The 113,653-nt window shown below is 73.7% G+C and carries 98 protein-coding genes (2 of these 98 running past the window's edge); 37 read left to right on the plus strand and 61 right to left on the minus strand.

Annotation, left to right across the window (positions count from 1 at the left end):
• Window positions 1-1,017: the 3' portion of an anthranilate synthase family protein gene (locus tag GA0070614_RS06005; RefSeq protein ID WP_088975018.1), read on the plus strand. 903 nt of this gene lie to the left of the window's left edge; the window shows 1,017 of its 1,920 coding nt (coding positions 904-1,920); its start codon lies off the left edge, out of view; it ends in the stop codon at window positions 1,015-1,017.
• A gap of 68 nt (window positions 1,018-1,085) precedes the next feature.
• Here the strand turns inward: GA0070614_RS06005 and wrbA are convergent, their stop codons facing one another.
• On the minus strand, window positions 1,086-1,706 hold the full coding sequence (gene wrbA, locus GA0070614_RS06010; RefSeq protein WP_088975019.1) for an NAD(P)H:quinone oxidoreductase: 621 nt from the start codon (window positions 1,704-1,706) through the stop codon (window positions 1,086-1,088).
• A gap of 84 nt (window positions 1,707-1,790) precedes the next feature.
• Between wrbA and GA0070614_RS06015 the strand changes: the two genes are divergently transcribed.
• Window positions 1,791-2,279, plus strand: a complete 489-nt coding sequence (locus tag GA0070614_RS06015; protein WP_088975020.1) for a GNAT family N-acetyltransferase — start codon at window positions 1,791-1,793, stop codon at window positions 2,277-2,279.
• Between the two features lie 233 nt (window positions 2,280-2,512).
• Here GA0070614_RS06015 and GA0070614_RS06020 read toward each other — a convergent pair whose 3' ends face one another.
• Window positions 2,513-2,899, minus strand: a complete 387-nt coding sequence (locus tag GA0070614_RS06020; protein ID WP_088975021.1) for a DUF4190 domain-containing protein — start codon at window positions 2,897-2,899, stop codon at window positions 2,513-2,515.
• Between the two features lie 177 nt (window positions 2,900-3,076).
• Between GA0070614_RS06020 and GA0070614_RS06025 the strand changes: the two genes are divergently transcribed.
• Window positions 3,077-3,799, plus strand: a complete 723-nt coding sequence (locus GA0070614_RS06025; protein WP_088975022.1) for a PRC and DUF2382 domain-containing protein — start codon at window positions 3,077-3,079, stop codon at window positions 3,797-3,799.
• A 233-nt stretch (window positions 3,800-4,032) separates the two neighbouring features.
• Window positions 4,033-5,091, plus strand: a complete 1,059-nt coding sequence (locus GA0070614_RS06030) for a winged helix DNA-binding domain-containing protein (RefSeq protein WP_088979256.1) — start codon at window positions 4,033-4,035, stop codon at window positions 5,089-5,091.
• Window positions 5,092-5,228: 137 nt separating this feature from the next.
• Here GA0070614_RS06030 and GA0070614_RS06035 read toward each other — a convergent pair whose 3' ends face one another.
• From GA0070614_RS06035 to GA0070614_RS06050, 4 genes are read right to left on the minus strand one after another with little or no spacing between them, the layout of a single operon-like run.
• Window positions 5,229-6,434 carry an ABC transporter ATP-binding protein gene (locus tag GA0070614_RS06035; RefSeq protein ID WP_088975023.1) on the minus strand — a complete coding sequence of 402 codons (1,206 nt, stop codon included), beginning with the start codon at window positions 6,432-6,434 and terminating at the stop codon, window positions 5,229-5,231.
• Between the two features lie 9 nt (window positions 6,435-6,443).
• The gene (locus tag GA0070614_RS06040; RefSeq protein ID WP_088975024.1) at window positions 6,444-7,280 is read right to left on the minus strand and encodes a carbohydrate ABC transporter permease; all 837 of its coding nucleotides are present in this window, start codon (window positions 7,278-7,280) and stop codon (window positions 6,444-6,446) included.
• A gap of 1 nt (window position 7,281) precedes the next feature.
• The gene (locus tag GA0070614_RS06045; RefSeq protein ID WP_088975025.1) at window positions 7,282-8,277 is read right to left on the minus strand and encodes a carbohydrate ABC transporter permease; all 996 of its coding nucleotides are present in this window, start codon (window positions 8,275-8,277) and stop codon (window positions 7,282-7,284) included.
• 52 nt (window positions 8,278-8,329) lie between these two features.
• The gene (locus GA0070614_RS06050; protein WP_088975026.1) at window positions 8,330-9,619 is read right to left on the minus strand and encodes an ABC transporter substrate-binding protein; all 1,290 of its coding nucleotides are present in this window, start codon (window positions 9,617-9,619) and stop codon (window positions 8,330-8,332) included.
• A gap of 326 nt (window positions 9,620-9,945) precedes the next feature.
• Between GA0070614_RS06050 and GA0070614_RS06055 the strand changes: the two genes are divergently transcribed.
• The 3 genes from GA0070614_RS06055 (at window position 9,946) to GA0070614_RS06065 (ending at window position 11,615) form a co-directional block, all read left to right on the plus strand.
• Window positions 9,946-10,650 (plus strand): VOC family protein, encoded by a 705-nt coding sequence (locus GA0070614_RS06055; RefSeq protein WP_088975027.1) that lies wholly within the window; start codon window positions 9,946-9,948, stop codon window positions 10,648-10,650.
• Between the two features lie 210 nt (window positions 10,651-10,860).
• Window positions 10,861-11,292 (plus strand): RusA family crossover junction endodeoxyribonuclease, encoded by a 432-nt coding sequence (locus GA0070614_RS06060; RefSeq protein ID WP_088975028.1) that lies wholly within the window; start codon window positions 10,861-10,863, stop codon window positions 11,290-11,292.
• A 47-nt stretch (window positions 11,293-11,339) separates the two neighbouring features.
• Window positions 11,340-11,615 (plus strand): hypothetical protein, encoded by a 276-nt coding sequence (locus tag GA0070614_RS06065; RefSeq protein WP_088975029.1) that lies wholly within the window; start codon window positions 11,340-11,342, stop codon window positions 11,613-11,615.
• 502 nt (window positions 11,616-12,117) lie between these two features.
• On the opposite strand, the gene GA0070614_RS06070 is transcribed toward GA0070614_RS06065, so the two are convergent.
• The 4 genes from GA0070614_RS06070 to GA0070614_RS06085 form a co-directional block, all read right to left on the minus strand.
• Window positions 12,118-12,909 carry a DUF4184 family protein gene (locus GA0070614_RS06070; RefSeq protein ID WP_088975030.1) on the minus strand — a complete coding sequence of 264 codons (792 nt, stop codon included), beginning with the start codon at window positions 12,907-12,909 and terminating at the stop codon, window positions 12,118-12,120.
• A 28-nt stretch (window positions 12,910-12,937) separates the two neighbouring features.
• Window positions 12,938-13,636, minus strand: coding sequence for an HAD family hydrolase (locus GA0070614_RS06075; protein WP_088975031.1), 699 nt, complete (start codon window positions 13,634-13,636; stop codon window positions 12,938-12,940).
• A 54-nt stretch (window positions 13,637-13,690) separates the two neighbouring features.
• A complete protein-coding gene (locus tag GA0070614_RS06080) occupies window positions 13,691-14,284 on the minus strand; it encodes a TetR/AcrR family transcriptional regulator (RefSeq protein ID WP_088979257.1) in 594 nt (197 codons plus the stop codon).
• A 130-nt stretch (window positions 14,285-14,414) separates the two neighbouring features.
• Window positions 14,415-17,123, minus strand: a complete 2,709-nt coding sequence (locus GA0070614_RS06085; RefSeq protein ID WP_088975032.1) for an MGH1-like glycoside hydrolase domain-containing protein — start codon at window positions 17,121-17,123, stop codon at window positions 14,415-14,417.
• Window positions 17,124-17,168: 45 nt separating this feature from the next.
• On the opposite strand from GA0070614_RS06085, the gene GA0070614_RS06090 reads away from it, so the two are divergent.
• The 5 genes from GA0070614_RS06090 to GA0070614_RS06110 all read left to right on the plus strand — a co-directional run bounded on the left by GA0070614_RS06090 (window position 17,169) and on the right by GA0070614_RS06110 (window position 24,392).
• Entirely contained in the window at window positions 17,169-19,109 is a 1,941-nt protein-coding gene (locus GA0070614_RS06090) for an amylo-alpha-1,6-glucosidase (protein ID WP_088975033.1), read from the plus strand.
• A 140-nt stretch (window positions 19,110-19,249) separates the two neighbouring features.
• Window positions 19,250-20,581, plus strand: coding sequence for a glycosyltransferase family 4 protein (locus GA0070614_RS06095; protein ID WP_172892379.1), 1,332 nt, complete (start codon window positions 19,250-19,252; stop codon window positions 20,579-20,581).
• A gap of 73 nt (window positions 20,582-20,654) precedes the next feature.
• Window positions 20,655-22,493, plus strand: coding sequence for a serine/threonine-protein kinase (locus GA0070614_RS06100; RefSeq protein WP_231933555.1), 1,839 nt, complete (start codon window positions 20,655-20,657; stop codon window positions 22,491-22,493).
• A 175-nt stretch (window positions 22,494-22,668) separates the two neighbouring features.
• Window positions 22,669-23,478: a metal-dependent hydrolase gene (locus GA0070614_RS06105; RefSeq protein ID WP_088975035.1), complete on the plus strand. Its 810-nt coding sequence runs from the start codon at window positions 22,669-22,671 to the stop codon at window positions 23,476-23,478.
• Window positions 23,475-24,392: an amidohydrolase family protein gene (locus GA0070614_RS06110; protein ID WP_088975036.1), complete on the plus strand. Its 918-nt coding sequence runs from the start codon at window positions 23,475-23,477 to the stop codon at window positions 24,390-24,392. Before GA0070614_RS06105 ends, GA0070614_RS06110 begins: the two co-directional genes overlap by 4 nt.
• A 69-nt stretch (window positions 24,393-24,461) precedes the next feature.
• Here GA0070614_RS06110 and GA0070614_RS06115 read toward each other — a convergent pair whose 3' ends face one another.
• The 3 genes from GA0070614_RS06115 to GA0070614_RS06125 form a co-directional block, all read right to left on the minus strand.
• Complete coding sequence (locus tag GA0070614_RS06115) at window positions 24,462-24,965, minus strand: hypothetical protein (protein ID WP_088979259.1); 504 nt, start codon at window positions 24,963-24,965, stop codon at window positions 24,462-24,464.
• Window positions 24,966-25,051: 86 nt separating this feature from the next.
• The gene (locus GA0070614_RS06120; RefSeq protein ID WP_088979260.1) at window positions 25,052-25,645 is read right to left on the minus strand and encodes a nucleotidyltransferase family protein; all 594 of its coding nucleotides are present in this window, start codon (window positions 25,643-25,645) and stop codon (window positions 25,052-25,054) included.
• Window positions 25,646-25,825: 180 nt separating this feature from the next.
• Entirely contained in the window at window positions 25,826-27,493 is a 1,668-nt protein-coding gene (locus GA0070614_RS06125; protein ID WP_088979261.1) for a bifunctional 3'-5' exonuclease/DNA polymerase, read from the minus strand.
• 175 nt (window positions 27,494-27,668) lie between these two features.
• On the opposite strand from GA0070614_RS06125, the gene GA0070614_RS06130 reads away from it, so the two are divergent.
• Together GA0070614_RS06130 and GA0070614_RS06135 are read left to right on the plus strand one after the other, a co-directional pair.
• On the plus strand, window positions 27,669-29,417 hold the full coding sequence (locus GA0070614_RS06130; RefSeq protein ID WP_088975037.1) for an ABC transporter ATP-binding protein: 1,749 nt from the start codon (window positions 27,669-27,671) through the stop codon (window positions 29,415-29,417).
• Complete coding sequence (locus tag GA0070614_RS06135) at window positions 29,414-31,144, plus strand: ABC transporter ATP-binding protein (RefSeq protein WP_088975038.1); 1,731 nt, start codon at window positions 29,414-29,416, stop codon at window positions 31,142-31,144. The genes GA0070614_RS06130 and GA0070614_RS06135 overlap by 4 nt, the downstream gene beginning before the upstream one ends.
• A gap of 172 nt (window positions 31,145-31,316) precedes the next feature.
• Here GA0070614_RS06135 and GA0070614_RS06140 read toward each other — a convergent pair whose 3' ends face one another.
• From GA0070614_RS06140 to GA0070614_RS06160, 5 genes are read right to left on the minus strand one after another with little or no spacing between them, the layout of a single operon-like run.
• Window positions 31,317-32,234 carry a carbohydrate ABC transporter permease gene (locus GA0070614_RS06140; RefSeq protein ID WP_088975039.1) on the minus strand — a complete coding sequence of 306 codons (918 nt, stop codon included), beginning with the start codon at window positions 32,232-32,234 and terminating at the stop codon, window positions 31,317-31,319.
• Between the two features lies 1 nt (window position 32,235).
• A complete protein-coding gene (locus GA0070614_RS06145; RefSeq protein ID WP_088975040.1) occupies window positions 32,236-33,144 on the minus strand; it encodes a carbohydrate ABC transporter permease in 909 nt (302 codons plus the stop codon).
• Between the two features lie 19 nt (window positions 33,145-33,163).
• Window positions 33,164-34,600 (minus strand): N-acetylglucosamine/diacetylchitobiose ABC transporter substrate-binding protein, encoded by a 1,437-nt coding sequence (gene ngcE / locus GA0070614_RS06150; RefSeq protein ID WP_088975041.1) that lies wholly within the window; start codon window positions 34,598-34,600, stop codon window positions 33,164-33,166.
• Window positions 34,601-34,625: 25 nt separating this feature from the next.
• Window positions 34,626-35,375: a sugar isomerase domain-containing protein gene (locus GA0070614_RS06155; RefSeq protein WP_088975042.1), complete on the minus strand. Its 750-nt coding sequence runs from the start codon at window positions 35,373-35,375 to the stop codon at window positions 34,626-34,628.
• A complete protein-coding gene (locus tag GA0070614_RS06160) occupies window positions 35,372-36,316 on the minus strand; it encodes a MurR/RpiR family transcriptional regulator (RefSeq protein WP_088975043.1) in 945 nt (314 codons plus the stop codon). Before GA0070614_RS06160 ends, GA0070614_RS06155 begins: the two co-directional genes overlap by 4 nt.
• A 198-nt stretch (window positions 36,317-36,514) precedes the next feature.
• On the opposite strand from GA0070614_RS06160, the gene GA0070614_RS06165 reads away from it, so the two are divergent.
• Window positions 36,515-37,504, plus strand: coding sequence for an N-acetylglucosamine kinase (locus GA0070614_RS06165; RefSeq protein WP_088975044.1), 990 nt, complete (start codon window positions 36,515-36,517; stop codon window positions 37,502-37,504).
• A 103-nt stretch (window positions 37,505-37,607) separates the two neighbouring features.
• Here GA0070614_RS06165 and GA0070614_RS06170 read toward each other — a convergent pair whose 3' ends face one another.
• The 3 genes from GA0070614_RS06170 to ngcE (GA0070614_RS06180) form a co-directional block, all read right to left on the minus strand.
• Window positions 37,608-38,507, minus strand: coding sequence for a carbohydrate ABC transporter permease (locus GA0070614_RS06170; RefSeq protein WP_088975045.1), 900 nt, complete (start codon window positions 38,505-38,507; stop codon window positions 37,608-37,610).
• Window positions 38,504-39,412: a carbohydrate ABC transporter permease gene (locus GA0070614_RS06175; RefSeq protein ID WP_088975046.1), complete on the minus strand. Its 909-nt coding sequence runs from the start codon at window positions 39,410-39,412 to the stop codon at window positions 38,504-38,506. Before GA0070614_RS06175 ends, GA0070614_RS06170 begins: the two co-directional genes overlap by 4 nt.
• Window positions 39,413-39,474: 62 nt before the next feature.
• Window positions 39,475-40,890: an N-acetylglucosamine/diacetylchitobiose ABC transporter substrate-binding protein gene (gene ngcE / locus GA0070614_RS06180; protein WP_088975047.1), complete on the minus strand. Its 1,416-nt coding sequence runs from the start codon at window positions 40,888-40,890 to the stop codon at window positions 39,475-39,477.
• A gap of 190 nt (window positions 40,891-41,080) precedes the next feature.
• Here ngcE (GA0070614_RS06180) and GA0070614_RS31010 point away from each other — a divergent pair, with 190 nt between their 5' ends.
• Window positions 41,081-42,688 carry an acyltransferase family protein gene (locus GA0070614_RS31010; protein ID WP_231933556.1) on the plus strand — a complete coding sequence of 536 codons (1,608 nt, stop codon included), beginning with the start codon at window positions 41,081-41,083 and terminating at the stop codon, window positions 42,686-42,688.
• Here the strand turns inward: GA0070614_RS31010 and GA0070614_RS06190 are convergent.
• The 4 genes from GA0070614_RS06190 to GA0070614_RS06205 all read right to left on the minus strand — a co-directional run bounded on the left by GA0070614_RS06190 (window position 42,660) and on the right by GA0070614_RS06205 (window position 47,356).
• Entirely contained in the window at window positions 42,660-44,150 is a 1,491-nt protein-coding gene (locus GA0070614_RS06190; RefSeq protein WP_088975048.1) for a CoA-acylating methylmalonate-semialdehyde dehydrogenase, read from the minus strand. The genes GA0070614_RS31010 and GA0070614_RS06190 overlap by 29 nt on opposite strands.
• On the minus strand, window positions 44,147-45,454 hold the full coding sequence (locus tag GA0070614_RS06195) for an aspartate aminotransferase family protein (protein ID WP_088975049.1): 1,308 nt from the start codon (window positions 45,452-45,454) through the stop codon (window positions 44,147-44,149). The genes GA0070614_RS06190 and GA0070614_RS06195 overlap by 4 nt, the downstream gene beginning before the upstream one ends.
• 111 nt (window positions 45,455-45,565) lie before the next feature.
• A complete protein-coding gene (locus tag GA0070614_RS06200; protein ID WP_088975050.1) occupies window positions 45,566-46,441 on the minus strand; it encodes a hypothetical protein in 876 nt (291 codons plus the stop codon).
• A 36-nt stretch (window positions 46,442-46,477) separates the two neighbouring features.
• Window positions 46,478-47,356: a hypothetical protein gene (locus GA0070614_RS06205; protein ID WP_157744949.1), complete on the minus strand. Its 879-nt coding sequence runs from the start codon at window positions 47,354-47,356 to the stop codon at window positions 46,478-46,480.
• A 96-nt stretch (window positions 47,357-47,452) separates the two neighbouring features.
• Between GA0070614_RS06205 and GA0070614_RS06210 the strand changes: the two genes are divergently transcribed.
• A complete protein-coding gene (locus GA0070614_RS06210; RefSeq protein WP_231933557.1) occupies window positions 47,453-48,421 on the plus strand; it encodes a hypothetical protein in 969 nt (322 codons plus the stop codon).
• Between the two features lie 132 nt (window positions 48,422-48,553).
• Here the strand turns inward: GA0070614_RS06210 and murD are convergent, their stop codons facing one another.
• Window positions 48,554-49,903, minus strand: a complete 1,350-nt coding sequence (gene murD / locus GA0070614_RS06215) for a UDP-N-acetylmuramoyl-L-alanine--D-glutamate ligase (RefSeq protein WP_088975052.1) — start codon at window positions 49,901-49,903, stop codon at window positions 48,554-48,556.
• 90 nt (window positions 49,904-49,993) lie between these two features.
• On the opposite strand from murD, the gene GA0070614_RS06220 reads away from it, so the two are divergent.
• The gene (locus GA0070614_RS06220) at window positions 49,994-51,343 is read left to right on the plus strand and encodes a hypothetical protein (protein ID WP_088975053.1); all 1,350 of its coding nucleotides are present in this window, start codon (window positions 49,994-49,996) and stop codon (window positions 51,341-51,343) included.
• Between the two features lie 133 nt (window positions 51,344-51,476).
• On the opposite strand, the gene GA0070614_RS31630 is transcribed toward GA0070614_RS06220, so the two are convergent.
• From GA0070614_RS31630 to GA0070614_RS06240, 4 genes are all read right to left on the minus strand, one after another.
• Window positions 51,477-53,411, minus strand: a complete 1,935-nt coding sequence (locus tag GA0070614_RS31630; RefSeq protein ID WP_088979263.1) for a PucR family transcriptional regulator — start codon at window positions 53,409-53,411, stop codon at window positions 51,477-51,479.
• Window positions 53,412-53,678: 267 nt separating this feature from the next.
• On the minus strand, window positions 53,679-55,130 hold the full coding sequence (argG, locus tag GA0070614_RS06230) for an argininosuccinate synthase (RefSeq protein ID WP_088975054.1): 1,452 nt from the start codon (window positions 55,128-55,130) through the stop codon (window positions 53,679-53,681).
• A 60-nt stretch (window positions 55,131-55,190) separates the two neighbouring features.
• A complete protein-coding gene (locus tag GA0070614_RS06235) occupies window positions 55,191-56,039 on the minus strand; it encodes a TrmH family RNA methyltransferase (RefSeq protein ID WP_231933558.1) in 849 nt (282 codons plus the stop codon).
• Window positions 56,040-56,057: 18 nt separating this feature from the next.
• A complete protein-coding gene (locus tag GA0070614_RS06240) occupies window positions 56,058-56,621 on the minus strand; it encodes a dihydrofolate reductase family protein (protein ID WP_088975055.1) in 564 nt (187 codons plus the stop codon).
• Between the two features lie 197 nt (window positions 56,622-56,818).
• On the opposite strand from GA0070614_RS06240, the gene GA0070614_RS06245 reads away from it, so the two are divergent.
• A complete protein-coding gene (locus tag GA0070614_RS06245; protein WP_088975056.1) occupies window positions 56,819-57,430 on the plus strand; it encodes a dTMP kinase in 612 nt (203 codons plus the stop codon).
• Between the two features lie 80 nt (window positions 57,431-57,510).
• A complete protein-coding gene (locus GA0070614_RS06250; RefSeq protein WP_088975057.1) occupies window positions 57,511-57,927 on the plus strand; it encodes a GNAT family N-acetyltransferase in 417 nt (138 codons plus the stop codon).
• A 52-nt stretch (window positions 57,928-57,979) separates the two neighbouring features.
• Here the strand turns inward: GA0070614_RS06250 and GA0070614_RS06255 are convergent, their stop codons facing one another.
• The 4 genes from GA0070614_RS06255 to GA0070614_RS06270 form a co-directional block, all read right to left on the minus strand.
• Complete coding sequence (locus GA0070614_RS06255; protein WP_172892381.1) at window positions 57,980-60,214, minus strand: transglycosylase domain-containing protein; 2,235 nt, start codon at window positions 60,212-60,214, stop codon at window positions 57,980-57,982.
• 223 nt (window positions 60,215-60,437) lie between these two features.
• The gene (locus GA0070614_RS06260) at window positions 60,438-61,235 is read right to left on the minus strand and encodes a hypothetical protein (RefSeq protein WP_088975059.1); all 798 of its coding nucleotides are present in this window, start codon (window positions 61,233-61,235) and stop codon (window positions 60,438-60,440) included.
• Between the two features lie 155 nt (window positions 61,236-61,390).
• Complete coding sequence (locus GA0070614_RS06265; protein WP_088975060.1) at window positions 61,391-62,497, minus strand: SPFH domain-containing protein; 1,107 nt, start codon at window positions 62,495-62,497, stop codon at window positions 61,391-61,393.
• A gap of 5 nt (window positions 62,498-62,502) precedes the next feature.
• Complete coding sequence (locus tag GA0070614_RS06270; protein WP_088975061.1) at window positions 62,503-62,976, minus strand: NfeD family protein; 474 nt, start codon at window positions 62,974-62,976, stop codon at window positions 62,503-62,505.
• Window positions 62,977-63,064: 88 nt separating this feature from the next.
• Here GA0070614_RS06270 and GA0070614_RS06275 point away from each other — a divergent pair, with 88 nt between their 5' ends.
• Window positions 63,065-64,378 (plus strand): serine hydrolase domain-containing protein, encoded by a 1,314-nt coding sequence (locus GA0070614_RS06275; protein WP_088975062.1) that lies wholly within the window; start codon window positions 63,065-63,067, stop codon window positions 64,376-64,378.
• 105 nt (window positions 64,379-64,483) lie between these two features.
• Here the strand turns inward: GA0070614_RS06275 and GA0070614_RS06280 are convergent, their stop codons facing one another.
• Entirely contained in the window at window positions 64,484-65,296 is an 813-nt protein-coding gene (locus GA0070614_RS06280; RefSeq protein WP_088979265.1) for a DUF3097 domain-containing protein, read from the minus strand.
• A 204-nt stretch (window positions 65,297-65,500) separates the two neighbouring features.
• On the opposite strand from GA0070614_RS06280, the gene GA0070614_RS06285 reads away from it, so the two are divergent.
• Window positions 65,501-66,295: a hypothetical protein gene (locus tag GA0070614_RS06285; protein WP_088975063.1), complete on the plus strand. Its 795-nt coding sequence runs from the start codon at window positions 65,501-65,503 to the stop codon at window positions 66,293-66,295.
• 45 nt (window positions 66,296-66,340) lie between these two features.
• On the opposite strand, the gene GA0070614_RS06290 is transcribed toward GA0070614_RS06285, so the two are convergent.
• Window positions 66,341-66,946, minus strand: a complete 606-nt coding sequence (locus GA0070614_RS06290) for a TetR/AcrR family transcriptional regulator (protein WP_088975064.1) — start codon at window positions 66,944-66,946, stop codon at window positions 66,341-66,343.
• 28 nt (window positions 66,947-66,974) lie between these two features.
• Here GA0070614_RS06290 and GA0070614_RS06295 point away from each other — a divergent pair, with 28 nt between their 5' ends.
• Window positions 66,975-67,733, plus strand: a complete 759-nt coding sequence (locus GA0070614_RS06295; protein ID WP_088979266.1) for an alpha/beta hydrolase — start codon at window positions 66,975-66,977, stop codon at window positions 67,731-67,733.
• 93 nt (window positions 67,734-67,826) lie between these two features.
• Here the strand turns inward: GA0070614_RS06295 and GA0070614_RS06300 are convergent, their stop codons facing one another.
• The 7 genes from GA0070614_RS06300 to GA0070614_RS06330 all read right to left on the minus strand — a co-directional run bounded on the left by GA0070614_RS06300 (window position 67,827) and on the right by GA0070614_RS06330 (window position 74,982).
• Window positions 67,827-68,606, minus strand: a complete 780-nt coding sequence (locus tag GA0070614_RS06300; RefSeq protein WP_088975065.1) for an HAD-IIA family hydrolase — start codon at window positions 68,604-68,606, stop codon at window positions 67,827-67,829.
• A gap of 33 nt (window positions 68,607-68,639) precedes the next feature.
• A complete protein-coding gene (locus tag GA0070614_RS06305; protein WP_088975066.1) occupies window positions 68,640-69,671 on the minus strand; it encodes a ferrochelatase in 1,032 nt (343 codons plus the stop codon).
• A gap of 55 nt (window positions 69,672-69,726) precedes the next feature.
• Window positions 69,727-70,494 carry an enoyl-ACP reductase FabI gene (gene fabI / locus GA0070614_RS06310; RefSeq protein ID WP_088975067.1) on the minus strand — a complete coding sequence of 256 codons (768 nt, stop codon included), beginning with the start codon at window positions 70,492-70,494 and terminating at the stop codon, window positions 69,727-69,729.
• 70 nt (window positions 70,495-70,564) lie between these two features.
• Window positions 70,565-71,320, minus strand: a complete 756-nt coding sequence (gene fabG / locus GA0070614_RS06315; RefSeq protein ID WP_088975068.1) for a beta-ketoacyl-ACP reductase — start codon at window positions 71,318-71,320, stop codon at window positions 70,565-70,567.
• A gap of 622 nt (window positions 71,321-71,942) precedes the next feature.
• Window positions 71,943-72,893 carry a VWA domain-containing protein gene (locus tag GA0070614_RS06320; RefSeq protein ID WP_088975069.1) on the minus strand — a complete coding sequence of 317 codons (951 nt, stop codon included), beginning with the start codon at window positions 72,891-72,893 and terminating at the stop codon, window positions 71,943-71,945.
• Window positions 72,890-73,891: a DUF58 domain-containing protein gene (locus GA0070614_RS06325; protein ID WP_088979267.1), complete on the minus strand. Its 1,002-nt coding sequence runs from the start codon at window positions 73,889-73,891 to the stop codon at window positions 72,890-72,892. The genes GA0070614_RS06320 and GA0070614_RS06325 overlap by 4 nt, the downstream gene beginning before the upstream one ends.
• Window positions 73,870-74,982, minus strand: coding sequence for an AAA family ATPase (locus GA0070614_RS06330; protein WP_088975070.1), 1,113 nt, complete (start codon window positions 74,980-74,982; stop codon window positions 73,870-73,872). Before GA0070614_RS06330 ends, GA0070614_RS06325 begins: the two co-directional genes overlap by 22 nt.
• Window positions 74,983-75,220: 238 nt before the next feature.
• Between GA0070614_RS06330 and GA0070614_RS06335 the strand changes: the two genes are divergently transcribed.
• The 3 genes from GA0070614_RS06335 (at window position 75,221) to GA0070614_RS06345 (ending at window position 77,794) form a co-directional block, all read left to right on the plus strand.
• Window positions 75,221-75,451, plus strand: a complete 231-nt coding sequence (locus tag GA0070614_RS06335; RefSeq protein ID WP_088975071.1) for a hypothetical protein — start codon at window positions 75,221-75,223, stop codon at window positions 75,449-75,451.
• 22 nt (window positions 75,452-75,473) lie between these two features.
• Window positions 75,474-75,992 (plus strand): PH domain-containing protein, encoded by a 519-nt coding sequence (locus tag GA0070614_RS06340; RefSeq protein WP_088975072.1) that lies wholly within the window; start codon window positions 75,474-75,476, stop codon window positions 75,990-75,992.
• 530 nt (window positions 75,993-76,522) lie between these two features.
• Window positions 76,523-77,794, plus strand: a complete 1,272-nt coding sequence (locus tag GA0070614_RS06345) for a PH domain-containing protein (protein ID WP_408630736.1) — start codon at window positions 76,523-76,525, stop codon at window positions 77,792-77,794.
• 122 nt (window positions 77,795-77,916) lie between these two features.
• Here the strand turns inward: GA0070614_RS06345 and GA0070614_RS06350 are convergent, their stop codons facing one another.
• Both GA0070614_RS06350 and GA0070614_RS31015 read right to left on the minus strand, forming a co-directional pair.
• Entirely contained in the window at window positions 77,917-78,954 is a 1,038-nt protein-coding gene (locus GA0070614_RS06350; RefSeq protein ID WP_231933559.1) for a phosphatase PAP2 family protein, read from the minus strand.
• A 58-nt stretch (window positions 78,955-79,012) separates the two neighbouring features.
• Window positions 79,013-79,603 (minus strand): CGNR zinc finger domain-containing protein, encoded by a 591-nt coding sequence (locus GA0070614_RS31015; RefSeq protein WP_088975074.1) that lies wholly within the window; start codon window positions 79,601-79,603, stop codon window positions 79,013-79,015.
• 84 nt (window positions 79,604-79,687) lie between these two features.
• On the opposite strand from GA0070614_RS31015, the gene GA0070614_RS06360 reads away from it, so the two are divergent.
• From GA0070614_RS06360 to GA0070614_RS06370, 3 genes are all read left to right on the plus strand, one after another.
• A complete protein-coding gene (locus GA0070614_RS06360) occupies window positions 79,688-80,023 on the plus strand; it encodes a VOC family protein (protein ID WP_088975075.1) in 336 nt (111 codons plus the stop codon).
• 62 nt (window positions 80,024-80,085) lie between these two features.
• Window positions 80,086-80,490, plus strand: a complete 405-nt coding sequence (locus GA0070614_RS06365) for a thioesterase family protein (RefSeq protein WP_088975076.1) — start codon at window positions 80,086-80,088, stop codon at window positions 80,488-80,490.
• Entirely contained in the window at window positions 80,487-81,317 is an 831-nt protein-coding gene (locus tag GA0070614_RS06370) for an MBL fold metallo-hydrolase (RefSeq protein ID WP_088975077.1), read from the plus strand. Before GA0070614_RS06365 ends, GA0070614_RS06370 begins: the two co-directional genes overlap by 4 nt.
• Here the strand turns inward: GA0070614_RS06370 and GA0070614_RS06375 are convergent.
• Together GA0070614_RS06375 and GA0070614_RS06380 are read right to left on the minus strand one after the other, a co-directional pair.
• The gene (locus GA0070614_RS06375; protein WP_088975078.1) at window positions 81,290-81,508 is read right to left on the minus strand and encodes a hypothetical protein; all 219 of its coding nucleotides are present in this window, start codon (window positions 81,506-81,508) and stop codon (window positions 81,290-81,292) included. The two genes, GA0070614_RS06370 and GA0070614_RS06375, sit on opposite strands and share 28 nt — an antisense overlap.
• Window positions 81,509-81,516: 8 nt before the next feature.
• Window positions 81,517-82,452, minus strand: a complete 936-nt coding sequence (locus GA0070614_RS06380; RefSeq protein WP_088975079.1) for a carbohydrate kinase family protein — start codon at window positions 82,450-82,452, stop codon at window positions 81,517-81,519.
• 339 nt (window positions 82,453-82,791) lie between these two features.
• Between GA0070614_RS06380 and GA0070614_RS06385 the strand changes: the two genes are divergently transcribed.
• Window positions 82,792-83,889, plus strand: coding sequence for a lytic polysaccharide monooxygenase auxiliary activity family 9 protein (locus GA0070614_RS06385; RefSeq protein ID WP_088975080.1), 1,098 nt, complete (start codon window positions 82,792-82,794; stop codon window positions 83,887-83,889).
• Between the two features lie 135 nt (window positions 83,890-84,024).
• Here the strand turns inward: GA0070614_RS06385 and asnB are convergent, their stop codons facing one another.
• Complete coding sequence (gene asnB / locus GA0070614_RS06390; protein ID WP_088979269.1) at window positions 84,025-85,986, minus strand: asparagine synthase (glutamine-hydrolyzing); 1,962 nt, start codon at window positions 85,984-85,986, stop codon at window positions 84,025-84,027.
• 187 nt (window positions 85,987-86,173) lie between these two features.
• On the opposite strand from asnB, the gene GA0070614_RS06395 reads away from it, so the two are divergent.
• From GA0070614_RS06395 to GA0070614_RS06405, 3 genes are all read left to right on the plus strand, one after another.
• The gene (locus GA0070614_RS06395) at window positions 86,174-87,655 is read left to right on the plus strand and encodes an aminopeptidase P family protein (RefSeq protein WP_088975081.1); all 1,482 of its coding nucleotides are present in this window, start codon (window positions 86,174-86,176) and stop codon (window positions 87,653-87,655) included.
• 299 nt (window positions 87,656-87,954) lie between these two features.
• Window positions 87,955-89,529: a right-handed parallel beta-helix repeat-containing protein gene (locus GA0070614_RS06400; RefSeq protein ID WP_157744950.1), complete on the plus strand. Its 1,575-nt coding sequence runs from the start codon at window positions 87,955-87,957 to the stop codon at window positions 89,527-89,529.
• A gap of 358 nt (window positions 89,530-89,887) precedes the next feature.
• Window positions 89,888-91,453 carry a right-handed parallel beta-helix repeat-containing protein gene (locus tag GA0070614_RS06405; RefSeq protein WP_088975083.1) on the plus strand — a complete coding sequence of 522 codons (1,566 nt, stop codon included), beginning with the start codon at window positions 89,888-89,890 and terminating at the stop codon, window positions 91,451-91,453.
• Window positions 91,454-91,552: 99 nt separating this feature from the next.
• Here GA0070614_RS06405 and pulA read toward each other — a convergent pair whose 3' ends face one another.
• The 5 genes from pulA to GA0070614_RS06430 all read right to left on the minus strand — a co-directional run bounded on the left by pulA (window position 91,553) and on the right by GA0070614_RS06430 (window position 100,161).
• Entirely contained in the window at window positions 91,553-97,051 is a 5,499-nt protein-coding gene (pulA, locus tag GA0070614_RS06410; protein ID WP_088975084.1) for a pullulanase-type alpha-1,6-glucosidase, read from the minus strand.
• A gap of 206 nt (window positions 97,052-97,257) precedes the next feature.
• Window positions 97,258-97,971: a cellulose-binding protein gene (locus GA0070614_RS06415; protein ID WP_088975085.1), complete on the minus strand. Its 714-nt coding sequence runs from the start codon at window positions 97,969-97,971 to the stop codon at window positions 97,258-97,260.
• Between the two features lie 104 nt (window positions 97,972-98,075).
• The gene (locus GA0070614_RS06420; RefSeq protein WP_088975086.1) at window positions 98,076-98,747 is read right to left on the minus strand and encodes a cellulose binding domain-containing protein; all 672 of its coding nucleotides are present in this window, start codon (window positions 98,745-98,747) and stop codon (window positions 98,076-98,078) included.
• Between the two features lie 324 nt (window positions 98,748-99,071).
• A complete protein-coding gene (locus tag GA0070614_RS06425; protein ID WP_088975087.1) occupies window positions 99,072-99,461 on the minus strand; it encodes a hypothetical protein in 390 nt (129 codons plus the stop codon).
• Between the two features lie 37 nt (window positions 99,462-99,498).
• Window positions 99,499-100,161 (minus strand): hypothetical protein, encoded by a 663-nt coding sequence (locus GA0070614_RS06430; RefSeq protein WP_088975088.1) that lies wholly within the window; start codon window positions 100,159-100,161, stop codon window positions 99,499-99,501.
• A gap of 102 nt (window positions 100,162-100,263) precedes the next feature.
• Between GA0070614_RS06430 and GA0070614_RS06435 the strand changes: the two genes are divergently transcribed.
• The gene (locus tag GA0070614_RS06435) at window positions 100,264-100,443 is read left to right on the plus strand and encodes a hypothetical protein (RefSeq protein ID WP_172892565.1); all 180 of its coding nucleotides are present in this window, start codon (window positions 100,264-100,266) and stop codon (window positions 100,441-100,443) included.
• 71 nt (window positions 100,444-100,514) lie between these two features.
• Complete coding sequence (locus GA0070614_RS06440; protein ID WP_088975090.1) at window positions 100,515-102,170, plus strand: hypothetical protein; 1,656 nt, start codon at window positions 100,515-100,517, stop codon at window positions 102,168-102,170.
• Window positions 102,171-102,189: 19 nt separating this feature from the next.
• On the opposite strand, the gene GA0070614_RS06445 is transcribed toward GA0070614_RS06440, so the two are convergent.
• Complete coding sequence (locus GA0070614_RS06445; RefSeq protein WP_088975091.1) at window positions 102,190-102,558, minus strand: ArsC/Spx/MgsR family protein; 369 nt, start codon at window positions 102,556-102,558, stop codon at window positions 102,190-102,192.
• Window positions 102,559-103,483: 925 nt separating this feature from the next.
• Here GA0070614_RS06445 and GA0070614_RS06450 point away from each other — a divergent pair.
• Complete coding sequence (locus GA0070614_RS06450) at window positions 103,484-104,134, plus strand: C39 family peptidase (protein WP_088975092.1); 651 nt, start codon at window positions 103,484-103,486, stop codon at window positions 104,132-104,134.
• Window positions 104,135-104,440: 306 nt separating this feature from the next.
• On the opposite strand, the gene GA0070614_RS06455 is transcribed toward GA0070614_RS06450, so the two are convergent.
• Window positions 104,441-104,800: a VOC family protein gene (locus GA0070614_RS06455; protein WP_088975093.1), complete on the minus strand. Its 360-nt coding sequence runs from the start codon at window positions 104,798-104,800 to the stop codon at window positions 104,441-104,443.
• Between the two features lie 160 nt (window positions 104,801-104,960).
• On the opposite strand from GA0070614_RS06455, the gene GA0070614_RS06460 reads away from it, so the two are divergent.
• Window positions 104,961-107,816, plus strand: coding sequence for an aconitate hydratase (locus GA0070614_RS06460; protein ID WP_088975094.1), 2,856 nt, complete (start codon window positions 104,961-104,963; stop codon window positions 107,814-107,816).
• Window positions 107,817-107,933: 117 nt separating this feature from the next.
• Here the strand turns inward: GA0070614_RS06460 and GA0070614_RS06465 are convergent, their stop codons facing one another.
• The 6 genes from GA0070614_RS06465 to GA0070614_RS31020 form a co-directional block, all read right to left on the minus strand.
• Window positions 107,934-108,536: a GTP-binding protein gene (locus GA0070614_RS06465; protein WP_088975095.1), complete on the minus strand. Its 603-nt coding sequence runs from the start codon at window positions 108,534-108,536 to the stop codon at window positions 107,934-107,936.
• Window positions 108,517-108,903 (minus strand): DUF742 domain-containing protein, encoded by a 387-nt coding sequence (locus GA0070614_RS06470; protein WP_088975096.1) that lies wholly within the window; start codon window positions 108,901-108,903, stop codon window positions 108,517-108,519. Before GA0070614_RS06470 ends, GA0070614_RS06465 begins: the two co-directional genes overlap by 20 nt.
• Window positions 108,904-108,908: 5 nt before the next feature.
• The gene (locus GA0070614_RS06475; protein WP_088975097.1) at window positions 108,909-109,331 is read right to left on the minus strand and encodes a roadblock/LC7 domain-containing protein; all 423 of its coding nucleotides are present in this window, start codon (window positions 109,329-109,331) and stop codon (window positions 108,909-108,911) included.
• Window positions 109,332-109,415: 84 nt separating this feature from the next.
• The gene (locus GA0070614_RS06480) at window positions 109,416-111,950 is read right to left on the minus strand and encodes a nitrate- and nitrite sensing domain-containing protein (RefSeq protein WP_088975098.1); all 2,535 of its coding nucleotides are present in this window, start codon (window positions 111,948-111,950) and stop codon (window positions 109,416-109,418) included.
• Window positions 111,951-112,038: 88 nt separating this feature from the next.
• A complete protein-coding gene (locus tag GA0070614_RS06485; protein ID WP_231933560.1) occupies window positions 112,039-113,637 on the minus strand; it encodes a prenyltransferase/squalene oxidase repeat-containing protein in 1,599 nt (532 codons plus the stop codon).
• Window positions 113,634-113,653 carry the end of a terpene synthase family protein gene (locus tag GA0070614_RS31020; RefSeq protein ID WP_231933561.1) on the minus strand. It continues 880 nt past the right edge of the window, so only the last 20 of its 900 coding nucleotides appear in the window; the start codon falls outside the window, past its right edge; its stop codon occupies window positions 113,634-113,636. Before GA0070614_RS31020 ends, GA0070614_RS06485 begins: the two co-directional genes overlap by 4 nt.

Here is a 113,653-nt window from a genome sequence, read left to right on the forward strand (position 1 = left end):
AACGCCTGCCGGGTGATCGCCCGGCACGAGCGCACCGGCCGCCGCTACTACTCCGGGGTGCTGGCCCTGCTGGGCCGCGACGCCGAGGGCCGGCAGACGCTGGACGCGCCGATCCTCATCCGGACCGCGGAGATCTCCCCCAGCGGCGAGCTGCGGGTGCCGGTGGGCGCGACCCTGGTGCGGCACTCCACGACCGCCGGCGAGGTGGCCGAGACGCACGCGAAGGCCGCCGGGGTGCTGGCCGCGCTGGGACTGGCCCCGCAGGCGCCCGCGCCGGGCCCCGAGGAGGCGGTACGCCTCGCCGACGACCCCGAGGTCCGCGCGGTCCTCGCCGCGCGCAACGCGCCGCTGGCCCGGTTCTGGCTGGACCAGCGCGCCCCCGGAGCGACCGTCCTGCCCGGACTGGTCGGGCGGCGGGCGTTGATCGTGGACGGTGAGGACACCTTCACCGGGATGCTGGCGCACCAGCTCGGCGCGCTCGGCCTCGCCGTCGACGTCCGCCCGTGGCGGCGACCCGGCCCGCTGGACCGGTACGACCTGGTCGTCATCGGTCCCGGGCCGGGCGACCCCCGGGCGGTGACCGCGCCGAAGATGGCCGCGCTGCGCGCGCTGCTGGCCGAACGGCTGACCGCCGGCCTGCCGACGCTGGCGGTCTGCCTCGGCCACCAGATCCTCGCCGGCCTGCTGGGGCTGCCGTTGCACCGCCGCGAGGCGCCGTACCAGGGGCTGCAACGGGACGTGTCGGTCTTCGGCACGCCCCGGCGGGTGGGCTTCTACTCCACCTTCACCGCGCTGGCCGACGCCGACCGGGTCGCCACCGGGTACGGGCCGGTGGAGCTGTCGCGCGACGCGGCCGACGGGGCGGTGCACGCGCTGCGCGGCGCCGGCTTCGCCGGGGTGCAGTTCCACCCGGAGTCGGTGCTCAGCCGCGACGGGCTGGCCGTGCTGGCGGACCTGCTCGGGCACCTGCTGGCGCATCCGGCGCTGACCGCGCATGGTTCGCCGGATCGCGGGTAGGGGGTGCGACGACCGGTGGACCGGGCGGGTCGAGAGCCCTCGCCCGGTCCACCGGTCCCCGGTGGACGTCAGCCCGCGGCGAGTCCCCGCTTGAGGGCCGCGCCCATCTGCACCGCCCGCTTCGCGGTCAGCGCGGTCGCGCCCAACGCCTTCTGGTCCGGGGCGATCTCGCCGTTGTTGCTGGTGTGCGACGCGCCGTACGGGTTGCCGGCGACGAACTGGCTCGGGTCGGTGTAGCCGGGGGTGACCACCACGCCGCCCCAGTGGTAGAAGATCGTGAACAGCGACAACAGGGTGGACTCCTGCCCGCCGTGCTCGGTGGCGGTGGAGGTGAAGCCGCTGTAGACCTTGTTCGCCAGCGCGCCGTTGGCCCAGAGCGGGCCGGTGGTGTCGATGAACTGCTTGAGCTGGGCGGCGATCATGCCGTACCGGGTGGGTGAGCCGAGGATCACCACGTCGGCCCAGGCGAGGTCGTCGATCTCGGCCTCCATGACGTCCTGCGTCTCCAGGCGGTGCGCCTGCCAACCCGCGTTCGAGCGGATCGCCTCATCCGGTGCCAGCTCCCGCACCTTGCGCAGGCGCACCTCGCCGCCCGCCTCACCGGCGGCCTCGCACGCGGCCTGCGCCATCTGGTAGGTGATGCCGGTCGCGCTGTAGTAGATGACCGCGACCTTGACCTGGCCGTCCATCAGACGTTCCTCCTCGATTCGGGTCAGCTCCGGCGACTACCCGGTAGTTGCCACGTCAAACGTCGGCCGTGGCATGCTCGGGGTGTGCGGATCAGGGCGGCGACCGACGCGGACTGGGCGGGCGTCTGGCCGTTCCTGCGTGAGATCGTCGCGGCCGGCGACACGTACACCTGGCCACCCGACGTCTCCGAGGCCACGGCGCGCGAAATGTGGCTGGTCCGGCCGCCCGGCCGAACGGTGGTGGCCGTGGACGCGGACGGCACGGTGCTCGGCTCGGCGAAGCTGGTGCCGAACCAGGCCGGCCCGGGCGACCACGTCGCCAACGCCAGTTTCATGGTGGCCCCGGCGGCGGCCGGGCGCGGCGTGGGCCGGGCGCTCGGCGAGCACGTGCTGGACCTGGCGCGCGCCGACGGTTACCGGGCGATGCAGTTCAACGCGGTGGTGGCGACGAACACCCGGGCGGTGGCGCTGTGGCGCGCGCTCGGTTTCGCGGTGGTCGGCCGGATCCCGGAGGGTTTCCGGCACCCGTCCGAGGGCTACGTCGACCTGCTGGTGATGCACCGGCGGCTCTGAGCGCCGGGCGGCCCAGCTCAAGATTTCCGCAAGTTCCGTGCCACGGTGGTGCCACGGCCGCCGCCGGCCGGGATCCTGTTCGCACGGGTGTCGGCGGCGCGGGACCGCCGGCGACACTCCGACGAACCTGAACGGGGGATCGCGCTCCGCTCGCGAAGCGGCGGGCGTAGCGCGATCAGGGGGCCCGTTCTTCGGCTGGGGGGCTCCGCCAGCGGGTCGACGGCCCGTCCTGCTCACTCGTTGAGCTTGTCGCGCAGGTCGTCGACCCGCTGCTGGAGGCGGTCCACCGCACCCTCGTCGTTGACAAACGTGGTGATCCCGGCGGCCAGGGCCAGCCCGAGCAGCACTGCCAGCGCGCTGAGCACCAGCCCGCCGACGGCCACTCCCCGACCGGTCACCCCGGGGCGACGGCTCATCTTCAGCCCGACGATCCCCAGGATCACCCCGATGATCCCCAGCAGCAGGCCGATCCAGGCCAGGATCGCGGTCAGCACGCTGAACAGCGCGGCCACCCCGAACACCAGGGCGAACGCGGCGGCGGCGCTGGTCTTGGCCGGCGTGCCGGTGGGCGCCGGCCGCACCCGGCCGGCACCCCGGGCCGGCTCACTGGACGCGGTCATCTCGTACCTCGCATTCGTCGCGTCGGTCGCGCGCGGCGCATTCCCGCTGTGCCGGCACCCATGCGTGCGCGTCGGCACACCGGTCGACGCCGCTGCTGCCATCCGTACCGGCCCGGTCGAATGCTGCTCACCGTCGTCGGGTAGCCACGTCGTGACCCACGAGAGGAAGGACGAACCATGCGACTGACCGAGCAGCAGATCCGTTCGCTGTACGGGCAGGACGTCCAGGACCGCACGGGTGCGAAGATCGGAAGTGTGGGCCAGGTCTGGGCCGACGCCGCCGGCGAGCCGACCTGGGTGAGCGTCAAGACCGGGGTGATGGGCCACCACGAGTCCATGGCGCCGCTGGCCGGAGCCGGCATGGCCGAGGGCCGGCTGAAGGTGCCCTACGACAAGGCGACCGTGCGCAGCGCGCCGTCCGTCGAGTCGGGCACCGAGCAGCCGCTCGACAGCGACCAACTGGCCCAGCTCTACCGGCACTACCAGCTCCAGCAGCAGGAGCGTCCGCCGCAGCGGATGCCGGGCTCGCCGGAGCTGACCCGGTCGGAGGAGCGGCTGCGGGTCGGCACCGAGAGCGAGCCGGCGGGCACCGCCCGACTGCGCAAGCACGTGGTCACCGAGGACGTGCACACCACCGTGCCGGTCGAGCACGACGAGGTCAGCGTGGTGCGTGAGCCGATCACCGCGGCGAACCGGGGTGACGCCCGGGCGGAGATCGGCGACGAGCAGCGGGAGATGGAGCTGCGCGCCGAGCGTCCGGTGGTCGGCAAGGAGCAGGTCCCGGTCGAGCGGGTCCGGCTGACCAAGGACGAGGTGGTCGAGGAGCAGCCGATCGACGCCCAGGTGCGTCGGGAGCTGGTCGACGCCGACGTGCCCGAGCGGGCGCGGCGACGCGGCTGACCGGAGCGAGGACCCGGGCGGGTGGGCCGACAGGCCCGCCCGCCCGGCCGTGCGCCCGGGGCGACGCCCATCGGGTCGTCGGTCGCGATCGACGGGCGGTCAGCCGAAGGGCGGACGCCGCCCGGCCCGGTGTCCCGGCGATGTCGGTGCCGCCTCCTATGCTGGCCCTCCACCGAGGAGGGGGCGATGGCGTGGACGTGCGGTTGACCGACGCCGAGGCGCTGGCGTTGCGGATGACCAGCCTGCTGCTGCGCGAGCACCCACGCGGCCGGCCGGACACCGTGGCGGGCGTGGTGGAGTGGTTCGGGGCCATGCAGGCGCAGGACATGGCGAGCGGGCTGTGGTCGTTGGGCGTACGGCTGCCGGGGGCCACCGTCGCCGACGTGCAGGCGGCGCTGGAGCGGCGGGAGGCGCTGCGCACCTGGCCGATGCGGGGCACCGTGCACCTCGTACCTGCGCGGGACGCGCGGTGGATGCTGGCGGTGACCGGCGTGCGGGCGCTGGCCGGCGTGCAGTCCCGCCGGGCGGCGCTGGGCCTGACCGAGGCGGAGGCCGACCGGGCGGCGGACGTGCTCGGCGCGGCGCTGGCCGGCGGCGGGCGGCTGACCCGCGCCGGGTGCCTGACCACCCTCACCGCCGCCGGCATCGACACCACCGGCCAGCGCGGGTACCACCTGCTCTGGTACGCCAGCCAGCGCGGCGTCACCTGCATCGCCCCGCACGTCGGCACCGAGCAGACCTTCGCGCTGCTCGACGAGTGGGCCCCCGACCCGCACCGGCCCGACCGCGACGAGGCCCTGGGCATCCTCGCGCTGCGGTACTTCCGCAGCCACGGGCCGTGCACCCGGCAGGACTTCGCCGGCTGGACGGGGCTGACCGCGACCGACGCCAAGCGGGCCATCGCGGTGGCCGGCGACGACCTGGCCACGGTACGGGTGGGCGAGACGGAGGCGGTGCTGGACGCGGCCCTGCTCGACGCGCCCCGGCAACCGCTGGACGACGTGCTGGCGCTGCCCGGCTTCGACGAGTACCTGCTGGGCTACAAGGACCGCGCGTTGATGCTCGACCCGGCGCACAAGCAGGCGGTCGTCCCGGGCGGCAACGGCGTCTTCCAGTCCACCGTGGTGCGCGGCGGCCGGGTGGTCGGGACGTGGAAGCGGACCATGGGCAGGACCCGGGTCGGCGTGACGGTGCGCCCGTTGGTCGACGTCGACCGGGCGCCGGTCGAGGCGGCGCTGGGCGGGTACGCCCGTTTCGTCGGCCTGCCGCCGAAGCTGAGCTGGCCGGACTGAGCGCCCGTCCGCCGGCCCCGGCCGGCCGAGCGCCCGCCGCGTGGCCGGTCGTCGCCCTCCTCGACCGGGATGCCGGCAGGGCACGACGTACGGCGCGGGGACCGGCGGTGAGCCGGTCCCCGCGCCGTCGTGGTCGGTCAGTCGGCGAGCGCGCCCGCCGAGCGGCCCTCGTGCAGGGTCAGGTTGCGCCCGCTGGTCGGGTCGAACAGGTGGATCTTCTCCAGGTTGAACCAGACCCGGCGGTTCTGACCCTCGCGCACCGGTGACTCGGCCGACAGCCGGGTCACCAGGCTCGCTCCCCCGCCGGTGAAGTCGGCGCCGGCGTCGGCCGCCAGCTCCTCCAGCTCGGCGGCGCTGGCCCGCTCCCCCTCGACGCTGAAGTAGACGTACTTGTCCGAGCCCATCGACTCGACGATGTCCACCGGCGCCTCGAACTCCATGCCCCGGCGGCGGGTGTCGTCGTCGATCAGCTCGGCGTCCTCGAAGTGCTCGGGCCGGATGCCGAGGATCAGCTCGCGGGGCGCGTCGGCGGAGTCCAGCTCCCGGCGGATCCGCTCGCCGATCGGCACGTCACCCAGCGCCGTCCGCAGCGTGCCGTCCTCCACCGCGGCGTGCAGGAAGTTCATCGACGGGGAGCCGATGAAGCCGGCGACGAAGAGGTTGCGGGGGTGGTCGTACAGCTCCTGCGGCGGTCCGACCTGCTGCACCGCACCGCCGCGCATGATGACCACCCGGTCGCCGAGGGTCATCGCCTCGGTCTGGTCGTGGGTCACGTAGACGGTGGTGGTGCCGAGCTGTTTCTGCAGGCGGGACACCACCGTGCGCATCTGCACCCGCAGCTTGGCGTCCAGGTTGGACAGCGGCTCGTCCATCAGGAACGCCTTGGGCTGGCGGACGATCGCCCGCCCCATCGCCACCCGCTGCCGCTGGCCGCCGGAGAGGTTGGCCGGCTTGCGGTCCAGCAGCGGGGTCAGCTCCAGGACCTTCGCCGCCTCCTCGACCTTGGTGTCGATGGTCGCCTTGTCCATCTTCGCCAGGCGCAGCGGGAAGGCCATGTTCTCCCGCACCGTCATGTTCGGGTAGAGCGCGTACGACTGGAACACCATCGCGATGTCCCGGTCCCGGGGGGCCTTGTCGTTGACCCGCTGCCCGCCGATGCGCAGCTCACCGGAGCTGATGTCCTCCAGCCCGGCGATCATGTTGAGGGTGGTCGACTTGCCGCAGCCCGACGGGCCGACCAGGATGACGAACTCGCCGTCGGCGATCTCCAGGTCGACGTCCTGCACCGCGACGGTGCCGTCCGGGAACCGCTTGCTCACCTTGTCCAGCACGATGTCAGCCATTGTTGTCACCTATCCCTTGACGGCGCCGGAGGTCAGGCCGGAGACGATGCGGCGCTGGAAGAAGAGCACGAACAGGATGATCGGAATCGTGATCACCACGGCGGCGGCGCAGATCGCCCCGGTGGGGTCCTCGAACTGCGACTCGCCGGTGAAGAACGACAGCGCCACCGGCACCGTACGGGCCCGCTCGGTCGAGGTGAGCGTGATGGCGAACAGGAAGTCGTTCCAGCAGAAGATGAAGACCAGGATCGCCGTGGTGAACAGCCCCGGCGCGGCCAGCGGGGCGATGACCCGCCGGAACGCCTGGCCCTGGGTGGCGCCGTCCATCTTCGCCGCCTTCTCCAGGTCCCACGGGATCTGCTTGAAGAACGCCGACAGCGTGTAGATCGCCAGCGGCAGCGCGAAGGTGATGTACGGCAGGATCAGCCCCGGCCAGGTGTCGAAGATGCCGAGCTGCCGCTCGATCTCGAACAACGGCGACACCAGCGACACCTGCGGGAACATCGCGATCAGCAGGGAGACCCCGACCAGCAGCTTCTTGCCGGGGAAGTCCAGCCGGCTGATCGCGTACGCGGCCATCGCGCCGAGCACCACCGCGATCAGGGTGGCGATCAGGGCGATGCCGATCGAGTTGACCAGGGCCCGGACGAACTGGTCGGTGGAGAAGATCGACCGGTAGTTGTCCAGCGTCCACTCCCGGGGCCAGAACTTGCCGTCGGTGAGGGTGGCCGGGGTCTTGAACGACAGCGAGGCGATCCAGAGCACCGGGATCAGCGCGAAGACGACGACGATGACGTCCAGCAGACCCCAGCGCAGCTTCGCCCGCGTGGTGGTTTCGACTGACATGTCAGCGCCTCTCCCCGTCGTCGCTGCCGGGGGCAGCGGTGCCGAACAGCTTCACGAAGACGAAGGCGATGATCGCCACGGTGAGGAAGATCAACACCGACATCGTCGACCCGATGCCGAGGTTGAGACCCCGGATCAGGTTGTTGTAGGCGAGCATCGACACCGAGGAGGTCTCGTTGCCGCCGGCGGTGAGCACGAAGATGTTGTCGAAGACCCGGAACGCGTCCAGGGTGCGGAACAGCAGCGCGACCAGGATCGCCGGCTTCATCACCGGCAGCATCACCTTGGTGAACCGCTGCCAGGCGGTGGCGCCGTCGGTGGAGGCGGCCTTGAGCAGGTCCTCCGGCACCAGCGCCAGCCCGGCCATCAGCAGCAGCGCCATGAACGGGGTGGTCTTCCAGATCTCCGCCAGCATGATGATCGCCAGCGAGCTGGCCCGCTCGGTCAGCGGCGCCCCGTCGGAGAAGAGGTTGGCCAGGTAGCCGGTGCCGGGCGTCCAGGCGTACCGCCAGGAGAACGCGGCGACGACCGTGACGATGCCGTACGGGATCAGCGCCGCCGTGCGGACGATGCCCCGGCCGACCAGGGTCCGGTGCATGACCAGCGCCAGTCCCATGCCGAGCACCAGCTCGACCGCGACGGTGACCACCGTGATCAGCATGGTCACCCCGAACGCGGTCCACCAGAACTCGTTGGTGAGCACGGTGACGTAGTTCTCCAGCCCGATGAACTCGCGCTGGTCGGGGAAGCGCAGGTCGAACCGCTGCAACGACAGCCAGACCGAGTAGATGATCGGGTACGCGGTGACCAGCACCATCACCAGCGCGGCGGGGGCGCAGAGCAGCCAGCCCAGCCGCCGCTCGGCCTTCTTGTTCTCGCTCAGCGGGCCCTTGGCCCGGCGGGAGGCCCGCTGCGCCGGCACGGTGGCGTGCCGGCCGGTGGGGCGTTCGGCCTCGGCGCTCACCTCGGCGCCGGCCGGTGTGGCGTTGACGCTCATGCGGTCACCTCCGGGCGGTCGCCGGTGCGGGCCGGCACGGGGCGGTGGGCGGTCACGGCAGGACCCCCTTCGACTCCAGGGCGTCGGCGATGGCCTGACGCAGGTCGTCGGCGGTCCGCTCCGGCTCGATCGCCGAGGGCGGCGACAGGATCGCCGACATCACCGTGGAGATGCTCTGGTACGCCGGGGTCAGCGGTCGGACCGCCGGCTCCTTCAGCTCCTCCAGGATGGTCTCCTTCATCGGGTACGCCTCGGCCATCTCCGGGTCGTCGTAGACCTTCTCGATGGTCGGCGGCACGCCGTCGTTGATCGCGGAGAACTTCTGGTTCTTCTCGTTGCGGATGCACCGGGCCGCCTCGAAGGACTCCGTCGGGTACTTGGAGTACGCGCTGACGGCCATGTTCACCCCGCCGATGGTGACCTTGCTGGGGGTGTTCGCGTCGATGCCCGGCACCCGCGCCCACTTGACCTTCTTCGCCAGCTCCGGATCGGCCTCCTGCAACGCCGGGTAGACGAAGGGCCAGTTGACCTGGAACGCGCCGTCGCCGGACTGGAACTCCAGCCGGACCGGGTCCTCGGTGGCGTTGCTGAACGACGGCGACGTCACGCCCGACGTGGCGAACCGCTTGAGCTGGTCGAGCGCCTTGACGGTGCCCTCGTCCATCACGGCCTGCTTGCCGTCGTCGCTGAGGATCTTGCCGCCGGCGCTCTCGGCCAGGGTGTTGTAGAGGACGACCAGGCCCTCGTACTGGGCGCCCATGGTGAGCACCTGGTACGGCTTGCCCTGCCCCTTGAGGTCCTGGGCCACCTTGATCATGTCGTCCCAGGTCTTCGGCGCCTCGGGCACCAGGTCGGTGCGGTACCAGAGCAGCTGGACGTTGGTGTTCTTCGGCGCGCCGTAGAGCCGGCCCTCGTAGCGGGCGGTGTCCAGCGGGCCGCTGAGCGTCCCCTGCTCCACCTCGGCCTTGTCCTGGCCGGTCCACTCGCGGATCCAGTCCGCGCTGGCGAACTCCTGGGTCCAGGTGACGTCCAGGCCGAGCACGTCCATGCCGCTGTCCTCGGCGGCGAGCCGGCGGACCAGCTGCACCCGCTGGTCGTCGGCCTGCCGGGGCAGCACCCGGTACGCGATCCGGTAGCGGCCCTGCGCCTGCGCGTTGCAGTCGTCGACCACCTTCTGCAGGTTCTGCTCCGGCGGGTAGTACAGGTTGATGGTGGGCGTACCGCCCTCGTCACCGGAGCCGCACGCGGCCAGCGGCGCGAGCAGCGCCAGCGCGGCCGCGGCCGCGCCGACCCGCACACCCGGGCGGCGCCGATGTCGGGTCGCTTCGGGGTCCCTCGTCATCGCCCTCCCCCTCTTCTTCGGCGATAGACCGGGGAAGACACCCGTGCCCCGGCGCACGGCGGAACGTCTCCGGGGAGGATCAGGTTGCGGAGATCCCCTGCCCCGGACGTTTCGTGCGCCTACACTGCCCGACCTGCGAAGTCGCGAAACCTGGCCGACAGGAGACCGGACCGACAGCCCGCACTGTGGCCCGGATCACCGCCGGGCGACGGATCCGCGCCGGGCGACGGAGTCGAGTTCGGCGTCGGGGCAGGGGGTGGGTGCCGGATGGCGGGCCGGCTCGCGCGCGACGGCGCGACGGCGCACCCGCCCGGCATGATGAGGCGATGATCGCGCGCTTCAAGGACCTGTGCATGGACGCCGCCGACCCCCACGCGCTCGGCGGGTTCTGGGCCGACCTGCTCGACGGCGACCTCGTCGACACCGGCGACGGGGACGCCCGGATCGACCCGCGCGCCGCCGGCCCGTCCGCCGAGTCGATCTGGGTGAACCGGGTACCCGAGCCGCGCACCGGCAGGACCCGGGTGCACCTGGACCTCCGGTTGGCCGACACCGGTCCACAGGGGCTGTCGGCGGCCGGCGCGCGACTGGTCCGCGAGCCGGACACCGAGATCGACTGGTGGGTGCTGGCCGACCCGGAGGGCAACCAGTTCCGCGCCTTCGCCCGCCGCGGGGACGCCCGGCCCGGCGTCTTCCGGCTGGTGGTGGAGAGCGCCGACCCGGTCGCCCAGGCGAGCTGGTGGGCCGGCGTGACGGGCGGGACGGTGGAGACCTCCCCGGAGGGGCCCGCGTCGGTGACCGACGCCGCCGGTTTCCCCTGGGAGCGCTGGGTGTTCGACCCGGTGCCGGAGCGCAAGCGGGTGAAGAACCGGGTGCACTGGGACGTGGAACTGACCGGCCCGGACGCCACCGCGCTGATCTCGGCCGGCGCGACGCTGCTGCGCGAGCCGGACGAGCGGATCGGCTGGTGGGTGCTGGCCGACCCGGAGGGCAACGAGTTCTGCGCCTTCCGCCCACGCCCCACGACCTGACCGGCGTGTCCCACCAGGTGGGCGTGGTGGGGCTACCCTGCGCCCGCCCGGTGGACTAGCGTCAGGTCAGCTCCCCCGCCAGCGCGTCGCCGTCGAAGTCGATACGCCTCCGGCAGACCCCCAGCCCGCCCGATCGGTTGGTTCTCGCGCGAACTCCCCTCTGCCGTTCCACCGGTTGGGCAGGATCGTCACCAACGAGGAGGTGCCGTCGTGCAGGACACCCGCGCTCTCGCCCTGACGTTCGAGGTGAGCGGCCTGCCACCGGTCAAGACCGAGGCGCTGTCCATCTTCGCCGCCGGACACCGGCAGGCGACGAGGGTCCGCGCCCTGCTCCAGGCGGCCTGTGCCGCGGCCCAGCGCACCGGCTGGACGCCGCTGTCCGGGCCGGTCGAGGTCGACCTGATCCTGCGCTGCCCGCCCGGGCACCGCACCTCGGACGCCAGCACCCTGCTCGGCGGGGTGTGCGCGGTGCTCCAGGACAAGAAGCGGGTCGCCAACATCGGGCTGGCCCACCTCGGCGTCCTGGTCGACGTCGCGCTCTACGACGACGACCGGCAGATCCGGCGACTGTCGTACGTCGAGGAGCCCGCGGAGGACTTCTCGTACCAGGTGCGGGTGGCCGCCGTACCGGTCGTGGTTTGACCGTCGCCCGCGATGGGGTATCGCGGACGCCGACGAAGGGAGCGCCGATGTCGGAGCCACATGTCACGTTGGACCCGCGCGGGCTGGACCCGGTGCAGCAGAAGCTGCGCGGCCCGTTGGAGGACCAGCTGACCTCGGCTTTGCAGGCGGCCACGGACCGGGTCCGCGCCAGCTACGCCGGGGAGCCGGTCGAGCAGGTCTGCCAGCGGTTGCTCGACGAGACCCGCTCGGGCCTGCACCCCGACATCGCCGCCGGGTTCACCCCGGACATGGACGAGTTCTGCCGGGTGGCGGTGGCGATCGTGCGCGGCGAGCTCTCCTGACCCACGCGTGGACCGACCACGCCGGCCCGCTGCCGGCGTGGTCGGTGCCATTCCGAGGATGTGCGCGCCCGGGCGCTTTCCGGCGGCCGCGAAATGGCGATCCACAATTACGGCGGGCCGATGTAACGCGGGCGGGGCGGGCGACGCTTCTGTTTCCCGGGGATCGGACCGGCACCGGCGACAATTGTGCCGGCGGGTCAGGACCGGGTCCGCAACTCCCCGGTCCTGACCGCCAGCCGTCCGGCGTGGTAGCGGAATTCGCCGATGGGCGCGGCGGGCGTGGCACGCCGCTCACGCCGGGCCCATCTCGGCGAGCCGGCCCGCCTGCACTCAGCTCCACGGTGCCCAACTACCGGACTTCGGCGCGTTCGGCGACTCACCCCGAAGAGCCGCGAACGCGCGCCCAGGTTAGGCAGCCGAGGGCCGGCCGGACAAGCATTCCGGGGCCCTGGGGAATGTGATTGACACCAATTCTGAATTGCGGCATGTCCACGTAACGTCGTCAGCCGGCCTGACGCTGTTTCCCCTCGAAGTGATCCGTCTGCTCACCCGCCGGCGGGGCGGCGGAGAGCGCTCCCGCCCACCACGCCCCGACGATCGAGGCGAGCGCCACCAGGTGCAGCAGCCGTACCCCGGCGGGCCCGGGGACGGCGGCGGACGGCAGGCCGGGCAGCACCGCCGCCCCGACGCCGGTGACGACGAGCGCCGCGCCCCAGAAGGCGGCCGGCCGGGCCGGCGGCGCCGGTGGGCGGACCCCGTCGAAGATCTGCCCGCGGCGCGCCGCCCGCCACGCCAGCGCCAGCACGACGACGCCGCCGACGGCGCTGCCGACCAGGTCCGAGGCCGTCCACCAGTGCACACCGGTGGCCGCGTGGAAGTCCCGCACCCCGACCAGGCGCAGCCACCGTTCGGTGTGCATGACCCGGTCCCAGGCCACATGGCTGAACGCGCCGATCAGCACCGAGCATACGGTGACCTGCCAGGGATGGCGGACCGTGCCGAGCGCCGCGTAGTCGCACCAGGCGAAGACCCGCCGGGCCGGCAGGTGCACGGCGACACCGGCGACGACCCGACGGACGATCCAGGCGTACGCCAGCGCCACCGGCAGGCACCACCACAGCAACCCGCCCAGCGTGTGGGGCCGCATGCCCAGGTCGAGACGGGTGCCGCTGAACAGGTACGCCACGTCCGGCGCCACCGCGCCGGTGGCCAGCGCCACCCCGTCGAACCAGTGCGGTCGCCACAGTTTCAGCGGCAGCACCGGCGCCAGGTGCGACGGGAAGGTCAGGGGCACGAGCCGGACGTTACCCGGCGCGGGCCGCTCAGAAGTGCCGAAGCAGGTCGGTGAACTCCTTCAGCACCAACACCCCGGAGTCGTCCGGGTCGAGTTCGTCGTGTTCGAGCACCCAGGTGTTGTCGTTCGGGATGAGGACCGCGTTCATCCCGGCCGCCCGGGCCGGCAGGATGTCCGACCTCGGGGAGTTGCCGATCATCCAGGAGCGCCCCGGCTCGAAGGCGTGCTCGCCGATCAGCCACCGGTAGGTCGCCACGTCCTTCTCCGGCACGATGTGCGCGGCGTCGAAGTGGTGCAGCAGGCCGCACGCGTCGAGCTTGCGCTGCTGCTCCTCCCGCTCGCCCTTGGTCAGCAGCAGCAGCTCGTACCGGCCGGCGAGGGCGTCGAGGGTGTCCGCGACGCCGGGCATCAGCTCGACCTGGTGGGCGATCAGCGCGGCGGCCAGTTCGTCGATCTCCCGGCGCTCCCGCTCGGTGGCCGGGCGCTCCCGCAGCCGCTCCAGGCACTCGCCCAGGCTGCGCAGGAAGACCTTGCTGCCGTACCCGTGCACGACGGCGTTGGCCCGCTCGATGTCGTCCAGGACGGCGCGGATCTCGGCCCGGTCGAGCGTGGGATGGGCGAGCCAGTCCAGGAAGTCGTCGATCACCCGCTCGAACACGACGTTGTTCTCCCAGAGCGTGTCGTCGGCGTCGAAGACGAGCACCGCCGCGTCCCGGCGCTGTTCCATCGGTCCCTCCCGGTCAGGCGTTCGGCGCCACGCTACTGCGCGCCGTCGGCCCGGTCATCCGGGTTCCGTCGGACCCGCCCCCCGGGCGAGCAGCCCGACCGCGATCATCTGCTCGCGCTGTTCCTGCGTGTCCGGGCGCAGCCGGCCACCCCGGGTCAGCATGACCGTGCCGTGCAGCAGCGCCCAGCCCACCTCGGCGAGCGTGTCCGGGTCGCGTCCGGCGGCCATCGGCGCCAGGGCCGCGCGCAGCTCGGCGAAGACCGCCCGGGGCGCCCCCGGCGTCGGGTCGCGACCGAGGGTGAGGTCCGGGGTGTGCGCGAGCATCGCGTCGTACACCTCGGGGTTGGCGTAGGCGAAGTCCAGGTAGGCGGTCACCACGGCCGGCCAGCCACCGTCGTCGCCCGCGGCGGAGCGGGCGGCGGCCAGCGCGGCGGCGAGGTCGGTGAAGCCGCCCAGCGCGACGGTCTCCACCAGTTCGGCCGGGTCCGGGAACTGGCGGTACAGGGCCTCGATGTCGGTGCCGGTCCGCTCGGCCAACCGGCGACGGGTCACCGCCGCCCACCCCTCGGCCTCGGCCAACTGCCGGGCGACCGCGACGACGCGGTCCTGGTCGGCCGTCCCGGCGTCTGCTCCGTCTGTCGGCGACATCTCGTCGATGCTAGCGATCCGCACCCACGGCGACCGGCTCGCGACGGATTGTCGACTGTCGGTCGGGCCGTCACCCCGGCCGCGGTGGCGGCCCGACCGCCGGAGCGGGCGTCCCGGGCAGCCTCACCCGTCAGCGGCGGAGGGTGAGGATGAGGTCGACGACCAGGGCCGTCCAGCCGGTCTGGTGCCAGGCCCCCAGGCCGGCGCCGTTGTCGCCGTGGAAGTACTCCGGGAAGCAGATCAGGTCCCGCCAGTCCGGGTGGGTCTGGAAGAGCTGGGCGGCGCCGTAGATCGGCCGCCGGCCCCAGCCGTCCCGGGTGAACAGCGAGATCAGCCGGGCGGAGAGGTCGTCGGCGATCTGGTCGAGGGTGCACTTGCGCCCGGAGCGGGTCGGGTACTCGACCTGGAGGTCGTCGCCGAAGAACGCGGCGTAGTCGCGCAGCGCGCTGATCAGCAGGAAGTTCGTCGGCATCCAGATCGGTCCGCGCCAGTTGGAGTTGCCCCCGAACAGGCCGCTGGTGGACTCGGCCGGCTCGTAGCCGACGCTGAACTCGGCCCCGCCGAGGGTGACCGAGAACGGCTCCTCGAGGTGGGCCCGGCTCAGCGTGCGCAGGCCGTACTCGGAGAGGAACTCGTCGGTGTCGAGCATCCGGGCGAGCAGGCGGACCACCTGCTCCGGGCCGACCATGGACAGCAGCCGCTGCTGCCGCCCGTCCGGGCCGATCCGGCGGGCGCCGATCACGTCGGCGTACTCCGGCCGCTGGCTGAGGAACCAGCGCAGGCGGGCCCCCAGCTCGGGCAGCCGGTGCAGGGTACGCACGCTGAGCCGGGTGGTGGCGGCCAGCGGCAGCAGCCCGACCACCGAGCGGACCTTCAACGGCACCCGGCTGCCGTCGGCCAGCCGCAGCACGTCGTAGAAGAAGGCGTCCTCGTCGTCCCAGAGCCCCTGCTCGTACGCCGCCGCGGCGATGTACGCGAAGTGCTCGAAGAACTTGGTGGCGGTGTCGACGTACGCGTGGTCGTGCTCGGCCAGCACGATGGCCATGTCGAGCAGGTTGAGCGCGTACATGGCCATCCAGCCGGTGCCGTCGGACTGCTCCAGCACCCCGGCCACCGGCAGTGCGGCGGAGCGGTCGAACGGGCCGACGTTGTCCAGCCCGAGGAAGCCGCCCTCGAAGACGTTGTTGCCGCCGGTGTCCTTGCGGTTGACCCACCAGGTGAAGTTGAGCAGCAGCTTGTGCATCACCCGGGCGAGGAACTCGTGGTCCCGGCTGCCGTCGATCTCGAACACCTTCAGCGCCGCCCAGGCGTGCACCGGCGGGTTGACGTCGCCGAACGCCCACTCGTACGCCGGGATCTGCCCGTTGGGGTGCAGGTACCACTCGCGCAGCAGGAGCAGCAGCTGCGCCTTGGCGAAGCCCGGGTCGACCCGGGCGATGCTGACGCAGTGGAAGGCCAGGTCCCAGGCCGCGTACCAGGGGTACTCCCAGGGGTCGGGCATGGAGATCACGTCGAAGCTGGTCATGTGCCACCAGGCGCTGTTGCGCCCGTGCCGCCGCCCGGGCGGCGGCGGGGCGGAGCCCGGGTCGCCGTCGAGCCAGCGCTTGACGTCGAAGTGGTAGAACTGCTTGCCCCACATCAGCCCGGCGATGCCCTGCCGGGCCACCAGGGCCTCGTCGGCGCTGGCCCCGGTGGGGACGATGCCGGCGAAGAAGCGGTTCGCCTCGGCCCGGCGGGCCCAGAGGACCGCGTCGAAGCCGGCAGCCAGGTCGGCCCGGGGCGGCGGGGTGCTCCCGGGCGGCGGGGCGGTGCGGGTCAGCCGCAGCCGGATCTGCCGCTGCCCGCCGGCCGGCACGTCGAGGACGTAGTGCAGCGCGCCCTTGGTCCCCTCCCGGTCCGGGTTGACCGTGGCCGCGCCGGCGACCACGTGGTCGTTGATGCCGTCCTTCGGGTACGGCGACCGCCCGGGCAGGCCCCAGAGCCGCTCGGCGTTGGAGTCGTTGTCGCAGAGCAGCGGCGTGGGCGTGCCGTCGCCCTCCAGCACGATCTGCCCGAGCACCCAGTGCTCGCCGACCAGCCGGGAGCCCTCGCCGACCAGCTTCGGCACCCGGTCGGCGCCGGGCAGCCCCCAGGCCCAGGTGTTGCGGAACCACAGGTGCGGCAGCACGTGCAGGGTGGCCGCCTCGTCACCCCGGTTGGCGACGGTCACCACGATGCACATGTCGGTCGGGGACGCCTTGGCGTAGTCGACGGTCACCGCCCAGTACCGGTCGTCGTCGAAGATCCCCGTGTCGACCAGCTCGTACTCGGTCTCGTCCCGGCCACGCAGCGCGTTGACCGCGACCAGCTCGTCGTACGGGAAGGCGGCCTGCGGGTAGTGGTAGCGCCAGCGCATCCAGGAGTGGGTCGGCGTGGAGTCCTCGTACCACCAGTAGTCCTTGACGTCCTCGCCGTGGTTGCCGCCGTCGCCGCCGAGGCCGAACATCCGCTCCTTGAGGATCGGGTCCACGCCGTTCCAGAGGGCGAGGGCGAAGCAGAACGTCTGCCGGTCGTCGCAGACGCCCGCCATGCCGTCCTCGTTCCACCGGTAGGCTCGGGACCGCGCGTGGTCGTGGGGGAAGTAGTCCCACGCCGTACCGTGCTCGCTGTAGTCCTCCCGTACCGTCCCCCACGCCCGCTCGGACAGATAGGGACCCCATGCGCGCCAGTCCTGCTCGCCGGCATCGGCCTGGGCGAGCCGGAGCCGCTCGGCGTCGGGAGACGGTGCGTCGGAGGGCGAACTGTCGGTGAACACCTGCACATCTTCGACGCCGCCCGGGTACATCACCACAGCGGCCATTGTCGTCGTGGCGTGTTACACCTCGCCGCAGTGGGAGGAAACCACTTGATCGAGATTGCCTTCGGCCCTCAGGTCTGCGCCGATCCGGCCACCGGGACGACCCGGGAGTGGCTGGTCACCGACGGCCGGGGCGGGTACGCCATGGGCACGGTGAGCGGGCTGCGGACCCGGCGCTACCACGGGCTGCTGGTGACCGCCGGCGAGACCCCGGCGGCCCGCCGGGTGGGGCTGGTCAGCCTGGACCCGGCGGTCACCCTGCCGTCGGGCGCGCGGGTGCGCCTCGGCGCGCACGAGTGGTCCTCGGGGACGGTCGACCCGCGCGGCTTCGAGCTGCTGGAGCGCTTCGACCTGGTCGACGGGCTGCCCCGGTGGCGGTGGCGGATCGGTGACGTGGTGATCGAGCGGGAGCTGGCCATGACGCACGGCCGCTCCTGCGTGGCGGTGGTGCACCGGCTGCTCGCCGGGGGTCCGGTGCGGCTGGAGCTCTCGGCGGCCTGCACCTGGCGCGACGCGCACGGCGAGCGCCGTGCCGACGGCCCGGCGCCCCGGATGGAGCCGGTCGACGGCGGGGCGGTGATCGAGGGCTCGTACCGGCTGTCCGGGCCGGACTGGCGACCCGAGGGGCAGTGGTGGCTGGGGGTGCGCCACCGTGAGGAGGCCGCGCGGGGCCTGCACCCGGAGGAGGACCTCTGGTACGCCGGCCGGTTCGCCGGCGCGCTGGACCGCCCGGGCGACACCGTGTCGGTGCTGGCCTGGGCCGACGACCTGGCCGAGCAGCCGCCGCCGGCGACCGAGGTGGTGGCGGCGGCCCGGGCGCGGCACCGGGCGGTGGTGGCCGCCGCGAAGCCGGCCGATCCGGTCGGGGCGACGCTGGCCCTGGCGGCCGACGCGTTCGTGGTGCGCACCGGCGCCGGGCCGGACGTGGTGGCCGGCTACCCGTGGTTCGGCGCGTGGTCGCGGGACACCATGACCTCGTACGAGGGGTTGTTCCTCTGCACCGGCCGGGCCGAGGAGGGACGGGAACTGCTGCGGTCGTACGCGGCGACGCTGTCGGAGGGGATGCTGGCCAACACCGCCGACACCGGGCGGGTGGAGTACAACACGGTCGACGCGACGCTGTGGTTCCTGCACGCGGTGAGCCGGCACGTCACCGCCACCGGCGACACCGACCTGGGCGACGAGCTGCTGCCGGCGCTGCACGGGGTGGTCCGGGCGCACCTGGCCGGCACCCGGTACGGCATCGCGGTCGATCCGGCCGACGGGTTGATCACCCAGGGCGGCACCCCGGGCACCGCGCTGACCTGGATGGACGCCCGGGTGTACGGGGCGCCGGTGACCCCGCGCACCGGCAAGCCGGTGGAGGTCAACGCGCTCTGGATCAACGGGCTGGCCGGCCTGGCCGAGCTGACCGAGCTGGCCGGTCAGGACGCCGCCGAGCTGTGGCGGCTGCACGCCCGGGCCACCGAGTCGTTCCGGCGGCGGTTCCCGGCGCCGGCCGGCTGGCTGCACGACGTGGTGGACGCTCCCGCGCCGGCCTACCCGCTGGGTGGGGCGGCGCACCACGACGACGACCTGCTCCGCCCCAACCAGCTGCTGGCCTGGTCGTTGCCGTACGCCCCGCTGGAGCCGGACCCGGCGACGCTGCGGCGGGTGGCGGGTGGGCTGTCCACCCCGCTCGGGCCGCGCAGCCTCTCCCCCGACTCGCCGGACTTCGCACCCCGGCACCGGGGCGGGCCGGCGGAGCGGGACACCGCCTACCACCAGGGAACCGTGTGGCCGTGGCTGATCGGACCGTTCGTCGACGCGTACCGGCGGGCCGGACTGCCCACCGATGACCTTCTGGTGGGTCTTGTGGGACATTTGGGGGAATTCGGCCTAGGCTCGGTGAGCGAGACGGCCGACGGCACCGCGCCGCACGCCGCCACCGGCTGCCCGTTCCAGGCGTGGTCGGTGGCCGAACTGCTGCGCGTCCACAAGGCCGGCTAGGGGGCGTTACACACCGGCAATCACCGCGTCTCCGCTGGTTATCCAGCGCTCGGCAGGATGGGCCCCGACCCCGGGCACGGACGGCGCCTCCCTCGCCGGTGGCACCGCGCGCGCCCAGGACACAACTCAAAGGGGGCCGCATGTCACCTGACGCCGACGTGATCGACATCCACCCCGCCCGGCACCAGCGCGTGCTGATGCTGTCCTGGGAGTACCCGCCGGTGCTCGTCGGCGGCCTCGGCCGGCACGTGCACGCCCTGTCGGTGGCCCTGGCCGCCGCCGGGCACGAGGTCACCGTGGTCACCCGGCACGCCGAGGGCGCCCCGCTGGAGGAGTACGCCGACGGCGTGCGCATCCTGCGGGCCGCCGAGGACCCGGTCACCTTCCCGCTGGCCACCGGCTCCCTGCTGGCCTGGACGATGGCGTTCAACCACACCCTGACCCGGGCCGCGCTGCGCGCCGCCGAGTCCGGCGACTACGACGTGATCCACGCCCACGACTGGCTGGTCGCGCACACCGCGGTCACCCTCGCCGAGCACCTCGACCTGCCCCTGGTCACCACCATCCACGCCACCGAGGCCGGCCGGCACCAGGGCTGGCTGCCCGAGGAGATGAACCGCACCATCCACGGCGTCGAGCACTGGATCAGCAACGCCTCGGCCCGGGTCATCGCCTGCTCCGGGTACATGCGCGACCAGGTCACCCGGCTCTTCGACGTCCCGGCCGCCCGGGTCGACGTGGTGCCCAACGGCGTCGACGACCGGGCCTGGCACGCCCGCCCGCGCGCCGTCGCCTCCGCCCGCGCCCGGTTCGCCGGCGACGGCCCGCTGGTCGGGTACGCCGGCCGGCTGGTCTACGAGAAGGGCGTGCAGCACCTGGTGCACGCGGTGCCGTACCTGCGCGACCGGCACCCGGGCCTGCGGGTGGTGATCGCCGGCGACGGGCCGTACCGCGACGAACTGGTCGACCAGGCCCGGCGGCTGCGCCTCGACGACACCGTCCGGTTCGCCGGCTTCATGGACTCCACCCAGCTCCCGGCGGTGCTGGCCGCCACCGACGCGACCGTCGTGCCCAGCCTCTACGAGCCGTTCGGCATGATCGCGCTGGAGGCCGCCGCGGCCGGCGCGCCGCTCGCCGTGGCCGACACCGGCGGGCTGGCCGAGATCGTCGAGCCGGGCGTGACCGGGGTGACCTTCCCGCACAGCGACCCGGACGCCCTGGCCGGCGCGGTCGACCGGCTGCTCGGCGACGAGGTGTTCGCCCGGCGGGTGGCCCGCCGCGCGCGCACCATGGTCGGCGAGCGGTACGGCTGGGCCACCATCGCCGCCCGCACCGCGGGCAGCTACGCCGCCGCGGCCCGCGAGCACGGCGCGTTCCAGGCCCGCCGGGCCGCCACGCTGCTCGGCGGTGACCGGCCCCGGATCGCCATCCCGGAGGGCAACCTGCTGGCGATGGACAGCGCCGCGTGCTGACCGGTCCCGACAACCGATAGGTCCGCCCCGATCCATTGGCTACGGTGTACGTCGGCCGAGGGTGAGGAGAGCGGTGCAGCACGTGATGATCGCCGGTCGGTACCGTCTGGTCGAGCTGGTGGGTCGGGGCGGGATGGGTCGGGTCTGGCGGGCGCGGGACGAGGTGCTGCACCGCGAGGTGGCGGTCAAGGAGGTCCTGCCGCCGCACTGGCTGGCCGAGTCCGAACGCGACGAGCTGCGGCTGCGGACGCTGCGCGAGGCGCGCACCGCGGCCCGGCTCAGCCACCCCAACGTGGTCCGGCTGTACGACGTCGTCCGGGTCGACGAGCACCCGTGGATCGTGATGGAGTACGTCCCCTCCCGCACGTTGCAGGCCGTCCTGGACAGCACCGGTCCGGTCGACCCGGTCCGGGCCGCCGGCATCGGGCGGGCGCTGCTGGCCGCGCTGCGCGCCGCGCACGCCGCCGGGGTGCTGCACCGTGACGTCAAGCCGCAGAACGTGCTGATGGCGCACGACGGGCGGATCATGCTCACCGACTTCGGACTGGCCACCTTCGACGGCGGGGACGGTCTGACCACCCGGCCCGGTCTGGTGCTCGGCTCACCCCAGTTCGTCGCCCCGGAGCGCGCGGCCGAGGGGGTGTCCAGCGTGGAGGCGGACCTCTGGTCGCTGGGCGCCACCCTGCACGCCGCCGTGGAGGGCCGCTCGCCGTACGCCCGCAGCACCGCCATGGCCACCCTGGCGGCGCTGGCCACCGAGCCGCCGGACCCCGCACCGCACGCCGGTCCGCTGGCGCCGGTGCTGACCGGGCTGCTGTGCCGCGACCCCGGCCGGCGGATCGGGCACGACGAGGCCGAACGGCGGCTGCTGGCCGCCGAGCGCCCGGCGTCGCCGTCCGACACCGAACCTCCGACAGTGGTGCTGCCCGTCGCCCGCCCGGCGGCCGGGGCGACGCCCCCGCCGGCGTGGCCGGGCACGTCCGAGCGCGCCCCCGACGACGCGGACGCCCTCGCGCCGTCGGGCGTGTTGCGGGTCGGTGGCGGCCCGCCCGTCCCTGCGCCGGACGGCGGAACCACCGGGCACCGGCCGGCGGGCGCGGGACCGGACGGCCACGCCACCCCGGCCCGGGCCGCCGCCCCGATGCCGCCCCGGCGGCGCTGGGCGCTGGTGGGGATTGCGCTGGGGGTGGCGGCGGCGACCGGGGTCGGGACCGCGCTGGCCCTCGTGGACCACGACCACGGCGACACGCCCGTACGGACGCCCGCCAGCGTGTCGCTGCCCGAGGAGCAGCGGACACCATCCCGGGACGGCCGGCCCCTGCCACCTCCGGGCGCGGGGGGACGTCCGGTGGTCCCGCCGCCCTTCCCGTGCCTGCGGCCCTACGCGTTCGGCGACCCGGTCACCGCCGCGCCGGTCGGCGACCACGACGGCTACCGGCCACCGTCGGGCTGGACCTGGCAGACCGAGCAGGGCTGGCGCGTCGCCGTCCCGGTCGGCTGGCTGCGCTCCCAGGACCACGGCGCCACCTGCTTCCGCGACCCGGCCAGCCGCCGCACGCTGAGCATCACCCCGATGACGGCCGACCTCGTCGACCGGAAGGCGTTCCTGCGGGCCGAGCAGCGACGCCAGGTCGAGGCGGGCACCCTGCCCGGGTACGAAGAGCTGCGGCTCGGCGACGTCGGCGGCCGGGACGTCGGCTGGGAGTGCCGGTGGACGACCCCGTTCGGCGAACGTGAGCACGCGCTGCGGCTGCTCCCCGGCGATCAGGCCGGCGGCTGGATCCTGACCTGGAGCGCGGCGGACCGGGACTGGGACGCCTCCGTCGGGCAGCTGACCGTGGCGCGGCAGAGCTTCCACGACCGCTCCGCCGGAGGGTCCCGCCGACCTGACACGACTGCGTCCCAAGGTTGACACAGCGGCTCGGCGGGCCGGTCGACGCGACATACTTCCTGATGGTCCGGCAGGCGCCGGCCGCCCGCCGGACGCCACCCTCCCCTGTGGACCGTCCGGGTGATTGCCCCTCGGCGGCGGCTCTGACACAGTGGCGTAGTTTTGTCGATCAAGGGACTGGGGAGGGCGAGGCGACATGATGGGTCCGTCCCACGCGCTGTCCGGCGCGGCGGTGTGGTTGACCGGCTCGTGGGCACTGGACCACTTCGCCGACTACCACCAGTCCCCGCTGGCGCTGGCGGTCGGCACGGCGGTCTGCGCCGGTGGCGCCCTCTTCCCCGACCTCGACCTCTCCGGCAAGGTCACCCGCAACCAGGGTGGCGCGACGGTGGCCCGCACCTTCGGCGTCTTCTCGCTCTTCATCGCCGAGGTGATGGAGAAGATCTCGCTCGGCGTCTACTACGCCACGAAGCTCAGCCGGGACCCGCGCCGCAACAACGGCCACCGCACCCTGACCCACACCCTGCCGTTCACCGCGCTGGTCGGCTGGGGCACCACGGCGCTCTGCACGGCGTACGGCAAGTGGGCCGTGGTGGGCATCTTGTTCTTCATGATCGGGCTGGCCCTGCGCGGCCTGTTCGACAAGTGGGCGGAGCGGGCCGGCTGGGTGATCGTCACCCTCGCCTCGGCCGCCGCCGCCTGGTACACCTTCGCCAACCTGCCCGGCGACCGGGGCTACCCGATGATCGGGCTGGCCGTCGGGGTGGGCTGCTTTACGCACATCCTCGGCGACATGATCACCAAGGCCGGCGTGCCCATCCTCTGGCCCATCCCGATCAAGCGCCGGATGTGGCTGATGGTCGGCCTGCCGAACGGCATCGCGCTGCGCACCGGCAGCAAGGCGGAGGTGGTCGTGCTGCGCACCGCGCTGACCGTGCTCTCGGTGCTCGCCGCGGTGGGCCTGGTCGCGCCGTCGGTGCTGCAACGCTTCAACATCGAGGTGTGAGCCACCACCTCCCGGCCGACGACGAGGCCGTGCCCGCGTTCTGGCGCGGACTCGGGCTGCCCGGCCTCGCCGACGTGCACGTGCACTTCCTGCCGCCCCGGCTGCTGCGCCGGGTCTGGGCGTACTTCGACGCGGCCGGGCCACTGCTCGGCACCGAGTGGCCGATCCGGTACCGGTGGAGCGACGCCGAACGGGTCGCGCACCTGCACCGGATGGGCGTACGGGCGTTCGGCGCGCTGGCGTACCCGCACAAGCCGGGCATGGCGGCGGAGCTGAACCGCTGGACGCTGGACTTCGCCCGACGCACCCCCGGCTGCCTGCCCTCGGCGACGTTCTTCCCCGAGCCGGAGGCCCCCGGCTACGTCGCCGACGCGCTGGCGGCCGGCGCCCGGCTGTTCAAGGTGCACGTCCAGGTCGGCGGTTTCGCCCCGACCGACCCGGCGCTGGACCCGGTGTGGGGGCTGCTCGCCGAGGCCGGCACGCCGGTGGTCGTCCACGTCGGGCACGCGCCGGTGGGCACCGCGCACACCGGGCCGGACGGCTTCGCCGCGCTGATGGCCCGGCACCCCCGCCTCGCCGCGATCGTGGCGCACCTCGGCGCGCCCGACCACACCGCCTTCCTGGCCCTGGCCGAACGGCACGAGCGGGTCCGGCTGGACACCACGATGGCGTTCACCCCGTTCTTCGACCGGTTCGTGCCGTTCCCCGCCGCCGAACTGCCCCGGCTGCGCGAGCTGGGTCTGGCCGGCAAGGTGCTGCTGGGCAGCGACTTCCCGAACATCCCCTACCCGTACGCCGAGCAGTTGGCCGGGCTGGCCCGGCTCGACCTGGGCGACGACTGGCTGCGCGCGGTGTGCTGGGACAGCGCCGCCGCCCTGTTCGACCTGGACCAACCGGCAGGGCCGGCCTCCTGACCCGCGCCGCCGGGGTGGCGGCGACCGGCGGCCCGGACGGGATCCTCGGCGGGCCGGGACGCGGTGGCGTCAGCGCGTGCCGACCGCCGACGCGTCGGCGCCGGCCGCCTCGGTCCTCCGGCGGAACCGGGCCAGCAGTCGAGGCACCTCCCCGGCGCCCCGCACGATGCCCGCGTACGCGAGGGTCGGCGGCAGCACCAGCAGCACCCCCACGACGCAGGCCACCGCGACGCCGAACGGTGAGCCGCCGGCCACGAGTGCGACACCGACGACGGCGAGCAGGGTGAGTACGCCGGCCACACCGGCGCCGGCCAGCGTCCCGGCCACACCGCTGCGACGGCGCCCGGTCAGCTCGGCGACCACGCCGGCCGGGACGACGACCAGCGGCACCAGGACCAGGCCGGTCAGCGCGGCCGCCAGCACCATCACCGGCCCGGCCAGCGGACCACCGATGCCGCCGCCGGTCAGCAGGGCGTAGCCGAGCAGCAGGAGGTAGCCGACCAGACCCTCGACGGTGACCACGACCCAGGCGACCACCGCCCCGGCGAGATGCCGGCTCACCGCAGCGACCATCGACCGCACCTCCCCCGCGTCGCGCACCCCCCGAGGGTGTCGCGTCCGACGAACCGTAGCGCAGCGGGTGGCGGGCCCGGGAGGGCTCAGGCGCCGACGCGCTGCGGTGGGACGGTCAGCCCGTAGAGCGCCATCAGCTCCGGTGAGTCCACCCGGCTGCCGTCCGCGACGGAGTCGCAGGAGATGTCGACGATCTGGTTCTTGTGCGCCAGCAGGTACGGCCGGGCGCCGACGTCCGCGCTGGCCAGCGTGGCGATGCCGGACCAGTGCCGGCGGCCGAAGAGCATCGGGTACCCGCGCAGCCCGTCGTAGGTGGCGCAGACCAGCACGTCCGGGTACGGCAGCGCGGCGACCCGGCGTACCGCGGCGGGGGTGAGTCCGGGCATGTCGACCGGGACCACCACCACCGCCTCGATCCCCTCGTCGGTGAGCGCGGCCAGGCCGGCCCGGATCGAGGAGCCCACCCCGGTCCCCCACGCGCGGTTGACCACCACCGTGGCCCGGGACAGGTCGGCGGTCTCACGCACCTGGTCGGCGGCGGCGCCCAGCACGACCACGATCTGCTCACAGCCCGCCTCGGTCATCGTGTCGATCATCTGGTCCACCAGCGGCTTCTCCCCCTGGTGCAGGAGCGCCTCCGGGCCACCGATCCGGCGTCCCCCGCCCGCCGCGATGATCATCCCTGCGATCCGGTTCAGCTGCGCCACCTCCGTCGTGAAGACGGACCGAGCAGAGCCGCCCGGTCCGTTACGCACACCGGACCCAACGAGCGCCCGGGGCGGAGGGTGTCGGGGCAAAAGGGAAATTCGTCCGCTATGCCGCACCTGACGCCGTCCCGCACCGACGGCGTCGCGCGGCAGTCAGGTGGCGTCGGCGTAGCACTCCACGATGGACACGTCCAACGGGAAGCGGACCGGGGTGTCGCCGAAGAGCAGCGTCGAGGCCCGCGCACCGGACCGGGTGACCGCCTCGGCCACCGCGTCGGCCTGCTCGGCCGGGCAGTGCACCAGCACCTCGTCGTGCTGGAAGAAGACCAGCTCACCACCGGTGCCGGCCAGCTCGCCGCGCAGCGTCGCGAGCAGCGTGGAGGCCCACTCGGCGGCGGTGGCCTGGATGACGAAGTTGCGGGTGAACCGGCCCCGGGACCGGGCCGCCCGGGCGCGCGGGGACTGCGGGTCGGCCCCGGCGTCCGGATCGGCCCCGGCGTCGTCGCCGTCGGTGAACCCCGCCGTCCCCGGCGGACAGGTGCGCCCCAGCCAGGAGCGGACCAGCCCGCCCGCCTCACCGGTGCGCGCCGCCGCCTCGACGTAGGCGAACGCGGTCGGATAGTGCCGCTTGAGGGCCGCCAGCGCGGGCACGGCCGCCCCGCCGGTCTGCCCGTACATCGCGCCGAGCAGGGCCACCTTGGCCCGCGCCCGGTCACCGGCGAAGGCGTCCTGGGCGAGGGCGGCGTAGAGGTCACCGGCCGCGCCGGCGGTGGCGAGCCGGGCGTCGCCGGAGACCGCCGCCAGCACCCGCGGCTCCAACTGGCCGGCGTCGGCGACCACGAACCGCCAGCCCGGATCGGCCACCACCGCCCGCCGGATCACCTTCGGGATCTGCAGGGCGCCGCCGCCCCGGGTCGCCCAGCGCCCGGAGACCACCCCGCCGGGCACGTACTCCGGCTGGAAACGGCCGTCGCGGACCCAGGCGTCACGCCAGGCCCGGCCGTGCGCCGTCCAGATCCGGTAGAGCTCCTTGTACTGCAGGACCAGCGGCACCGCCGGGTGGTCGACCCCGCGCAGCACCCAGGCCCGGGTGTTGGGCAACTCCACCCCGGCCCGGGCGAAGGCCCGCAACAGCTCCGCCGGGGAGTCGGCGTGCACCTGGCGTACGCCGAACGCGTCGGCGATCCGCGCCGCCAGCTCGGCCAGCCGCCGGGGCGGCCCACCCACCGGGGACGCCTCGCCGAGCAGCTCGGCCAGGATCGCGTCGTGCACCTCGACCCTCCAGGGCAGGCCCGCCACGCCCATCTCCACCGCGATCAGCGCCCCCGCCGACTCGGCGGCCACCAGCAGCCGGAACCGGCCGGGGTGCGCGGTCGCCGCGATCCGGGCGAGCTGGTCGGCGTACACCTCGGACAACGCCGCGACGCCGGGACCCGCCGGCCCGGGGACGGCGTCGAAGAGCGCGGCCTGGCCGTGCCCGGGCGGCGCGGGCGGCCGGGGTGGCGGGTCGGGCGGGACGGCGGCCCCGGTGAGCCGGGCGTGCGCGGCGGCGAACGAACGGGGCTCGCCCCACCGGCCGGCGTGGCCGAGCAGCAGCGCCTCGGTCAGCTCGACGTCGTGGCAGCGCTCCAGCCGGACGCCGGCCCGCAGCAGCGCCGGGTAGACCGACGCGCCGGACGCCCACACCCAGCGCGGCCGGTCGGCGGCCTCCCGGGCGGCGACGGCCGCGGCGAGGTCGGCGACCCGCTCGACCGGCCCCACCGGCCGCCCGTCGGCTGCCAGCGGCTGGAGCTCTCCCCCACCCCGCTCGTCCGCCACCATCGCCACCAGCACGGATGCGATTCTGCCTCGCCCCTGTGACACCCGACCGGCAGGCCGGCGCCGTCCGGCACCGCGCGGTAACGGGGCGGTGCGGCGGCGGCCGGATCGGTAGCGTGGGCGGGTGCCACCACAGATCCCCCATCCCGACCCCGGCACACCCGACACCAGGGGCCCGATGTGGTACCTGTGGTGGCTGACCCGCTGCCAGCCGGGGCGGGTGCTGCGCGGCAGCCTGCTCGGCACCGCCTGGATGGTCGGGCTGTCGGCCCGGCCGTACCTGATCTCCCGCGCCGTCGACGACGGGCTGCGCGCCGGTGACACCCGCGCCCTGACCCTGTGGGTGGCGGCGATCGTCGCGGCCGGCGTGGGGCTGGCGTACCTGGGGACGATGCGGCACCGGACGATGACCTTCATCCGCGAGGACGCCAAGGCCCGCTCGGCCGCCGTGGTGCTGCGCCAGTTGTCCCGGCTCGGCGCGGCGCTGCCGCGGCGCACCGCGACCGGCGAGGTGGCCACCGTCGGCGGCACCGACGTCGACCGGACCGGGCAGGTGCTGACGGTGACCGGGCCGGGCGTCGGCGCGGTCGTCGCGTACCTGGTGGTGGCGGTGCTGCTCTGGTCGATCTCGCCCCTGCTGGCGCTCTGCGTGCTCGTCGGCGTGCCGGCGGTCGGGCTGGTGGTGATGCCCCTGCTGCGCCGGCTGGAGCGGGCCGAGTCGGTCTACCGGCAGCAGCAGGGCGCGCTCACCGCCCGCTCCGGTGACATCGTGGCCGGCCTGCGGGTGCTCGCCGGGGTGGGCGGCCGGGCACTGTTCGCCCGCCGGTACGCCGCCCGCTCCCGCGACCTGCTCGTCGAGGGGTACCGGGTCGGCGCGGTGAACAGCTGGATCGACGCGGCGACCGTCGCCCTGCCCGGGCTGTTCCTCGCCGCCGTGGTCTGGCTGGCCGCCCGGATGGCGGCCACCGGGGAGATCACCATCGGCGAGCTGGTCGCCGTGTACGGCTACACCGCGACCCTGGTCGTGCCGGTCTGGTTCCTGCTGGAGGGCGGCCACCAGCTCATCCGGGGACGGGTCGCGGCCCGCCGGATCATCGCCCTGCTCGACGCCCGGCCGGACCGGGTCGACGGCCCGGCGGACGCGCCCCACGACCGGCCCGCGACGCGCGCCCCGGCGGTGCCCGACCCGCGCCGGCCGGACACCGTTCGGCAGCGGCCGATGGCCGCGCCGGACCGACCCGCCGACCTGTACGACCCGGCGAGCGGGCTGACCGTCCCCGCCGGCCGGCTGAGCGCGGTCGCCGGCGCCGACCCGGCCGACGCCGCCGCCCTGGCCGACCGGCTCGGCCGGTACGTCGCCGGCGAGGTCACCTGGGGCGGGGCGCCGCTGACCGGGATCGGACTCGACGAGGTGCGGGCCCGCATCCTGGTTGCCGAGCACGACGCGTACCTGTTCGCCGGCACGCTGCGCGAGCTGCTGCGCGGCGGCCGGCCGGACGGCGACGACGCGGGAATCCTCGCCGCCCTGCACGCCGCGTCGGCCGGGGACGTGCTCGACTCCCTCCCCGACGGCCTCGACACCCGCCTCGACAGCCGGGCCCGGTCCCTCTCGGGTGGGCAGCGGCAACGGATCCGGCTCGCCCGGGCGCTGCTCGCCGACCCGGAGGTGCTGATCCTCGTCGACCCGACCTCCGCCGTGGACGCGCACACCGAGGCCCGCATCGCCGAGCGGTTGCGCGCCGGCCGGGCCGGCCGGACCACCCTCGTGCTCACCACCTCGCCGCTGCTGCTCGGCCACGCGGACACCGTCGCCCACCTGCGCGCCGGCCGGGTCGTCGGCACCGGCACCCACGCCGAACTGCTCGACAACGACCCGGCGTACCGGCGGCTGGTGGCGCGCGACGACGCCGAGCAGGTGCTGCGGTGAGCGGACTGCCGGTGGCCGACCGGGCCGCCGTACGCCGGGCGACCCGGGAGCTGATCGTCGGTGACCGGCGCGCCGTCGCCACCGTGCTGGCGCTGCACACGGCCGCCGCGGTCGCCGGGCTCGCCCCGCCGTGGCTGCTCGGCGCCGTCGTCGACCGGGTGGGCGCCGGGGCCGGCGTCGACGCCGTCGACCGGCTGGCCGTGGCCATCGTCGGCGCGGTGCTCGCGCAGGCGCTGCTGTCCCGTTACGCCCAGTACGCCGGCCACCGCTTCGGTGAGCGGGCCGTGGCCCGACTGCGCGAGGGCTTCGTCGACCGGACGCTGGACCTGCCCGTCTCCGTCGTCGAGCGGGCCGGCTCCGGGGACCTGGCCACCCGCAGTTCGGTCGACGTGTCCACGGTCGGCCTCACCGTCCGGGACGTGGTGCCCACCATGGTCATCGCCTCGGTGCAGCTGGCCCTGCTGTTCGGGGCGGTCTTCCTGCTGCACCCGGTGCTCGGGGTGGCGGCGCTGGCCGGGCTGCCGACGATCGTGCTGGTCACCCGCTGGTACCTGCGTCGGGCCGGCGGGGCGTACCTGGCCGAGGGGGCGGCCGCCGCCGAGCTGACCGAGACGCTGACGAGCACCGCCGAGGGCGCCCGTACGGTGGAGGCGTTCCGCCTCGCCGACGAGCGGATCCGGCACGGCACCGCCCGCATCGCGCGGGTGTGGGCCGCCCGGCGGGCCACCCTCGCGCTGCGGACGGTGTTCTTCTCCACGGTGGAGGCGAGCTATCCGCTGCCCATCGCCGCCGTGCTGCTGGTCGGCGGGGCGCTGCTCGCCCGGGGCGAGGTCACCCTCGGCGCGGTCGTCGCCGCCGCGCTCTACCTGCAACAGGCGATCGACCCGCTGGACCGGATCCTGCAGTGGACCGAGCAGGCGCAGCGCGGGCTCGCCTCCTTCGCCCGGGTGCTCGGCGTCGGCCAGGTCCCTCCGGAGCGGCCCGGCCGCGCCGCCGTGCCGGCGGACGAGCGGCTCGTCGTCCGCGACGCGCGGTTCTCCTACGGCGACGGCCCCGACGTGCTGCACGGCATCGACCTGGAGGTACGCCCCGGCGAGCGGCTCGCCGTCGTCGGCCCGTCGGGCGCCGGGAAGTCCACCCTGGCCCGGCTGCTCGCCGGCATCGACGCGCCCCGGCAGGGCGTGGTCGCCATCGGCGGCTGCCCGGTCACCGACCTCGACCCGGCCGAGCGTCGTCGCCGGATCGCCCTGGTCACCCAGGAGCACCACGTCTTCATCGGCTCGCTGCGCGACAACCTCGCCTTCGCCGCGCCGGACGCCGACGACGACCGGATGCGCGCCGCACTGGCCACCGTGGGCGCCGACTGGCACACCACGCTGCCCGAGGGTCTGGACACGATGCTCGGCGACGGGGCCCGGCAGCTCGGGGCCGCCGAGGCGCAGCAGCTCGCCCTGGCCCGGCTGGTCCTGGCGGACCCGCACACGCTGATCCTCGACGAGGCGACCGCCGCGCTCGACCCGACCACCGCCCGGCGTACCGAGCGGGCCCTCGCGGCCCTGCTCACCGGGCGTACCGTCATCGCGATCGCGCACCGGCTGAACACCGCGCACGACGCCGACCGGGTCGCGGTGCTCGCCGAGGGCCGGATCAGCGAGATCGGCAGCCACGACGAGCTGGTCCGGGCCGGCGGCGCGTACGCCGCCCTCTGGCACTCCTGGCACCACTGACCCCCCCCACCCACCCGCCCCTCCCACCCCGCCACCCGCCCACGCCCCACCCTCGCCCCGCCCACGCCCCGCCCTGTCGAGGGGCCTCTTTCAGAGAAAGAGTGGCTATTCCGCGCGGAATAGCCACTCTTTCTCTGAAAGTGCGGGCTCAGGAGATGGGTGTGGTGGGGGGTTACTTCACGGCGCCGGAGGTGAGGCCGGACTGGATCTGTCGTTGGAAGACCGCGTAGACGAGGATCATCGGGAGGATGGCGATGGTGAGGGCGGCGAAGAGACCGGACCAGTCGGCCTCGTAGCCGGCATTGACCGAGATGTCGGCGATGCCCTGGGTGAGCACCCACTTCTCCTTGGCGTTGGAGAGCAGCACCAGCGGCAGCTGGTACTGCGCCCACTGGCCGATGATGTTGAAGATCGCCACGCTGATCAGGCCCGGCTTCGCCATCGGCAGCATCACCTGGAAGAAGAGCCGGGTGTGCGAGCAGCCGTCGATCATCCCGGCCTCGGCGACCGAGTTCGGCAGCGTCCGGAAGAACGCGGCCAGGAAGAAGATCGTGAACGGCAGCGAGTACGCGATGTAGACCAGGATCACCCCGGTGTGGGTGTCCAGCAGGCCCAGGTTCTTCACCACGAAGAAGAGCGGCACCAGGGCGAGGAAGACCGGGAAGGCCAGCCCCGAGACGAACAGGTAGTAGATCGCCCGGTTGCCCCGGAACTTGTACCGGGCCAGCACGTACGCGGCCATCGAGCCGAGCAGCATGGTGCCGAAGGTGCTGCACGCCACCACGAACACGCTGTTGAGGAAGTACCGGCCGACGTGCGCCTTGGTCCAGGCCCGGCCGAAGTTCTCGAAGCGCAGCTCGGCCGGGAGCGTCCACGGACTGCTGAAGATCTCGCTGGTGTTCTTGAACGCGGCCAGGAACGTCCAGAGGATCGGCACGATGACGATCACCGCCCAGACGGCGAGCGCCACGTGCCCGAGGCCGGCGAAGAGCCGTACCTCCTGGTGCCGGCCCCGGCGGCGGCCCTTCGCCGGGGCGTCCGCGCCCTCCCGGGTGGTGGCCGGGGCCGGCGGCAGCGTCTGCGACGTCATCTCAGTACTCCACGCTTTCCCGCTTGGTCAGCCGCAGCGTCAACGCCGCGAAGGTGATGGTGAGGAAGAACAGCGCCACACCCATCGCCGAGGCGTAGCCGTACTTCGAGTAGACGAAGGCGTTGCGGTAGATCTCCATCGCCAGCACGGTGGTGGCCCCGTCCGGGCCGCCGCTGTCCACCGAGAGGACCGCGACGATGGCGAACGCGTCGAACGCGGCGATGCCGAGGTAGACCCAGGCCACCTGGAGGGTGTCCCAGAGCAGCGGCAGGGTCACCCGGAAGAAGAGGGTCACCCGGGTCGCCCCGTCCATCTCGGCCGCCTCGTAGATCTCGCCGGGGATGGAGGCCATCCCGGCCGAGAAGAGCACCACGTAGAAGCCGACCGCCTGCCAGACCAGCACCGCGATGATCGACCAGAGGGCCAGGTTCGGCCTGATCAGGAAGAGCACCGGGTCGAGACCCAGCTTCATCAGCACGCCGTTGATCAGGCCGGACTCGTTGGGCCGGTAGACCATCTGGAACAGCACCGCGATGATGGCCACCGCCAGGACCTGGGGGAAGAAGAACACCACCCGGTAGAACTTCGACCCGGCGACCCCCTGCCGCTGCCCGCCCACGCTCCGGCCCCCCACGTTGAGCAGGAAGGCGAAGAAGAGCGCGATGGCGATGGTGATCAGCGGCAGGGCAAGCAGCAGTACGCCGTGGTGCTGGACGGCCTTCCAGAAGCTGCCGTCGTCGAGCAGCCTCCGGTAGTTGTCGAAGCCCACCCACTGCGGGGCCGACAGCCCCCGCCAGTTGGTCATCGAGATCTGGAACGCCTGCGCGTACGGCGCGATGACGAAGACCACGTACAGCGTGACCGGGGCGAAGAGGAACCCGATGACGAACGGATACTTGCCGTGCCGCATGACCCCACGCTCCGATCGGTCAGCGCTTGAACTTGGCGACGGAGCTGTCCTTCTTGATCGCGTCGGCGCGCTTCTGGATCCGCTCGCAGAAGGCGTCCGCCTTGATCCGGCCGAACATCAGCTCGTTGGTGGCGGTGCGCGCCTCCGTGTCGAGCTCCTTGTACCAGCCGTCGAAGTACAGGTTGAACACGTCCTGGCCGGCGGCCTTGAGCGCGGCCTGGGAGCTGGCCACGCCGGGCGGGAAGGCGAAGCCCTCGCTGCCGGCGGTGACCACGGTCGGGGCCTTGACCACCTCGGTGAAGCCCTTCGCGCCGGCCACCGAGAGCATCTGGCGCATGTACTCCAGGCCGCCACGCGGGTTCTTCGACTTCGCCGAGACGAAGTAGCCCTCACCGGCGGTGGCCCGCACCGCGGTGGCCGGCAGCTTGTCCGAGGCGGACAGGCTCGGCACCGGCATGAGCTGGTACTCGAAGCCGGCCGGGGTGTCCTTCTTCTGCTCACCCTCCAGCCAGTCGCCGCTGGGGTAGAAGGCCAGCTTGTACTGGTTCTGCCGCAGCTGAACGTCGGTGTGCTTGAGCCCCTCGAAGCTCTTGTCGACGTACTTGGCGCCGATCTCGGCCCACGCCGCGGCGGCCTGCTTGACGGCGTCCTGCTGCCAGGCGCCGTCCTCCAGGTTGTCGATGTTCTTGAGCACGTCGGTGCCGCCGATCTTCGCGGCGTGGGTGAGGATCACGTTCCACTGGTAGTAGGCGGCGTTCGCCCCGGCGTAGCCGTACGGGGTGATGCCCTTGGCCTTGATCTTGTCGAGCAGGGCGGTGAACTCCGACCAGGTCTTCGCCGGGGCCCAGCCGTTGTCCCGGAACAGCTTGCCGGAGTACCAGATGCCGAAGACCGTGGAGACGTAGTAGAGGACGTACGGCTTGCCGTTGAACGAGCCGGCCTCGACCGTGCCGGGGACGACGGTGTCGCGGACCTTCTTGTTCGGGTCGTCGACCGACGGGGCGTCCCACAGCTCGGTGAGGTCCATCAGCTGGCCGTCGGCGACCAGCGAGCCGAAGTCGATCAGCTTCTCGCCGGAGTTGTTGACGAACTCCGGCGGGTTGCCCGAGGCGAACCGCGGCTGGAGCACGGTGGAGACCGCCTGGGTGGACTGGTGCTTGATCTCCGCCTTGGGGAACGCCTTCTTGTACAGCGGCTCGTGCACGTCGGTGGCGTACTTCTCGCCGTAACCGCCGTTGAAGATGACCACCTCCAGCGGGGCGTCGTCCTTGACGCCGAGCGGGTTGGCAGCGCTCTTGGTGCCCTCCTCCGCCTTGCTGGCGCCCTCGTCGGAGCCGCTGGTCGCGCAGGCGCCGAGCAGGCTGACCGCCGGGGTGGCGAGCAGGCCCGCCGCGGCGGCGCGGCCGAGCAGGGTACGGCGGTTCAGCTCGGCCGGGTTGCCGGGGGTAATCGACATCGTCGTCTCTCCTTGTGTGTTCGGGTCAGGCGGTGCGCCGGAGACGTCCGGCGTACCGCGACTCGAGGGCGTGGTTGTGCGCGTCCCCACCGGGGACGTTGGCGGAGAGGTAGATAGGGGGTACCTCTCCGGCCTGGTGGAACCGTCGTACGACCTCCGCCGTCACCAACTGCGCCAGCAGCGCCGCGGTGACCGAGGAGACCGCACAGACCGCGCCGCCGCCCTCCAGCGGCAGCAGTGCGTCGCCGTACGGCGCGCCGTTGTCCAGCACGACGTCGGCGAGATCGGCGAGCCGGTGACCGGACGGGTGCCGTGGGGCGACCCGTGCGGTGTGGGCGACCGAGGTGACCGCGATGAGCGGATGTCCGTGTTCCCGGACCAGCAGCGCCAGCTCGACCACCGAGCCGTTGATGCCGGACTGGGAGGCGACCAGGAAGACGTCGGCGGGCTGCGCCCCGGCCAGCGGGTACAGCTCGTGCGCCACGGCCGGGTCGCGTTCCAGCTTCGGGTCGGCGAGCACGTCGCGGGGCGCGTCGCCGTGCAGGACCAGATCGTGCAGGGAGAGCCGGTTGGTGGGGACCAGCCCGCCGGCCCGGGCGACCAGTTCGGCGGCGAACGCCTCGGAGTGCCCGGCGCCGAAGGCCTGGAGCACGCCGCCGGCGCGCAGGCTGGTCACGATGAGGTCGGCGGCCCGGCCGATCTCCTCGGTCTGCGACTCGACCACCCGGTCGAGGACGGGGCGGACGGCCTCGGCGTACCCCTGGGCGCTGATCATGAGGCTCCCTTCGCGGCCTTGTGCCCGTCGACGGCCTGGGCGGTACGCCGGAAGGCCGCGTGGGCGCGGTCGTGGGTGCGCTGCGCCACGGCGATGTAGAGCAGGTCAAGCACGACGAGCTGGGGGTGCCGGGCGGAGAGCGCGTCCGGCCGGAAGGTGGTGGCCTGGCTGGCGGTGAGCAGCACGATGTCGGCCAGTTCCGCCAGCGGGGAGCGGGGGAAGCCGGTCAGCGCCACGGTGGTGGCGCCCCGGCTGCCCGCCTCGGCGAGCATCTCGATGGTCTCCCGGGTCTGCCCGGTGTGCGAGATGCCCAGCGCGACGTCCCCCGTGCCGAGCAGGGCGGCGCTGGCCAGCCCCTCGTGCACGTCGCTCCAGGCCCAGGCGGCCACCCCGATGCGGTGCAGGCTGAACTGCATCTCCTCGCCGACCAGGGCGCTGCCGCTGGCGCCGAAGATGTTGACCCGGGCGGCCCCGGCGATGGCGACCGCGGCGCGCTCCACCTCGACGAGGTCGAGCAGGGCGGCGGTGTCGTGCATGGCCCGGGTGTCGGCGGCGATGATCTGGCCGAGCACCCGTTGCAGCGGGTCCCCCGGCTGGATCTCCCGCCCGATGTCGACCGTCCAGCCGGCGGACCGGGCCCGGCCGGTCTCCGAGGCGATGCCCAGGCGCAGGTCGGCGTAGCCGTCGAAGCCCATCGCCCGGCAGAACCGGGTGATGGTGGCCGGCGAGGTGCCGCTGCGCTCGGCGAGTTCCACGATGGTCGCCCGGGCGGCCGCCTCGGGATCGCTGAGCACGTGCTCGGCGACCCGGCGCAGCGCTCCGGTCAGCTCTCCCGCACCGGCCCGGACCCGGGCCAGCACCCCGTCGACGCCCCGTCGGTCGACCGTGTCGGCGTCGACCACCGCGGTCCCCGCGGAAGTGTCCACCTCGTGATCCACCATCGGACGCCTTTCGGAAAGACTGTTAACTGTTAGTGGTAAAAGTTCTTACTGAAGGGCCCTCCGTGTCAAGGCCGTGGGCGAAGTTTTCAAACTGTTACCTGGCGCACACCCGCCGACCGAGCCGCCGATCTTGCCCGAGGAGGCGTGGCCGACCAGCATGAACAGGTCCGCACCGCCGCACCGGGAGGGCCCGTGAGCATGTCCGACACCGTGGTGGTCGGTCTCGACGTCGGGGGCACGTCCACCCGCGCGGCGGCGCTGACGCTGACCGGGGAACGCCTCGGCAGCGGCCGGGGTGGTGGCGGCAACCCGACCAGCCACGGGGCCGAGCGGGCCGCCGCCGAACTGCTGACCGCGCTGCGCGGCGCGCTCGCCGGGGTCGATCCCGCCCGGGTACGCGCCGGCACCATCGGCCTGGCCGGAGCGGCGCGGCTGCTGGCCGACCCGGCCGGGCGGGCCGCCTTCGACCGGGCGTGGGCACAGGCCGGGCTGCGCTGCCCGTACGCGGTGCACGGCGACGCCCTCGTCGCGTACGCCTCGGGCACCGCCGCCGCCGACGGCACCGTGCTGATCGCCGGCACCGGTGCGATCGCCGCCCAAGTGCGCGACCTGCGGCTGGACCGGGTCGCCGATGGGCACGGCTGGCTGCTCGGCGATGCCGGCTCCGGCTTCTGGCTGGGCCGCGAAGCCGTCCGTCACCTGTTGGCCGACCTCGACCGGGGGTCTGCGCCCGGCCCGCTCGGCGCGCGGGTGCTCACCGAACTGCTCGGCTCCGCCGAGGTGGCCCCCCGCCCCCGGGACACCGTCGACACCCTGGTCCAGGCGGTGACCCGGCAGGCCCCGGTCGAACTGGCCCGGCTCGCGCCACTGGTGGTCACCGCGGCGGTCGAGGGTGAGCCGGCGGCGGTGGACCTGATCGGGCAGGCCGCCGCGCACCTGGCGGAGAGCGCGTCCCGGATCCGGCCCGCCGGGGCGGCCGCGCCGATCGTGCTCGGCGGCGGGCTGCTCACCGGGGACACCCCGCTCGCGGCGGCGGTCCGCGCCGAGGCGCGGCGGCGGTGGCCGGACGCGCCGGTGCGCACCGCCGGGGACGGGGCCGCCGCGGCCGCCTGGCTCGCCGCCCGGGACCTCCCCGAGGTCACCGACCCGGCGGCCCTGCACGCCCTCCTGGTTCCCGCGACCGCCTGAGCACGCCGACCGCCGCCGGCCCGTGCCGTCGCGCGCGGACTCCGGCCGGCACGGAGCGGTCCGCCCGGAGCACCTGATCGTTTCCGGACCAGGTAGCGGTGGGTTACTTGAGCTGGCCGGCGGTGAGGCCGGACTGCACCTGCCGCTGGAAGGCGACGTAGACGGCGAGCACCGGCAGCACCGCGATGCTCAGCCCGGCGAAGAGCCGGGCGTAGTCGCCGGCGTAGCCCTGGCTGACCGAGAGGGCGAAGAGGCCCTGGGCGAGCACCCACTTCGACTCGTCGCCCTGCATCAGCACCTGCGGCAGCAGGAACTGGTTCCAGTGGCTGAGGAAGTTGAAGATCGCGACGCTGATCAGTCCCGGACGGGCCATCGGCAGCATCACCCGGAAGAAGAGCCGGAAGTGGCCGCAGCCGTCCACCATCGCCGCCTCCGCCACCGTGGTCGGCAGGGTGCGGAAGAACGCGGTCAGGAAGAAGACCGTGAACGGCAGCGAGTACGCCGCGTACACCAGGATCAGACCGGTCCAGGTGCCGAAGAGGCCGGCGTTGCGGACCACGAAGAAGAGCGGCACCAGGGCGAGGAAGACCGGGAACATCAGCCCGCCGACGAACAGGTAGTAGACGAACTGCCGGCCGCGGAACTCGTACCGGGCGAAGACGTACGCCGCGGTGGCGCCCGCCAGCATGGTGAGCGAGACCGAGCCGGCGACCACGACCAGGCTGTTCAGGAAGTACCGGCCGATGTGCGCCCCGGTCCAGGCCCGGGCCCAGTTGTCCCAGCGCAGGGTCTCCGGCAGCCCCCACGGGTCGGCCAGGATCTCGCCGTTGCTCTTGAACGAGCTGAGGAACATCCACACCAGCGGCAGCACGGTCAGCGCGGCCCAGAGCAGCAGGAAGCCGTGCGAGAGGACGTTGGCCACGCCGAGTTCCCGGCGTACCGGCCGGTCGGCGGCCCGGGCGGCCGGGGCCGTGACGGCGACGGCGTCGTCCAGAGTGGTCATGAGTACTCGATCCGGTCGCGTCGGCCCAGGCGCAGCGAGAGCGCCGCCACCGACAGGGTCAGGAAGAACATCACCACGCCGATCGCCGAGGCGTAACCGAACTTGGTCTCGCTGCCGAACGCGGTGTCGTACATCCGCACGCCGATCACGTCGGTGGAGAAGTTCGGCCCGCCGTTGGTCATCAACTGCACGAGGATGAAGCCGTCGAGGGCGAAGATGGCCAGGTACACCCAGGCGACCTGGACGGTGTCCCAGAGCAGCGGGAGGGTGACCCGGCGCAGCGTGGTCAGCCGGGACGCCCCGTCGAGCATGACCGCCTCGTAGATCTCCCTCGGCACCGCCGACATGGCCGCGCCGAACAGGACCACGTAGAAGCCGACGTTGCTCCACACCATCACCGCCAGCACGCACCAGAAGGCGGTGCGCGGGTCGCCGAGCCAGGTGGGCGAGCCGAGCCCGAGGGCGTGCAACGCGCTGGTGAGCAGGCCCTTGTTGGGGTGGTACACCTCCTTCCACAGCAGCGCGATGATCACCACGGAGAGCACCTGCGGGAAGAAGTAGACGGTGCGGTAGAGCGCGCTGCCCCGTACGCCGGTGACCCCGGCCCGGCCCCGGCGGCCACCCATGTTGAGCATGGTGGCGAAGAAGAGCCCGAGCACGATGGTCAGCACCGGCACCAGGGCCAGCAGGATCGCGTTGTTCTTCAGCGCGTTCCAGACGTAGTCGTCGCGCCACAGCGCCCGGAAGTTCGCCAGCCCGACGGAGTCGGCCTCGGCGGAGTAGCCGAGCCAGTCGGTGGTGGAGATCTGGAACGCCTGCAGGTACGGCGAGACGACGAAGACGACGTAGAGCAGCACCGGCGGCACCAGGAAGGTGACGATCAGCGGGTACTTGCCATGTCTCACGATGGGTCCACCTCCCGGCGGTGGCCGGTGGGGACGGTTGGCCCGCCCCCACCGACCGGTGGTCACGCGGTCCGCTTGTACTTCTTGACCGAGTTGTCCTGGGCGATCGAGTCGGCGCCCTTCTGGCACTGGTCGAGGAACTCGGCGGGACCGATCCGGCCGCTGAAGAACTCGCCGCAGGCCGCGTCGACGAGGTTGCGCTCCAGCTTGCGGTAGTAGTTGTTGTAGACCCAGTTGAAGCCGTTGGACCCGGACGCCTCCAGCGCCTTGACCACGGTGTTCAGCCCGTACGGCAGGTCGACGCCCTCGGTGGAGCCGGCGACCACGGTGAGGCTGGAGACCTTGCGGGTGAAGTCCTGCGCGCCCTTCTTCGACAGCATCACCCGGAAGTACTCCAGGCCACCGGCGAGGTTCTTCGCCTTGGCCGGCACCATGAACGGCTCGCCGGCGGTGCCCCGGATCGCCTCGAACGGCAGCTTGTCGCCGCTGCCGAGGCTCGGGGTGGGCTGCACGGTCATGTCGAAGCCGGCCGGGGTGACGTCCTTCTGCTCGCTCTCCAGCCAGGAGCCGCAGGAGATGAAGGCGGCCTTGCCCTGGCACCAGGCGGTCTGCGACTGCTTGTGGTCCAGGCCGGGCGAGCCCTCCAGGATGTACTTGTCCTTGACGATCTGGTGCCAGGCGTCGGCGGCGGCCTTCATCGCGTCGGACTTCCAGGCGTTCGGCTCCAGGTTGTCGATCGCGGTGGCGACGGACGGCCCGCCGAACTTGATCGCGGTGGCGATCAGCGGCCAGCTCATGTAACGCGGGTGCAGGCCCGCGTACGTCCAGGGGGCGATGCCGGCGGCCTTGATCTGCTTGCAGAGCGCGATGTGCTCGTCCCAGGTCTTCCCGTACTGCCAGCCGCGCTCGGTGAAGAGCTTGGTGGAGTGCCAGATGCCGTAGACGGTGTAGGTGTAGTTGAGCACCAGGAACCGGCCGTCGTACGAGCCGACCTCGACCGCGCCGGGCAGCAGGGTGTCCTTGACGGTCTTGCCGGGGATGTCGAGGCTGGGGGCGGCGAGCAGTTCGCCGAGGTCGGCGACGGCGTTCTGGGAGACCAGGCCGTTGAAGTCGATCTGCCCGGCGCCGGAGTTGTTGACCACGTCGGGCGGGGTGCCGTCGACGAAGCGCGGCTGGAGGGTCTTGCTGATCTCCTGGGTGGCGGAGTGCTTGATCTCGGCCTTCGGGTACTTCTCCCGGTACATGGCCTCGTGCGCCTTGGCGTACTCCTCGCCGAAGCCGCCGTTGAAGATCACCACGTCGAGCGGGGCGTCCTCCTTGACGCCCAGCGGGTTCTGGGCGCTCTTGGTGCCCTGGTAGGTGCCGCCGGTGTTCTTGTCGCCGCCACCGCCGGTGGCGCAGCCGGCGAGCAGGCCGGCGGCGGGGGTGGCCAGCAGGCCCGCGGCGGCGGTACGACGCAGGATGTCACGCCTGTTCATCAGCTCTCCTCGGTAGGGGGAAGGGCGGAGCACCGGTGCAGGGGTGGTGTCCGCCGCGCGAGGCACGTTGATTGTCTTCAGTTCACGTGGTGTTGCTGAAGAATTTCTACGGCAGGAGCGCGTGGACTTCAAGACCCGTGGCCGAACCGTTGTCACCACCGGCCACCCCGCGCTGGCATAGCCTGGGCCCATGCGCCGCCTGGCCCAGCTCGCCGAGCGCACCCCGGCTGGCCGGGAACGCTACGTCGACCTGCTCCGGGCGGTCGCCATCGCCATGGTCGTCATCGGTCACTGGGCGGTCACCGTCATCGGCGAGGACGCCACCGGCCGGCCCACCGGGCGCTCCGCCCTGCCCGAGCTGCCGTGGGCGTACCCGCTGACCTGGGCGGCCCAGGTCATGCCGGTCTTCTTCCTGGTGGGCGGGTTCGCCAACGCCGCCTCGCTGACCGCCCGCCGGGCCCGGGGCGGGGACGCCGCCGGCTGGCTGCTGGACCGGGCCGCCCGGCTGCTGCGCCCCACCACCGCGCTGCTGCTGGTGCTCACCGGCGGCGCCGCGGTGGCCTCGCTGGCCGGGGCGGACGCCACGCTGGTGCGTACCGTCGTCTGGTTCGCCACCATCCCGCTCTGGTTCCTCGCCGCCTACCTGCTGGTGGTGCCCCTGACCCCGGCCATGTACGCGCTGCACCGGCGCTTCGGCCTGCTGGTGCCCGTCGCGCTGGCGGTCCTCGTCGCAGCCGGCGACGTCGGGCGGACGCTCGGCCCGGCGGAGCTGGCCGTGCCGAACTACCTCTTCGGCTGGCTCGCCGTCCACCAGCTCGGCTTCGCCTGGCACGACGCCCGCACCCCGCCCCCGGCCCCTGCGCACGACGACTCCCCCGGCTCGCGACCCGAGGGACCACGACACGACGTACCCGCGCACGACGGCCCCGGACAGGCCGGCCCGGGACAGGACGGCCCCGGACAGGACGGATCCCGGCACGACGGCCCCGGACAGGACGGATCCCGGCACGACGTACCCGCGCACGACGGCCCCGGGCACGCGGGACCCGGGCACGACGGATCCCGGCACGACGGCCGGCGCGGCCTGCGGTCGCGGCGGTTGCCGATGTCCCGGCGGGCCGGCGGGGTGGCGCTGCTCGGCGGGCTGGCCGCGACGGTGCTGCTGACCACCGTCGGCCCGTACCCGGTGGCCATGCTCAACGTGCCCGGTGAGCGGCTGGACAACGCCGCCCCGCCCAGCCTGGCCCTGCTCACCCTGACCGTCGCCCAGCTCGGGCTGATCCTGCTGCTGCGCGGCCCGGCCGAGCGGTGGTTGCACCGGCCACGCCCGTGGCAGGCGGTGATCGCGGTGAACGCGGTGGTGCTCACCGTCTTCCTGTGGCACCTGACCGCCGCGATCCTGCTGGTCGGCGCACTCGACGCGGCGGGGCTGCTGCCCACCCCGGCGGCCGGGTCGGCGGCCTGGCTGGCCTGGCGGCTGCCGTGGGTGCTCCTGCTGACCGTGGTGCTGGCCGTCCTGGTCGCCGTCTTCGGTCCGGTCGAGGCCGGTACCCGCGCCACCCGCCCCGGCCGCGGCACGCCGGCCGAGCAGCCCCGGGGAGCCGGGCGGTCGGCGGCCGTGCGGGGCGCGCTGGCCGCCGTCGGTTTCGCCGCCGTGGTGTACGCCCTGGTGGGCAACGCGCAGACGCCGAGGGCGGCCCCGGAGCCCCTCGGGGTGCCGGTGGCCGCCCTGCTGGCGTACCTGGCCGGGGCGGGTCTGCTGCGGCTGCTCAGGTCTGCGTGGGGAAGCCGAGGTTGACCCCGCCGTGGCGCGGGTCGAGCCAGCGGCTGGTGACCACCTTGCCCCGGGTGAAGAAGCGCACCCCGTCCTCGCCGTGCGCGTGCAGGTCGCCGAAGAGGGACGCCTTCCACCCGCCGAACGAGTAGTACGCCATCGGCACCGGGATCGGCACGTTGATCCCGACCATGCCGACCTCCACCTCGTGCTGGTAGCGCCGGGCGGCGCCCCCGTCGTTGGTGAAGATCGCCGTGCCGTTGCCGTACGGGTTGGCGTTGACCAACTCGACCGCCTCGTCGTACGAGCCGACCCGCAGGACACTGAGCACCGGGCCGAAGATCTCGTCGGTGTAGATCGACATGTCGGGGGTGACGTGGTCGAAGAGGGTCGGGCCGAGCCAGTAGCCGCCCGGCTCGCCGTCCGGGGTGACGTCCCGCCCGTCGACCACCGCCACCGCGCCGGCGGCCACCCCCGCCTCGACGTACCCGCGCACCCGCTCGGCGTGCGCGGCGGTGACCAGCGGACCCATGTCGCAGCCACGCCGGCCGTCGCCGGTGCGCAGCCCGGCCATCCGCACGGCGATCCTGGCGACCAGGGCGTCGGCGACCGGCTCGACCGCGACCAGCGCGGAGACCGCCATGCACCGCTCCCCCGCCGAGCCGAAGCCCGCGTTGACCGCCGCGTCGGCGGCCAGGTCCAGGTCGGCGTCCGGAAGCACCACCATGTGGTTCTTCGCCCCGCCCAGCGCCTGCACCCGCTTGCCGGCCAGCGCGGCGCGCCGGTGCACGTGCCGGGCGACCGGGGTGGAGCCGACGAACGACACCGCCTTGACGCCGGGGTGGTCGAGCAGCGCGTCGACCGCCTCGGCGTCGCCGTTGACGACGTTGAGCACCCCGTCGGGCAGGCCCGCCTCGGCGAACCACTCGGCGAGCAGCAGCGCCGCGCTCGGGTCCTTCTCGCTGGGCTTGAGCACCACCGCGTTGCCGCAGGCCACCGCGACCGGCACGAACCACAGCGGCACCATCACCGGGAAGTTGAACGGCGAGATCACCGCGACCACGCCGAGCGGCTGGCGGATGCTGTACGAGTCGACCTCGGTCGAGACGTTCTCGCTGAACCCGCCGCGCAGCGCCGAGGCGATGCCGCAGGCGTACTCGATGACCTCCAGGCCGCGCTGCACCTCGCCGGCGGCGTCGGCGAGCACCTTGCCGTGCTCGGCGGTGATCACCTCGGCGAGCCGGTCGCGCCGGGCGGCGACCAGCTCGCGGAAGGCGAAGAGCACCGCCGTCCGCCGGGCCAGGGAGGCGTCCCGCCAGCCACGCGCGGCCCGCTCGGCGGACTCGACCGCCGCCGCGACGTCCGCGGCGCAGGCCAGCTCCACCTGACCGGTACGCCGTCCGGTGGCCGGGTCGAAGACGTCGCCGCGCCGCGCCGACGATCCGGAGATCCGCTTGCCGTCGACGAAGTGCCCGATGAGGGTCATGCCCCCACCGCCTGGGCGGCGCAGGAGCGGATCGCGTCGACGAGGACGGCCAGCCCTTCGCGGGCCTCGTCCTCGGTCAGGGTCAGCGGCGGACCCATCCGCAGCACGTTGCCGTGCAGGCCGCCCTTGCCGACCAGCAGGCCACCGGCCCGGCACGCCTCCAGGACCCGGGTGGCCAGCGCCGGGTCGGGCTCGGCCGTGCCGGGACGGACGAACTCGACGGCGAGCATCAGGCCCTTGCCGCGCACCTCGGCGACCCGGTCGAGGTCGGCCGTGGCGGCGCGCAGCCCGTCGGCGAGGATCGCGCCGACCCGGGCCGCGTTGGCCTGCAGGTCGTGGTCGCGCAGGTAGTCCAGCACGGCGTTGCCGGCGGCGGTGGAGACCGGGTTGCCGCCGAAGGTGCAGAAGCTGATCGCCGGCACCGACTCCAGCACCTCGGCGCGGCCGACGACCCCGGCCAGGGCGAACCCGTTGCCGATGCCCTTGGCGAAGGTGAGCAGGTCGGGCGTGACCCCGTGCGCCTGGTAGCCCCAGAAGTGCTCGCCGGTCCGGCCCCAGCCGGTCTGCACCTCGTCGGAGATCAGCAGGATGCCGTGCTCGTCGAGGACCTTCTTCCAGGCGGCGAAGAGCCCGTCCGGCGGGGCGACGAAGCCGCCGACGCCCTGGATCGGCTCGGCGATCAGGCAGGCCACGTCACCGGCGGTCTGGGTGGCGAGCACCTCGCGCAGGTCCTCCACCGCCGCGTCGATCCGGTCGGCCTCGGGCAGCCGGGCGAGCAGCCCGCGCAGCCGGTCCCCGGAGTGCAGCCAGGCCACCTGGAGCGGGTTGAGCGCGCTGGCCGACCAGCTCCGGTTGCCGGTGACGCCCATCGTCGCGTACGACCGGCCGTGGTAGCTGTTGCGCACCGCCAGGATCTGCGACGAGCGGCGGTGGTTGGTGGCGAACAGCAGCGCCGCCTCGTTCGCCTCGGTGCCCGAGTTGGCGAAGAACACCCGGGCGTCCGGGATGCCGGAGAGCCGGGCGATCCGCTCGGCCAGTTCGACCTGCTGGCGGATCAGGTACAGCGTGGAGCTGTGCACGATGCCGGTGCGGATCTGCCGCTCGACCGCGTCGCGGATCTCCGCGATGTCGTACCCGATCATCGAGGTCAGCACGCCGCCGAAGAAGTCCAGGTAGGTGCGGCCCTGCGCGTCGGTCACCCGTCGGCCCGAACCGGAGACCAGCTCGATCGGCTCGGCGTAGTAGAGCGGCATCCAGGACGGGAGCACGGCCCGGTGTCGGGCCAGCAGGTCGTCGGAGGTCATCGTCGCACCCTTCAGCGGCGGCGGTTTCGCGTTCCCCGCACGCTTCCACCGCCGGGTGGCCGGAACAACTGTCACTGTGTAGCCGACCGGAGGTGCCGGCCTGACAGCGCGTCAACCCCCATCGCCACGATTTCCGTGCCATCGGCCGTCGTGTGTCGATCTTCTCCGCACCGATTCGGCGTCGTCGCCGCGTGATCCGTAGCGCATGGTCGCCGCGCGCCGGTCCGCCGTGGCGTCGCCGGCACGCCGCCGCGTCACCGGTTGGACCGCCCCGACGACGCGCGGCAGGTGCAGGGCGATCGACACCAGCGCGAAGGCGGCCCAGCCGGCGACCAGGGCGGCGGCGGGTGAGACGTCCTGGAGGTAGTGGTACCCGGTCAGGAACCCCACCAGCGCCAGGCTGTTGCGGGCGAAGTGCCGGCTGAAGGCGACCAGGTGGCGACGGGCCTCGACGGCCACCAGCACACCGGCGTACGGGAAGGTCACCACCATCCCGCGCAGCAGCTCACCGAGGAGCCCGGTGAGCACCGCCCCGGCGAAGATCACCACCAGCTTGACCGGGGCGGGAAGGCCGTCCCGGCCGGCGGCCTCCGGCTCCCTGACGGCGGGGCCGGCGGCGCGGGCCCGGCGGCGCAGCACCAGCATCGCCACCGTCCAGAGCGCCAGCACGGCGGCCAGGGCCGGTTCGAACGGGATCGGGACGGCCAGCAGGCCGACGCTCACCGCCACGTACGCGCCGATCCCGGCCAGGTCGGCGAGCAGGACGGGCCAGCGCAGCCGCCGGTGGGTCAGCGCCACGGTGCCGAAGAAGAGGTTCAGCCCGAGCACACCCAGCACCTGGGCGCCGTCCACCCGGTGACCCGTGGTGACCAGGGCGAGGGTCATCGGCAGCGGCAGGCTGTAGACGAAGGCCCGCAGCCGCACCGAGCGGATCACGCTGACCGCCCACACCACGGCGGTCACCAGGAGCACGGCGGCCCAGGTCATGGCCGCTCCGTCTCCACCGCCCCGTCGCCGGCGCGGTCAGTTCCGGAAGGTCGCGGCGGCGGCGCACTGGTCGAAGACGCGGGTGAGGCGGTCCACGTCGGCCCGATCCACCGAGAACCGGTTCTCGGTGATCTCCCCGTGCGCGCTCATCCTGGCCTCCCAGCAGCTCGCGCCGTCCCAGAGGGTCAGGTTGACGTGCAGGTGCGGGCCGACCACGCCCAGCGGCAGCAACCCGACCCGCACCCCGGCGCGACGCTGGGTCTCCACCAACTCGGACAGCTCGTCGGTCAGGGTGGCGTGGACGAAGACCCGGGTGATCCGGACGCCGCGCCGCAGGGCGGCCAGGTTGGCCTCCCAGTAGCGCCGTCCGATGTCGCTGTACCACCAGCTCAGCTCCCCGCTGGCCCGGGGCGTCACGTTGGTCAGCCCGGACATCCGCCGGACGCAGTCCCGGGTGGCGCCCATCAGGTCCTCGTCGTCGTCCCCGGGCCGGATGATCCGGCCGGCGGCGAGCTGCTCGGCCTCGACACGGAACTGTTCGTAACGGCGCTGCGCCTCGGCCGCGACCCGGGTCTCGGCGTGCCGCTCGACCGCCTCCCGCACGGCGGCGACGATCTGCGGCGTGCCCTGCACCAGCCAGGGCGGCCCGTCCAGCAGGGTACGCAGGTGGAAGCGGCGCTCCGCCCGGGCCAGCGAGTCCACCAGCAGCGAGATGGTGATCCCCATCAGCCCGGCCAGCAGCGACTCCACCCCGGTGGCCGCGTTGGTGAGGTCGAGCGTGACGGAGAGCGCGATCGACAGCGAGATGCCCACCAGCGCCACCGGGTCGGTGTGCGCGACCAGCCTGACCAGCCCGCCGGCGGACCGGACCCGCCGCTCGGCCCCGCGACCCAGCACCTCACCGGTCATCGTCACCCTCCGATCCGTGATGTGTCCTCAGCGTAGTGACGGTCCACAACGACCGGCCGTCGCTGCCGGTCGGCGGGCCCGGCGGCCGGTACGATCCGGCGGGTGCGGATCGCGGGGGTGGCGCTGCCGACCGGGCGGGCACGGGCGAGCGCCGACGAGATCGCGGTCGGCGTCCGGGCCTGGGTGGACTCCCCGCCGCTGCGCACCCTGGTCGACCGGTTCGGCGGCGACTGGCCGGCCGGTGACCTGGCGGTGGTGCTGGCCGCGCTGGACGACTTCTCCGCCCGGCACTGGGACTTCCGGGGCGGGCGGGAACGCCCCGAGGCCCGCGAGCCGGCCCTCGACCCGACGACCGCCGCCCTGGTGCTGGCCGCGGCCGAGGCGCTCGGCCTGGTCCGTCCCGCCCCGCCCGCCGACCCCCGCTACGCCCACCTGGTGGTGCTCGGCGGGCTGGCCCACGCCTGCCTGCGGCGCGTCCGGTACGCCGCGCACCTGCTGCGGCACGGCCCGTCGGTGACCGGTGAGGTCGCCGTGCTGGGCAGCTTCCGGCCGCTGTCCGAGGTGGAGCGGGGCGTGCTGGCCACGGCCGGGCTGACCGGCGACACCGAGGTCGACGTGCTCGACGCGGCGGTGCGACGGGTGTTCGGGGTGACCGCGCCGGCCGCGCAGGACGGGCACGACGGGGGCCATCCGCACCACCGGTGGTCCTCGCGGACCTACCGGCCGTCGGGGCTGCCGCCGGTGCGGGTGCTCGCCGCGCCGTCGAGCGAGCCCGCGCTGCGCCGGGCGCACACCGCCGACACCCAACGGTTCTGGGCCGGGCACGTCGTCCTGCGCCCCGGTGACCCGGTGCTGATGGTGACCGCGCCGATCTACGTGCCGTTCCAGCACTGCGACGCGCTGCGCACCCTCGCGGTGCCGTACGGCTGCGGCATCGACACGGTCGGCGTCGACCCGGCCCTGCCCGACCTGACGGCGCTGCCCGAGCCGGCCCTGACCCCCGGGCGGTACCTGCAGGAGATCCGCTCGGCGATCCGGTCGATGCGGGCCCTGCACGCCGTGCTGGGCTGAGCCGTCGCTGCTCCGGCGCGGCGAGCCCGCCGCCGGGCCGACCACGGCCTCGCCGTGACCGGCCCGGACGGTGACGGCCGGACGGTGACGGCCGGACGGGCCGGGGCCCGGGCGGAGCGGCGTGACGGCCGGTCAGCCGGCGGCGGTGTCCCGGACGGCCTGGGCGAAGACCTCCGAGCGGTGCTCGAAGTTGCGGAACCGGCCGTAGCTGGGCGCGGCCGGCGAGAGCAGCACCACCCCGCCGGCCGGGGTCACCTGCCGGGCCAGCCGGACGGCGTCGGCCAGGTCGTCCACCGTCTCGGTACGCACCTTCGGCAGCCCGGCGAGCGCCTCGACGATGCGGGGGCCGCTGTCCGGGATGCCGATCACGGTGATCTCCCGCTCGGCCAGGTGCTCGGCCAGCGGCGTGTAGTCCAGGCCCCGGTCGGTGCCCCCGACGATCACCGTCAACGGCCGCCCCTCGTACGCGTCGATCGCGTGCATGGCCGCGTACGGGCTGGTGGCGAGGGTGTCGTCGACGAAGGTCAGGCCGGACGGGTCGACGATCTCGGTGAGCCGGTGGGCCAGCCCCTGGAACCCGGCGACCGCCACCGCCAGGGTGTCCCGGCGGGCGACCACGTCGACGCCGACCGCGTCGAGCACGGCGAGCGCCACGCACAGGTTGCCCTCGTTGTGCCGGCCCACCAACGGCAGCACCGCGCGCGGGAAGAGCGGCCGGTCGGCGAGGTGGAACCAGTCGGCGCCGTCGGGGCCGGGCGCCACGTGCGCGGTGTCCGGCCGGCCCGCGCGCACCGCCGCCCGGTCGCCCAGTTCCAGGGCGAGGCGCGGGTCGGCGCCGTTGACCACCACGGTGCGCGGGCCGTACGCGAGCAGGTTCAGCTTGTCCCGGTAGTACTCGGCCTCGCCGCCGTGCGCGTCCAGGTGCTCGGGGAAGAGCGCGGTGACCACCGCGACCCGGGGCGAGTCGGTCAGGTCGCTGCACTGGTAGCTGGACAGCTCCAGCACGTACAGCTCCGCCTCGGGCAGGTCGAGCGTGGGTACGCCGATGTTGCCGCCGAGCACGTTGGGCCGGTCGACCGCGGCCAGCAGGTGGCTGATCAGGCTGGACGTGGTGCTCTTGCCCTTGCTGCCGGTGACCCCGATGGTCCGGTCGGCGTGGTCGGCCATCCAGAGCGCGGTGCCCTGGGTGACGGGCACCCCGCGTCGGCGCAGCTCGACCATCCAGGGGTGGGTGCTCGGCACGCCCGGGGAGCGGATCACCACGTCGGCGGCGGCCAGCCGGTCGAAGGCGTCCTCCCCGGTGACCAGCGGCGCGGCCTCGGCGAGCGGCCCTTCCCAGGGCAGGGTGAGGAAGTTGGCGCTGTCGTCGACGGCGACCAGGTCGGCCGGGCCGTGCGCGGCGACGGCGGTCACGGCGGCGCGGCCCTCACGGCCGGCCCCCCAGACGGCGACTCGACGTCCGCGCAGGTCAGACAGGCGCACAAGCTCTCCTCAGGGTGTCGACGGCGGTCAGCCGGGTGGCGGTCCGGCGCAGCCGGACACGGCCGGACAGACCAGGGCCTAGTATGGCGTGTGCCCAACGAGCAGCTCCGGCGGATGGACGCCTTCACCTTCCCGTCCTACTCGATCGATCTCGCCACCGGTGAGGCGTTGTTCGACTACGCCCTGACCGGTCCCGACGGCGAGCAGCGGTTCACCGAGGTGATCACGCTGCCGTTGCCGGCCGAGCCGCCCTCGGACGAGACGGTGGCCACCCTGGGCCGCGTCCTGGAGCTGCTGCACGTCGTCGCCGGGGTCAGCTACTACAAGGCCGCCGCGCCGCCCCGGCTGGTGCTGCCGGCGCCGCTGGGCGCGGCCGCCGCCGAGCTGGTCACCGCCGTCTACACCAAGGGCCTCGGCGAGTACGCGTACCGCAACCAGCTGCCGCACGTGCTCACGCTGCGTCCCGAGGTGCCGGCCGGCGAGGTGTCGCCACCCCGGGTGTACGACGACTCGGACCGGCGCCCGCTGTCGGCCGTCGGCGGCGGCAAGGACTCGATCGTCACGCTGGAGGCGCTGCGCCGGGCCGGTCTCGACCCGGTGCCCTTCTCGGTCAACCCGAACCACGTGATCGTGTCGGTCAACGAGGCGTCCGGGCTGCCCGCGCTGGCCGCCCGGCGGCGGATCGACCCGGTGCTGTTCGAGCTGAACGCCGCCGGCGCGCGCAACGGCCACATCCCGGTCACCGCGATCAACTCGCTGATCGCGGTCGCCACCGCCGTGCTGCACGGGCTCGGCCCGGTGGTGATGTCCAACGAGCGCTCCGCCTCCGACCCGAACCTGGTCTGGAACGGCCACGAGATCAACCACCAGTGGTCCAAGGGCGTCGAGGCCGAGGGGATGCTACGGGCGGCGCTGTCGGAGCACGCGGGGCTCACCGAGCCGTACTTCTCGCTGCTGCGGTCGCTGTCGGAGCTGCACATCGCCCGGCTCTTCGCCGAGATCGACCGGTACGACGCGGTGGTCACCAGCTGCAACGCCGCGTTCAAGCTGCGCGACCCCAGCGAGCGGTGGTGCCGCAACTGCCCGAAGTGCCGGTTCGTCTTCCTGGCCATGGCCCCGTTCATGCCGCGCGAGCGCGTCGTGCGCATCTTCGGCGGCGACCTGCTGGCCGACCCCGCCCAGATCCCCGGCTACCGGGAGCTGCTCGGCGTCGACGGGCACAAGCCGTTCGAGTGCGTCGGCGAGGTGGAGGAGTCGGTGGTGGCGCTGAGCCTGCTGGCCGAGCAGGACCAGTGGCGCGACGCCCCGGTCGTCCGCGCCCTGGTCGACGCGGTGCCGGCGAGCGCCTGGTCGGCCGCGGCCGAGTCGGACGTCTTCACCCCCGGCGGCCCGAACTTCGTCCCCGCCCCCTACGCCAAGACCCTCACCGCCCTCACCTGACCCCACCGCTCACCCCACCCGCCTCCACCTCCGCTCGTTGATCATGAAGTTATTGCCGCGACACGCCGTGGCGGGTGACAACAACTTCATGATCAACGGAGTCAACGGGAGGGCCCGGGCGGGGTGGGGGGGGTTAGGGGGTGCGGATGGCGTCCAGGGCGAGCAGGGCGACGTGGAGGGAGAGGCAGGCCTCGACGGAGTCGAGGTCGACGTCGAGGATGCGGCCGATGCGGGCCAGCCGCTCGTAGAAGGCCGGCCGGGACAGGTGCGCCGCGGCGGCCGCCGCCGACTTGTTGCGGCCCTGGTCCAGGTACGCCCGCAGGGTGCCGAGCAACTGCTCCCGGGGGTGCCGGGCGTCGTGCGACAGCAGCGCGCCGAGTTCCCGCTCGACGAAGGTCTGCACCCGTGGCTCGTCGCGCAGCAGGTGCAGCAGCCCGGCCAGGCCGACGTGCGGCAGCCGGAAAATCGGCAGGTCGCGCCGGTCCCGGCGGGCGGCGTCGGCGATCTGCCGCGCCTCGATCAGGGACCGGCGCGCCTCCCGCAGGCTGCCCACCCCGGAGCCGGCGGCCACCACGAGGGCGTCCGGGCGACCCGTACCCGGATCGGCGGCGGGACCGGCGGACCGGCAGCCGTCGGCCCGCCCGGCCGGTCCCCGGCCCTCGGCGGCCTCGCCGCGCGCCCCTGCCACCCGGGCGGTGGGCGCGTCCGCCCGGACGGCGGTCGGGCGGGACGGGGCGGTGGGCGCGTCCGCCCGGATCCCGGCAGGACGGGACGGGGCGGTGGGCGGGTCGGCCCGGACGGCGGTCGGGCGGGACGGGGCGGTGTCCAGCCGGATGCGGCGCAGCGCGGTGGCGAAGGCGGTCAGGGCGCGCTCCTCGGCCGCCGCGTCCGGCAGGGCGAGCAGGGCGCCCACCGCCTGATCGTCGACGGCGCTGGTCAGCGCGGTCAGCTTCGCCTCCCGCAAGGCCTGGCCGACCGCCTCGGCGAGGTCACGCAGCCGGGCCGGGCCGGCCTCCGGGGCGGCGTCGATCCACAGGCCGCTCTCCCCCGCCGGGGCGCCGTCGGCCACCGGCTCGTCGAGGCGGTGCCGGACCACCACCCCGACCAGGTGCCGCCGGTCGAGGGTGACGCCGAGCGCCTTGGCCCGCAGCGCGACCTCGTCCACCGGCCGGGAGTGGTCCAGCAGGGCGGTGAGCAGCGTACGGTGCAACTGCCGTTCCAGCCCTTCGGCGTCGCGCCGGATGAGCCGGCCCAGCGCCAGGGTCGAGGCCGCCCGCTCCACCAGGATGGTCAGCCGGGTGGGCGGGGTGCCCGTCGGGCGGGTGCCACCGCCGCCCAGGTCACCGCCGCCCGGCCAGCGCAGCAGCAGCCGCCCCCAGTCCTGGCCCCGGGCGCCGACGGTGGTCACCAGCCATCCGCTGTCCGCGTCGTACGCGGTGCGCCCGGCCGGACGGATCCGCCGGGAGTGCTCCTCCCAGCCGTCCAGCAGCAGCTCGGCGCTCTCCCCCGCCGGGTCGTACGCGAGCACCTGCCGGGACAGGTTCTCCAGCACCACCGGGCAGCCGGCCAGCTCGGCGGCCTGGCGCACCACCTCGGCCGGGCCGGCGCCCTCGACGGACAGCTCGGTGAACCGCTGGTGGATCTCCTCGGTGGCGCGCAGCTCGTGCAGTTGGGCGTCGACGATCAGCGCGTGCACCGCCTCGGTGATCCGCACGAACGGGGTGGCCCGCCGCAGCTCGACCAGGGGCAGCCCGCGCCGCTGGGCGGCCGCCACCATCACCCGGGGCACCCCGCTGACGTACCGGCGGCCCAGCTCGACCACCAGCCCGGAGACGCCGACGTCGGCCAGGTCGTCGATGAAGGCGCGCAGCCCTGCGTCGTCGGCGGGCAGCCCGATGCCGGTGGTGAGGACGAGTTCGCCGCCGCCGAGCAGGGTGGCGATGTCCGGCACCTCGGCCACGTGCACCCAGCGGACCGGCCGGTCCAGCCCGGCGTCCCCGGCGACCAGGCGCGGGGCGCCGTGGCGGACCGGATCCAGCGCGAGCACCTCACGGACGGTAGGGAACACGGCCGACACGCTACCCTCCGTGATCCTCCTGCGGAATGTGCGGCCCCGGCCGGGGCTGCACGTCGGCTCGTCGGGCCCCGTTCACGTTGGCCCGCTCGGCCGACGGCGGCTGGGTGGGGCACCTGGACCAGTCGCGTCCCCTGCCGCCGGCTGCCGGGGCGAACCGACGGCGGCCCCGACAGCCATCGGGCTGCGGGGCCGCCTGCGCGTCGTCGCGCCGCCGTGCGGATCCGGCTGCGGGAGCGGGTCCGCGTGCCGGGACGCCGATCAGTCGACGCCGAACTCCATCGCGGCGCGGTCGAGCGCCACGTCCTCGGCGGAGGGCACCCCCCGGGAGGCGATGGCCTCCGCGCCGCCCTCCGGCATCGCGCCGATCAGCCCGGTCGAGGCCGCCTGCGCGGCGCCGACCATCCGCTGGGGGGTCGCGCCGCCCACCATGCCGAGGGTGGCGTACTGCTCCAGCTTCGCCCGCGAGTCGGCGATGTCCAGGTTGCGCATGGTGAGCTGGCCGATCCGGTCCGACGGGCCGAACGCCGAGTCCTCGGTACGCTCCATCGACAGCTTGTCGGGGTGGTAGCTGAACGCCGGGCCGCTGGTGTCCAGAATCGAGTAGTCCTCGCCCCGGCGCAGCCGCAGCGTCACCTCGCCGGTGACCGCCGTGCCGACCCAGCGCTGCAACGACTCGCGCAGCATCAGCGCCTGCGGGTCCAGCCAGCGCCCCTCGTACATCAGCCGACCGAGGCGGCGGCCCTCGTTGTGGTAGTTGGCCAGGGTGTCCTCGTTGTGGATGGCGTTGACCAGCCGTTCGTACGCGGCGTGCAGCAGCGCCATGCCGGGCGCCTCGTAGATGCCCCGGCTCTTGGCCTCGATGATCCGGTTCTCGATCTGGTCCGACATGCCCAGGCCGTGCCGGCCGCCGATGGCGTTGGCCTCCAGCACCAGGTCGACGGGGCTGCCGAACTCCTTGCCGTTGATGGTCACCGGGCGGCCCTGGTCGAAGCCGATCGTGACGTCCTCGGTCGGGATCTCCACCGACGGGTCCCAGAACCGGACTCCCATGATCGGGTTGACCGTCTCGATGCCGGTGTCGAGGTGTTCGAGGGTCTTCGCCTCGTGGGTGGCGCCCCAGATGTTGGCGTCGGTGGAGTACGCCTTCTCGGTGCTGTCCCGGTACGGCAGGCCGCGTTCGAGCAGCCACTCCGACATCTCCTTGCGCCCGCCCAGTTCGGTGACGAAGTCGGCGTCCAGCCACGGCTTGTAGATGCGCAGCTGCGGGTTGGCCAGCAGGCCGTAGCGGTAGAACCGCTCGATGTCGTTGCCCTTGAAGGTCGAGCCGTCGCCCCAGATCTGGACGTCGTCGGAGATCATCGCCCGGACCAGGAGGGTCCCGGTCACGGCCCGGCCCAGCGGCGTGGTGTTGAAGTACGCCCGCCCGCCCGAGCGGATGTGGAAGGCACCGCAGGTCAGCGCCGCCAGGCCCTCTTCGACCAGGGCGGCGCGGCAGTCGACCAGTCGGGCGACCTCGGCGCCGTAGCTGAGCGCACGACCGGGCACCGAGGCGATGTCGGGCTCGTCGTACTGGCCGATGTCGGCGGTGTAGGCGCAGGGGACGGCGCCCTTGTCGCGCATCCACGCGACCGCGACCGAGGTGTCGAGGCCGCCGGAGAAGGCGATGCCGACACGTTCGCCGATGGGCAGGGAGGTGAGAACCTTGGACACAAGGCAAGATTATTCATCAGATCGCATGGTCATGCAACTCGACCCCGCGATCCGTCGCGGCTACCCGGCGTCGAAGGGCGGATCGTCGCGACCCAGCTCCCAGAACGCCACGGCCGCGGCGGCGGCGACGTTCAGCGAGTCCACCCCGCGCCGCATGGGGATGACCACCCGGACGTCGCTGGCGGACTGGGCCGCATCGGTGAGGCCGGGCCCCTCGGCCCCGAGCAGCAGCGCGGCCCGCTCGCGCTGCGCGAGGGTCAACCGCTGGATCGGCACGGCGTCCGGAGCCGGCGTCATGGCGAGCACGGTGAAGCCCGCCTCCCGCACCTGGTCCAGGCCGGCGGGCCAGCGCTCCAGCGTGGCGTACGGCATCGCGAAGACCTCCCCCATGCTGACCCGCACGCTGCGCCGGTACAGCGGGTCGGCGCAGGACGGCGACAGCAGCACCGCGTCGATCCCGAGCGCGGCGGCTCCCCGGAACAGCGCGCCGAGGTTGGTGTGGTTGTTGACGTTCTCGAGGATCACCACCCGGCGCGCGGTGGCCAGCAGCTCGGCCGCGCTCGGCAGCGGTTTGCGCCGGAACGAGGCGAGCACCCCCCGGTGCACGTGGAATCCGGTGGCCCGCTCCAGCACGTCCGGGGTGGCCGCGTAGACCGGCGCGTCGCCGGTGTCGAGGTCGGCGAGCTGGTCGGTGCGCTTGGCGTCGACCAGGTACGACCGGGCCGGGTAGCCGGCCCGCAGCGCCCGCCGCAGCACCAGCTCGCCCTCGGCGATGAACAGGCCGTGCGGGGGCTCCCAGCGGGTACGCAACTCGACGTCGGTCAACGCGCGGTAGTCGGCGATCCGCTCGTCGTCGGGGTCGGTGATCTCAAGGACGGGCACCCGACGATTCTGCCGGGTGTCCGTCACCGGGCGTCGGGGCGGTCCTCACCCGGCCGCCCGCTCGTAGCGCAGCAGCACGGACGCGCCGTCGAAGACCCGGGACCCGACCAGCCGCAGGTCGGCGCGGTCCTTGCCGGGAAAGGTCGGGGCGCCGCCGCCGAGCACCACCGGGTGGACCACCACCTGCCACTCGTCGACCAGGCCGAGGCCGGCCAGCGCCGCGCCGGCGCCCGCGCCGCCGGTGAGCAGCAGGTCACCGCCGGGCTCGGCCTTCATCGCGGCGACCTCGGCGGCCAGGTCACGGCCGATCACCCGGGCGCCGTGCCCGGCGGCGTCGAGGGTACGGGAGACGACCACCTTCGGCGTACGCCGCCAGATCGGCGCGAAGGCCAGGTCGTGCGGGTGCTGGGAGATCGACTCCACCCGGGGCCAGTACCCGGCCATCAGCTCCCAGACCCGCCGCCCGTAGAGGAACGCGTCCACCCGCTCGGTCAGCCCGAGCGAGTACGCGGACAGCTCCGGCCCCATCGCCGGCCAGTCGAACTCCCCCTGCGGGCCCTCGATGAAGCCGTCGACGGACTGGTGCACCCAGTGGACGAGCCTGCGCATGTCGGTCTCCCCTTCCGGCGGGCGCCCCGGTCGGGCGCTCTCACCGGAGGGTCGGAGCGGAACGACCCGACCCGACAACCGCCGGGAGGTCGTCGGCGGGCAACCCTTCGGCCGCGACCCCAGCTACCCCGGTCACCGTGACGCGGGGAGCCGGCGCGGGGGTGGCGTCTTGCCCGCTGCGGCTACCGTGCCGGGACGTGGCCCGTCCCGTGATCATCGCGCTGCTCGGGGTGGACGGCTCCGGCAAGTCGACCCAGGCGAAGGCGCTGGCCGGGCGGCTGAGCGCGGCCGGCGTCCCCGCCTCGTACCTGGAGAACGCCGGTGGTCGCCCGGTGTGGAACGCGCTCGCCCGGCGGCTGGGCCGCCGCGACGGGGTGGACCTGTTCGGCCGCCGGCTCTACCCGGCGCTGGAGGCGACGGTGCGCTGGCTGGCGCTGGCCCGCGCCGTGCTGGTCACCCGGGTCACCGGACGGGTCGGGGTGATGGACCGCTGGACCTGGTGCCAGTACGTGATCATGCGGGCCCGGGGCGACCGGGGCGTCCGCCTGGTCCGGGCCGCGTACGCGCCCTTCCCGCGACCGGACCTGGTCTGCTTCCTGGCGGTCTCCCCCACCCGCGCCGAGCGGCGGGTACGCGACCGGGGCATCGACACCGAGGAGCTGGCGCACCTGACCGCGCTGGACGCCGGCTACCGGGCGCTGCCGGAGTTCGCCGACTTCGTGGTGCTCGACGGCGACGCCGACCGGGCGGCGGTGGCCGCCGGCCTGGACCGGGCGGTCCGCCGGGTGATCGGCGGCACGACCCGGTGATCGGCGGCACGACCGGGTAATCGGCGGCACGACCGGGTAATCGGCGGCGCGGCCGGGTCCGAGCGGCTACCTTCCTGATCATGGAGTACCGCCTGGTCGACCGGCTGCCCACCGTCGAGGAGTTCGTCGAGGTCACCCGTGCCGTCGGCTGGACCGACGCGTACGACCCGACGGCGATCCCCGCCTCGCTGGCCGCGTCCCTGCACGCGGTGGTGGCCGTCGAGGGCGACCGGGTGATCGGGTTGGGCCGGCTGATCGGCGACGGGGCGATCTACTACTACCTCCAGGACCTGGCGGTGCGGCCCGAGCGGCAGCGCCGGGGCGTGGGCGCGGCCATCGTGCGCCGGCTGGAGGAGTGGGTCGCCGGGCGGGCGTCGTCGCGCACCTTCGTCGGGCTGTTCGCCGCCGGCGACTCGGTGAGCCTCTACCGCAGCTTCGGCTACGCCGTGCACGACGACATGACCGGCATGTTCCGCGTCGGCCCCTGGCGGGGGTGAGGCCCCGCCGTCACGGGGGGAGGACGGCGGGGCCCGGTCCGGGCGGCGGTGGTCAGCCGCGGCGGTTCTGCAGCCAGCGCAGCAGGTCCGGCGGGATGCTCGGCTCCGGCGAGGGCTCGGTGGGCGCGGGCGACGGGCGGGGCGGCTCGGGCCGGCGCATGTCACCGACCAGGGCCCGGCTCGGCGCGGTGAAGTCGCGCACCGGCTCGCCGTCGACCGCCGTCCGGATGGTCCGGGCGACCGCCGCGATCACCTGCGACTGCACCGGCCCGCCGACCGCGTCGCTCGGGTCGTCCGGGTTGGCGGCGATGCCGGCGACGGCGACCTGCGGGGTGAACCCGACGAACGTCTCGGTGGCGTTCTTCTCCGAGCTACCGGTCTTGCCGGCCACCGGGCGGCCGACGATGCGGTCCACCCCGGAGGCGGTGCCGCCGTTGCACTGCCCGAACGCGGACTGCTGGCCGACCGGGCAGCGCGCCGCGTCGGTGGCGGCCCGGGCCACGTCCTGGCTGAGCACCCGCTCGCAGTCCGGGCCGCCGACCGCCACCCGGGTGCCGTCCGGCGCGGTCACCGACTCCACCGGCGTCGGGGTGCAGTACGTCCCCTCGGCGGCCACGGTGGCGTACGCGTTGGCCAGGTCCAGCGGGGTGGTGGCGGCCACGCCGAGGGTGAACGCGCCCCAGTCGGCCGCGTCGTTCGCGGCGAAGCTCGCGTCGGACTCGGCCCGGAAGGTGATGCCGAGGCGCTGCGCCATCTCCACCACCTTGTCCTGGCCGACCTGCTCGGCCAGCCAGACGAAGTAGGTGTTCACCGAGCGGCCGAAGGCGTCCCACATCATCCGGTAGCCGTCCATCCGCTCCGGGTTGGCGTTGGCCGGGCACCACCGGCCGTCGCAGCTGCCCTCGCCCTCGGCGGCGTAGCGGGTCGGCAGCCGGCTGGGCGCGTCGAAACCGGTCGAGAGGGTACGCCCCGACTCCAGCGCGGCGAGCATGGTGAAGAGCTTGAACGTGGATCCGGCCTGGTAGCCCTCGATGCTGCCGCCGCCGGAGATCAGCGGGTTGACGGTCTGGCCGTCGGCCACGCCGTACTGCCGGTTGACCGCCATGGCGAGGATCCGGCCGGTGCCCGGCTCGACGGCGGCGATGGGCAGGGCACGGGCCTCGTCGTCGGCGTACACCCGACGGGCCTCCTTGACGGCGGTGGCCTGCACGTCCGGGTCGAGGGAGGTGACCACGGTGTAGCCGCCGCGGCGCAGGGCCTGCTCCCGCTCCTGCGGGGTCTCGCCGAAGGCGGGCTGCTCCAGCCACCAGCGGCGCAGGTAGTCGCAGAAGAAGCCGGTGTCGGCGGTACGGGTGGCCACGCAGCCGTTGGGCTGGGCGGTGGGACGCAGGGTCAGCTTCTCGGCCCGGGCCCGGTCGGCCTGCTCCTGGGTGATCACCCCGGTGTCGCGCATCGCGTCGAGCACGTACCCGCGCCGGACCAGGGCCGCCTCGGCGTCGCCGTCGATCGGGCTGTACTCGTCCGGCGACTGGACCAGGCCGGCGAGCAGGGCCGCCTCGCCGAGGGTCAGGTCGGCCGGCGGCTTGCCGAAGTAGCGCTGGGAGGCCGCTGCGACGCCGTACGCCCCGGAACCGAAGTACGCGATGTTGAGGTACCGGTTGAGGATCTCGTCCTTGCCGAGCTGGTTCTCCAGCTCGGTGGCGTACCGGATCTCCTGGAGCTTGCGCCCGACGGTCTGCTCGGTGGCCGCCTGCCGCTCCTCGGCGGTGCGGTTGGGGTCGCTCTTGAGCACGTTGCGCACGTACTGCATGGTCAGCGTCGAGCCGCCCTGGGTGTCACCGCCGGTGACGTTGGCGACCAGCGCGCGGGCGATGCCGCGCAGGTCCGCCCCGCCGTGCGAGTAGAAGCGCCGGTCCTCGGCGGCGACGATCGCCTGCCGCATCACCGGGGCGATCTCGGCCAGCGGCACGTCGCTGCGGTTGACGTCGTAGAACGTGGTGAGCAGCGTTTTGCCGTCGTTGGCGTAGAGGTAGGAGCGCTGCGGGGTGGCCGGGGTGCGCAGCGCCGCCGGCAGGTCGTCGTACGCCCCGAGCGCCGCCTTGGTGGCGAACCCGGCGAGCAGGTTGCCCGGCAGCGCGGCGACCGCGAGGACGAGGCCGGCCAGCAGGCCGGCGAGCAGCACGGTGAAGAGCCGCGACAGCGGCGTCCGGGGTCGGGGCATGCGCTCCAGGATTGCCACGCCGACGAGCAGCAGGCCACCCCGGACCGCAATTGTCAGCCAACTCACGGTGACCGATCAGCAACTTCCCCACCTCACCCCCTCCCCGTCCCACCCCTCCCCCCTCGTCCCCGCCGTCCCCGCCGTCCCCCGCGTCCCCCGCGTCCCACACGGCGGTGATCAAGAGGTTTGCGCACCCATTCGGGGCCGACCCGTGCCCAAACCTCTTGATCACGGCGGGCCGGCGCGGGAGGGCCGACGCGAGGGCGGGGTGGGGTGGGGTGGGGTGGGGTCAGGCGGCGGGGAGGGGGCCCTGGGGGCCGCCGGGGGTGGTGGGGGTGGCGACGCTGGCGGTGGCGGCGTCGCGGGCGATCGTGGCCGGCACCAGGCGGCCGGAGCGGTAGCCGATGCCGATGCCCGCGATCAGCACGAAGATCGCCCCGAAGGTCTGCAACGAGCCGATCAGCGCCCCGCCGAGACCCAGCAGCGGCGCGGCGATCATCAGCATCGTCCCGTCACCGATGGCGAACATGCCGGAGCGGGCGACCGACCAGCCGGTGAGCAGCCAACCGGCGCTGTAGCAGGTCGCCCCGACCAGCACCAGCATCCGGGCGGTGGTGCCGAAGACCGGGGTCTGCTCGGCCAGCCCGGCGAAGGGCAGCATCAGCACCGTTCCGGCGATGCCGACCAGCAGCCCGGCCACGGCGACCCGGCGGACCCGGGTCGCGGCCAGCAGGCCGGTCAGCGCGAGCAGGGCGAGCAGGCCCAGCCAGACCGCCGCCACCCAGCCGACCAGGTAGAGCGGCTGGCCGTCGGCCGGATACGGGTCGTTGCCCACCCCGCCGTCGCTGGCCATCGCCACCACGCCGTAGAGGACCGCGTACGCGGGCAGCAGCCAGACCGCGGCGCGGGCGAAGCGGCGCAGCGACCAGGCCCAGCTGGCGTCGGTGGCCGGCGCCGCCGGGCCGGGGTCGCCGACGAAGGGCAGCACCCCGAACCCCCCGCCGGTACGCCGCGTGCCCAGCGGGCCGGTCGGGTCGTGCGCACCGGTCACCGGGGTACGGGTGAACAACCGCTTGGCCGGATCCATGCCTCACCTCGCTCGATCCCGGACGGGCGGCGCGGGACGCACCGGCGCCCCGGCTCCTGGCCACCACCCGTCCTCTCGGACCGATCGTGGCAGGCGCCGGGGCGCGGGATGAGCGTTTCTCGCGTTTGCCGTCGCGGGGCGGCGTGACGCCGGGGTCAGCCCCGTTCGCGCTGGTCGGCCGGGTCGTTCAGCAGGCTCGCCGGGGAGACGGGCTCCGGGGCGGGCAGCCCCTGCGGGGTCTTCCCGCCGGTGGCCTGCGCCTCGGCGACGCGTACCTCGTCGTGGATCTGCTGGGCGGCGGTGGCCGCTGCCCGCGCCGCCTCCGCGGCCTCGCGCTCGACCTCGCTCGCGGTGTCGGACGCCTCCGGCGTCGGCTCGTCGCCGACCATCCGGCTCAGCCCGCCCAGCGCGCCACCCATGCCCTCCAGGGCCTTGGTCAGCTCGGCCGGGACGATCCAGACCTTGTTGGCCGAGCCGTTGGCGATCTGCGGCAGCGCCTGGAGGTACTGGTAGGCGAGCACCTTCTGGCTCGGGTTGGCCTGGTGGATGGCGTCGAACACGGTCCGGATGGCCTTGGCCTGGCCTTCGGCCTGCAGGATCCGGGCCTGCCGGTCACCGTCGGCGCGCAGCACCGCCGCCTGCTTCTCACCCTCGGCGGTGAGGATCTGCGACTGCTTGTGCCCCTCGGCGTTGAGGATGGCCGCGCGCCGGTCCCGCTCGGCGCGCATCTGCTTCTCCATCGAGTCGCGGATGCTCGGCGGCGGCTCGATCGCCTTGATCTCCACCCGGGTCACCTTGATGCCCCACCGGCCGGTGGTCTCGTCCAGCACCCCGGACAGGTGCCGGTTGATCTCCTCGCGGCTGGTCAGCGCCCGCTCCAGGTCCAGCGAACCGATCACGTTGCGCAGGGTGGTGACGGTGAGCTGCTCGATCGCCTGGATGAAGTTGGCGATCTCGTAGGTCGCCCGCACCGAGTCGACCACCTTGTAGTAGAGGACCGTGTCGATGGAGACGACCAGGTTGTCCGAGGTGATCACCGGCTGCGGCGGGAAGCTGACCACCTGCTCGCGCATGTCGACCTTGGTCCGCACCGCGTCGATGAACGGGACCAGCAGGTTCAGGCCCGGGTTCAACGTCCGCTTGTACTTGCCGAGGCGCTCGACGACGTCCTGCCGCTGCTGCGGCACGATCCGCACCGCCTTGATCAGGGTCACCACGACGATCACCGCCACGGCGATCAACAGGACCGCTGCAAATTCCATACTGCTCACCTTTTCGCTTCCGGCAGCTCACCGGGGGAGGAAATGTCGTCCTGCCACACCAGGGCGGTGGCGCCCCGCACCTTGATCACCTGCACCCGCTCACCGGGTTCGAAGGACTGCGTCGCGTCGTACGCCCGCGCCGTCCACAACTCGCCGTCGATCTTGACCAGACCGTGGTCCGTGTCCACCCGCTCCAGCACCAGGGCGGTGGTACCCTCCAGCGCCTCCACCCCGAACGGCTGCTCACCGGTCTCCAGTGTGCCGCGCGCGTGCCGCTTGATCACCGGCCGCGCCAGCAGCACCGACAGCGCCGACACCACGGCGAAGACCACCGCCTGCACCGGGACCGGAGCACCCAGGGCGGCGGCGCCCGCGGCCGCGAACGCGCCGGCCGCGAACATCATCAGGAAGAGGGTCGTCGTGAAGATCTCGGCGACACCCAGCAGCACTCCCAGCACGATCCACACCACGGCGTCCACCCTTCGATCGTGACACGCCCGCGCACCTCCCGACGACCCCCATGATCAGTAAGCTCGACGGCAGCCGCGCCGACCCGGGGAGACCGCCGTGACCCTGCTGCCCGAGACCGTCCGCCAGCTCGACACGCTCGTCGCCCGGGCCCAGTCCACCGGCCGGGCCCCGTCGCTGGGGCTCGGGGTGGTGCGCGACGGGACGCTGGTCCACCTCGCCGCCGCCGGCGAGCACCCCCGCCCCGACGCCGATCTCCAGTACCGCCTCGGGTCGATCAGCAAGACCATGACCGCGACCCTGGTCCTGCAGGAGCGCGACGCCGGCCGGCTGCGCCTCGACGACCCGGTGGAGCAGCACCTGCCCGGCACGCCGGTCGGCGCGCTCACCCTGCGTCAGCTGCTCGGGCACGTCGGCGGCCTGCAACGCGAGCCGGACGGGCAGTGGTGGGAGCGGGTCGAGGGCGTCGACCTGGCCACCCTCCTCGGCGGGCTCAGCCCCGACAAGATCGCGTACCCGCCGCTGCGCGGCTACCACTACTCCAACCTGGCGTACGGGCTGCTCGGCGGGGTGCTGGAACGGCTCACCGGCACGCCCTGGGCGCAGCTGCTGCGCGAACGCATCCTGACGCCGCTGGGCATGCGCCGCACCAGCTACCACGCCACCGAGCCGTACGCCCGGGGCTACGTGGTCCACCCGTGGCACGACACGCTGCGGGAGGAGCCGCGCACCGACACCGGGGCGATGGCGCCGGCCGGGCAGCTCTGGTCCACCGTCGCCGACCTCGGGCGCTGGGCGGCGTTCCTGGCCGACCCCGACCCGGAAGTGCTCGCGCCGCAGACGCTGACGGAGATGTGCGCGCCGGTGGTGATCAGCGACCTCGACTCGTGGACCGGCGGGCACGGCCTCGGGCTGGAGCTCTACCGGGAGGGCGAGCGGGTGTACGTCGGCCACGGCGGCTCGATGCCCGGCTACGTCGCCGCCCTGGCGGTGCACCGCCCCACCCGGACCGCGGTGGTGGGCTTCGCCAACGCGTACGGGATGCGCTCCGGGCACATCGGTGGGCTCGCCCGGCAGCTGCTCACCCTGGTGCTGGACGCCGAGCCCGCCCCGGTGACGCCGTGGCGGCCGGCACTCGCCCCGCCCGCCGCCGAGCTGACCGAACTGACCGGCCGCTGGTGGTGGATGGGCATCGAGTTCGAGGTCCGGGTCGACGCCGCCGGCGAACTGTGGGCCGGCCCGCCCGGCGAGCCGACGCTGCGCTTCACCCCGGAGGGCCCGGACCGGTGGCGGGGTCGCTCCGGCGGCCAGGACGGCGAGATCCTCACCGTCGTACGCGACCCGGCGGGGCGGGCGGTCGCCCTCGACATCGCCACCTTCGTCCTCACCCGGACCCCGGAGCAGGAGCCCTGACCGGCGGCGGCCGACGGCCGCCCCGACCGCGCCGCGCCCGTCGTGCGCGGACCGGCCGGCCGACGGGGGTCGAGCGCGCGCTCGGGCCGGCGCGAGGACGAACCCTCAGGCCGGCTCGGTGACGAAGTCGATGAGGCGCTCCATCGCGTTGATCAGCGGGGTCTCCACGTCGGCGAAACTGTCCACCCGGGACAGGATGTGCCGCCACATGTCGGCCGGCTCGGCCACCCCGAGCGCGGCGCAGACGCCCTCCTTCCACGGCCGTCCCGGCGGCACCACCGGCCACGCCGCGATGCCGAGCGCCCTCGGCTTCACCGCCTGCCAGACGTCCACGTACGGGTGGCCGGTGACCAGCACGTGCGGGGAGGTGACCCGCGCGACGATCCGGCTCTCCTTGGAGCCGGGCACGAGGTGGTCGACGAGCACGCCGAGGCGCCGCCCCGGGCCGGGGGCGAAGGCGCGCACCTCGGCGTCGAGCGCGTCGATGCCGTCCAACGGCTCCACCACCACGCCCTCGATGCGCAGGTCGTCGCCCCAGATCCGCTCGACCAGGGCGGCGTCGTGCACGCCCTCCACCCAGATCCGGCTGGCCTTGGCCACCTGCGCCCGGACGTCGTCGACGGCGATCGAGCCGGACGCGGTGCGCCTGCGGGCCGCCGGCACCGCCGCGCGCGTCGGCCGGCGCAGCGTCACCGGCCGGCCGTCGAGCAGGAACGCGGCGGGCAGCAGCGGGAAGTTGCGCCGTCGGCCGTGCCGGTCCTCCAGCACCACCGCGCCGGACTCGAAACCGACCACCGCGCCGCAGAAACCGGAGTCGGCGTCCTCGACCACGAGGTCGGGTTCGGCGTCCACCTCGGGGGTGACCTTCCGTCGCCGCCAGTCGCCCGCCAGCACGTCCCCGTCGTATCGCCCCGCCATGTGGATCACGCTAACCGGACGGCCGGCACGCCGCCCGACGACGCGCCGCCGGACCCGCCGGCCCGGGTCGGCGTGGCGGGTGGGCGAGGCCCGGCGATCCACGCCGAGCCGTCCGGGAAGGGGCGAAGCGGGCAGTTCGGGTCAGGCCACGCCACCGGAGCGGCAGTCGAGACAGGGCGCGCGGAAACCACGTACCCTTTCGGCATGTCCCTCCCCGCAACGGGCGCGGCCACGCTGGCCCCGCGCCGGTCGAGCCGGTTCGTTGCCTGGGTGCGCGCCTGGCGCGCCGGCCTGGTGCCCTTCGACGAGGTCGCCGAGGAGATCGCCGGCGACGAGGAGCACCTGGTGGCCGACGCCCCCGGCACCTGGACCGACGTGCCGCTGGGGCAGGCGCTGCCCAGCCTCGCCAAGCTCTCCCCGGACGAGATCCGCCTGGTGCTGCCCGCGCCGGGCGACCCGCGCGGGCTGCCCGGCCCCGGTGACTTCACCGGCGCGGCGCTGCTGGCCGGGGAGGCGGTCGTCGCCGGGCCGCTGGGGCTGATCCCGCAGGTGCGCACGCACACCTCCGGCTCGGGGATGACCTGGGAGACGGTGCTGTGGCGGGTCTACCCGCTGCCGGCGGACGCGCCGAAGGCGTCGCCGTTCTCCCCCGGGGCCGCCGAGGCGGAGGCCGAGCTGGCCGCCGCGCTCGCGGAGTCCACCGCCGCGCTGACCCGGCTCGACGTGGCCCAGTGGCGGCCCGAGCTGGCCGGCGCGCTGGCCGCGCTGCGCCGCCCGGACGGCACCACCGACCTGCCACCCGGCTTCGACCCGCGCGCCCGGCGACTCTTCGCCCGGGCCGCCGTGCTGGACCGGGTCCTCGCCCTGGCCGGCGAGAGCGCCCCGGGCGGGGCGATCAACAACTACGAGGCCCAGCAGCGCGACGCGGCGCTGCGCCCGCTCACCACCGCCTGCCGGCAGGCGCTGGTCGCCGCCTGCAACGCCCCGCTGCGTCCGTAGGCCCCGCCCCCCACCCGCACACCCCGAGGCGCCCGGCGGACAGCTCTACGCGCCGTACGCGGCGAGGAAGACCCGCACGGCCTCGTCGGCCCAGCGGTCCAGCTCCGTCGGCGGGAACGTGTCGCGGACGGCGAACATCGCCTCGTTGAGCGGAATCGACAGGATCAGGTAGTTGAGGTGCTGCGCGGCGAGCAGCGGGTCGGGCGCGCGCAGCAGCCCCCGCTCCGCCAGTCGCGTGATGACGGCCGCGAGAGTGGCGTGGCCGCGCTCCGGGGCGGCCCGGTGCCAGCCGCGGGCCAGGTCGGGAAAGCGGCCGGCCTCGCCGATGAGCATCCGGCGCAACTGGACGAGGTGCGGACGGGTCACCGTGGCGATGTGTTCCCGGGCGAAGGCGCGCAGGTCGCGGGGCAGGTCGTCGGATTCGGCCAGCGCGTCGACCAGCGCCGATCCGGCCCGCTCGGCGTCGGCGACGGCGGACGCGAAGACCGCCTCGAACAGGGCACGCTTGTCGGCGAAGTGCGCGTACACGGTGACCTTGGACGCGCCGGCTCGCTCGGCGACGCGGTCCATCCCGGCGCCGCGGAATCCGTGCTCCAGGAACTCCGCGAGCGCGGCGTCGAGGATCGCCCGCCGCTTGAGGTCCTTCCGCATGCTGGAACTGTACTGTACCGTTCAGTTCATGGGGACGGTGACCTCGCGGGACGGCACCCGCATCGCGTACGAGAGCGCCGGCTCCGGGCCGCCGGTGATCCTCGTCGACGCCGCCGGCCACTACCGGGCCAACAGCCCGCTCGGCGAGTTGGCGGACCTGCTCGCCGCCGAGTTCACCGTGCACCGGTACGACCGCCGGGGGCGCGGTGACAGCACCGACACCCCGCCGTACGCGCCGGAACGCGAGGTGGAGGACCTCGCCGCGCTGATCGCCACGGTAGGGGGCCCCGCCTCGCTGTACGGGTACTCGTCCGGCTGCCTGGTCGCGCTGCACGCGGCGGCCGCCGGTCTCGACGTCCACCGGTTGGCCCTGCTGGAGCCCGCGCTCGACCCGACGGAGGGCTCGGCCGCGCAGCGGGCGTTCACGACGAAGCTGCGCGAGCTGTCCGGCGCGGACGCGGTCACCTTCTTCCTGACGTCCGTCGGAGTGCCGCCGGAGATGCTGGCCGGCATGCGCGGTTCGCCGCACTGGACGGCGATGGTGTCGGTGGCGCACACCCTGGCGTACGACAGCAGCCTCAGCGAGGCCACCACCGCCGGCCTGCTGGCCCGGGTCACGACACCGGCGCTGATCCTCGGCAGCGCCGGCAGCAGCGACGACCTCGCCGGCATGGCCGCCACCGCGGCGGCGCTGCTGCCGAACGCGGTGCACCGCACCCTGCCCGGCGAATGGCACCAGGTGCCGGCCTCGACCCTCGCGCCGATGGTGGCCGACTTCCTCCGCTGACCCGGGTGCGGGCTGTCGGCGTACCGACGCGGCGGGCCGGGACCGGTGACGCCGCCGGCCGCGCGCGGCCGGCGGCCGCGGCGGTGGCCGGCGTCAGATCTCGTCGATCAGGTCGGCCACGGAGTCGACGATGCGCGAGGGACGGTACGGGTAGCGCTCCGCCTCCACCCGGGTGCTGATCCCGGTGAGCACCAGGATCGTCTCCAGCCCCGCCTCCAGCCCGCAGAGGATGTCGGTGTCCATCCGGTCACCGATCATCGCGGTGCTCTCCGAGTGCGCCTCGATGGTGTTGAGCGCCGACCGCATCATCATCGGGTTGGGCTTGCCGACGAAGTACGGCTCCACCCCGGTCGCCTTGGAGATCATCGCGGCCACCGAGCCGGCGGCCGGCAGCGCGCCCTCCACCGAGGGGCCGGTGACGTCCGGGTTGGTGCAGATGAACCGGGCCCCGTCGTTGATCAGCCGGACCGCCTTGGTGATCGCCTCGAAGCTGTAGGTGCGGGTCTCCCCCAGCACCACGTAGTCCGGGGCGAAGTCGGTGAGCACGTAGCCGACCGCGTGCAGGGCCGTGGTCAGCCCGGCCTCGCCGATCACGTACGCCGTGCCGCCGGGCCGCTGGTCGGCCAGGAACTGCGCAGTGGCCAGCGCGGACGACCAGATCGCCTCCTCCGGCACGTCCAGCCCCATCCGCACCAGCCGGGCCTGGAGGTCGCGCGGGGTGTAGATGGAGTTGTTGGTCAGCACCAGGAACGGCTTGCCCGAGGCGCGCAGCCGTTTGACGAACTCCGGCGCGCCGGGGACGGGCTGGCCCTCGTGCACCAGCACGCCGTCCATGTCGGTGAGCCAGCTCTGCACCGGCTTGCGGTCCTGCATCGTGTCGTCCCAGGGGGTGTCGGGGTCGGTGGTTCAGGGACGCCGGGCGGCCGGCACGCAGCACGGCGTGGGGCAGGTGTCCCACATCGGCAGCTCGCCGAGGCGGCGGCGCAGCCGCTCCCCGCCGGGGGTGGTGCGCTCGGCCACCAGCTCCCGGACCATCGCCACGAAGCGCGGGTCGGTGCCGGGGGTGCCGGCCCGGGCGAAGTCCAGGCCGAGCTGCTTGGCCGTCTCCAGCGCCTCGGTGTCCAGGTCCCAGACCACCTCCAGGTGGTCGGAGACGAACCCGATCGGGGAGACCACCACGCCGGTCACGCCCTGCCCGGCGAGCGCGGTCAGGTGGTCGTTGACGTCCGGCTCCAGCCACGGCACCTGCGGCGGCCCGGAGCGGCTCTGCCACACCAGGTCGTACGGCAGCTCGGGCGCGGCGGCGGCGTGCACCAGCCGGGCCACCTCCGCCATCTGGGCGGTGTAGCGCCCGCCGGTGGGGCCGGCGGTGGCCGCCGCCGAGGTCGGCACGGAGTGGGCGGTGAAGACGATCCGGGTGGTGTCCCGCTTCGCCGGGTCGAGCTGGGCGAGGGCGGCCCTCACCGCGTCGGCGTGCGGCTCGATGAAGCCGGGGTGGTCCCAGAACTGGCGCAGCTTCTCGATCACCGGGGCGTCCGGGCCGACCGCCGCCCGGGCGGCGGCGATGTCCTCCTGGTACTGCCGGCAGGACGAGTAGCCGCCGTACGCGCTGGTGACGAAGGCCAGGGCCCGCTTCACCCCGTCGTCGCGCATCTGCGTGACGGTGTCGGCGAGCATCGGGTCCCAGTTCCGGTTGCCCCAGTAGACCGGCAGGTCGACGCCGTGCGCGGCGAAGTCCTCCCGGATCGCGGCGAGCAGGTCCCGGCACTGCTGGTTGATCGGGGAGACCCCGCCGAAGTGCAGGTAGTGCTCGGCGACCTCGGCTAGCCGCTCGGGCGGGACGCCCCGGCCCCGGGTCACGTTCTGCAGGAAGGGCATCACGTCCTCGGGCCGCTCCGGGCCGCCGAAGGAGACCAGCACCAACGCGTCGTACGCCATGGCGCCATTCTCCCCCGACGGCCGTGCCGGCCCGGCGGCCACCCCTGCCGTCGGGTCAGGCGCCGATCGCGTGGTAGCCGCCGTCGACGTGGACGATCTCGCCGGTGGTGGCCGGGAACCAGTCCGACAGCAGCGCCAGACAGGCCCGGGCCGCCGGCTCCTGGTCCGTCAGGCTCCAGCCGAGCGGGGCCCGCTCGGTCCAGGCGTCCTCGAACTGCTCGAAGCCGGGGATGGACTTGGCGGCGATGGTGCGCAGCGGGCCGGCCGCCACCAGGTTGCTGCGGATGCCCTGCTTGCCCAGGTGCAGCGCGAGGTAGCGGGAGGCGGACTCCAGTCCGGCCTTGGCCACGCCCATCCAGTCGTAGACCGGCCACGCCTTGGTGGCGTCGAAGGTGAGCCCGACCACGGCGCCACCGGCGGACATCAGCGGCAGCGCCGCCATCGCCAGCGACTTGTACGAGTACGTGGAGACCTGCAACGCGGTCGCCACGTCCTCCCAGGGGGCGTCGAGGAAACCGCCGCCGAGGCAGCTCTGCGGGGCGAAGCCGATCGAGTGCACCACCCCGTCGAGGCCGTCGACGTGCTCGCGCACCTTGTCGGCGAGGCCGGCCAGGTGCTCCGGGTTCGTCACGTCCAACTCGATCACCGGGGCCGGCTCGGGCAGCCGCTTGGCGATCCGCTCGACCAGCGACAGCCGGCCGTAGCCGGTGAGCACGACCTGCGCGCCGTTCTCCTGGGCGAGCTTCGCCACCGAGAAGGCGATCGAGGCGTCGGTGATGACACCGGTGACCAGCAGCCGCTTACCGGCGAGCAGTCCTGACATGTGCGTGTTCCTCCGTGCTTGCTCGTGGCCGTGCCGAGGCCGCTTGATCGGGTCGCCGTGCCGGTGCCGGTCAGTGGCCCATGCCGAGGCCGCCGTCGACCGGGATGACGGCGCCGGAGATGTAGCCGGCCGCGTCCGAGGCCAGCCAGGTGACCACGCCGGCGACCTCGTCCGGCTCGGCGAACCGGCCGGCCGGGATGGCCTTGCGGTACTCGGCGCGGCGCTCCTCCGGCAGCTTCGCGGTCATGTCGGTGTCGATGAAGCCCGGCGCGACCACGTTCGCGGTGATGTTGCGGGTGCCCAGCTCACGGGTGATCGAGCGGGCCACGCCGACCAGGCCGGCCTTGCTCGCCGCGTAGTTGACCTGACCGACGCCGCCGTAGAGGCCGACCACCGAGGAGATGAAGATCATCCGGCCCCACTTCGCCCGGAGCATCTTCGTCGAGGCCCGCTTGGCGCAGCGGAACGCGCCGGTGAGGTTGGTGTCCAGCACCCCGGTGAACTGCTCCTCGGACATCCGCATCAGCAGCGTGTCGTCGGTGATGCCGGCGTTGGCCACCAGCACCTCGACCGGGCCCAGTTCCGCCTCGATCGTGGTGAAGGCCGCGTCGACGGAGGCCGCGTCGGTGACGTCGCACCGCACGCCGAAGAGGCTGCCCTGATGGCCGGCTCCGCCTGCGCCAGACCCCGGCTCGGCTGCGCCGGCGCCGGGCACTCCCCCACCCCGGTGGGTCACCGCCACCCGGTCGCCCTGCTTGGCGAAGGCCTGCGCGATGGCCAGGCCGATCCCCCGGTTGCCGCCGGTCACCAGCACGGTACGGGCCACGGGTCCTCCCTCTGGTCAGCTGATCTCCACGTCGGTCGGAGCCTAGGCGTTACCGGCAGGTAATCGCTAACCCCGGCCCTCCGGGCGGGCCGACGGGGGCCACTCGGCCGAGTGCGCGTCCCCACCGTCCCCGTTGTACGATGATCGGCGTTTGCGGGCCGGCGTGCGGCCCGCGTTCCGGGCCCCGCCGACCGCAGGAGGTGATCGCTGTGCGAGATAGCGATCCTCCCAGTCGTGGCCGGGCCGCTCGTCAGCCCCGCTGAGCCACGACTCAGTCGGCAGAGCTGACCCAGCTCCCGCTCCACCACCCCCGTCCCGCCCCCGACCCGCTGTCGGGGCCGCCGGCCCGTGCCGTCGGAGAGCCGGGACGCCCGCGGTGGAGCCGCCCGGTCACGACTTCGTGTGCGCGTCCTGATCAGCCCTCGCGGTCCGCCCCACCCGGACCGCAGTCGCCACCCGGAGCCGTTCCATGAGCCGTTACGTCGCCCCGCTGGGATTCACCCTCGCCGCCGTCTGGGTGGCCGTCGTCTTCGTGCTGGCCGGCGGCGGTCACTGACCCACCGCCGGCCGCACGGCCGCCGCCGACCGGCGCGCCCGACGCGCCGGCGGTGGCCCCGCCGACTCAGAGCATCCGGGACGTCCAGAGCAGGCTCAGCCCACCCGCGCAGAGCGCCAGCAGCAGCGCCACCCCGGCGTACCACTGGGTGATCTCGCGGGGCTCGGTGCGGAATCCGATCGAGCTGCCCATGTCCTGGTAGACCTGCTTCAGCTCGGCCACCGAGGCGGCCTCGTAGAAGTAGCCCTCGGTGGTCTCGGCGAGCTGCGCCAGCGCCAACCGGTCCACCGGCACCCGCTGCGGCTGGCCGTTGATCTCCACCTGTCCGGAGTCGGTGCCGAAGGCGATGGTGGAGACCGGCACGTTCGCCGCCTGCGCCGCCGCCGCGGCCTCCTCCACCGAGCGGCCCGAGGTGCGGTACCCGTCGGAGAGCAGCACGATGCGGGCCGGTGGGATGCCGGCCGTGCCGTCGGCCGGCACCGAGCGGATCGCCTCCAGGCAGGTGAAGACGGCCTCCCCGGTGGCGGTCGCCTCGGCCAGGGTCAGCCCGTCGATCGCGGCGGTCACCGCCGCCCGGTCCTTGGTCGGCGCGACCAGCACGTTCGCCGACTTGGCGAAGGAGACCAGCCCCAGGTTGTAGCTCTCCGGCAGCTCCCCGACGAACTGCTTGGCCGCCTCCTGGGCGGCCTCCAGCCGGTTCGGCGACACGTCGTCGGCCTGCATGGACAGCGACACGTCGATGGCGAGCATGACGGTGGCCCGCTCCAACGGCTCGCGGGTGTCCACCGCCGGACGGGCCATCCCGGTGGCGAGCGCCAGCAGGGCGAGCAGGAACGCGGTGGCCGCCGCGTGCCGCCGCCAGCCCAACCCCTTCGGCGCGACGGTACGCAGCAGGTCCACGTTGGTGAAGCGCATCGCGTACGCCCGACGGTGCCGCTGCCGCCAGACGTAGAGGGCGGCGAGGGCGAGCACCGGCAGCACGGCCAGCAGCCACCACGGTTGCAGAAAACGGATCATCGAGTCGTCCCCCGGGTGCGGGCGTGCCGCTGCGCGGCCACGAATCGCACCATGTCCAGCAGCCAGTCTCGGTCGGTACGCAGACGCAGGTGTCCGGCGCCGGCGGCACGCAGCTCCGCGGCGATCGTGTCGCGCTGGGCGGCGGCCGCGTCGGCGTACCGTCGGCGCAACCCGGCGTCGGCGGTCTGCACCTCGTGCAGCTCACCGGTCTCCGGGTCGACCACCGGCAGCACCCCCACGTCCGGCAGCTCCAGCTCACGCGGGTCGACCACCTCGATCGCCAGCACGTCGTGCCGGACCCGCAGCTTACGCAGCGGGCGTCCCCACTGCCCAGGTGGCGCGAGGAAGTCCGAGATCACCACGGCCAGGCCGCGGCGGCGCGGCGGCCGGTTGAGCAGGTCCACCAACGCGCCCAGGTCGCTGCGGCCGGGCCGGACCGGGGTGTGGACGAGGGCCCGGAGCAGGGCCTGGGCCTCCCGGCGGCCGGAGCGCGCCGGCACCCGGGTCAGCACGCCCGGCCCGGCGGGCGGGGGCGGGGCGGAACGCCACCGGCCGGCGCGGGCGGGTGGTTCGGCGCCGGTGCCGATGACCGCGCCGATCCGGTTGCCCCCGCGCACGGTCAGGTGGGTGAGCGCGGCGGCCGCCGCGACGACCACCTCCCGCTTGAGCCACCGCCCGGTGCCGAAGTCGAGGCTCGCCGAGAGGTCGACCGCGAGCCAGGTCTCCAACTCCCGGTCGGCCACCGTACGGCGCACGTGCGGCATGGTGGTCCGGGCGGTGACCGGCCAATCCATCCGGCGTACGTCGTCGCCGGGCCGGTACTCGCGCGACTCCCCCGCCTCGCTGCCCGGCCCGGGCAGCAGCCCGGCGTAGTCGCCCTGGAGCAGGCCGTCGAGTTTGCGGGTGACCAGGAGTTGCAGCCGGGCCAGCACCGCCTCGTCGCGTTCGCCGCCGGCCGACGGTCGCCCGGGTGAGGTCACGGCCGCTGCCCGGGCCAGCCGGCCCCGGGTGGGGCGCTGACCGGTGGCGGCGTCGGGCTGGCCTGCTGCCGGGGCGCGACCGACGGCAGCGGAATCGTCGACATGACCCGGTGCACCACGTGGTCGGCGGGCACGTCGTCGGCGAGCGCGTCGTAGCTGAGCACGAGCCGGTGGCGCAGGATGTCCGGGGCGATGTCCTGCACGTCCTGCGGCAGGGCGTAGTCCCGGCCGCGCAGCAGGGCCAGCGCCCGGGTGGCCCGCACCAGCCCGAGGGAGGCGCGCGGGCTCGCGCCGTACTGGATGAGCCGGGCGACGTCCGGCATGCCGTGCTCGGCCGGGGTACGGGTGGCCAGCACCAGCCGCACCGCGTAGTCGACGAGCGCGTTGTGCACGAAGACCTGGTCGGCCTTGCGCTGCAGGGCGAGCAGGTCGTCGGTGGTGAACACCTGGGCGGGCTCCGGCGCGGCCACGCCCATCCGGTAGACGATCTCCCGCTCCTCGGCGTCGGTCGGGTAGCCCACCACGATCTTCATGAGGAAGCGGTCCCGCTGCGCCTCCGGCAGCGGGTAGACGCCCTCCTGCTCGATCGGGTTCTGGGTGGCCATCACCAGGAACGGGTCGGGCACCCGGTGCGTCTCGCCGCCGATGGAGACCTGCCGCTCGCTCATCACCTCCAGCAGCGCCGACTGCACCTTCGCCGGCGCCCGGTTGATCTCGTCGGCGAGCAGGAAGTTGACGAAGACCGGCCCCAGCTCGACGTCGAACTTCTCGCTGGACTGCCGGTAGATCCGGGTGCCCATGATGTCGGCGGGCACCAGGTCGGGGGTGAACTGCACCCGGGCGAAGTCGCCGCCGACCACCTTGGCCAGGGTCTCCACCGCGAGGGTCTTCGCCACCCCGGGTACGCCCTCCAGCAGGCAGTGCCCCCGGGCCAGCAGTGCGACGAACATCCGCTCGACCATCCGGTCCTGCCCGACGATGACCCGTTTGATCTCGAACAGCGCCTTCTCCAGCAGGCCGGCGTCCTGGGCGGGGGTGCTCACCGTCGCGGGTGGCTCCGGGGCCGCCCCGTTCGGGTCGGGGGAATCGGGCATGGTCGGCTGGGCCACCGGTCCTCCACAGCATGGTCGTCGTCGCGTCGTGGTGCGTATCAAGACTCGCATGCCCGGCTGAGAGCCGACGGAGGGAGAACCCGATTTCCGCCACGCCGTCGCCGCTGACCGAATCGCTGAACGAGGGTGGACACGGAGGGGTCCGGCGCGTGTACGATTCACCCCGTCGCCGGGCGGCTCCCCCCGTGGCCGCCCGGCGCTCAATCTTCCGGTGCCCCGGCCTAGACTGGCCCGGGTGACCGTACCCACCCCCGCCGACGAGGCCCCGATCTGTTCGGCCCGTGGGTGTCGCGCCTCCGCCGTCTGGGCGTTGCGCTGGAACAATCCCCGCCTGCACACCCCCGAGCGCCGCAAGACGTGGCTGGCCTGTCCGGAGCACCGGACGTCGCTGGGTGACTTCCTCGACGCGCGCGGCTTCCTGCGCGAGGTCTCGCCGCTGCCCGGATCGCATACGCTCGAAGCGTGAGCGCGCAGAGCGGACGTTTGCGGTGAACGGGCCCGAGCCGGCACAGCCCCCGGTCAGCGCCCTGGAACCCTGGCCGGACACCGTCCGCTGGCAGCCGATCTCCCGCGACCTGATCTGGGTGGAGCTGCTCCGGCTGGCGATGGGCTTGGCGGTGCTGCTGGTGGGGCTCGGCGTCGGCTGGGCGCTCAGCGGTCACCGGCTGGTCGGCGTCGCGTTCGGCGTGGTGCTGCTGCTCGGGCTGTGGCGGGCGGTGGCGATCGTCCGGGCGGTGCACGCCTGGGGGTACGCCGAGCGCGAGAACGACCTGCTGGTCCGGCACGGGCTGCTGGTGCGCCGGCTCTCCATCGTGCCGTACTCGCGGATGCAGTTCGTCGACGTCAGCGCCGGCCCGCTGGAGCGGGCGTTCGGCCTGGCCACCGTGCAGTTGCACACCGCCGCGGCGGCCAGTGACGCCCGGGTCCCCGGGCTGCGGCCGGCGGAGGCGTCCCGGCTGCGCGACCGGCTCACCGCGCTCGGCGAAGACCGCGCGGAGGGGCTGTGACCGAGGGCCCGGGCGGGCCCGAGGTCGCGCCGGACCGTGCCGGGACGCCCACCGACGCGCCGTCGCCCGACCCGTGGTCCCGGCCGGCCGGCCCGCCCGGGCCGGAACCGGCCACCGCACCGCCCGCCGGCACCGCCCCACACGTGCCGGCCGGCCCGCCTGAGCCTGAACCGGCCACCGCACCGCCCGCCGGCACCGCCCCGCACGTCCGGGGCGCGACGGACGCCGACCCGCACGCCGGATCCGGCCCCGGGCCTCGCCTCGCCGGCGGCCCTGACGTCCCCGCCGGCCCGCGCGCGGCGTCCCCGGTCGGCCGTCCCGGTGGTACGCCGCCACTCGCGCCCGGTGCGGTCGCGCCCTGGGCACCGCCGCCGACCGACGCGGTCCGGCCCCCCACCGACGCCGGCACGCCGCGGACCGACGCCGGCAGGTCCCCCACCGGTGCAGTCAGGCCCCCGGCCGGTGCCGGCACGCCGCCGGCCGACCCGGCCGGGGCGGAGCCGCGGCAGCGGCTGCACCCGCTCAGCCCGGTGCTGCACGGGGCGAAGTCGCTGGTCGTGGTGATCGCCGGGCTCTCCTGGTCGACGCTGTCCCGGGTGGGCTTCGGCTGGTTCGTGGCGATGGTGGTGGTGCTCGCGCTCGGCGCGACCGTGCTGGCGGTGGTGAGCTGGTGGAACACCGGCTACCACATCGTCGGGCGGGAGCTGCGGATCCACGAGGGGCTGCTGTGGCGGCGCACCCGGGCGATCCCGCTGGAGCGGTTGCAGGCGGTGGAGGTGGTCCGGCCGCTGCTCGCCCAGCTCACCGGCTTGGCGGAGCTGCGCCTGGAGGTGGTCGGCGGCGGCAAGACCGAGGCGCCGCTGGCGTACCTCGGCGTGGGTGAGGCGGCGGCGCTGCGCCAGCGGCTGCTCGGCATGGCGGGCCGGGCGCCGGCCCACCCGCCGAGCGCGGCGGTCGTGCCCGGCGGGCCGGCGCCGCGACCCGAGGCCGCCGGGCGTCCGCTGCACGCGGTACGCAACGCCGACCTGCTGGTCAGCCAACTGCTCACCCCGCAGGCGTTCCTGCTGCCGTTCGGCGTGGCGTTCGTGGTGGCGCAGTTCCTGTCCGAGGGCTCCTGGTCGTTCATCGCGGTGGCCAGCACGCTGACCGCGATGGCAGGTGTCCTGCTGCAACCGGTCCGCCGGGTGCTCGACGACTGGAACTTCCGGCTGGCCCGGGAGGACGACAGCCTGCGGGTGCGCAACGGCCTGCTGGAGACCCGGGTGCAGACCGTCCCGTTGGACCGGGTGCAGACGGTGGGGGTCACCTGGCCGCTGCTCTGGCGGGTCAAGGGCTGGCTGCGGCTGCGGCTGGAGGTGGCCGGCTACTCCGCCGGCGAGCCGGACGACCGCAACCGCCCGGACCGGCTGCTGCCCGTCGGGGACCTGTCCACCGGCGCGCGGATCGTGGCGGAGGTGCTGCCCGGGGTACGACTGGCCGGGCTGCCGCTGGCGCCGCCGCCGGCTCGGGCCCGCTGGCTGCGCCCGCTGAGCGTCCGGGTGCTCGGCGCGGGGCTGGACGAGCGGGTCTTCGCCGCCCGGTCCGGTCTGCTGACCCGCCGGCTGGTGATCGTGCCGTACGCCCGGATCCAGAGCGTGCGGGTGGTGCAGGGACCGGTGCAGCGACGGCTGCGGCTGGCCACGGTGCACGCGGACACCGCGTCCGGCGGCGGCGCCGTGGCGCACCACCGTGACCTGGCCGAGGCGTGGGTCCTCGCCGCCGAGCTGACCGCCCGGTCGCACGCCGCGCGGCTGGCTCGCTGACCGCTCGGCCGTAGCCGGCCGACAACTCGACCGCCGCCGTCGACCGCTCAGCGGTCGACGGCGGCCCGGTCAGCGGCGGGCCGGAGCTCCGTCAGGGGCCGGACGGTGACGCGGCGGGCCGGTCAGCGGCGGGCCGGCTCCGCCGCTGCGGGTTCGCCCGCCTGCTCCGGGACGGCGGCGACGGCCTCCTCCGCACCGGCCGGCCGGCGGCGGGCCCGGCGGGCGGCCCACCAGCGCTCGGCCAGGCCGACCACCAGGAACGTCAGCCCGACGTAGGCCCAGCCGACCAGCACGTCGATCACGTAGTGCTCGCCGGAGTAGACCAGCGTGAAGGTCATCGCCAGCGGGTACGCCAGCAGCAGCGGCCACCAGCGCTTGCGGGTGGCGCGGAGGAAGAACAGCACCACGAACAGCGCCCACGCGGTGTGCAGCGACGGCATCGCGGCCACCGGGTTGGAGGCGATCTGGCCGGCGTTGAGCAGGTTGCCCGCGCCGTGCATGCCGAACGCCTTCCAGCCCCGGGTGGAGATCCGGGCGACCTCGGTGAGCAGGCCGTTCTGCGCCGCCCACCACGGCGGGGCGGCCGGATAGAGGAAGTAGGTGACCAGGCCGGCGGCGCAGAGGAAGCCGAACCTGCGCATGTACGCGGCCCAGCGGCTCCGGTTGCGCAGCCAGAGCACCGCGGCGGCGGCCAGCGCCACCACGAAGTGGGAGAAGTAGACCCAGCTCACCGCCACGTCCCACCAGTGCACCTCGGGCCGGTACAGGTGCTCCTGGAGCCAGACCGTGGGCACCTGGCCGCCGGTGGCCCAGCCGAACATCACCCGGTCGGCGACGATCAGCTCGTAGGCGTGCGGGGTGGCCCCGTTGTCGGCGAACCCCCGGGAGAGGTTGTAGACGGCCAGCAGCAGCACCACCGGCACCCAGTCGCGTGCGAAGGCCAGGTGGCTGCGCCACGGTCGGGAGGAGTTCCAGGCGATGGTGGCGGCCCAGATCCAGACGAAGGCGTACGCCGGGTCCGTGGGCAGGCCGATCGCCAGCCAGGCGACGACGAAGGCGACGCCCCAGACCGCCATGGCGATCACGCGGCGACGCCCGCCGTCGGAGGACGCGGCGGGTCCGGTCGGGGCGGGGGGCTGGGGGTCAGTCACGACGGCCATCGCGGTCAAGGTTAACGGCGGCTGACGCATCGACCGACGCCGACCGTCCCGGGGCGGGTCAGTCCCGGGGTGCGCTGCGGCGGTGGTGGGCGGCCCGGGCCTTGGCCCGGTTGCCGCAGATCTCCATCGAGCACCAGGTGCGCCGCCGGTTGCGGGAGTGGTCGTAGTAGGCCCAGCGGCAGCTCGGCTCCCGGCACGCCTTGAGCCGGTGCCAGGCGCCGGTGGCGACGGCCTCCGCGACGACCGCGAGCAGGGTCGCCAGCGCGGCGTCCACGGGGTCGGCGGTGCCGGGCACGAGCCGGGGCGCCGGTCCGGTCACGTCGAGCACCAGCGGCAGGTCACGGGTGAGCGCGGCGAGCGCGGCCCCGGCGGCCGGGTCCAGCCCGTCCGGACGGGGGGAGGCCACCGGCGCGACGTTGTTGGCCGCGATCAGGGCCCGCAGCCCTTCGCGTACGGCTTCGGCCCGGTCGCGGCCGGCGGGGTCGACGGCGGCGTCGGCGGGCAGCAGGCCCCGGTCGCGCAGCCAGTGGCCGAGCTGCTCGGGCGCGGCGATGTCGTCGCCGTCCTCGCGGCGGGTGTTGACGAACTCCTCGATCCACCGCAGCCGCCCGGGAGCGGCGGTGTCGTCGACGGGCGGGTCGGTGGCCATGCGGCGGAGTCTAACCGGCCATTGACGATGGCCGGTCGTATAACTAGCGTACGGCTTACGTTGGTTAGACGAAGGGACATCATCGTGGGCATCCGTATCGGCGGCGTCGGCATCGACACGAACGACCTGGCCGCCAGCACCGCCTTCTGGCAGGCGGCCACCGGCTACCGGGTCACCTCCTCCGACGCCGCCTCGACGTACCTGACCGCGCCCGAGGGCGCCGGGCCGCACCTGTTCCTCCAGGTCGTCCCCGAGCGGCCGACCGGCAAGAACCGGCTGCACCTGGACCTGGTCACCGGGGACGTGGCCGGTGAGGTCGACCGCCTCCAGGGGCTCGGGGCCACCGAGGTGGGACGGCACGACGGCTGGGTGGTGCTCGCCGACCCGGACGGCAACCAGTTCTGCGTGGTCGGGTCCTAGCGGCGCGGCCACGGCGGGCGGGACACCGGACGGCTGCGCCTCTCCTGCACTACGCTCGGTCCATGCAGGAGCAGCCGGAGCCGCCCTTTCCGCCCGGGCTGACCGCCCGGGTCGAGCTGACCGTCACCGACGCCGACACCGCGCAGGCGGTGGGTTCGGGTGACGTGCCGGTGCTGGGCACCCCCCGGGTGCTCGCCCTGGTCGAGGCGGCCACCGTCGCGGCCACCGCCGTCCGGATGCCGCCCGGGCGGACCACGGTGGGCAGCCGGATCGAGCTGGAGCACCTGGCGGCGACCCCGGTCGGCCGGACGGTGGTGGCGCAGGCCCGCCTCGGCGAGGTCGACGGCCGACGGCTGGTCTTCGAGGTGGCGGTCACCGACGGCGACGAGACGGTGGCCCGGGGTCGGGTGGAGCGGGTGCTGGTCGACCGGCAGCGCTTCGTGGAACGCGCCGTGCGGGTGTCATGAGCCTCCGGTTCACCGAGGTCGCCGACCGGGTCCACGTGCTGCGCGAGCCGTTGCTCGACGTCAACGTCACGCTTGTCGTCGGCGACGGCGAGGCGCTGCTGGTGGACACCCTCTCCACCGCCGGTCAGGCGGCCGGGCTGGCCGAGGCGGCGCGTGCCGTCACCGGCCACCCGTGGACGCTGGTCAACACGCACCACCACTTCGACCACTGCTTCGGCAACGCCACCCTCGCCACCGACCCGCCCCGGCCGGTGTACGCGCACGAACTGGCCGCCGCCGCGCTGCGTGACGCGCCGGACCGGCTGCGCCGGGAGGCGTACGAGGAGCTGCGGGGCGAGCGGCCGGGGCTCGCCGCCGAAGTCGCCGACACCGCGCTGCTGGCCCCGACCCACCCGGTGCACACCGAGGCGGTGCTGGACGTCGGTGGCCGTCGGGTGGTGCTGCGCCATCCGGGTCGCGGGCACACCGACGCCGATCTGGTGGTGCACGTGCCCGACGCCGACGTGCTGGTCGCCGGCGACCTGGTCGAGCAGAGCGGGCCGCCCGCCTTCGAGGACTCGTACCCGCTCCAGTGGCCGGACGCGGTCGCCGAGCTGCTGCGGCTCACCACGCCCGCGACGGTGGTCGTGCCCGGGCACGGCGAGCCGGTCGACGTGGACTTCGTCCGGGCGCAGCACAAGCAGCTGGTCGACCTGGCCTGGCTGATCCGGGCCGCGCACACCGCCGGCGCCCCGCCCGAGCGGGTCGCCGCCGAGGCGCCGTTCGGCGCCCGTCCGGCCCTGATCGCCGCCCGGCGCGGCTACGCCGAACTCGACGGCACCGCCTGACCGACCTCGCCTGCGGCGGTGGGGCCGGCGGGGAAGCCGTGCACCGCGTCGCGGTCGGCCGGGTCGCGGTCGGCCGGGTCGCGGTCGGCCGGGTCGCGGTCGGCCGGGTCGCGGTCGGCCGGGTCGCGGTCGGCCAGGGCGGCGGCGAGCCACGTCGCGCGGTGCCGTTCGTAGTCGGCCAGGCGGCGCACGGCCCCGGTCAGTCGGCGAAGCGGCGCAGCACCTCGGCGCGGGTGGGCATCGACACCGCCCCGCCGGGCGACTCGCAGACCAGGCCGGCCACCCGCAGCGCGAACGCCACCCGCTGGTGCCAGTCCGGCGGTCCGGCCGGCTCGCCGTCGACGAGCAGGTCGGCGATGAGCGCCGCCATCACCGAGTCACCGGCGCCGGTGGCGTCCACCGCGCGCACCTTCGGCGCGGGGACGCGTACCGGGTCGCCACCGGCGGGGGCGACCACGGCGCCGTGCGCGCCCAGGGTGACCACGACGGTGCCGGCCCCCAGCTCCCGCAGGTACGCGGCGACCCCCTCGACCGGCTCCCGGGGGTAGAGCAGCTCGGCGTCGGCGGCGCTCAGCTTGACCAGGTGCGCCCCGGCGGCGAACTCCGCGACCACCTCGCGCAGCCGGTCCAACGCCGCCGGCCCGTCCAGCAGGCGGGGCCGCACGTTCGGGTCGAAGACCCGCAGCCCGGCGCCGAGCGCCCAGGCGCGGCGGGCGGCGGCGAGCACCGGCGGGCAGAGCAGCACGATCGAGCCGCAGTAGAGCACGTCGGCGCCCTCCACCAGCGCGACGTCCAGGTCGTCGGCGGTGAGCAGGCCGTGGGAGGGCGGCTCGCCGTAGAAGCGGAAGTCCGGCTCGGCCCCGGCGTGGGTGGTCACCGCGAGCGTGGTGGGGGCCGCGACGGTCACCGCCCCGGCCGTGCCCACCCCGGCGTCGTCGAGGAAGGCCCGGATCCGGCCGGCGAGCACGTCGTCGCCGAGGGAGCCGACGAACTGGACGCTCCCGCCGAGCCGGGACACGCCGACGGCGACGTTCAGCGGGCCGCCGCCGATCTCCTGCCGGAAGACGGGCCGCCCCTCGCACTCGACGTCGAGCAGGTCCACCAACGCCTCACCGAGCACCACCGCGTATCCCACATCGCCTCCCAGCGTCCGTCGTCCGTACCAAGGCTGGCACAGCGCCCGGCGCGACGGGCGGTGATGCCGCGTCCGCGCATATCGAGCAACGGCTATTGCGCGGCTCCGGCGGGCGTGATGGGATTGTGTCAGCCGGATCGGCGCGGGGGGCTGCCGTGTCGACGGCGACGAGCTGGAGCCGACGCGAGGGCACCGGTCCGCGGGACGCGGACCGTCGGCGGCGCGCGCGACCACCGGCCCTCTCCGCTGTTCCCGGGCCGGGCGTGGCGCCGCGATCGACGCATCCCCCGCCACAGCGGGGCCGGCCGTCGCGCCTGCCCCGCGGATCAGGAGAAGCTCGTGCTCCGTTCCCGTACCGCCGCGTTGCTCACCGCGGCCGCCACCCTCGCCCTGGGCGCCGTCGCCCTGGTGAGCCAACCCGAGCCGGCCGCCGCGCACGGCGCGGCGATGACCCCGGGCAGCCGGACCTACCTGTGCTGGAAGGACGGCCTCACCGGCACCGGCGAGATCCGGCCGAACAACCCGGCCTGCTCCGCCGCCGTCGCCCAGAGCGGCGCCAACTCCCTCTACAACTGGTTCAGCGTGCTGCGCTCGGACGCCGGCGGGCGGACCGTCGGCTTCATCCCCGACGGCAAGCTGTGCAGCGGGGGCAACCCCGGCTTCGCCGGGTACGACCTGGCCCGCACCGACTGGCCGCTGACCCACCTGACCGCCGGCGCCCGGCTGGACTTCCGGTACAGCAACTGGGCCCACCACCCGGGCACCTTCTACTTCTACGTCACCAAGGACAGCTGGAGCCCGACCCGCCCGCTGGCCTGGGGCGACCTGGAGGAGCAGCCGTTCCTGACGGTGACCAACCCGCCGCAGCGCGGCGCGGTGGGCACCAACGAGGGGCACTACTACTTCAGCGGCAACCTGCCGTCGAACAAGTCCGGCCGGCACATCATCTACTCCCGCTGGGTCCGCTCGGACAGCCAGGAGAACTTCTTCGGCTGCTCGGACGTCACCTTCGACGGCGGCAACGGCGAGGTGACCGGGATCGGCTCCGGTCAGACGACCCCGCCGCCCAGCCCCACCACGCCGCCGCCGAGCCCGACGACTCCCCCGCCGAGCCCGACCACGCCGCCGCCCGGCGGTGACTGCATGGCGGTCTACAAGGTGGTCAGCTCCTGGAGCGGCGGGTTCCAGGGCGAAGTCATGATCATGAACCACAGCACCCGGACCTACGGCGGCTGGACGGCGTCCTGGACGCTGCCCAGCGGCCAGTCGATCAGCCAGGTGTGGAACGGCACGGCGAGCACCAGCGGGTCGACGGTGACCGTCACCAACGCCGCGTACAACGGCACCATCGCGCCGGAGGGCACGACGACGTTCGGCTTCATCGCCAGCTCCAGCGGCGCGAGCAGCCTGCCGACCGTCACCTGCACCGGTCGCTGACCCCGCCGGGGTGACGGGCCAGCCGCCCGCCACCCCGGCACCGTCGGCGGTCCGGAAACGATCAGGAGGTCCGCGTCCCCGGCGGGGGCGCGGACCTCCTGGTCGACGGGCGTACGCCCCGGCCGGGGCGGCCGGTCAGCGGACCATGCTGCCGACCACCGGCTTGGTGAGCAGGGCGGACTGGTTGCGCTGGATGCCCGGGTCGAGGGTCTTCGCCACGAAGATGGCGTGCCAGATGCAGAAGATCAGCACGGTCCACACCTTGCGGGAGTGGTCCGCCTCCTCCCGCTTGTGCTCGTCGAGCAGCCGCATCGCGTACGACAGGTCGATGAGGTCACCGGCGCCGGAGGTGGCCAGCACGTGCCGGGCCCACTCGTACATCTCGCCGCGCAGCCAGACCCGGGTGGGGGTCGGGAAGCCGAGCTTCTTGCGGTTGACGATGGCCGGGGGCACCACGCCCTGCAACGCCTGGCGCATGGCGTACTTGGTGGCGTCGGAGCGGGGCGGCAGCTTCAGGTCCACCGGGATGCCGGCCGCGACGTTGAAGACTTCCCGGTCGAGGAAGGGCACCCGCACCTCGAGCGAGTGGGCCATCGAGATCCGGTCGGCCTTGACCAGGATGTCGCCGCGCAGCCAGGTGTAGAGGTCGACGTACTGCATCTTGGTGACGTCGTCGAGTTCGGTGCACTCGGCGTAGATCGGCGCGGTGACGTCGGTGTAGCGCACCGAGGGGTCGTAGCGGCGCAGCAGGTGCTGCTTCTCCTCCTCGGTGAACATCCGGGCGTTGCCGTAGTAGCGCTGCTCGATCGGGGTGGTGCCGCGCTCCAGGAAGCTCTTGCCCTTGACCCCCTGCGGGATCGCCTTGGAGACCGCCCGCAGCCCCTTCTGCACGCCGCCGGGCAGCCCGTTGACCGCGCCGAGCGAGAGCGGCTCCCGGTAGATCGTGTACCCGCCGAAGAACTCGTCCGCGCCCTCGCCGGAGAGGACCACCGTGACGTGCTCGGCGGCCTTCTTCGCCACGAAGTACAGCGGCACCAACGCCGGGTCGGCCACCGGGTCGTCCAGGTGCCAGACGATCTTCGGCAGCGCGTCGATCATGTCCTGCGGCCCGATCTTGGTCGGGATGGTGGTCACGTCGAGGTGCCGGGCGGAGTCCTGGGCCACGTCGATCTCGGAGTAGCCCGGCACGTCGTAGCCGACGGTGAAGGTGAGGATGTTCGGGTTGAACTCCCGGGCCAGCGCCACCACCGCGGTGGAGTCGATGCCGCTGGAGAGGAAGGAGCCGACCGGCACGTCCGAGCGCATGTGCATCCGGACGCTCTCCCGCAGCGTCTCCCGGATCTCGTGGTAGAGCCGCTGCTCGTCGGAGACCGGGGCCGGGCGGAACACCGGCCGGTACCACCGGCGCACGTCGATCCGGCCGCCCGGGGTCCAGGTCAGGTACTCCCCCGAGCCGATCCGGCTGATCCCCTTGTGCAGGGTGCCGGGCTCCGGGACGTACTGCAGGGTGAGGTAGTGGCTCAGGCTGGCCGTGTCGATGCCGGCGTCGCCCTGGTACGCCGAGTGCGCGAACGGCAGCAGCGCCTTCTTCTCCGAGGCGAGGTAGAGCCCGTCCTGCGTCTCCAGGTAGTGCAGCGGCTTGATGCCGAAGTAGTCGCGGGCGCCGAAGGCCCGGCGCTCCTGCCGGTCCCAGATGACGAAGGCGAACATGCCGCGCAGCCGGGTGAGCACCTGCTCGCCCCAGTAGTGGTACCCGGCGACGATCACCTCACCGTCGCCGGCGGTGGCGAACTGGGCGCCGAAGGTCCGCACCAGCTCGTCGCGCAGCTCGATGTAGTTGTAGATCTCACCGTTGAAGGTGAGCAGGTAGCGGCCGCCCGCGTAGGGCAGCGGCTCGTGGCTGGAGGCCACGTCGATGATCGCCAGCCGCTTGTGCGCGAACACCCCGTCCGCGTACCGGCCGGAGGCGTCCCCGACCACCTCGACACCGGTCTCGTCCGGGCCGCGGTGGTGCAGGCATTCCAACGCCCCGGCGATGTTGTCGCGGTGAGCGGCGGCGTCGCCGCGCGCACTGAAGAAGGCCAGGAGTCCGCACATGGTGGTCATCTTTTCACGCGGTCGGTGCGGCCGTCGCGGCACCGCTGCCTGTCTCCCTCCCGGCGGACGGCGGGTCGCGCCGACCAGCGCCGACACCGCACCCGGAGCCGGCGGCGGCACCACGGGTCCCGGCGTCGCCCGCCGAGGCGGTACGGTCGGACCAGCGACGACACGGGAGGAGCGGACCATGGCCGAGGACCGGACCAGCGGCAAGCCGGCGGACGGCACCGAATCGCACGACCCGGACTTCCCGGAGGCCTTCCTGGCGTTCATGCGCCAGGGCTGGGCGGACAGTGCGCTGCCGGTGGGCCCCCGTCCGGAGGTGCCCAACTACGCCAAGCGCCGCGCGGCGCTCTCCGCGGCCTTCCCGGGCGAGACCCTGGTCATCCCGACCGGCACCGAGAAGGTACGCGCCAACGACACCGACCACCCGTTCCGGCCCGGCAGCGACTTCGCGTACCTGACCGGCGACCTGGACCCGGACAGCGTGCTGGTGCTGCGGCCCAACGGCTCCGGGCACGACGCCACGCTGTTCATGCGGCCGCGCTCGTCGCGGGAGACCGACGAGTTCTTCCGCAGCCGGCACGGCGAGCTGTGGGTGGGCCGGCGGCACACCCTGGCCGAGAAGTCGACCGAGCTGGGCCTGCCGACCGAGGACCTGGCCGGGCTGGACGCGGCGCTGGCCGGGCTGGCGCCGGGGCGTACCCGGGTGCTGCGGGGGTTCGACGCCCGGGTGGACGCGGCCGTGCGCCCCTGGGACGGCCCGCTCGTCGACGGCCGGCCGGCCCGTGACCGCGAGCTGGCCATCGTGATCTCCGAGCTGAAGCTGGTCAAGGACGAGTGGGAGATCGCCCAGCTCCAGGAGGCGTGCGACGCGACCGTGCGTGGCTTCGAGGACGTGGCCCGGGCGCTGCCGGCCGACCGGGGCGTCTCGGAGCGGCTGCTGGAGGGCATCTTCGCGCTGCGCGCCCGGCACGACGGCAACGACGTCGGGTACGGCTCGATCGTCGGCGCGGGCGAGCACGCCACGATCCTGCACTGGGTGCACAACCACGGCGCCACCCGCCCGGGTGAGCTGCTGCTGATGGACATGGGCGTGGAGAACCGCAACCTCTACACCGCCGACGTGACCCGGGTGCTGCCGGTCGACGGCCGCTTCACCCCGCTGCAGCGGCAGGTCTACGACGCCGTCTACCAGGCGCAGCAGGCCGGCATCGACGTGATCCGGCCGGGCGTGGCGTTCCGGGACGTGCACCTGACCGCCATGCGGGTGCTGGCCGAGGCGCTGAAGGACCTGGGCCTGCTGCCGGTGAGCGTGGACGAGGCGATGGACCCGGCGTCGACGGTCTACCGGCGGTGGACCCTGCACGGCACCAGCCACATGCTCGGCATCGACGTGCACGACTGCGCCAACGCCCGCAAGGAGAAGTACCGCGACGGCGCGCTGGGCGAGGGTTACGTGCTCACCGTCGAGCCCGGGCTCTACTTCCAGCCGGAGGACGAGCTGGTCCCCGAGGAGCTGCGCGGCATCGGCGTGCGGATCGAGGACGACATCCTGGTCACCGCGACCGGGTCGGTGAACCTGTCGGCCGGTCTCCCCCGCCGCGCCGACGAGGTGGAGACCTGGCTGGCCGAGCAGCGGGAGGCGGGCCCGCGCCTGCCCGGCTGACCGGGGGTACGACCTACCTGCGGCGGGCCTCGCCTGCGGCACGCGGACGTCTCGGACGTTCCGCCTGCCGTGGTCGGGGCCCGTCGTGTTTGCGCTGCTCACCCGCTTCCTGCCGGGAGCCGTCGAGTTGACCCGCCGATGCCCGAAGTGAGGGGAATGCGGGCTTTTCTCGGATAAGTCCTCGTCGCGAGGATCCTTCTCATACGGTGGGGATCAGAGAGCTGCAAACCATTTGTAGCTGGTCGCGCCGCTCTGGGTGGTGCGACCCCGTCTGCAGCAGGAAAGGTCGGAAAGCTCTGATGTCCAACGACGTAACGACTCCCGACGGCGGGGCACCCATGGCCGCACCGGCGAAGAAGCGACGCGCCCTGTGGGTGGCCGGCGTGGCCGGACTGTCCGGCGTCGTCGGCCTGGCGGCCCTGGGCGGCCTCGCCGCCCGTGACGACAAGGCCGACGACACGCAGCGCGTCTCCGAGGTGCAGTCCGCCACGGCGCAGCAGAAGGCCAGCGGCACCGGCACCGCCGATGTCGGCTCCGGCGAAGAGGAAGACAAGAAGACCGGCCAGGACCCCGGCCAGGGGTACGACCGGCAGGACGCCACGGCCGCCCCGGGCGGCAAGCAGTGGCGTGGCAAGGAGGACAAGGGCAAGGACAAGGAGAAGGACGAGTACGGTCCGGCCAAGCAGTTGCCGTGTGACAGCGACGTGCTGGTCGAGGCGGTCAACCGGGCCAACCTCGACAACGGTGGGGTGTTCCGGCTCGCGAAGGACTGCGAGTACAAGCTCACCGAGCAGACCGACAACAACGCCTTCCCGGCCATCGACGAGCGCATCGTCCTGCTCGGGCACAACTCCAAGCTGGTCCACGACGGCAGTGAGCTGTTCCGGTTCTTCGAGGTGCTCTCCGGCGGTGAGCTGATCCTCAAGGACCTCACGCTCAAGGGCGGCCAGGTCACCTCACCGCCGCCGCTGCAGCCCAACGGCGCCAACGGCGGCGCCCTGTTCGTGCAGGAGGGCGGCCGGGCGGTCCTCAAGCACACCAAGTTGGTCGACAACCGGGCCACCGGCGTCGGTGCCACCGGCGGCAACGGCGGCGCGATCTACAACCTCGGCGACGTCGAGATCCACAAGAGCCTCCTGGCCGACAACCACGCCCGCGGCACCGGCACGCCCGGCGGCAACGGCGGCGCCGTCTACAACGAGGGCACCCTGGCCGTGCACGACTCGGAGCTGGCGAACAACACCGCGACCAGCACCGGCAACGGCGGCAACGGCGGCGCCATCGCCAACGACGACAACGGTGTCACCACCGTCACGTACAGCAAGATCGTCAGCAACAAGGCCAGCAACGACGGCGGCGGCATCTGGAGCGACGACGACACCCGCCTCACCGTCACCCGCACGAAGATCGCCGACAACGTCGCGTGCGACGACGGCGGCGGCATCTTCAACGACGGCGACTCCGTCATGACGCTGGAGTACGTCGTCGTGTCCGGCAACAAGGCCACCGACGACGGCGGCGGCGTCTTCCACGACAGCAACAGCGTCGCCACCGTCAAGCACAGCAAGTTCCTGGACAACACGGCCGGCGACAACGGTGGTGGCCTCTTCAACGGCGAGACCTTGAACCTCTTCGACAGCGAGTTCAAGGGCAACCACGCCGAGGAGGGTGGCGCCATCTACAACGACGGCGACGGCGTCCTCACCGTCCGCAAGAGCACCATCGTCTACAACTTCGCGGCCGAGGCCGGCTCCGCCAACAGCGGCGCCGGGGGCATCTTCAACGACAACGGCACGGTCACTCTCGACGACAAGACGATCGTCGCGAAGAACGAGCCGCGCAACTGCGTCGACGTGCCCGGCTGCGCCAACTGAACCACCACATAGCCGAAGGGGTCCCTTCCGTCGCGTACGGGAGGGACCCCTTCCGTACCGCGTCGGGACGGCCGACGGCCGGGTCGGCCCCGGCGAGCACGTGCCCGCGACGACTCCGGTGGGGTCCGCGCCGCATATCGCCCGTCCGGGGCGGTGCGCCCGGAGTGCTCCGTCCCCGTCCCGAGCATGCCGGACTGCGCCCGTCTTACCCCTAACGTGGGTATATCTCGGATCTGACCGTGAAGAGAAAAACATTCTCATACGGTGGGCCTCAGCAGCTACAACCGATTTGTAGCCAGGGGAGCTGCCCCATGGTCGAGCGCCCCTGTCTGGTACGAGGAGAGAGCAGAGAGCTCCGATGTCCAACTACCTTCGCAAGAACTCCGAGAACACCGCGCCGGGCAGCCGGCGCAAGCTGTGGCTCGCCACCGGCGTGGCCGGCCTGACCGGCGTGGTCAGCCTGGCCGGCGTCGCCGCCGGGACCAGCGCGGGTGCCGCCGGGGCCGACCGTCTCGCCGACCTGAAGTGGGCCACGGCCGAGCAGGTCACCAAGGACGCCGGCGCCGGTCAGGGCAGTGAGGGCGAAGCCGACAAGGGTGGCAAGGGCCCGGACGCCCGCGGCGGTCAGGGCAAGGACTGGCAGGGCAAGGGTCAGGGCCAGGACTGGCAGGGCAAGGGGAAGGACGGCCGGGACCAGAAGGGCAAGGAGAAGGACGAGTACGGTCCGGCCAAGCAGTTGCCGTGTGACAGCGACGTGCTGGTCGAGGCGGTCAACCGGGCCAACCTCGACAACGGTGGGGTGTTCCGGCTGGCCAAGGACTGCGAGTACAAGCTCACCGAACAGACCGACAACAACGCCTTCCCGGCCATCGACGAGCGCATCGTCCTGCTCGGGCACAACTCCAAGCTGGTCCACGACGGCAGTGAGCTGTTCCGGTTCTTCCAGGTCCTCAACGGCGGTGAGCTGATCCTCAAGGACCTCACCCTCAAGGGCGGCCAGGTCACCTCACCGCCGCCGCTGCAGCCCAACGGCGCCAACGGCGGCGCCCTGCTCGTCGAGGAGGGCGGACAGGCCGTCCTCAAGCACACCAAGCTGGTCGACAACCGGGCCACCGGCGTCGGTGCCACCGGCGGCAACGGCGGCGCGATCTACAACCTCGGCGACGTCGAGATCCACGACAGCCTGCTCGCCGACAACCACGCCCGCGGCACCGGCACGCCCGGCGGCAACGGCGGCGCCATCTACAACGAGGGCACCCTGACCATCCACAAGTCGGAGCTGGCGAACAACACCGCGACCAGCACCGGCAACGGCGGCAACGGCGGCGCCATCGCCAACGACGACAACGGCATCGTCAGCGTCGCGCACAGCAAGATCGCCAACAACAAGGCCAGCAACGACGGCGGCGGCATCTGGAGCGACGACGACACCCGGGTCACCGTCACGCACAGCAAGGTGATCGGCAACGTCGCCTGCGACGACGGCGGCGGCATCTGGAACGACGGCGACAGCGAGCTGACCCTCGAGCACGTCGTCGTCGCCGGCAACAAGGCCACCGACGACGGCGGCGGCCTCTTCCACGACAGCAGCGCCGTCGTGGTCGTCCGGCACAGCAAGTTCCTCGACAACACCGCCGGCGACAACGGTGGCGGCATCTTCAACGGTGAGCGGATGAACATCTACGCCACCGAGTTCAAGGGCAACCACGCCGAGGAGGGTGGCGCCATCTACAACGACGGCGACGGCGACCTGGCGATCCGCACCAGCAAGATCGTCTACAACTTCGCCGCCAACACGGGTACCGCCAACAGCGGCGCCGGAGGCATCTTCAACGACAACGGCACCGTCGTTCTCGACGACAAGACGATCGTCGCGAAGAACGAGCCGCGCAACTGCGTCGACGTCCCCGGCTGCGCCAACTGAGCCGGTGACACGGTGATCGGCCGGGACGACACCGGCTGACACAGGAACGAGGTCCGGCCCCCTTCCGCGACAGCGGAAGGGGGCCGGACCGTGCCGCGCCTACTTCTGGACGAAGACCGCCACGCTACGGGCCGGCACGGTGAACGTGCCGCTGGCCCGGTCGAACGAGGCGGTGCGCAGCACCGGGTCGGCCGAGCCGGCCAGCACCGGGTGCAGCGTCACGTTCGCCCCGCGCAGACCGGTCACCCGCTGCTTCGCCGCCTCCGGGGTGGCGTTGAAGACGACGGTGAGCGACTTCCACTTCCCGTCCAGCCCGCGGGCGTCGAGGGTCATGGTCAGCACACCAGGAGTCTCCTCGGCGCCGGAGAGCGGGAAGGCGACCCGCTTCTGCACCTGGTCGGCGGTGGGCAACCCGAACACCGGCGAGGACTCACGGATCTTCAGCAGTTCCGCGTACCGGGCGTCGGTCAGGTTGATCGCCGCGCAGTCCGGGACCAGCTTCTCGTCGGCCAGCAGCGGCTTCGCGTACGACCACTTGTCCTTGTTGTCCTGCTCGGGCGGGAGCCCGATGCCGAAGCCGTTGCCCTGGGCGCAGTCCCAGCGGATCTGGTTGAACCAGTCCCCCGAGTTGTAGGAGTTGCGGTCCAGCGACTTCGAGCGCAGCCGCTCGGTACCGGTGGTGACGAAGCCACTGCCCTGCCCGAGGGCGGTGGTGGCCAGCGCCAGCACCTGCATCCGGGACCGGTCGGTGACCGAGGTGCCCTGCGGCAGCTTGTACGCCAGCGCGTCGTACAGGATCTCGTTGTCGTGCGCGTCGACGTAGGTGACCGCCTCGCCCGGCGCGGCGGTGTACCCGGCCGGGGAGCCGTTGTAGTCCACCTGGGCGCCGGTGACCCGCTTGCCGGACGAGTCGGTGAACCGGTAGCCCTTCAGGTTGCCGGCCAGGCCGACCTTGATCAGGTCCTGGTAGTGCAGCAGCCGGGCCTTCTGCTCGGCGGGCGTGCCGTTGACGTCGTCGCCGTTCGGGTCGGTGTAGAGACCCGAGGCGAAGCCCTGGACCCGCGGGTTGCCGTCGAACGGGCCGCCACCGCGCACCGCGTCCCGCAGCCGGTCGTTGAAGGTGCCGATCCCGGTGCCGGCCATGTTGGCCTGGGTGGCCTGCACGAAGCGGGCGTCGTCGGCGACCTCGCCGAAGTTCCAGCCCTCGCCGTAGAGCAGGATCTTCCTGCCGTCCACGCCGTCACGGGCCAGGGTCAGCTCGTTCAGCGCGGCCCGGACCGCCAGCAGGTTCGCCTTCGGGTGGTGGCCCATCAGGTCGAACCGGAAGCCGTCCACCTTGTACTGCTTCGCCCAGGTGACCAGCGAGTCCACCACCAGCTTGCCCATCATGGCGTGCTCGGGGGCGGTGTTGGCGCAGCAGGTCGAGTTGGCGACCGTGCCGTCGTCCAGCAGCCGGTGGTAGTAGCCCGGCACCACCTGGTCCAGCACCGACTTGGGGTCGTTGCCGGAGGCCGAGGTGTGGTTGTAGACGACATCCATCACCACCCGCAGGCCGGCGCCGTTGACCCCGGCGACCATCTGCCGGAACTCGGTGGTCCGCTTCGCCCCGGCCGGGTCGACGGCGTAGCCGCCCTCCGGCACGGTGTAGTGCAGCGGGTCGTACCCCCAGTTGTAGCCGTCCTTCTCGGCCACCGCCGCGACGCACTTCTGCTGCTCGGCGGAGTCCGGCGGCAGCTTCGCCAGGTCGCAGGCGGGCTGCTGCTGGTCGGCGCGACGTTCGGGGATGGTGGCGAAGTCGAACGACGGGAGCAGGTGCAGGTAGTTCACCCCGGCGTCACCGAGGGCCTTGAGGTGCTTCATCCCGGCCGTGTTCGGGTCGGTGAAGGCGAGGTAGCTGCCCCGCCGCTCGGCCGGCACGGTCTCGTCGGCGATCGAGAAGTCGCGTACCGACAGCTCGGAGATCTGCGCCTTGGCCGGCGGCACGGCCGGCGGCTTGCGCAGCTTCGACCAGCCGGCCGGAGCCAGCGCCGGGTCGCCGAGGTCGACGATCTGGCTGTGCGTCGAGTCCGGCGCGAGCGCCACCGAGTACGGGTCGGTCACCGAGGCGGTGACCACCTTCTGCGCGGCCGGCTGCCACGCCTCGACCTGGTAGCGGTAGTACTTTCCGGTCCAGTCGCGGCTGCCGCGCACCGACCAGACGCCGGTGCGGTCGTTGCGGCTCATCGCCACGGTCCTCGGCTGCGCCGTGGGCGCGTCGAAGAGCTGCAGCGACACCTGCCGCGCGGTGGGCGCCCAGACCGCGAGGGTGGGCACCTTGCCGGCGAAGGTCGCGCCGAGCTTCGCGCCGGTGGCGGCGCGGTAGACGTCGTCGAGCACGCCCGGGATCTGCACGCCGGTCGCGCCGAGCAGCTTGCCCTCGGCGTCCCGCTCGGTCACCACGAGCTGTCCGCGCAGCGCCGCCGGCACCTTGGCCAGGTCGGCCCGGTCCAGGCTGAAGGCGCGGTAGGCCCACAGGTGCGGGAAGGCCGCGCGCTGGGCCTCGGTGAGCCCGTTGCGCTGCGCCCGCAACGGCAGCGAGGTGTACGTCCCGGACAGCTCGCCGTCGGCGATGGTCAGGCCACCGGTCGGGGCGGCGACCAGGGCGTACCGCTTGCCGTCGGTCGGGCCGGTCTGCCAGGCGACGGTGGACCGGTCGATCCACTGCGCCTTCTGCTTGGTGACGTCCAGGTCCCGGGCCGGGCCGGAGGAGGTGGACGGCAGCAGCCGGCCCTTGACCCCGGCGAGCAGCCAGACCTCCCGCCCGGCGCCGGCGAAGTCCAGCCGCTGGTCCTCGGGATGATCCTTCACGTCACCCTTGTGGATGATGTAGCTGAGCCCGGTCGCGCCCGAGGCCAGCGGCACCCGGAAGACCGCGCCGAAGGAGTCGACCTTCTCCGGGGCGAGTGGCCGGGCCCAGTCGGTCGGGTTGGCGGCGCCGTCCCAGAGGTGCAGGCCCCACCCGTCGTAGTCGTTGTCGGCCTTGCGCCAGTGGATCAGCGCGGTGCCCTCGTCGACCGTCGGGTCCGGCTCGCCGGTGGCGGCCTGCCGGGTCGGGTAGAGCGTCGGGTCGCCCTGCTTCACCCAGACCTCGCCGGTCTGCGTGACGTCGACGGTGCGGTCGTTCGCGACGTCCTTGTTCCCGTCGGAGTCGACCACGAGGAAGCCGACGCTCTTCGCGCCCGGCTTCAGCTTGACCCAGGCGAACCGGCCGTAGGAGTCCTCACCGGCGAATGGCTGCCCTTTGGGCCACTCGGTGGCGTACGCGGGGTCGACATCGCCCCAGGTGTAGAGGCCCCAGTCGTCGTACCCGCCGGCCGGACGCTGGTAGTGCACGACCACCCAGTCGCGGGACGCGCCCTGCGCCGGGGTGCCGACGATCCCGCTGGAGCGGGTGGCGGCGGTGCGCCCCTTGCCGTCGCGGACGACGGCCTTGTACTCGACCTTCGTCCCGCCCGGCAGGCCGGTCAGGTCGTGGTGCACGGTGTACGGGGCCTTGTGCGCGCTGCCGAGCAGGGTCCACTTGCCGCCGGGGACCCGGGCGGCGAAGGTGACGGTGGCGAGCGGGTCGCCGGTGACCTCGGCGGTGACGGCGGCCTTGGTGGCGACCGGGGTGTCGCCCGGTCCGGTGATGGTGATCGTCGGGGTGTCGGCGGCCTGCGGGATCGCCGCGCCGGCCTTGAAGACCACGGCCGACATCGCCGGCACGGAGATGCTCAGCTTGCCGTCCGCCCCGGCGGCCGGGGTGGTGACGCCGCCGTAGATGCCGGTGAAGGTGGTACCGGGCGACCAGGTGTCCACCGTGACAGTCTGCTCGGTGGCGGCGTTGTTCACGGCCACCACGTACTCGGTGCGGTCGGCCGGGGAGATCCGGGAGAAGGCGAAGACGCCCGGGCCGTCGGCGGCGTGCCGGGTCACCTGGACGCCGTCGCGCAGCCCGGCGTGGGCGGCGCGGAGCTTGCCCAGCTCGGAGATGGTGCGGTACAGCGGGTGGCCGGAGTCGAACTGGTCGGCGGCGTGGGTGCGGGTGGTGCCGATCAGGTCGTCGTCGAGGTAGTCCGCCACCTTGCTGGCGAACATGTCCTGCCGGGCGTCCTTGTCCCCGCCGGGGCCGGTGAAGCCCTGCTCGTCGCCGGAGTAGACGACGGGCTGGCCACGGGTGAGGAACATCAGCTGGTGGGCGAGCTGGCTGCGGCGCAGCTGGCTGGCGTCGTCACCACCGGTGGCGGCGATGAAGGAGCCGATCCGGCCCATGTCGTGGTTGCCGAGGAAGGTGGTCAGCCGGTTGGCGTTCGTGTCCCGGGCGGCGTAGAGGTCGTCGCGGGCGTACACGTCGGCGAGGGACTTGGCGGAGCCGTCGGCGGCGGTGTAGCCGCGGGCGGCCTCCTGGAAGGAGAAGTCGAGGGTGGCGGGCAGGCCGCCCCGGCGCACGTACGTGGAGGCGATCTCCTGGTCGGCGCTGTACACCTCGCCGAACATGAAGAAGTCCTTCTTGCCGGCCCGCTCCGCGCGCCGCTCGATGCCCTGGCTGAACTGCGGCCAGAAGTCGAGGTTGGCGTGCTTGACGGTGTCGAGGCGGAAGCCGTCGACGCCGGTGGACTCGATCCAGTCGCCGTAGACCTTGGTCAGGCCGCGCACCACCTCGGGCCGCTCGGTCCAGAGGTCGTCCAAGCCGAAGAAGTCGCCGTACTCGCTGTTCTCGCCCGCGAAGGTCGAGTCACCGCGGTTGTGGTACATCGTCGGGTCGTTCAGCCACGCCGGCACCTTGACCTTCGCGTCGGCCGGGTTGGCGAAGGTGGGCGTGTACGGGAACGACGTCGTGTCCACGTCCGGGAAGTCGCGGGTGCCGTCGGCGTAGTTGCGGTCCTCGAAGGCCCGGCCCCGGGAGTCGGTGTACGGGGAGGACTTCTTGTCGACGTAGGTGTACGTGTCCTCGGCGTACTTGATGACGTCCGCGGTGTGGTTGACGATGACGTCGAGGTAGACCTTGATGCCCCGCTGGTGGGCGAGCTTGACCAGCTTCTTCAGGTCCTCGTTGGTGCCGAAGTGCGGGTCGACCTGGGTGAAGTCGGTGATCCAGTAGCCGTGGTAGCCGGCGGAGACGTCCGATCCGGTGCCCTGCACCGGCCGGTTCTTGAAGACCGGGGCGAGCCAGATGGCGGTCGTCCCCATCCCCTGGATGTAGTCGATCTTGTCCATCACCCCCTTGAGGTCGCCGCCGTGGTAGAAGCCCTTGTCCTTCGGGTCCAGGCCGGTGCGGAGCCGGTCACCGGTCAGTCCGCCGGTGTCGTTGCGCTTGTCGCCGTTGGCGAACCGGTCCGGCAGGACGAAGTAGAACTGCTCGGCCCGGCCCGTGCTCGCACCGGCCTTGAGCAGGGCGTCCGCGGAGGGCTCGGTACGCCACTGCACGGCGCCGGCGGCGGCCAGGGGGTCGGTGCCGCCGGACCGGTCGGTGGCGTCCGCGCCGAGCTGCTGGACGGCGACCGGGACGCCGACGAGGGCGAGGGTAAGTGTGGAGATCAAGGCGAACAGCGCCTTGCGGGATATCGGCGGGGGTTTCATCGACGGCCTTCCTCTGGTCGTTGATTCGCCCGCACGCTAGCTCTTGCCGAAACATTCTGCAATACCTTGCAAACGGCGTCGCAACAAAGCAGTGCTCTTGCGAAACATGGCGTCGCCCGCGGGCGTATCCGCCGTCACCGTGCGCTACCTGGACACGGAACCGCCGCCCGGCCGGCGAGTCGGCGGGGCGGCGGCAGCGGCGCGGATCAGAGGCCGGAGCAGGCGAACCCGTCGACCGTGCAGGTGCTCGGACGGTTGGCCCCGCCGGTGTGTTCGAAGTGGAACCGCAGCGGCACCGAGGAGCGGCCGTCCAGGTCCACCCCGCTGGTGTACGTGAAGACGCCGTCGCTCATCCGGGCGGTTCCCTGCGGGGCGCCCTCGACCCACGAGGTGACCAGCCGGCCACGGGGCAGCACCAGCCGGACCGTCCAGGACCGGGAGCCCGACGCGGAGTTGGTCAGCAGCACCTCGCCGATGAAGGCGTCGCCGTAGTCGTTGAGCTTGCTGTACCGGCCGGTCACCGACGGGGCGGGTGCCGGCGGCGCGGGAGCGGGCGGTGGGGCCGGCGGACGGGTCTGCCCCGGCGGGACGGGGTCACCGCTCGGGGGCGGGGCCCCGGTGCCGCCCGCCGTGCCGGGCAACGGCTCGGTCCGGCGGGGGGACAGACCGGGCACCACCGGCATCGGCAGCGTCGCGGCGACCCGGGTCGGCGTCGTCGGTGGCGGCAGGTCCGGCAGCGCCAGGGTCGGCGCCGGCTCGGGCGACCCGTCCTCCCACCGGTCCCGTCCGGGAACCGCCAGCAGCGCCACCACCTGCAGGGTCACCAGGGCCAGCACGCCGGCGACCACCACGATCCAGGGGGACCAGGCCACCTGCCGCAGACCGCCGAGCGGCGATCGTGCGTGACGTCTGCCGGACATGCCCCTCCTTCTCAGGTGCCGTCCGAGAGCGTAGCGATGATCGGCAATGCCGGAAAGAGCCCGACTCCCACTAAGTGTCCTAACAGTACGACTGGGGCGAACGGTCAGCCGATCGTGCAGGCGGCGCCGTTGACCGTGCACTGGCCCGGACGGTCACCGCTGCCGCTACGGCTGAACGTCATCGACACCACGGCGCTCTCCCCCGCCGGCAGCGGCCCGGTGCCGCGCAGGACGAACCAGCCGCTGCCGCGCGTACGGACCGACAGCCCGCTGGACGACGAGGCCCGGATCGACTTGACGTTGCCGGTGAACAGCAGCTCCACCTCCCACTCCTGGGCACCGCCGGTGCCGTTGCGCACCGTCAGGGTCGCCGCGAACGAATCGCGGTCGCTGGAGGTGGCCCGGTACGCCGCGGTCACCCGACCGGAGCCACTCGTGCCCGCCTTGCGACTGCTCGACGGGGACGCCGTGGGCCGCGGTGAGGTGACGCTCGGAGAGGGTGTCGGGGTGACGCTCGGTGACCGGGTGGCGCCGGCCACGACCAGCGGGGTGTCCGTACTCGCCACGGCGGCGGGAGTGGCGGGCAGCCGGGGCAGGTACATCGGCGGCGCCGGCTCCGGCGCGGCCTGGTGCTCGGCCCCACGGAACGACAGCATCGCGAAGAGCAGCAGCACCGCCAGCAGGCCGACACCGAGCAGCACCACGATCCACGGCGTCGACGCCAGCAGGGTCGGTGCGGATCGCGCCCCGGACCGCGCGGCCGAGCGGTCGAACATGAAAGTCCCCCTAGTCCGAGCAGACGCGCCAGCCTAGCCAGTGACGTACGTGCTGCGCAGCGGACCCGCCGGGTACCGTCCGTAGGTCCGGCCGGTCCAGGAAAACGGGTGAGCCGAGCTGACCGGATCGGGGCCAGGGCGGGCCGTGCCCGTCCCGACGCCACCCACCGTCCGGATGCCGCGAGCGCGCCCGGCACCGGGCGCCGGACCGACCGGCACGACGCCCGGACGCCGGCCACCGCGCCGAGGCCGGGGCGCGCGGACCCGACACTGTGGTGGTCGGGCGGCGCCGGGGCACGCCGGGCCGCCGTGCGCGGCGGACGGTCAGGCGGTACGGACGACGGTGCAGATGACCGGCCCGTCGTCGGTGGTGCGCAGCAGGTAGCGGTACCGCTCGCCGGGCACCGCCCGGCCCTGGCTGTCCAGGAACTCCCACTGCACGGCCACCATCGTGAGCAGCGCGGAGACCGGCTGCACGTCCTCGATCAGGGCGTTCGCCGCGACCAGCTCGCGCTCCTGGTAGTCGGGCGCCGCGCCGACGAAGGAGAGCGCCACGGCGGCCATGGTGCTGAACGAGAAGCTGTAGGTGTCGGCCACCACCAGCCCAGGCAGGGCGTAGCACCCGGCGATGGCGGGCACGTCGCCGGCGGTGAGCGCCACGCCGTACCGGTCGAAGAAGTCGGTCAGCGTGTCGAGATCGGTGGAGGCTGTCACGGGCTCAGTGATTGCCGTCGAGGGGCATCGGCAAACCTCAGCGCGCCGGGATGCGCACCTCGATCTCCGCGCCGAGCCGGGCGCCGCCGGTCAGGTCCAGGTCGTCGCCGCTCCAGAACCGGCCCGGGTCGTACCAGTTGGGACGCCGACCGGCCGGGAGCAGCCCCATCGCCTCGTAGGTCACCGCCACCACCTCCGCGCAGTACGCCGTCTCCAGGGCCCGGTCCGACAGCGGCGTCCCCCGCCGGTCGGCCCGGCCGGGCAGCGGCAGCCGGACCTGCGGCACCCGGCCCCGGGCCCACCGCCACGCGAGTTGGGCGGTGCTCGGGAACGGGGTGCCGTCCAGCCGGGCGATCGTCCGCAGCACCGCCTCCTCCCGGTCCGGCCCGGCCGGCGGTTCGAGCTGACGCAGCCAGCCGCGCTGGCCGTACCGGTTGGCCCAGACGCAGACCGCGTCGCGCAGGTCGTGCAACTGCACGCCGCGCTGGTGGGTGCCCGCCCACATGTCCGGCAGCGACCGGCCCAGCTCGGCGTGCCACATCAACGGCGGCATGTCGTCCAGCACCACGGCCATGCCGACGTGGTTGACCGGGCTGTTGGTGGTCAGCTGGATGGCCCGGTCCGGCACGCTGCGGCCCCGGAACACCCAGACATCCCCGGTACGGGTCAGCTCGACGGCCTCGTCCAGGCTGATGCTCATGCCGCCGCCCCGCCCGCGCCGCCCATCGGCGCCGGGCGTCGGCCGGCACATCGCTCGCTGCGCTCGCTCATGGAGCACTACCCTAAGCCGATGCGGCAACGGATGCGGTGGTGGAAGGTCCTCGGATTGGCCGGTCTGGCCGGCGTCGCGGCGTCCGGCGTGGTCATCGCCCGCGCCGAGCGACGCCGTCGGGCGTACACCCCGGAGGAGATCCGGGACCGGTTGCGGGAGCGGCACGCGCAGGCCGCCGGGAGCGGCACACCGGCCGACGGGCCGGCCTGACCCGGCCCCTCATCCACGGGTTGCCGCCTCGTCCTACCCTCGGGCTCCGCTGCGACGACGGGGAGACGCAGGTGCCCGAATTCCTGGGGTGGGAGACGCTGCGGCAGGTGCCCGGCGACACCGACGCCCGGCGCCGCCGGGGCGCGGCCGGCGCGCTGGTGCTCGTCGGCGGGTTGGCGCTGCTGATCACCGTCATGGCGGCCGCGCCCTACCCACCCTGCACCGAGGCGGCCCCGTGCGCCCCGGAGCGGTTCGGCAACATGCTGATCGGCCTGCTGCTCAGCACCGTCGTGGTCGGCTGGCTGGGACTGCGCTTCGCCGCCGGGGTGGGCGCGGTCACCGCCGCCGGCCTGGCCGGCTACATCCTGGCCCGCCCCGAGCAGGGGCCGCCGCTGTGGACCGTCGGGCCGGCCCTCGCGTACACCGCCGGCTGTCTGCTGCTGCACCGCCGCTCCGCCCGCCGGGCCGCCGCGCCGGCGCCCGAGCCGGGCGAGCGGCAACCGGTGCCGCCGGTGCGCTGGGCGCTGCGCCCGCCGCTCGCGCCGACCCTCGCCGCGGCGACGCTGCTCGGCGCGGGCGTCGCGGTGGCGCTCTGGATCGGGCACGCGCAGGACCGGGCGGACGCCCGGCAGGCCGCCGCCACGGTGGTGACCGGCACGGTCCGCGCGCACCCGGACCGGACGACGGTGGACGTGGCCCTGCCCGACGGCGGTAGCACGCGGATGGCGGTGTTCGAGGCCGACGACTACCCGGTGGGCGACCCGTTCCGGTTCGCCGTCGACGGCCGTGGCCTGCGGCAGCCGCTCAGCGAACCGTACGACCTGACCCCGTGGCTGTCCCTGGCCACCCTGCTCGGCGTGGTGGGCCTCGGCCTCTGCGCGCCGGTGGCGACGGCCGTGCTCTCCCGGCGGCGGTTCACCCGTCGGCCCCAGCCGGTGCGCCGGGTCTTCGCCGAGTTCGACGGCGGGGTGGTCCGGCTCTGCCACCGGGCGACGGGCGGGCGGCCCTTCGGTGAGGTGCCGATCCGGCCGGAGGACGGCCTGCCCGTCGGGGAGCGGCGGCCGGCGCTGCTGCACGGCGTCCCGGTCCACGGTCGCTGGTGCACGGTGACCGTCAACGGTCGGACGCTGTCGCCCCGGGCACCGCTGCGGGCGACGGCCACGCCCCGGCCGGCACGGGACCGCACGGGCGCGCCGGACTGGCCGACGCTCACCCCGCTGGAGGTCGTCGGCACGGCGGCGGCCGTCCTCGCCGCGATCGTGGTCGGCATCCAGCGCGCCGGCACGATCCTCAGCGGCCTGTTCGACCTGCTCTGCACCACCGACCGCTGCCAGCCGGTGGGGCTCGCCGTCGCCGGCTGGACGGCGGTGGGCGGCACGATGGTGCTGGCCGGCCTGCTCTACCGGCACGCGCGGCCCGGCCGTCCCGCCCTCTACGCGCTCGTCGGCTGCGTCGTCCTGCTCGCCTTCGGCCTGACCGTCCTCTTCGCCGGCGGCGGTCCCGCCGAGGACCTGCCACCGGGGGCCGGCGCGCTCCACGTCGGCCTCCTGGCCGGACTGGCCCCCCTGCTGATCGGCGGGATCGCCCGGCCGCCGGCCGCCCCGGCCCCTCGGCGAGGACGCCAGCAGGCCGAGCGGACCGACCCGGGGCGGCCGTTGCTGCTGGTCAACATCGGGCAGGGCGTCACCCTGGTCGCCGTGGTGCTCTGGGCCGCGCTGCTCGGCTGACGGCCCGCGCCCGCCGGGCTCACCCGTGGGCGCGGCGGACCGCCTCGTCGAGCGCGTCCGGGGTACGGCCGACCAGCGCGCTCCCGTCGTCGAGCAGCAGGATCGGGCGCTGGATCAGCTCGGGGTGGGCCACCATCGCCTCGATCCAGCGCGGCTCGGTGGCGTCGTCACGGGTCCAACCGGCCATGCCCAGCGCCACCCCGGCCGGCTCCCCCGTACGGCAGACGTCCCAGGCGCGTGCCCCGAGCCGGCGCAGCACGTCCCGCAGCTCGTCCGCGTCCGGCGGCTGCTCCAGGTACGCGCGCAGCCGCACCGGCACCCGCGCCTCCTCCAGGCTGGCGCGTGCGCCCGCGCACTTCGAGCAGGCCGGGTTGTGCCACATCTCCATGCCGACATCGTGACAGAGCCCACCGTCCATCCCCTGTGGATGGTCGGCGGGGCCGTGGAGCAGCGTATCGTCCGGCTGGCATACGGCGTGGCCACTGCTGTCGCCGTTCGTCCTCTCCCCCGCCGGCCGCCCCGGTCGAGCGGCACGGCCGGGTCGACCCGGGCCTGCCGGCGGGTGACGGGCCGCGCCCCGCCGTCGTGGTGGTGCACGGCGCCCGCTGCCGCCCGGCGTGCCGGACGCCTGGACCGGCCGGTACGACTGATCGAGGTACCGGACGGCCGGCACAGCTGCGACATCCTCGACCACACCGACAGTCCCGGGACACCCTCCGCCACGGCGCGCGACACGGTGGTCGCACTGCTCGGCGTCCGGTGCGGGCCCCGTCGTCCGGTCACGTACCGGATGTCCGGTGCGCGCCTGGGGTGGCACGGCCCGGATGTCGGCTCTGACCTGCGGGATCCCGTGGTGGGGGCCACCTCGGTGGCGGAATCGGCGGCGGGGTGGGGGCGTTGTACATGGCATAACCACCGGCGCTCCCCGCCCGGGACGCCATCCGCAACGGCCCCCGCCACCCGGCCTGCGGAATGCGGGCCCCGCCGGACGGGTTACATCCCCCCGGACACCGAACCCGCCCGGCCCCTCGGACAGTGGCTCGGTTACCTCCCCCGGACACCGAGGCCCCGCCCCGGAATGTGGGCCCGGCCGGCTTGGTTACCTCCCCCGGGACGCCGAGACACGGCCTGCGGAATGCGGGACCGACCGGATCGGTTACATCCCCCTGGACACCCGAGCAGGCACCGCCGCCAGGGTCCCCCCGGACCCCGCGCAGGCACCGCCGCCGGACCGTCCCCCTCGAACTTCCCCCTCGCGGCACACCGCCCCCCAACGCGCGCTGCCGCACCCCCGACGCAGAAGGAGCATCCCCATGCGTACCGACATCCTGCGCAAGACCGCCCTGACCGCCCTCACCATCACCGCCACCACCGGCGGCATCGCCGCCCCCGCCCTGGCCGCCCACGCCGCCCCGGCCGACAAGCCCGCGGCGCAGGCCGAGCGCAAGCCCAACGGCGAACGACAGCTCAAGGTCGACTACCAGGCCCAGCCCAACTTCTACTACTGCGGCCCCGCCGCCGCCCGCAACGCCCTCAGCGTCCAGGGCAAGGACATCGACGTCGACGCCATGGCCAAGATCATGGGCACCACCGAGAACGGCACCAACAGCATCAACGACATCACCCCCGTCCTGAACAAGGAAACCGGCAAGACCGACGCCTACCGCAGCGTCGAGATCAAGACTCCGAAGGCCGACACCAAGCAGACCGACACGATGCGCGCCGACATCGTCGCCGCCATCAACGACGGCCACGCCATCGTCGCCAACATCGCCGGCACCGCCACCGACACCAACGGCGGCGTGCACTCCTTCGAAGGCGGGCACTACATCAGCGTCACCGGCTACCGCGACAACGGCCACACCGTCACCATCGCCGACTCCGCCAACCCGAACACCGCCAGCTACGAGATGGACATCGACACCCTCGCCGACTGGACCGCCACCCGCGGCTACGCCCACTGACCCACCACGACAAGGGCCGACCCCCACCCAGGGGTCGGCCCTTTCGTCGTACCCGCATGTCCCGCCCCCGGACGTCGGCAGGCCGGGTGGCGGCCGGGGCGGCACCACACCGGCCTGCGCGAGGGGCGGACAGGAGGAGATCTTGGCGAGTTGACGTTCACGGTGAACGACAACTCGCCAAGATCCAGCCCACCTCGCGGGCCCCCGGCCGCACGACGAACGATGCCTCAGCCTGCACGGGGCTCGGACGTGGCTGCCGACGGGGTCGTCCCGTCCGGGACCGGTGTCCCGGCGGGTCGACGGCGATCAGTCGCCGACCGGGGCGAGGAACTCCAGGCGGTTGCCGTGGGCGTCGTGGGTGTGGAAGCGGCGCATGCCGGGCAGCTCGCCGTCACCCCAGGTGACCGGGTGACCGGCGGCGGCCAGCCGGGCGGCGAGGTCGTCGAGGTCGGGGCGGAGCAGGGCCGGGTGGGCCTTGCGGGCGGGACGGAAGTCGTCCTCGACACCGAGGTGCAGCTCCGCGCCGTGCCCGGTGAACCAGCACCCGCCGCGGGCGGCGAGGGCCGGCGGCTTGGGCTTCTCGGTCATGCCGAGCAGGCCGGCGTAGAAGGCCCGGGACGCCTCCTCGGAGCCGCGTGGGCAGGCGAGCTGGACGTGATGGATCATGGTGGCACCTCCTCGTCCCGAACCCTGGCACGAGGTTGCGCGAATAGCAAGACGGACGTACGGTTTTGTAGACGACGACAATCGGCGGTAAGTGTCACCTAACCTGGGCGGCGCTCCGGCCGGTGCGACAGACTGCTCAGGACTACTCACGGTCGCTGGTGTGAAGGAGTACGACGTGGCGAGCCTCGACACCTTCGGTGCGAAGACCCAGCTACGCGTCGGAGACGCGAGCTACGAGATTTTCAAGATCGGCAAGGTGGAGGGGCACGACCGGCTGCCCTACAGCCTGAAGATCCTGCTGGAGAACCTGCTGCGGACCGAGGACGGCGCGAACATCACCGCCGACCACATCCGCCAGCTCGGCGGCTGGGACCCGACCGCCGACCCGAGCGTGGAGATCCAGTTCACCCCGGCGCGGGTGCTCATGCAGGACTTCACCGGCGTGCCCTGCGTCGTGGACCTGGCCACCATGCGCGAGGCGGTACGCGACCTCGGCGGTGACGCCACCAAGGTCAACCCGCTCGCCCCGGCCGAGCTGGTCATCGACCACTCCGTCATCGCCGACCTGTTCGGCCGTGAGGACGCCTTCGAGCGCAACGTCGAGCTGGAGTACGAGCGCAACAAGGAGCGCTACCAGTTCCTGCGCTGGGGCCAGACCGCGTTCAACGAGTTCAAGGTCGTCCCGCCGGGCACCGGCATCGTGCACCAGGTCAACATCGAGTACCTGGCCCGTACGATCATGGAGCGCAACGGCCAGGCGTACCCGGACACCGTGGTCGGCACCGACTCGCACACCACCATGGTCAACGGCCTGGGCGTGCTGGGCTGGGGCGTCGGCGGCATCGAGGCCGAGGCCGCGATGCTCGGCCAGCCGGTCAGCATGCTCATCCCGCGGGTCGTCGGCTTCAAGCTCTCCGGCGAGATGCCGGCCGGCACCACCGCCACCGACCTGGTGCTCACCATCACCGAGATGCTGCGCAAGCACGGCGTCGTCGGCAAGTTCGTCGAGTTCTACGGCCCGGGCGTGAGCGCGGTGCCGCTGGCCAACCGGGCCACCATCGGCAACATGTCCCCGGAGTACGGCTCCACCGTCGCGATCTTCCCGATCGACGCCGAGACCGTCCGCTACCTGGAGCTGACCGGCCGCGACCCGCAGCAGGTCGCGCTCGTCGAGGCGTACGCCAAGGAGCAGGGCCTCTGGCACGACCCGGACCACGAGCCGGAGTACTCCGAGCGGCTGGAGCTGGACCTCTCCACCATCGAGCCGTCCCTGGCCGGCCCGAAGCGCCCGCAGGACCGGGTGCCGCTGGGCAGCGCCAAGACGCTGTTCCGCTCCGCGCTGACCGACTACGTCGCCGCCGACGAGACCGGTGGCGACCCGGGCCGCAAGCCGGGCGTGCCGCAGTTGGAGAAGCCGTTCGGCACCGAGGGCCCGGCCGACGAGGCCAGCGCCGAGTCGTTCCCGGCCAGCGACGCCCCGGCCAACGGGGTCAACGACCCGGCCGACGCCCCGCGCGACCTGGAGACCGCCGCCGTCGGCGCGGGCGGGCGCGCCAGCAACCCGGTGCGGGTGACCGGCGCCGACGGCGTCGAGTACGAGCTGGACCACGGCGCCGTGGTGATCGCCGCGATCACCTCCTGCACCAACACCTCCAACCCGCAGGTCATGATCGGCGCCGCCCTGCTGGCCCGCAACGCGGTCGACAAGGGCCTGGCCCGTAAGCCGTGGGTGAAGACCACCCTGGCTCCGGGCTCCAAGGTCGTCATGGACTACTACGACCGCGCCGGCCTGACCCCGTACCTGGAGAAGCTCGGCTTCAACCTGGTCGGCTACGGCTGCACCACCTGCATCGGCAACTCCGGCCCGCTGCCGGAGGAGGTCTCCGCCGCGGTCAACGAGGGCGACCTGGCCGTCGTCTCCGTGCTGTCGGGCAACCGGAACTTCGAGGGCCGGATCAACCCGGACGTCAAGATGAACTACCTGGCGTCCCCGCCGCTGGTGGTCGCGTACGCGCTGGCCGGCACGATGGACATCGACCTGGCCAACGAGCCGATCGGCGAGGACACCCAGGGCAACCCGGTCTTCCTGCGCGACATCTGGCCGAACAGCGCCGAGATCCAGGACGTCATCGCCTCGGCGATCGGCGCCACCGGCTTCAGCGCCGCGTACGCGGACGTGTTCGCCGGTGACGAGCGCTGGCAGTCGCTGCCCACCCCGACGGGCGACACCTTCGCCTGGGAGGGCGAGTCCACCTACGTGCGCAAGCCCCCGTACTTCGAGGGCATGCAGCGGGACCCGCAGCCGGTGCGGGACATCGCCGGCGCGCGGGTGCTGGCCAAGCTGGGCGACTCGGTCACCACCGACCACATCTCCCCGGCCGGCTCGATCAAGGCCGACTCCCCCGCCGGCACGTACCTCGCCGAGCACGGCGTGCCGCGCCACGAGTTCAACTCGTACGGCTCGCGCCGGGGCAACCACGAGGTGATGATCCGGGGCACCTTCGCCAACATCCGGCTGCGCAACCAGCTCGTCCCCGGTGTGGAGGGCGGCTTCACGGTCAACCACCTGACCGGCGAGCAGACCTCGATCTACGACGCCTCGATGGCCTACCAGGAGGCGGGCGTCCCGCTGGTCATCCTGGCCGGCAAGGAGTACGGCTCCGGCTCGTCGCGCGACTGGGCGGCCAAGGGCACCATGCTCCTCGGCGTCAAGGCGGTCATCGCCGAGTCGTACGAGCGGATCCACCGCTCCAACCTGATCGGCATGGGCGTCCTGCCGCTGCAGTTCCCGGTGGACACCACCGCCGAGTCGCTGGGCCTGACCGGCACGGAGACCTTCTCCGTCTCCGGCGTGACGGCGCTGAACGACGGCGAGACCCCGCGTACGGTCAAGGTCACCACGGACACCGGCGTCGAGTTCGACGCGGTGGTCCGGATCGACACCCCGGGTGAGGCGGACTACTACCGCCACGGCGGCATCCTGCAGTACGTGCTGCGCCGCATGATCGCGAGCTGACGCGACGTACGGACGGCGGGCCCCCGGTCGGACGACCGGGGGCCCGCCGCGTCGTCAGGCCCGGCCGGGGCCGGCGGACCGCCGTCACATGGGTGTCCACCGATCGGTGCGTGCCGGTCAGCCGGCGCGGCCCCGCGACTCCCGCGACTTCATCGCGTGCTCCAGCAGCGTGATCAGCACGTCCCGGCTGGACTGCCGTTGCCGGGCGTCGCAGAGCACCACCGGCACGCCGGGATCGAGGTTGAGCGCGGCCTGCACCTCGTCCAGCCGGTAGCGACGCGCCCCCTCGAAGCAGTTCACCGCCACCACGAACGGCGTGCCGCGCTCCTCGAAGTAGTCGATCGACGGGAAGCAGTCGGCCAGCCGCCGGGTGTCGGCCAGCACGACCGCGCCGATCGCCCCCAGGGCCAGCTCGTCCCAGACGAACCAGAACCGGTCCTGCCCCGGGGTGCCGAAGAGGTAGAGCACCAGATCGGGACTGATCGTGATCCGGCCGAAGTCCATCGCCACCGTGGTGGTGGTCTTCCCCTCCACCCCGGACAGGTCGTCGACCCCGATGCCCGTCTCGGTCAGCACCTCCTCGGTGCGCAGCGGCTTGGTCTCACTCACCGCCCCGACCAGCGTCGTCTTGCCGGCCCCGAAGCCGCCGGCGATCAGGATCTTGATCGCGGTGGGCAGCGGCGGCGCGTCCGCCGGCCGCTCAGAGTGCCCGTAGTCCATTGATAACCGCCTCGAATACGCTCTCATCGGGTACGCCGGCACTGCCCCTGGGCGGCCGGACCTGGACCAGGTCACGGGCCATCAGGTCGCCCAGCAGGACCCGGACGGTGCCCACCGGCAGGTCCAGGTGGGCGGCGACCTCCGCCACGGACTGCATCCGCTGGCAGAGCGCGACGATCGCCACGTGCTCCGGGCCCAGCCCGGACTCGCCGGCGACGTCCGCGCGGGTCGCCGTGACCAGGGAGATCAGGTCGAACGTGCCGGTGACCGGGCGGGCTCGGCCCCGGGTCACCGCGTACGGGCGGACCACCGGGCCCGCGTGGTCGTCGACCCACCTGTCCTCTGTGGAACCGCCCTCGACCGTCATCGCCGTTACTTCCCGCCGGCCGGCTGGTCGAGCCCCCGGGTCGGTGACGCGACGAACTTGCCCACCCGGGTCACCAGCATCGCCATCTCGTACGCGATCAGTCCGACGTCCGCGTCCTCCGAGGCGAGCACCGCCAGACAGGCGTTACGCCCGGCCGCCGTGACGAACAGGAACGACGACTGCATCTCGATGATGGTCTGCTGGACCTGCCCACCGCCGAACCGCTTGCCCGCGCCCCGGGCCAGGCTCTGGATGCCGGCCGCCATCGCCGCCAGGTGCTCGCCGTCGTCCCGGCTGAGGCCCTGCGACGAGGCCATCAGCAGGCCGTCCGAGGAGAGCGCCACGGCGTGTTCGGCCTGCTTCACCCGGCCGACCAGATCGTCCAGCAGCCACGTCAGGTCGGCACTCGAAGCCGTCTTCTGCACCACTCGCGTCCTCTTCTCCCCCGGCTGGTGTCGCCGTTGCTCAGTTGCCGTGCGCCGTCGCGCCTCGGCGCGGCCGTCCCGCCGCCGTCAGGTCGCCTGCCCGTCCCCGGTGTCCGGCCCGTTGCCGGCCCGCGCCCCGGCGGTGGAGCCACCGAGGAGTCGGGCGGCGTCGGTGCGGCCACGCCGGGTCCCCGTCTGGTACGAACTCATCATCCGCCGCACCTGCTCCGGCGGACGTGGCGCCTGCTCCTCCGCCTCGTCGTCCGCGGCGGTGTCCGCCGGGTCCGACCGCAACTCCGGCGCGATGCTCGCCTGCCGTACCCGCACCGGCAGTCCGGCATCGGTCACCGGGCCGGCGGCGGGCGTCGGCCCGGCCGAGCCCGGGTCGCCGGACGGGGTGTCGCCGTCCGGTGCCGCCGCGACCGGAGCCGCCGGCTCCGCCGCCGTGGACGGTCGGACGGTCGGCAGGGCGATCGGCACGGTCGGCCCGGTCAGCGCCCCCTGACCGGCCCGGGTCCGGGTCCGGGTCGGCAGCCCCGACTCGGTCACCGGCGGGGTGGGGCGCTCGGAGGTGGAGGCGCGTCGCGCCCGTACCGGCAGCACCGCCGGCTCCTCGTCGGCCCGGGCCGGCGCGGGCCGCGGCCCGGCGGGCCCGTCGACCGCCGGCGCCGGCACGTCGTCGTCGGCCCGGGTCGTGTCGAGCCCGATCCCGGTCGGGAAGCCGCCCGAGGCGCTCGGGTCCTCACCGGTCTCGACCAGGGCCGCCGGGATCAGCACCACGGCGGTGGTGCCGCCGTACGCGGACTCCTTGAGGCCGACCTTGACCCCGTGCCGCTCGGTCAGCCGGCTCACCACGTACAGGCCCAGCCGGGAGGCGTTGGCCAGGTTCAGCTCCGAGCGGTCCACGATGCGGTGGTTGGCGGCGGCCAGGTCCTCCACGGTCATGCCGAGGCCACGGTCCTCGATCTCGATGGCGAAGCCGTTGGCCACCAGTTGCCCGCGCACCTCCACCGAGGTGTGCGGCGGCGAGAAGGTCAACCCGTTCTCGATCAGCTCGGCGAGCAGGTGGATGACGTCACCGACCGCGCGACCGGCCAGCGAGACCGGGCCCAGCGGCAACACGTTGACCCGGGTGTAGTCCTCGACCTCGGCGACCGCGCCGCGCACCACGTCCACCATCGGGACGTTGCGCCGCCAGGCGCGGCCCGGGGTCGAGCCGGAGAGCACGATCAGGTTCTCGGCGTTGCGTCGCATCCGGGTGGCCAGGTGGTCCACCCGGAACAGGTCCTCCAGCTCCTCGGCGTCGTGCTCGCGCCGCTCCATCGCGTCGAGCAGGGTGAGCTGGCGGTGCACCAGGGCCTGCGTGCGCCGGGCCAGGCTGAGGAAGACCTCACGTACGTTGCGGCGCAGCTCGGCCTGTTCCACCGCGGTCCGCACGGCGGTCTCCTGCACGACGTTGAACGCCTTGCCCACCTGGCCGATCTCGTCGTCGCCGAACTCCAGGGGCGGGGCCTCCTTGGCGACGTCGACCTGCTCGCCCCGGCCGAGCCGCTCCACCACCCCGGGCAGCCGTTCGTTGGCCAGCCGGAAGGCGGCCTCGCGGAGCCGTTCGAGCTGCCGGACCAGGGCGCGGGCGGTGGTGATCGAGACGACCACCGAGGCGATGACGGCGATCAGGCCCAGACCGGCCGCGAGCACCATCCGGATGATCACCCAGACCGCCACCGGGGTGGCCCGGTCGACCAGCGCGTCACCGCTGGCCAGCACGGCCGCCTCCTGGTCGTCCAGGGCCGGGTCGATGGCGGCCTGCCAGGCGTCCGCCTCGACCGGCAGCGGGGCGTTGGGGCGGCCCTCGCGGATCAGCCGGTCCTCCAGGGCCCGCAGCCGGCCGAACGACTCGCCCTCGGTCATGGCGACGTACCGTTCCCGGTCGGCGGCGGGCAGCTCGGCCAGGGCCTCCTGGGCCAGGAACCGCTGCGCGCCGACCAGGTGGGCGAACTGGGCGTACTCCTTGTCGTTGATCCGGCCGGCCGCGGCGACCCCGGCGAAGAGGGCGTCCTCCTGGGACATCAGCTCCCGGACCCGGACCAGCTGGGTGAGGGTGGCGGTGTCCTTGGCGATCTGCTCGTCGTCGAGCTTGCCGAGCGAGGCGTAGACCCGGAACAGCGAGTCCAGCACCCCGGTGTACGCCGCGGCCGCCCCGGCCCGGTCCACCGAGCGGGCGACCACCGAGTCACGGACCGGCCCCAGGCCGTTCAGCCCGGCGACCACCTCGTCGATGCGCTGCCCCAGCTCGTCGCTGGAGGCGAGCCGGGCCCGCCAGCTGCGGGCCGACTCGGCGAAGGAGGCGGCCAGCGCCTCGCTGCGCTGCCGCTGCTGCCGCAGTTGCTCCGCCTGCTGCTGGCTCGGGCGGCCCAGGTAGGCCAGGGACATCCGGCGCTCCCGCTGCAACTCGGTGCGCAGCGACTCGCTCGGCTCGGCGACCTGGGCGTCGAGGGTCTGCACACCGAGGACGTTGAGACCGTCCCGCAGGGTCACCCAGGCCGCGAACGCCCAGAGTGCGGTCAGCGAGACCAGCAGGGCCACAACCTTGGTGCGCAGACTTGCACTGCGGGAACCCATCACACCGTCCCTCGCCGGTCATGATTCACGTTTCGGGTTGGCCGAAAGCGCGAGCCGGCCCCGGCGCACGCTAGCAGTGTCCGGAACTTCACTCAAGCAGTGCAGACCAGGGGCCGGCCGGGCTATAGGGGTGGCCCCGCAACCGCTCGGCCGCCAGCTTGCCCGCCGCGACCACGGCGGCCCGGACGATCGCCTCCGGATGGTAGAGGTCCTTGTCGTGCCAGAGTGGAGGGTCGTCGCGCGCGCCGTCCAGGAGGGACAGCCGCCGGGCCGCCCGGGCCACCACCGCGTCGACGGCCGGGCCGCCGGGCCCGACGAGCAGCATCTGCAGGGCGTACGCGGTCTCCTCGGCGGTGCTGCGCCAGCGCCCCCAGCCGCCGTCCGGGCGCTGGGTGTCGCGCACCCAGTCGACCGCGCGCCGTACCGCCGGCCGGGCCGCCGTGCCGCCGTGGTCGTACAGGGCGAGCACCGCGCAGCAGGTGGCGTAGTACGGGGAGGCGTGCCAGCGGTCCGTCCACGACCCGTCGGCCCGCTGCTGGTCGAGCAGCCAGCCGGTGAGCCGGCGGGGCACCGCCGAGGCGGACCGGTCGGCGCCCCACCCGAGCGCCTCCAGCACGTGCGCGTTGGTGGTCACCGAGGCGCCGTCCTCCCCGCGCCAGGTGCAGAAGTGCGCCCCGGTGTCGTACCGGGACAGGCACGACGGGTCGACCGGCCGGCCCAGCCGGGCCAGCGCGTACAGCGTCGCGGCGGTGGTGTCCGCGTCGGTGGGCAGGCCGGGCCCGGTCGCCGCGCCGTCGGGGCCGAGCGCGTCGCGCAGGTCGGCGACGAGGGCCGGCGGCACGGCCAGCGGCACCCCGGCGCGGGCCAGCGTGCTGAGCACCCAGGAGCGTTCGAAGACGGTGATCGGGGTGGCGCACGGCACCGGTCCACCGTGCTCGGTGACCACGGCACGCAGGTAGTCCACGGTGGCCGGCCGACTGTCGTCCGGGGTGCCGAGCCAGGCGGCGGTGGCGGCCGGGGACGCGCCGACCGGCCCCGCCGCCGTCGGGACCACGGCGGGCAGCCGGCGTGCGGCGGGCCCGAGCACCTCCAGCGCGTGCGCCAGCTTCGGCGGCAGGCCGGCGCCGGAGCCGGCCAGCAGCCGGACCCGGTCCAGCCGCCGCCGGTCCAGGCCGGCGGGCAGCGGCGGCGGGCCGGTGTCGCGCCAGTCGGCAAGCCCTGCGGGCGGGTCGGTCAGCCGCTCGCCGATCCGCTCGGCCAACGCCGGTACGACCAGGTCGGCGGCCGGCAGGTCCGGCACCGGGTACGCCGCCGGACCGGTCGGGTCGTGCAGCAGGCGCAACGCCCGGTCGACGCCGTGGCGCACCCCGTGGACGGACCAGCCGACCGGCGCGTCCCGGTCGAGCACGGCCAGCAGCGCCTCCACCGCGCTGAGCGTGGGCACCAGGGCGTAGCCCTCCGGCCCGCCCCAGCCCCCGTCCGGCCGCTGCGCGGTCAACAGGTGCCGGATCCGCTCGGCGTGCCGGGTCAGCCAGGGCGCGAGGGAGACCAGCCGGGCCGTCTCGTACACCGACACCGAGGTCCGGCCGGCGGGCCGGGCGACGAGGTCGGCGACCAGTTCGGCGGCGGCCTCCGCCGGCCCGGCGGCCTCGGGCGCGGCGCCCCGGGTGAGCGCGCCGGTGCTCACGCCACGCCCCAGAAGT

The sequence above is a fragment of the Micromonospora coxensis genome (assembly GCF_900090295.1).
Taxonomy (GTDB): Bacteria; Actinomycetota; Actinomycetes; order Mycobacteriales; family Micromonosporaceae; genus Micromonospora; species Micromonospora coxensis.

What these genes read in the sequence shown, in the direction of transcription:
- GA0070614_RS06200 (WP_088975050.1), bottom strand. Translation starts at nt 46,441, where the DNA reads ATGACCTGGGCCGCCGTGCTCCTGGTGACCGCCGTGGTGTGGGCGGTC.
- GA0070614_RS06160 (WP_088975043.1), bottom strand. Translation starts at nt 36,316, where the DNA reads ATGGTGGATCACGAGGTGGACACTTCCGCGGGGACCGCGGTGGTCGAC.
- GA0070614_RS06430 (WP_088975088.1), bottom strand. Translation starts at nt 100,161, where the DNA reads ATGAGCATCAGCCTGGACGAGGCCGTCGAGCTGACCCGTACCGGGGAT.
- GA0070614_RS31015 (WP_088975074.1), bottom strand. Translation starts at nt 79,603, where the DNA reads ATGGCCACCGACCCGCCCGTCGACGACACCGCCGCTCCCGGGCGGCTG.
- GA0070614_RS06030 (WP_088979256.1), top strand. Translation starts at nt 4,033, where the DNA reads ATGACCAGCCTGCTGCTGCGCGAGCACCCACGCGGCCGGCCGGACACC.
- GA0070614_RS06105 (WP_088975035.1), top strand. Translation starts at nt 22,669, where the DNA reads ATGATGGGTCCGTCCCACGCGCTGTCCGGCGCGGCGGTGTGGTTGACC.
- GA0070614_RS06055 (WP_088975027.1), top strand. Translation starts at nt 9,946, where the DNA reads ATGATCGCGCGCTTCAAGGACCTGTGCATGGACGCCGCCGACCCCCAC.
- GA0070614_RS06240 (WP_088975055.1), bottom strand. Translation starts at nt 56,621, where the DNA reads ATGCGCAGGCTCGTCCACTGGGTGCACCAGTCCGTCGACGGCTTCATC.
- GA0070614_RS06365 (WP_088975076.1), top strand. Translation starts at nt 80,086, where the DNA reads ATGCAGGAGCAGCCGGAGCCGCCCTTTCCGCCCGGGCTGACCGCCCGG.
- GA0070614_RS06285 (WP_088975063.1), top strand. Translation starts at nt 65,501, where the DNA reads ATGTCCCTCCCCGCAACGGGCGCGGCCACGCTGGCCCCGCGCCGGTCG.
- GA0070614_RS06075 (WP_088975031.1), bottom strand. Translation starts at nt 13,636, where the DNA reads ATGGAACAGCGCCGGGACGCGGCGGTGCTCGTCTTCGACGCCGACGAC.
- GA0070614_RS06280 (WP_088979265.1), bottom strand. Translation starts at nt 65,296, where the DNA reads ATGGCGGGGCGATACGACGGGGACGTGCTGGCGGGCGACTGGCGGCGA.
- asnB (WP_088979269.1), bottom strand. Translation starts at nt 85,986, where the DNA reads ATGTGCGGACTCCTGGCCTTCTTCAGTGCGCGCGGCGACGCCGCCGCT.
- GA0070614_RS06065 (WP_088975029.1), top strand. Translation starts at nt 11,340, where the DNA reads ATGTCGGAGCCACATGTCACGTTGGACCCGCGCGGGCTGGACCCGGTG.
- GA0070614_RS06020 (WP_088975021.1), bottom strand. Translation starts at nt 2,899, where the DNA reads ATGACCGCGTCCAGTGAGCCGGCCCGGGGTGCCGGCCGGGTGCGGCCG.
- GA0070614_RS06305 (WP_088975066.1), bottom strand. Translation starts at nt 69,671, where the DNA reads ATGGCGTACGACGCGTTGGTGCTGGTCTCCTTCGGCGGCCCGGAGCGG.
- GA0070614_RS06300 (WP_088975065.1), bottom strand. Translation starts at nt 68,606, where the DNA reads ATGCAGGACCGCAAGCCGGTGCAGAGCTGGCTCACCGACATGGACGGC.
- GA0070614_RS06405 (WP_088975083.1), top strand. Translation starts at nt 89,888, where the DNA reads ATGTCCAACTACCTTCGCAAGAACTCCGAGAACACCGCGCCGGGCAGC.
- GA0070614_RS06480 (WP_088975098.1), bottom strand. Translation starts at nt 111,950, where the DNA reads ATGGGTTCCCGCAGTGCAAGTCTGCGCACCAAGGTTGTGGCCCTGCTG.
- GA0070614_RS06290 (WP_088975064.1), bottom strand. Translation starts at nt 66,946, where the DNA reads ATGCGGAAGGACCTCAAGCGGCGGGCGATCCTCGACGCCGCGCTCGCG.
- wrbA (WP_088975019.1), bottom strand. Translation starts at nt 1,706, where the DNA reads ATGGACGGCCAGGTCAAGGTCGCGGTCATCTACTACAGCGCGACCGGC.
- GA0070614_RS06155 (WP_088975042.1), bottom strand. Translation starts at nt 35,375, where the DNA reads ATGATCAGCGCCCAGGGGTACGCCGAGGCCGTCCGCCCCGTCCTCGAC.
- GA0070614_RS06035 (WP_088975023.1), bottom strand. Translation starts at nt 6,434, where the DNA reads ATGGCTGACATCGTGCTGGACAAGGTGAGCAAGCGGTTCCCGGACGGC.
- GA0070614_RS06250 (WP_088975057.1), top strand. Translation starts at nt 57,511, where the DNA reads ATGGAGTACCGCCTGGTCGACCGGCTGCCCACCGTCGAGGAGTTCGTC.
- GA0070614_RS06260 (WP_088975059.1), bottom strand. Translation starts at nt 61,235, where the DNA reads ATGGATCCGGCCAAGCGGTTGTTCACCCGTACCCCGGTGACCGGTGCG.
- GA0070614_RS06190 (WP_088975048.1), bottom strand. Translation starts at nt 44,150, where the DNA reads ATGACCCTCATCGGGCACTTCGTCGACGGCAAGCGGATCTCCGGATCG.
- GA0070614_RS06045 (WP_088975025.1), bottom strand. Translation starts at nt 8,277, where the DNA reads ATGAGCGTCAACGCCACACCGGCCGGCGCCGAGGTGAGCGCCGAGGCC.
- GA0070614_RS06400 (WP_157744950.1), top strand. Translation starts at nt 87,955, where the DNA reads ATGTCCAACGACGTAACGACTCCCGACGGCGGGGCACCCATGGCCGCA.
- GA0070614_RS06195 (WP_088975049.1), bottom strand. Translation starts at nt 45,454, where the DNA reads ATGACCTCCGACGACCTGCTGGCCCGACACCGGGCCGTGCTCCCGTCC.
- GA0070614_RS06420 (WP_088975086.1), bottom strand. Translation starts at nt 98,747, where the DNA reads ATGTTCGACCGCTCGGCCGCGCGGTCCGGGGCGCGATCCGCACCGACC.
- GA0070614_RS06120 (WP_088979260.1), bottom strand. Translation starts at nt 25,645, where the DNA reads ATGATCATCGCGGCGGGCGGGGGACGCCGGATCGGTGGCCCGGAGGCG.
- GA0070614_RS06465 (WP_088975095.1), bottom strand. Translation starts at nt 108,536, where the DNA reads ATGGACTACGGGCACTCTGAGCGGCCGGCGGACGCGCCGCCGCTGCCC.
- GA0070614_RS31010 (WP_231933556.1), top strand. Translation starts at nt 41,081, where the DNA reads ATGCGCCGCCTGGCCCAGCTCGCCGAGCGCACCCCGGCTGGCCGGGAA.
- ngcE (WP_088975041.1), bottom strand. Translation starts at nt 34,600, where the DNA reads ATGTCGATTACCCCCGGCAACCCGGCCGAGCTGAACCGCCGTACCCTG.
- GA0070614_RS06165 (WP_088975044.1), top strand. Translation starts at nt 36,515, where the DNA reads ATGTCCGACACCGTGGTGGTCGGTCTCGACGTCGGGGGCACGTCCACC.
- GA0070614_RS06370 (WP_088975077.1), top strand. Translation starts at nt 80,487, where the DNA reads ATGAGCCTCCGGTTCACCGAGGTCGCCGACCGGGTCCACGTGCTGCGC.
- GA0070614_RS06145 (WP_088975040.1), bottom strand. Translation starts at nt 33,144, where the DNA reads ATGCGGCACGGCAAGTATCCGTTCGTCATCGGGTTCCTCTTCGCCCCG.
- GA0070614_RS06130 (WP_088975037.1), top strand. Translation starts at nt 27,669, where the DNA reads ATGTGGTACCTGTGGTGGCTGACCCGCTGCCAGCCGGGGCGGGTGCTG.
- GA0070614_RS06170 (WP_088975045.1), bottom strand. Translation starts at nt 38,507, where the DNA reads ATGACCACTCTGGACGACGCCGTCGCCGTCACGGCCCCGGCCGCCCGG.
- fabI (WP_088975067.1), bottom strand. Translation starts at nt 70,494, where the DNA reads ATGTCAGGACTGCTCGCCGGTAAGCGGCTGCTGGTCACCGGTGTCATC.
- GA0070614_RS06095 (WP_172892379.1), top strand. Translation starts at nt 19,250, where the DNA reads ATGTCACCTGACGCCGACGTGATCGACATCCACCCCGCCCGGCACCAG.
- GA0070614_RS06415 (WP_088975085.1), bottom strand. Translation starts at nt 97,971, where the DNA reads ATGTCCGGCAGACGTCACGCACGATCGCCGCTCGGCGGTCTGCGGCAG.
- GA0070614_RS06470 (WP_088975096.1), bottom strand. Translation starts at nt 108,903, where the DNA reads ATGACGGTCGAGGGCGGTTCCACAGAGGACAGGTGGGTCGACGACCAC.
- GA0070614_RS06050 (WP_088975026.1), bottom strand. Translation starts at nt 9,619, where the DNA reads ATGACGAGGGACCCCGAAGCGACCCGACATCGGCGCCGCCCGGGTGTG.
- GA0070614_RS06445 (WP_088975091.1), bottom strand. Translation starts at nt 102,558, where the DNA reads ATGGAGATGTGGCACAACCCGGCCTGCTCGAAGTGCGCGGGCGCACGC.
- ngcE (WP_088975047.1), bottom strand. Translation starts at nt 40,890, where the DNA reads ATGAACAGGCGTGACATCCTGCGTCGTACCGCCGCCGCGGGCCTGCTG.
- GA0070614_RS06435 (WP_172892565.1), top strand. Translation starts at nt 100,264, where the DNA reads ATGCGGTGGTGGAAGGTCCTCGGATTGGCCGGTCTGGCCGGCGTCGCG.
- GA0070614_RS06350 (WP_231933559.1), bottom strand. Translation starts at nt 78,954, where the DNA reads ATGGCCGTCGTGACTGACCCCCAGCCCCCCGCCCCGACCGGACCCGCC.
- GA0070614_RS06320 (WP_088975069.1), bottom strand. Translation starts at nt 72,893, where the DNA reads ATGATCCGTTTTCTGCAACCGTGGTGGCTGCTGGCCGTGCTGCCGGTG.
- GA0070614_RS06085 (WP_088975032.1), bottom strand. Translation starts at nt 17,123, where the DNA reads ATGGCCGCTGTGGTGATGTACCCGGGCGGCGTCGAAGATGTGCAGGTG.
- GA0070614_RS06080 (WP_088979257.1), bottom strand. Translation starts at nt 14,284, where the DNA reads ATGTCGCCGACAGACGGAGCAGACGCCGGGACGGCCGACCAGGACCGC.
- GA0070614_RS06295 (WP_088979266.1), top strand. Translation starts at nt 66,975, where the DNA reads ATGGGGACGGTGACCTCGCGGGACGGCACCCGCATCGCGTACGAGAGC.
- GA0070614_RS06025 (WP_088975022.1), top strand. Translation starts at nt 3,077, where the DNA reads ATGCGACTGACCGAGCAGCAGATCCGTTCGCTGTACGGGCAGGACGTC.
- GA0070614_RS06265 (WP_088975060.1), bottom strand. Translation starts at nt 62,497, where the DNA reads ATGGAATTTGCAGCGGTCCTGTTGATCGCCGTGGCGGTGATCGTCGTG.
- GA0070614_RS06115 (WP_088979259.1), bottom strand. Translation starts at nt 24,965, where the DNA reads ATGGTCGCTGCGGTGAGCCGGCATCTCGCCGGGGCGGTGGTCGCCTGG.
- GA0070614_RS06140 (WP_088975039.1), bottom strand. Translation starts at nt 32,234, where the DNA reads ATGACGTCGCAGACGCTGCCGCCGGCCCCGGCCACCACCCGGGAGGGC.
- GA0070614_RS06455 (WP_088975093.1), bottom strand. Translation starts at nt 104,800, where the DNA reads ATGATCCATCACGTCCAGCTCGCCTGCCCACGCGGCTCCGAGGAGGCG.
- GA0070614_RS06450 (WP_088975092.1), top strand. Translation starts at nt 103,484, where the DNA reads ATGCGTACCGACATCCTGCGCAAGACCGCCCTGACCGCCCTCACCATC.
- GA0070614_RS06395 (WP_088975081.1), top strand. Translation starts at nt 86,174, where the DNA reads ATGGCCGAGGACCGGACCAGCGGCAAGCCGGCGGACGGCACCGAATCG.
- pulA (WP_088975084.1), bottom strand. Translation starts at nt 97,051, where the DNA reads ATGAAACCCCCGCCGATATCCCGCAAGGCGCTGTTCGCCTTGATCTCC.
- GA0070614_RS06125 (WP_088979261.1), bottom strand. Translation starts at nt 27,493, where the DNA reads ATGGTGGCGGACGAGCGGGGTGGGGGAGAGCTCCAGCCGCTGGCAGCC.
- GA0070614_RS06040 (WP_088975024.1), bottom strand. Translation starts at nt 7,280, where the DNA reads ATGTCAGTCGAAACCACCACGCGGGCGAAGCTGCGCTGGGGTCTGCTG.